We start from the raw sequence: 111,646 nt of genomic DNA, 5'->3' as shown, positions 1-111,646 counted from the left end.
CTCAACCAAGGAAAGCAAGATGAACATTCGTGTCACTGTCTGGAATGAAAACGTCCATGAGCAGGAGAACAGGATCGTCGCTTCCGTTTATCCCGATGGGATACATGGTGCGATTGCCGAGGGGCTGAATGCCGACCCTGCGATCCGGACCGCAACCGCCACGTTGCAAGAGCCTGAACATGGCTTGACCGAGGAAAAGCTGGCGCAGACCGATGTGCTGTTGTGGTGGGGTCATCGCGCGCATGGTGAGGTCGCTGACGAGGTGGTCGAACGGGTTTGCAACGCTGTCTGGTCCGGCATGGGGATGATATTCCTGCATTCAGCACATTTCTCCAAACCGTTCAAAAGGTTGATGGGCAGCCCGTGCAACCTGTCCTGGCGCGAGGCGGGCGAGCGTGAGCGCCTATGGGTTACCTCACGAAACCATCCGATCACCGCCGGATTGCCCAATCATTTCGAGTTGGAGCACGAGGAAATGTATGGCGAGCCCTTCGGTGTGCCTGAACCGTTGGAGACGGTGTTTCTCAGCTGGTTCTCGGGCGGCGAGGCGTTCCGCTCGGGATTGACTTACAAACGCGGTGCCGGAAATGTTTTCTATTTCCGTCCGGGTCACGAGACCTATCCGACCTATCATGACGCCAATATACAGCGTGTTCTGTTGAACGCGGTGAAATGGGCACATAACCCGGCGCCTCGCCTTGCAGATCCCAATGCCGCGCCGAATATTCCCGTGTCCAAGGCACTGGAACCCATCGAGGAACGCGGTTCCCGGCTGCATGACGATGGCGAGGACGGTTATCGTTGATCTTGCCGTTCGGATTGCTCTCGATGAGATGTTGACCCGGGTGGCAGAGCATTGCGAATTCAATCGGAACGAGACGGTCGATTTTATTGCCTTGCGGCTGAATGGCGCGACGGCAGCGATGATGGCTGTATGTGGTTTTCCGACCTTGCGAAGCTGCTGTGCGAATGCTTTCGAGGCCTCGGAAGTCGTCCCCTCCATCATTCGGGCGAAAACGCGCATCCGGCTCTTTTTTCGGCGAGTTGATGCCACTTCCAGAAATATCCTGATGCGGATTGTGCCATCCTGACTGCCTGCAGCACATGGCAAAGGCCGTCAACATGATGCTTGCCCGGTATGCGGGCCGTTTCATGCATTGCTATTGATTTGTTGTATACAACATATCGAATCAATGTTAATAATAGCGCGAATAATCGCGTATTTTAACGATGAATAATCCTGGCTGTGCACAGCATTAGATCATAGAAAGGGCCGTCGCACGATGTTCGCAAACCCCTTCAGCAGACCGGAACTGGACCAGCGCGTAGCAAGCTTCCGGCAACTTCTTGTCCGGAATGAACTTGATTGCGCCGTTCTTTCCGCCCCCGAGAATATCTTCTACCTGACCGGGCTGGATCACTGGGGCTATTTCGCGCCGCATTTCCTGATCGTGCCGGTCGAGGGCGAGATGGTGCTGGTGACCCGGGCGATGGAACGGGTCACCATCGAGACCTTCGTCCGCAATGCGCGGTTCTCGGGTCACGGGGACGAGGTCAGTCCAGCGGTGGCGCTGGTCGCCGAAATCCGCCAGCTTTCCGGGCGGGCCGGGATCGAGATGAACTCAACGGGTTTCTCCTATCCGACCGGCCGGGCGCTGGCCGAGGCCATTGCGCCACGCGAGATGGTCGACATCTCCGGCTGGCTCGACACATTGCGGCAGGTGAAATCCCCCGAAGAGCAGGCATTGATGCGCGCCGCCTCCCGGCTGTCCGATCAGGGCATGCAAGCGGCCATCGACGCGCTCGGCCGCGGCGGGGGTGAATCCGGGGTTGCGGCCGATGTCATGTCGGCGCTGACCCGCGATGGCGGCAACCCGCCCGGTTTCGGCCCTTTCATCCGCCCCGAACACCGCTTGGGGGAAGAACATACGACATGGGGCAATGGGCATTACCCCGATGGCGGCCGGGTCTTTGTCGAGCTGTCGGGCTGCGTTGCCCGCTATCACGCGCCGCAGGGCCGATTGATCCAGATGGGCCAGATTCGCGACGAGGATGCCCGCATGGCCGAGACCTGCCGGGCCGGGTTCGACGCCGTCTGCGGGGCGCTGAAACCGGGGGCGGTCGCGCGCGACATATATGCGCTCTGGCAAGGGCATCTCGACGAGATCGGCTGCGGGCACTACCGGCGGCATCATTGCGGTTACATGGTCGGCATCGGGTTCCCGCCCAGCTGGACGGGCGGAAACGGCGTCACCGGTCTGCGCCATGACAGCGGGATGGAGATCCGCGAGGGCATGGCTTTCCACATCCTGTCCTGGATGATGGGCACCGGTCGCGGCGATTTTTTCCTGTCGAATACGGTCCTGGTCGGCAAGGCGGGAGGGGAGGTCCTCAGCCAGACGACGAACGCGCCTATCGAAATCGAACGGGCAACGGCGCTGTCGGCCTGATCCATCGGCAGAAACACGGAGGAGGAGAAGGAAATGACGGATTTTTCGGGAGAGAGGGAGTCGGTGTCCCTCAATTACAGGATCACCATACCGTCGGTGGCGATCCTGGTCGCGCTGTGCATACCGCTGGTCATCTGGCAAGAGGAATCCACGGATGCGCTGAACGCGATCTTTGCAACCATCGTCAACAGTATCGGCAGTCTCTACATTGTGTATTCCATCCTGATGGTTGCAGCGAGCCTGTTCTTCATCTTGACCAGATACGGCAGCGTGGTGCTGGGGGATCCGGGGCAGAAGCCACGTTTCAGCTGGTTCGAATACCTGTCGATCATCATCGCCATGGGTATCGGCTCGACGATCATGCGCACCGGCACTGTCATGTGGGCGCCCATCGCCGCGGCGCCGCCCTTCGGACTGGAGCCGCAATCTCTGGCCGCCATGGCGACCGGTAACGGCTATGCGATGTATTTGTGGAGCTTCCAGACCTTTGCCATCTTCTCGGTCGGCGCGCCGGCCATCGGTTATCTGCTCTATGTCCGCAAGGTGCCGGTCCTGCGCATGTCCGAGGTCTATCGCCCGCTTCTCGGCGATCGTTTCACCGATGGCGCAGGCGGCATCGTAATCGATATCCTGTTCATGGTGGCGATCATTGCCGGTGCGGCAACCTTCCTTGGCCTCGGCACCCCCATCGTGACCGCCATCGTGTCGCATATCACCGGGTGGGAGGCGACATTTGGGCTGACCTTCGCGGTCACGCTGGTCTGGATCGCGCTTTTCACCGCATCGGTGCTGTTGGGGCTGGAAAAGGGCATCAAGAATCTCTCGACGCTGAACATGTATCTTGCGGCATTGCTGGGGATTTTCATCGTCGTTGCGGGGCCGACGGGTTTTATCCTGTCCTTCTTCTTCGATTCCCTGGCTTCGCTTTTCCGCGACATGCCCAGCTATGTCCTCAATATAGGTACATGGCCCGAGGAAGGCAGTGGCACTTACGACATCGCCCGCTACACGATCTTCTGGTGGGCCTATGGCGCGACATGGTCGCTCTTGCACAGCATCTTCGCGGCCAAGATATCCGAAGGTCGGACGATCCGCGAATTGCTGCTGGCCTATCTGCTGGCGCCGCTGGTCCTGGCATGGGTGGCGACGGGCATCCTTGGCGGGCTTGGCGCGGGGTTGCAGGATAACGGTTCGCTGGATGTGTTCACGATTGTTTCCGAAAGCGGGCAGATGGCAGCGATCGCCGAGATCATCGCCAACATACCCTTCGGGCTGATCGTCGCACTCGTCTTTACCATGCTGACGATGACCTTCTTTGCGACGACGCTGGATTCCACCACCTTCACCGTCTCGGCCTATACCGATGACAACGACATGCACAAATACGATCCGGCCGCGAAGATCCGGCTGTTCTGGTCGGTGGTCATCTCGGTCTTTGCGCTGGTGCTGATGAAGGTTGGCGGCCTCGTGCCGTTGGAGGTCACCTCCGGCCTGCTCGGATTACCAATCATCTTCGTCCAGCTTGGTTCGGTCTGGGCAGCCAAGAAGATGATCGACCAGGATCGCGCATGGGAAACCCATACGCGTAAAGCGGTCGCCCCCGGCTAGGGCGATTGTTCCCTCCCCGACTTGCCCCGCCTTCGGGCGGGGCGTTTTTCCTTTAGGGTTCATAGTTTCGATGACTGGATTCTCCGCTTTCAGAATTTTTGCCGAGGCGCTGCGCGGCAATCGCGGCTGGACCCCGCATTGGCGCAAGGCCGATCCGGCGGCGCATTACGATGTCGTCATCATCGGCGGTGGCGGCCACGGCTTGTCCACGGCATGGCACCTGGCCAGCCAAAATCGCGGGCTGCGGATCGCGGTACTGGAAAAGGGTCCGATCGGGCTGGGCAATACCGGGCGCAACACCACCGTCATCCGCGCCAATTACCTGCTGCCCTCGAACCAGCGCTTCTACGAATATTCGTTGCGCAAATGGGAAAGCTTCGAGCAGGATCTGAACTACAACGCCATGGTTTCGCAACGCGGCGTACTGAACCTGTGGCATAGCGACGGCCAGCGCGATGCCCATATCCGGCGCGGCAATACGATCCGCCTGTCGGGCGGGGATGCCGAGCTTCTGGATGCCGCGGCATTGAGGGACCGCTATAAGTTTCTCGATTTCGACAATGCCCGCTTCCCGATCAAGGGCGGGCTCTGGCATGGGCGCGGCGGCACCGTGCGCCATGACGCCGTGGTCTGGGCCTATGCCCGCGCGGCCTCGGAGCTTGGGGTCGATATCGTCGAGAATTGCGAGGTCACGGGGTTCGAGATCGAGGCAGGCCGCTGCCGCGCCGTGCAGACGACGCGGGGCCGGATCGCGGCGGACAAGACGGCGATCTGCGTCGCCGGATCGTCCGGCCGTCTCGCCGCCATGGCTGGGCTGCGCCTGCCTATCGAGAGCCATGTTCTGCAGGCCTTCGTCAGCGAGGGGCTGAAACCCTTCATCGACGACGTGATCGGCTTTGGGGCCGGGCATTTCTATATCAGCCAGTCGGACAAGGGCGGGCTGGTCTTTGGCGGCGATCTGGATGGCTATAATTCCTATGCGCAGCGCGGCAACCTGCCCATGGTCCGGCATGTCTGCGCGGGCGCGATGGCGCTGATGCCGGCCATCGGTCGGGCGCGGCTGCTGCGCTCATGGGGCGGGATCATGGACATGACCATGGACGGCTCTCCGATCATCGACCGGTTGCCGGTCGAGGGCATGTTTCTCAATGGCGGCTGGTGCTATGGCGGGTTCAAGTCGATCCCCGGCGCCGGGGATTGTTTTGCCCGGCTGATCGTCAGTGGCGAGCCCCGACCCGAGATCGCCGCCTTCCGGCTGGACCGCTTCCATCGCGGCCACTTGATCGACGAGGCCGGGGCGGGGCCCTGGCCGAACCTGCATTAGAGCCCGTGGTGATGACATGGAAATCGTGATGATCCGCGTCCCGCGATGGCCGGGGGCGCTGCCCCCGGACCCCCGGGATACTTGCATGAAGAAGAAAGGGCGCGTCATGCCCAAGCCTGAACCCGTCATCATCCGGGAGATTTGAAATGCGCATTCCCCATCCCGATCTCGGTCTGCGTGATATCGAGGAATTCACCTATCTGGGGGATGCCTGCCTGTGCGAGCGGCCACAGACCTCGGCGGATCACGGGAATTTCTGCGATTATCTCTATTTGCGCGACAACCCGGCGGGGGCGCATCGCGAGCTGTGGTTCCATGAATATGGCGATCAGTCATGGCTGATCGTCACCCGCGACACATGCACGCATGAGATCCTCGCGGTCGAATATGCGGATGCGCGACCAGCCGGGAGGAGGGCGTGATGAGCGCATATCGGCTTGGCGGCGAAACGGGCGATCTGTCCTTCAGCTTCGACGGGAGAATCCTGAAGGGGCGCAGGGGAGACACGCTGGCCTCGGCCCTGCTGGCCAATGGCCGGCTCCTGGTCGGTCGGTCCTTCAAGTATCACCGCCCGCGCGGCATCTTTACCGCGGGTGAAAGCGAACCGAACGCGCTGGTGACCATCGGCGAAGGGGAATTCCGGACGCCCAATACCAATGCCGCGACGCTGGAACTGCATGACGGCATGGTGACGGGTTCGCAGAACCGCTTGGGCTCGCTGCGCTTTGATCTGCTGGCGATCAACGACACCCTTTCGCCGCTGCTCGGGGCGGGGTTCTATTACAAGACCTTCATGTGGCCACGCGCCTTCTGGGAACGGGTCTATGAGCCGGTGATCCGGCGGGCGGCGGGGCTGGGTTCGCTGTCGGGCGCGGCGGACGGCCATCGTTACCGTACGGCCTGGCGCGATTGCGATCTGCTGGTGGTCGGCGCGGGCGAGGCCGGGGCGGCCGCTGCCCGGATCGCCGCCGAGGCTGGTCTGGAGGTCGTTATCGCCGAGCAGGACTTCACCCTCGGCCCGGCCGCCGCCGGGCTGGAGGCTCTACCGAATGTCACGATCATGCGGCGCACATGTGTTTTCGGCCATTATGACGGCCCGGTCTTCGCCGCCCGGACATGGGGAGATCCGGCCTCCGTTCCTGATCGCCATCGTGAAACGCTCTGGCATATCCATCCCCTTCACGCGATCCTGGCGACAGGCGCCTATGAGCAATCGCTGGTCTTTCCCGGCAATGACCGTCCGGGCATCATGCTGGCCAGCGCTGCCGAGCGCTACGCTCTGCGCCATGATGTCGCCATCGGCAGGCATGTTGCCGTCTTCACCAATAATGACAGCGGCTGGTCGGTCGCCCTGTCCCTTCAACAGCGCGGCGTCAACCTGGTCGCGGTCATCGATCCGAGGCAGAGCATCTCTCCGCCGGAGGCGTTGCGGGGCATTGCGCGGACCGGGCATTACGTTGCCGGAACCCGGGGGCGGCTTGGAATCTCGCAGATCACGCTTGGCGACGGGACCAGGCTGGATTGCGATGCGCTGGCCGTCTCGGGGGGATGGGTGCCGAATGCGCGGCTTGCCTCGCATCGTGGCGGACAGGACGACTATCTGGGCCTGGTCGGAGGGGCGGCGGGCATCCGGAACGGCAAGGCCGCGATCCCGCATGCCGAGCAGCTGGTCAGGTACATGGTGCTGAAGCAGCCTGGGATCCGGGCCGTGCATATCCCCGAATGCGGCATTGGACCGGGACCGCGCCATTTCCCCGGCAAGGGGCGCGCCTTCGTCGATCTACAGAACGATGTCACTGACAAGGACCTGACGCAAGCCAGGGTCGAGGGCTTCGACCATCCCGAACATCTGAAGCGCTACACCACCTTTGGCATGGCCCCCGACCAAGGCAAATCCGGGGGGCTGGGCGGCCTCGACGCGCTGATCGGGCGCGATGGTGACGCAGGACCTGCCAGCACCCGCAGCCGTCCCCCGGCTGTGCCGGTTCCCATCGGGCTTCTGGGCGGAACGCATCGCGGCATGGATTTCCGGCCCGTTCGCCGCATTCCCAGCCATGACGAGGCGGTACGGAGCGGGGCCTCGTTCGTCGAGAGCGGGCTATGGCTACGCCCCGAATGGTTTGCATTGCCGGGCGAGGCCGGATGGCGCGACAGTGTCGATCGCGAGGTGCTGATGGTCCGCAGGGCCGTGGGAATCTGCGATGTCAGCACGCTTGGCAAAATCGACATCCAGGGGCGGGATGCCCATGCGCTGATCGATTTCGTCTATGCCAACAAGTTCGGCAAGCTGGCCATTGGCAAGACCCGCTACGGGCTGATGCTGCGCGAGGACGGGATGGTCATGGATGACGGCACCTGCGCCCGGCTTGGGCCGACACATTTCCTAGTCACGACCACGACGGCCAATGCTGGGGCCGTCTATCGCCACCTGGAATTCTGCCATCAATGCCTGCATCCCGAATGGGATGTGGTACTGACCCCGGTCACCGATCAATGGGCGCAGTTCTCGGTCGCCGGACCGCAATCGCGTGAGGTCATTCGCCAGGTCGTCGAGCCGGGCTGTCAAATCGACAATGACGCCTTTCCCTTCATGGCCTGCGCCGGGCTGACCCTGCGGGACGGAACCGCGGCACGGCTGTTCCGCATCTCCTTCTCGGGCGAGTTGGCCTATGAGATCGCCGTGCCTGCCGGATACGGGTCGGCGCTGTGGAAGATCCTGCTGGAACAATGCGAAAAGCATGGCGGCGGTGCTTACGGAACCGAGGCGCTGGACGTGATGCGGATCGAGAAGGGGCATCCTTCGGGCGGCGAGCTGATCGGGCAGACATCGGCAGAGATGCTGGGGCTTGGCGGGATGCTGGCCCGCGACAAGGATTATATCGGCGCGTCTCTGGCCGGGAAAACCGCCGTGGACGGGCTGGATCACTGCCGCCTGACCGGGCTGGTCGCCGAGAATGCGGCACAACCCATTTCTGCCGGGGCGCATCTTTTTGCCGGAGATGCCGAGCCATTGGTGGAGAACGACCTTGGCTGGATTTCCTCGGCCGCCTATTCCCCGCATCTGCAGCGCCATATCGCCCTGGCTTTCGTCAGGGCTGAGACCGGTCAGCTTCCCGAACAGGTCCGCGCCGTCGATCACCTGCGTTCGGTCGACATGACCCTGCGCTGCGTTTCCCCGCATTTCATCGATCCCGAAGGCAGCCGATTGAGGACATGAGTACCCCATGAAACGACATCCCTCCCTCGTTACGATACCGGTCGAGCGGAACGGCATCCGGGTCTCGACCTTGCCCCATCGCGCCAAGCGACAATATCCTCTGTCGGGTGATCGCCTTGCGGCTGTGGCGCGCCACCTCGAGGCGCATGGGCTGAAATCCCTGCCCGAAATCGGCCGGATGCACGATGCGGAAGGCCTGATCCTGTTGCGCCCCGACCGGCACAGGCTGCTGGTCCTTGGGCCCGAGACCCATCCCTGTCTCGACGATCCGCCGGAATTCAATGGTGCTAAACCCGTGGATATCGGCGATTACTGGACAGAGATCGAAATCCATGGCGATGGGCTCACTGCCGCCCTGCGCCATGTTCTGCCACTGCCCCTGAAGGTGGGTGGAGTTTTGCGAACCGGGCTCGACGAGATACCGGTTATTGCCGCCCGCCCCTCCGACTCGGTGGCATGGCTGTTTGTGCCACGCTCATTCGCGCGCGCGGGCTTCGAGCATCTCGCCAACCATATGCCCGAGGAGGACATCGCATGACTTCGAAAACCGATCTTATCGATATGCTGGACGAGGACCTGATCGTCGAGCTGACATCAAGGCTGGTCGAAATCCCGTCCGAGAACCCGCCGGGGGACGAGGCCGCCTGTGCCCGTTTCATCCATGATACGCTGCGCGATTGGGGTGTAGAGGTCGAACTGGTCCACAAACCCTTTGCCGACCGGCCACAGGTCGTGGCCTGGCATCGAGGGCGCGGCAATGGCCCAGTGTTCATGTTGAACGGACATATGGACACCGTACCCGCCGATCCGGCACTGTGGCGGCATCCACCGCATGAGGCGGTGATCGAGGACGGGCGGCTTTACGGGTTGGGTAGTTGTGACATGAAGGGATCGCTGGCCAATGCGATGGCGATCCTGAAGGCGCTGAAAGACGCCGATATCGAGACGAGTGGCACGCTGATGACGCAATTCGTGATCGGCGAGGAAACCGATGAGCCCGGCACCAAAACACTGTTGCAGCTTGGCTATACCGGCGACCGTGCGATCGTCATGGAGCCCACCGACGGGCAGATCGGCCCAGGCACGCGGGGTGCCTGCTGGCACAGGGTGACGCTGACCGGCCCGGTCTGTCATTGTGGTCTGACCGATGCCGCCGCCCCCGACTTGATGCGGGTGCTGTGGCGTTTTGCCGGGAAGATTGAGGCCTATCACCAGCGCGTCTCGCAGCAGCGCCACCACCTGCTGGCCAGCCCCGGTTGCCGGATCACGCGAATGCGGGCGGGCGAGACGCATAACAGCACCGCCCGCAACGCCGAGATGATCATCGACCGGCGCATGTTGCCGCATGAAAGCGTGGACCAGGTGCGGCAGGACCTGCAGGAGATGCTGGACGGGCTCCTTGCGGATGAGCCGAGTATCGGTGCCGATATTGCCTTTGTCGATCTCAACGAGGCGACCGAGACGCCGCTGGACTCTTCCGTCGTGACCGGGCTGCAGCGCAATATCCGCGAGATCACCGGGCAGGAGGCTCGCATCTGGGGGCCGCCCTATGGCTGCGACATGCGGAATTTCGTCGCTGATGCCGGTATCCCGACCGTCAATTACGGCGCCGGGGATTTCCGCCGCTGTCACCAGCCGGATGAATTCGTGCCCGTCGCCGACCTGGTCCGGGTCGGCCGTGTCACCTTCGGAATGGTGTTGGACAATATCCTTTAGAATGCATCGGGATCAAATGGCGATGCCGGGGGGGTCACCCCCGTCGTCGGCTGTTCTCTCGAACGAGTGGCGCGCCCCGCCTTCAGCGATAACGGGCGGGATTCGAGGGATGGTGTGTTCAGATGCAGTCTCATCAGGTTCCTGTCGCAAGCCAACTTTCGAGCCGCTCAGTCACCGGGCCCATGAGCCTCGCGGTTGAGCGCCACGATACGTTGCCAGCTTTGCCGGATATGGGCGGCGCGCACCAGGCTGACGGAACGGATATCGCCATGTTCCAGTGCCCGCTGTACCTCGCTGATCTCCTGCCGGAACAGCTCCACCTCGCGAGCCAGCCCGATCTCGGGGATCGAGTGAATCCAGACACGGGCCGACTGGTTGTAAAGCGCTTCGGCGATATTGTTCATCACCTCGTTGCGGTTCAGCCGCAAAAGCGCCTGAAAGGCGTCGCGGTTCAGTCGCGCGAAGTCCCTTGTGCCGATGCAGGTGTTTTGCCGTTCGGTTATGGTCAGGATCCGGGCGATCTCGTCATGCACCTCGGCCCGTATCGCCGGGTCGACATCCTGCCCCATGAGAATCGCCAGTTCGGCCCGCAATTCATAGATCTGGCGCAGCGTGTCCAGATCGATCTCGGTGACGAATGTCCCGACGCTTTGGATCGACTGCACGAGTCCTTCGCTTTCCAGTCTTGCGATGACCCGCCGCATCGGCGTGCGCGAGACCTGGAACTCCTCGGCCAGATCATCTTCGCGCAGACGATGCCCGGGGGCGAAATCCAGCAGGCAGATACGCTCGCGCAGGGTTTCGTAGATGGTCTGAAACCTCGTATAGGCCTTTCCGGCACCAGTTCCGAAACCCGTCAATATGCCATGTCCTTCGCTGATCTCCGGCTGACAAGACAGGATGTCCGGGTATGAAGCTCACCGTTTCGATGATCCCCGGACAATCCGTGATCGCAAACATGGAACATGGCATGACGGGCGTCAAGCTTGGGCAGGGCCGGATGCGCGGGGCTTTTCGCGCGGGTGACGGAACCCCATTCCAATAGCGGCACTGCAAGCGGGTTTCGGCTTGACTGGCCGCCCGGTTGGCTCTCTTCGGGCCTGGCCAGAGGCACGCATTTCTGGTTGTCCGATTCTGAAGAAGGAAGCAGCCATGAAGCACTATGCCGGGTTGGACCTGTCCATGGAAACACTCAGGCCTGCATTGTCGATGAAAACGGTGAAAAGCGAGCTCCGGAGAAGGTCATTCTCCGAAGTTTTGGTGTGTTCGCTTCCATCAGGAAAAGGCCAACAGATCCATTTACCACGAAATTTTACTGTAGCGCCTTTCCCATCTGCATGACCTCGATTCCAACTGAGGTCGAACTAAAATGGCAAGACAGTTGTATCCGCCAAGCTGAAAAACATGTATGCAGGATGAGGGTAAAGCGAATTCGCTGCCCAATCTGCCAACATTCGAGCGTTTCGGTGAACGCGGATAATGTTTGGGGTACAACATACTTGATCGGCGGAAAATATTAGGCGATCATGCCGTTGATCGGTGAGTCATTTAAAGAATGTTGGGTAACGAGTAACCGGGAAGGGTCGAAAATGACCATATACAATATTCACGTAATTTACCTGGGAAATGTCGGTATCGAGGATTGGGACACGGATTCCTCTACGTCCCGCCCAAATCCCTTGGAGAATATCAATTCTTTTATCGGCTATGATTCCAGCGCGGAATTCGGCGACACCCTTTGGAAACAGGCCGAAACCGCGACGATCGATTCCAACATCGATGAAATTCGTGATCTTGTATATGAAGACAGTACTTATACGCCGGGCGGCCCCTATGCGAACAAGGATTGGGAGATTTCATATTTCGATGACAGTGCTACGATCACATGGTCCGGTGGCGAAGCTCAATATATTGATTCATTCGCGGCTATCGAACTAGCGGTCACATTCGCAGACGATCCCGAGAACCCCGTATCTGGAACGGCGCGTTTCTTGCAAACTCAGGCAGGCGATACATTCCTGCTATCATATGATCATAACAGTGAGGATATATTCGGATATGAATTCGATATCGCGTCGCGCCCGATAGCCAGCCTGGAAGTCGTGGATATAGGTTTCGAGACCATAGGAAATATTTACGGAACTGAGTACGATGACCAGCCCTTCGCGACCTGCTTCACCCGTGGAACGCTGATTTCCACCTGCGACAGTGAACACCCAATCGAAGCGCTTTCGATTGGCGATTTAGTGCATACCCGTGATAGTGGAATGCAACCGGTTCGCTGGATCGGTACCAGGCATTTCACAGAGGCCGATTTGGATGCCGCGCCGAATCTGCGTCCGATCCGGATAAAAAAGGAAAGTCTGGGGGGCGATACGCCATTTCGTGATCTCATCGTTTCTCCCCAGCATCGCGTCTTGGTTCGGAATAAAATAGCCATGCGCATGTTCGGCGAGCCAGAGGTTCTTATTGCGGCAAAGCATCTTACGGAAATCGACGGCATCGACGTGGCCGATGATTTGCAGGGCGTTGAATATTTTCACATATTATTCGACCGTCACCAGATCGTCCGATCGAACGGTGCTGAAACCGAATCCATGTATACGGGAAAAATGGCCCTGAAATCGATTCCCCGGGAACAGATCGAAGAGATCTTCGCGATTTTTCCCGAATTACGGCATATGAGCGAAGATGAGAGCACGGCTCCGGCACGGTTTCTGGTGCCCGGGCGCAAGGCGCGCAAACTCGCTATCCGCGCGCGAAAAAATTCTTGCGAACTTTACGACGGCGTCCTTCCTTCGGCGCCGTGAAGCCCAAGGACCCGAGGCGGAGAACACCGGCCTGATCATTCTTGGCGACGTCGGGTTGCGGACCCCCGCCTTTTCAGAGCTTTCCGGCAGCCACATATTTCAGGGCGCGGGCAACCTCGGAGGGGCTGCGCGCCACGGCATTTGCCGCCGCATCGATTTCCTTCAACGCATGATCATGTTCGGGAGGCTGCAACACGATCAGCGGCTTGCCGAGAGCCGACGCATAGCCAGCATCGAACGCCGCGTTCCACTGCTTGTATTTTTCGCCGAAACACACCACGATCACGTCGCTGCGCGCGATTGCGGTACGGGTTCGCACGGCATTCAGCGATGCGCCCTTGCGGTCGTGCCAGAACTTGCTGTCTTCGGCACCGAAAATATCGACTCCGCAATCATCCGAGGCGGCGTGGTCGGTTACGGGACTGTGCCATTCGATTGCCAGGCCTTCACAGGCCGCGATGATGTTTTCCCGCCAATCGGTGTGAATTTCGCCAGCCAGATATACAGTCAATTGCATCAGAACTATCCCCTGTCCTTGCCATTCGTGTCGAGAACCATGCGTGCTTCGCGCCGTTTGGCTATATCCTCCGGCTTCTTCGGCCATCTTACGAAATTTCGCAACCTATCGAGACATTCTTATCGACCGGAATGCCCAATCGGGCGCCAGAACGGAGAGATCGCCTGCGCGGGAGCGCTAGGATATGCTCAATGGCGTGGACGCCCTATACCGGTCACTTGCCGCGGAAGCATCGCCGCAAAGGAGGGTCTCCGAACCGGTTCTCTGATCGCGGTGATGTCAAGGGCATGGTTCTGTTGTCCGCCGGGGTCTTGGTTCTCTCCGAAGTCAGGCAGTGCCGCTTCATGATGGCGTCCGGGGCTGATCGTCTGGAATGTCATTCACGAGGTTGATGCGGTTGGCGTCACCTCGACCGCTTCACGCGAGATCGATCTGCCACCGTCCCGGAGGACGCCGAACCCGCCCTGTCCTCAGGCGGGTATTCTGTTTGTCAGGTTGCGGGCTCCCCTTTCCAGTTGAACTCGGTTCCATCACGCCAGATGGCATGGAGGATCACGGCGATCTTGCGTGCCGTTGCGACGGCGGCCTTCTTGAAGCCTTTGCGCGCGCTGAGCCGGATCGCCCAGGACTTGAGAGGTGAGAACCGTCTGACCTGTGTCATCAAGGACGCGGCAGCGGATACAAGCAGACGTCGCATCTCGGCATCTCCGCATTTGGAGATACGGCCTGATCTGTCGATCTCGCCCGATTGGTATCGTCGTGGCGTCAATCCCAGAAACGCGCCGACATCGCTCGATCGACGGAACCTGCTCGCATCGTCCAATGTCGCGATGAAGTTGAGCGCCACGAGGGGGCCGACGCCCGGCACTGTCATGAGGCGACGTGCCAACGTATTCTGCTTGGCAACATGCATCAGTTCATCGGCCAGGGCTTCCGCCGAGGCGCAAAGTGTCTTGTGGATGGGTATCATGGTCTGTGCCACAAGCCCCAGCATCGGATCGCAGGCTCCAGCCTCGGCAAGCTGGTCTCGGAATCCTTGGCGATGATGGGCACTGGGAACAGCTCCCATGCGGATGCCGAAGGTTTTGAGGACACCGCGGATATGGGCTTCGAGATCCTTGCGCATGCGGATCAGTCGTTCTCGCGCCCCCACCAGCGCCCGCACTCGGTCGGAGGCTTCGCTGCGAACATGGACTTTCGTGAACCAGCCGGTCCGAGACAGCTGCGCCAGACCCTCCGCGTCCGCCTTGTCCGACTTGTTGAGGCGCGCAGACAGAGCCTTGTGCGCCATGCGAGCGTCGATGCAGATGATCGGGACACCGCGCTTCTCAAGCTCACGCGTCAGCCAAGTGGCGAGTATCCCGCTTTCATGCACGACACGTTCCGCATCAGGAACTTCCCGGGAAAGATGGTCGGCGATGACATCCGGGTCCGTCGGCAGGGTCGCGCGTTTCACAACCGATCCCTGCGCATCCACAACGCAGACCGAGACCTCTTTCAACGAAACGTCGAGACCAACATAGTTGCTCATGGTCGTTCTCCTCACGGCTTTAATTGGTGAGGCTGATCCTATCAGACCTCGTTCGCCCGGGGAGAGCGACCGCCGCGATCACACCATGTCATTCGTCTAGGGCGCAGTATTCTGATTTGCTCGCATCACGGCGATACGGGACGAATTTGTCCTCTCTTTGCGGAACCGCACCTCATGTCAAACCATCCAGGATGACTGCTATCGATTGACGCGAGAGCTCTGCGATCGCGTTATCGGATTTAACCCGGTCAGCAAGCGTCCCGTCGATCAGCATCATCGAAAGGCCATGTACGAATGCCCAGCAAACCATGGCCCCATTCTCGACCTGCTCGGAGGAAACCGGTTCCGGCAACAATCGGTGGATGACCTTGCCAAGCGGCGCAAAGCTCCTGGATTTCGGTTCCGCGACGAGATTATCGTCGTGCCAGCCTTCACCGCCGATGCCGGCACCGAACATGAGGCGATAGAGCTTGGGGCGTTCGCAAGCAAAGCGAATATATTCGTATCCAAGCCGTTCAAGGGCGATCCGAGGATCGTCATTGGCTTGTGCGGCAGCAGCCTGACCTGCCGCGAGTTGCTCGAAGCCCTGCGCAGCAAGCGCCGCAAGCAATCCTTCGCGGTTTGAGAAATGGTTATAGGGCGCTGTCTGGGAAACACCGGCCAACCGCGCGACAGCGCGCAGGGACAGTTTTTCCGGGCCATCCCGCTCCAGTTGTTTTTCGGCGGCCAGCAGCAACGCCACCTTCAGATCGCCATGCTTTTCGCCGGGACGCCTCTTTGCTGTTGCCATGCGCGTTCCTCCGTTCTCGGTCAGCGGTTCCGGCCTTTTATATTGACAGCGAACATTAAGCGAGCGATAAAACATATGTTCACTGTCAATATAAGGGGTGTGGAATGACCGATACACGCAAACCCGTCAATCCGGGGCGGCGGGCCATGTTGGGGGCGGCTGGCGGCCTTGCGGTCGGTGCCGTGGCCGGTGTGGCCGTCGGTGCCGGATCACGCGCGCCTGCCCCGATCGCGCTGCAAGCGGATGATCGTTTCGCCGGAAAGGCCGTTCTTGTCACGGGCGGAACCTCGGGTATTGGCCGGGCCGCGGTCGAACTCTTTGCCGCTCAGGGCGCGACGGTCGCCTTCTGCGGAAGGCGGGCCGAGCTTGGCGCAGAGGTTCAGGAATCCATTACCTCTGCGGGCGGGCAGGCAAAATACATTCAGGCGGATGTGCGGCGCGAGGAGGACGTGGCCAGGTTTCTCGATCAGGCGCGTCAGGCATTGGGCGGGCTCGATATCGTCATCGCAAATGCCGGGATCACGATCCAGAAGCCGCTGCATGACTATGCGACCCCGGAATGGCAGGATGTGATCGACACCAACCTGCATGGCGGCTTTTTCACCTTGAAACATTCGATCCCGGTAATGCTGAACTCGGGCGGGGGCGTGATACTCGTCGTTGCTTCCTCGGCTGCCAATGTCGCCGGCCCGGCTCAAAGCGCCTATGTCGCGTCGAAAGCCGGACTCATTGGAATGGTTCATTCGGCCGCGCTGGACTATGCGGACAAGGGCATCCGGATAAACGCGATCAATCCGGGCACCACCGACACTGCCTTGGTGAGGCGCGTGGCTGGCATGGAGGATGTGCCGGATGCCGTTTGGCAGGTGGGCTCCTCTCGATGGGCGGAATCCAACGTACACGGAATGAAGCGCATGGCCCGCCCCGAAGAGATCGCGGCCTTTATCGTTGCAATGGCATCACCTGACCTGACATTCGCGACAGGTAGCGCCTTGAGCAGCGATGGAGGAATGGGGGTCGGATAAACCGGATCGTGCGCGACACGCGCAGCTAATTGGAGGACGGGATTAACCTGTGGCAAGGTGGCACAGATGGGTAGACGTCCAACCCAGTGGGCATGGAACGGTGCATTCCGTCTGCTCGCCACATATTCGGATACCACGGCGCGACTCCGCATTGCCGCCATGGGTGGGGCCGGCGAAGAAGCGGACCGGGATGATCATTCCGATGACACGCGCGAAGCTTGCTTTGAGCCATTCCCATCGCGCCCCGAGCCCGATGGAGCCGACAGATTGACCAATGTTGCCTCCGCCACGCCGTGACGGGCAGGTATGCGTTGAGATATGCCGGATCGGGCGTTTGCCCGTCCAGCGACTAACGCGGTCTCCTGTCATCCGAGAAGATCAGATATCGGCCGAGGTTTATGGTCGGCAGGTGCCTTTGGCAGGCATCACGGATAACATTCAGGTTTCAAAGGGAGTATCTTCCTTGTCGGTGAGCGCAGCGCCGTCCTGCTGCGGGATCAGAACCCCGACGGCCGGCTGATCCTCGTGATGGCTGGCCTGCGCCTTGCGATATTCGGCGGGTGTCACGCCGCGTTCGGCCTTGAGCATGCGGGCGAAATGCGGGGCGTCGCAGAAACCGCAGGCCAGGGCGATCTCGGTGATCGGGCTGTCGGAGTGGCGCAACCGCTGCAGCGCCCTCTCGATGCGCAAGTCCAAGTAGATCTTCAGCGGCGATTTCTTCAGATCCGCAAGGAAACGCCGTTCCAATGTGCGGCGGGCCACGCCCAGTTCTCGCGCCAGTTCCTGGATCGATTTCGGCATCTCGATATTCTGCTGCATCCGCAGCACGGCGCGTTTGACCAGTTCGTCATTCGCCTTGCGCTCCAGAAGCTGGCCGGGCTGGGCGCGTTCGCCGCTCAGCGCGTCCTCGATCATCATGATGTTGAGGCTCTTGATCGCGGCCGATTGTCCGATATGCCGTTGCACCAGGAATGCCGCCAGATGGGCGGCGCCATGTCCACCCGAACAGGTCAGCCGGTCACGGTCGACGACGAAAATCTGGTCCGAGACCGGCATCTCGCTATCGAACCGGTCGAGGAAATCCTGGTGGTGAAACCAGCTGACGCAGCATCGATATCCCTTCAGGAGCCCGGCGCGCTGAAGGATGAAGACCCCGGTGCAGAGGCCGACCACGGGTATGCCGCTTTCTGCGGCACCTCGGATGAAGCCCAGCATTTCATTGCTGAGCACCGAGCGGTCGCTGATCAGGCCGCCGACCACCACCAGGTAGTCGAAGGCACCGGCATGGCGCAGGCGTGTATCGGGCTGGACGCGCACCCCACAGCTTGAGCGGATCGCGTCCATGCTGTCCGACAGCACCGTCCAGTCGCACAGGATCGGTCGCGACTTGTCGGCCTCGTCCGCGGCCAGCCGTAGCACATCGACGAAATTCGCAAAGGCCGACAGGGTGAACTGGTCGGCCAGCAGGAACGCCACGCGCAGACGCTTGCGGGGAAGGGGGGCGGTAACGGTCATGGCGTGAACCTACAATTCAGTTGGCGCGATTATCCCTCCTTCATGCTTTGCAGATTCGTAGTTTGCGGTCCAGTCCTCCCTACAACCGGCGAGATGCATGATGACGCAATTTAACGCCTTCTCCCTTCTGAAGAACGCCCTGACGGGGCACAAGAGCTGGGACGAGCAATGGCCTGACAGCCAGCCAAAGGCAGAATATGACGTGGTGATCGTGGGCGCCGGCGGGCATGGGCTGGGGGCTGCCTATTACCTGGCGAAAGAGCACGGCATCACCAATGTCGCGGTGATCGACAAGGGCTGGCTGGGCGGTGGCAATACCGGGCGGAACACCACGATCATCCGCTCGAACTATCTTTATGACGAAAGCGCACGGCTGTTCGATCACGCGCTCGACCTATGGGACAATCTCAGCCAGGAATTGAACTACAACGTCATGTATTCCAAGCGCGGCGTGATGATGCTGGCGCATAATGTCCATGACGTGCAGTCCTTCCAACGCCACATCCATGCCAACCGGCTGAACGGAGTCGACAATCGCTGGCTGACTCCGGAAGAGGCCAAGGCCTTCTGCCCGCCGTTGAACATCTCGAAGGATGCCCGCTACCCGGTCATGGGTGCCGCCCTGCAGATGCGCGCGGGCACGGCAAGGCATGACGCGGTGGCATGGGGCTATGCGCGGGCGGCGGCTGCGCGCGGGGTGGATATCATCCAGAACTGCCCGGTCATCGCGATCCGCCGGGGCGCTGACGGGGCGGTCGAGGGCGTGGACACCGCGAAGGGGTTCATCCGGGCGAAAAAGGTCGCCGTCGCCGCCGCCGGTCATACCAGCGTGCTGATGGACAGTGCCGGTGTGCGGATGCCGCTGGAAAGCTATCCGCTGCAAGCGCTTGTCAGCGAGCCGGTGAAGCCGGTCTTTCCCTGCGTGGTGATGTCGAACACCGTCCATGCCTATATCAGCCAGTCCGACAAGGGCGAGCTGGTGATCGGCTCGGGCACCGATCAGTATACTAGCTATTCGCAGCGCGGTGGCCTGCCGCTGATCGAGCATACCGTGGCCGCGATCTGCGAGGTCTTCCCGATCTTCGCCCGGATGCGGATGTTGCGCAAATGGGGCGGGATCGTCGATGTGACGCCGGACCGTTCGGCGATCCTCGGCAAGACGCCGGTCAAGGGGCTTTATGTCAATTGCGGTTGGGGTACGGGCGGCTTCAAGGCCACGCCGGGGGCCGCGCATATGCTGGCCCATACCGTGGCGCGGGACGAGCCGCACCGGATCAATGCCCCCTTCACGCTTGAACGTTTCACCACCGGCCGGCTGATCGACGAGGCCGCCGCCGCCGCTGTCGCGCATTAACGGAGCATCCCATGCTGCTGATCCATTGCCCCTATTGCGAGGAAACCCTGCCCGAGGCCGAATTCGCCTATGCGGGAGAGGCGCATATCGACCGCCCCGCCGATCCGTCGGCGCTGTCGGACGAGGAGTGGCGCGACTACCTGTTCATCCGCACCAATGCGCGCGGGCCGCATTACGAACGCTGGCGGCACATCCATGGCTGCGCACGGTTCTTCAATGCGGTGCGCGACACGGTCAGCGACCGATTCCTGATGACCTACAAGGCGGGTGAGCCTCGCCCCGATCTGACCGCGAAGGAGGCCGCCGAATGAGCCGTTACCGTATCGCAGGACATGGCCGCGTCGATCATTCCGCGCAAGTCGAATTCACCTTTGATGGCCGCAGTTATACCGGGCTGCGTGGCGACACGGTTGCCTCGGCGCTCTTGGCCAATGGCGTCCACCTGATGGGCCGCTCGTTCAAGTATCATCGCCCGCGCGGTCCGGTCGCGGCGGGGTCCGAGGAACCCAATGCGCTGATCGGCACACGCCGGGATTCAGGTCGGTCCGAGCCCAATACCCGCGCCACCATGCAGGAGATTTGGCCGGGGCTGGAGGCCAACAGCCAGAACAAGTTCCCCAGCCTCAAATTCGACATCGGGGCGGTGAATGACCGCGCCTACATGCTGTTCTCGGCAGGCTTCTACTACAAGACCTTCATGTGGCCCCGCAGCTTCTGGGACAAGGTCTACGAACCATTCATCCGCAGCGCGGCAGGGCTGGGCGTCAGCCCGTCAGAGGCGGATCCCGACCGTTATGCCTCGCGCTACCTGCATTGCGACGTGCTGATCGTCGGTGCCGGTCCCGCCGGGCTGGCTGCCGCGCGGGCGGCTGCCGTGGACGGGCTGCGCGTGGTCGTGGTCGATGAGAATGCCGAGGCCGGCGGCGCGTTGCTCAGCGAACCGCAGGCCGAGATCGCGGGCAAGCCCGCATGGGACTGGCTGGCCGATGAGCTCGCCGCGCTACAGGCGCAGGGTGTGCGGATCATGACCCGGACCACAGCGATCGGCTATTACCATCAGAACATGATCGGCCTTTGCCAGAAGCTGACCGATCACCTGGACCATCTGCCCGAAGGCGCTCCGCGCGAACGGATGTGGCGTGTCCGCGCCCGTCAGGTGGTGCTGGCGCAAGGGGCGCTGGAAAAGCCGCTGGTCTTCGACGGCAATGACCGGCCGGGGGTGATGCTGGCCGGATCGGCGCAGACCTATCTGAACCGCTATGGCGTGCTTGTGGGCCGCAACCCGGTGGTGCTGACCAGCCATGACAGCGCCTGGTATGCTGCCTTCGATCTGCAGGATGCGGGCGCGCAAATCGGCGCCATCGTCGATACCCGAGCCACCCCGCGCGAGGACCTGTTGAACGAGGCCCGTGCCCGCGGCATCCGCGTGCTGTCTGGCCATACCGCCACGGCAAGCTCGGGGCGGCTGCGCGTCACTGCGCTCCGGGTGAGTCCGGTCCGGAACGGCAAGGTTGGCGCGGGGCAGAAACTGCCTTGCGACGCGGTCTTGATGTCGGGCGGCTGGACGCCTTCGCTGCATCTCTTCTCGCATACCAAGGGTAAGCTTGCCTGGGATGACGAGCGCACCACCTTCCTGCCTTCGGAAACGCCCGAGGATTGCGTCATCGCCGGTGCGGGACGCGGGCTGTGGGGGATCGGTGCCGCGCTGAAGGACGGCGCGGAAAAGGGGCGCGAGGTCGCTGCCTTGCTGGGCAGGACCGGGGGCGAGGTGGAACTCCGCGTCGAGCGGGACCGCATCGGTCAAGGTGTCAGCCACACGGAGCTGCCGAGCGATCGCAGTCCGGGCCGGGCCCGCGCTTTCGTCGATTACCAGAACGACGTGACTGCCAAGGACCTGCGGCTGGCGGTGCGCGAAGGCATGCGCTCGATCGAGCATGTCAAGCGTTACACCACCAACGGCATGGCGACCGACCAGGGCAAGATGTCCAATATCAATGGTCTGAACATCGCCTCGGACGCGCTTGGCAAGCGCCAGCCGGAGGTCGGGCTGACGACCTTCCGCCCACCCTATACACCGACCAGTTTCGGCGCCTTCGCGGGCTATCACAAGGGTGCCACCTTCGAACTGACCCGCAAGACGCCCATCGATTCCTGGGCAGAGGCCAGTGGTGCGGTGTTCGAGCCGGTTTCACTGTGGCGCCGCGCCTGGTACTTCCCGCAAGCGGGAGAGGATATACATCAAGCCGTCGCCCGCGAATGCCGTGCCACGCGCGCCTCGGTGGGGATTTTTGACGCCTCGACCCTCGGCAAGATCGAGGTCGCGGGGCCGGACGCGGTCGAGTTCATGAACCGCATGTATACCAACCCGTGGACGAAGCTCGCACCGGGACGCTGCCGCTATGGGCTGCTGCTGGGCGAGGACGGTTTCATCCGCGATGACGGGGTGATCGGGCGGTTGTCGGATGACCTGTTCCATGTCACCACCACCACAGGTGGCGCGGCGCGGGTGCTGAACATGATGGAGGACTATCTCCAGACCGAATGGCCCGATCTGGAGGTCTGGCTGACCTCGACCACCGAGCAATGGGCGACTGTCGCGCTGAACGGTCCCAACGCCCGCAAGCTGCTTGAGCCGCTGGTCGAGGGGCAGGACATGTCGGACGCCGCATTTCCGCATATGTCGGTGGCCGAATGCCGGGTGGCGGGACTTCCCGCGCGGCTGTTCCGGCTCAGCTTCACCGGTGAGCTGGGCTTCGAGATCAACGTCCCCGCGCGTCACGGCCTGAAGCTGTGGGAGGCGCTGATGGAGGCCGGTCGGGCCCATGATATCTGCCCCTACGGAACCGAAACCATGCATGTGCTGCGTGCCGAGAAGGGCTATATCATCGTCGGGCAGGACACCGACGGTACGGTGACGCCGAACGATGCCGGGCTCAACTGGGCGATTGGCAAGAAGAAGCCCGATTTTGTCGGCAAACGGTCCCTGTCGCGCCCCGATATCGTCGCGCCGAACCGCAAGCAACTGGTCGGGCTGTTGACCGAGGACGGCAGCCGGCTTGAGGAAGGCGCGCAGATCGTGCTGGATCCGGCCCAATCCCTGCCGATGAAGATGGTCGGCCACGTGACCTCGTCCTATGATTCCGTAGCTCTGGGCCACCCCATCGCCATGGCTTTGATCGAAGGTGGACATCAGCGGATGGGCGAGACGGTGCATATCCCGATGCCCGACGGCACCCGCCGGGCGCGGATCACTTCGACCCAGTTCTATGACCCCGAAGGCGAACGGCTGAAGGTGTAAGGAGGCACGCAGATGACCACTCAAAAGCATGATTTCAACGCCGCTTCGGTACAGATAGAGGAACTGGCCCTCGTTGCACGGTTTTCGCTGCGGATTCGGCCTGCCCGGCGGATGGTGCTGGCAGAGGCGCTTGGCGTCGATCTGCCCGTGAAGATCGGCGATCGGGCCCGGACCGGCACGCGAGAGGCGCTGTGCCTCGGCCCCGATGAATGGCTGATCGTGACTACGCCTGACGATGCCGGGGCGCTCACCGGGGCGGCGGCCACTGTCTACGACGATGCGCCGCACAGCCTTTGCGAGATCAGCGACCGCGAGATCACCCTGCATATCTCGGGGCCTCAGGTGCTGGACTTGCTGGCCACCGGCTGCCCGCGCGATGTCGAGGCGCTGGCCGAGGGCCGCGCCGTCCGCACCTTGTTCGACAGCGCCACTATCGTGCTGTGGCGCGACGGCCCGGCAGAGTTCCGCATGGATGTCTGGCGCAGTTTCCTGCCCCATGTCCTGACGCTGCTGGAACTGGCGCAGGAAGAGTTGAGCGCAGGATTGTGATGTTTTGTCCAGCATCGCTTGACGAAGGTCCAACCTTGCCGTCGATGCATGAGACCATCTTCAAGGCGTTGCTTTACGGTGAGGGATGCGGGCAAATCACCGCATCCACATTGTAGAAACGCAGGCAGATCCTGTTCGGCGTAACCCGCAAACTATCCGGATCGTCCCGCGACCGGATCGGTATTCGACTTGGCCGCCGCCTTTCAGAACAAGGCCTCGCGGGCATCGTACGGGGTTGCAATCTCTGGCCCCGGACCCTCGATGATCTGACGGGCCCGGGCCCGTTTTTCGGCATTCGAGCAGGCCAGACGGTCGGGCTCGTTTTCCAGCACATCCTTCAACTTTATCCGGACATGTCCGCCCGTCGCGGCGGCCATTGAACAGGCGATGATCGTCTTTTTGAGGAGGGAAAAGACCCATGATCTGCCGGTCAGCGCTGCGTGAAGCGTTGAAGAAAGTCTCGGCAAGTTCCTCAGTCTTAATAGATAATTTCTATCAATTAACGAAACATCGATATTGATTTCACATGGATGAGTCGCTTTTCTTGCATTATAGGCAAATTCGAAAGGCCAGCCATGCAAGTAAATGTGCCAGCGCCAACCGAAGAGGATATCCGCGCCATTGTTGCGCCGCTTGCCTCTCTGGAAGGGCCTCTTCTGCCGATGCTGCACGCGTTGCAGGACAGCTACGGACATGTGCCGCAGGTTGCCGTTCCGGTCCTGGCCGATGTGTTGAATCTCGGGCGTGCCGAGGTCCACGGTGTCATCAGTTTTTACCATGATTTCCGCGATGCACCTGCCGGCCGGCATGTGCTCAGGATCTGCCGGGCAGAGGCCTGCCAGTCCATGGGTTCCAATACGCTGGCGGAATCCACGTTGAGCAAACTGGGCATCGGCTGGCACGACACGACCCAAAACGGTGCCGTGACGATCGAGCCTGTCTATTGTCTCGGTCTTTGCGCATGCGCCCCGGCCGCAATGCTGGATGACCGGGTTGTCGGTCGCGTGGACGACGCCCGCATGGACAAGCTGCTGAGCGAGGCGGGCGCATGAAGATCTATGTTCCCATGGACAGCGCCGCCAAGGCGCTTGGTGCCGACGAGGTGGCCGATGCGATTGCAGCCGAGGCCAGGGCGCGCGGGATAGAGGCCTGGATCATCCGCAATGGCACGCGCGGGATGATCTGGCTTGAGCCGCTGGTCGAGATCGATCAGGGACAGGGCCGGATCGGCTATGGCCCGGTGACGCCCGAGGATGTGCCTGCTTTGCTGGACGGCAAGCTGGACAGTCTCGGCCCGGTCGAGGAAATTCCTTTCTTCGCCCGCCAGACCCGGCTGACCTTTGCCCGTTGCGGCGTGATCGACCCGCTGGATCTGGACGATTACCGGGCCCATGGCGGGTTGGCCGGTCTGCGCCGTGCCGCCGCAATGCCGCAACCGGATATCATCACGGAAGTCACCGAAAGCGGGTTGCGTGGCCGTGGCGGGGCAGGCTTTCCCACCGGTATCAAGTGGAAGACGGTGATGGAGGCCGATGCGCCCCAGAAATACATTGTCTGCAATGCCGATGAGGGCGACAGCGGCACATTCGCCGACCGGATGATCATGGAGGGCGATCCCTTTACCCTGATCGAGGGGATGGCGATTGCCGGTCTCGGGGTCGGTGCCACGAAGGGCTATGTCTACCTACGCTCGGAATATCCCGACGCGATCCGGGTCATGAACGAAGCCGTCAGGATTGCCCGGCAGAACGGTGTGCTGGGGCTGGATGTGCTGGGCTCGGGCAAGGCGTTCGACATGGAAATCCGCACAGGGGCCGGTGCCTATGTCTGCGGCGAGGAAACCTCGTTGCTCAACAGTCTCGAAGGCAAGCGCGGTGTGGTCCGAGCCAAGCCACCACTTCCCGCGCTGGAGGGGTTCCTCGGCAGGCCGACCGTGGTGAACAATGTCATCAGCCTCGCTACGGTGCCGGTGATCTTCGAGAAGGGCGCGCAGAATTATGCCGATCTCGGTATCGGTCGGTCGCGTGGGACCGTGACCCTGCAGATTGCCGGAAACGTTCGCTATGGCGGGCTGTTCGAAACCGCGTTCGGCGTGACCCTGGGCGAGATCGTCAACGAGATCGGCGGGGGCACCGCATCCGGTCGCCCGGTCAAGGCGGTGCAGGTGGGCGGGCCTCTGGGCGCTTACATGCCTGCCGACAAGTTCGACACGCCGACGGGTTACGAAGAATTCGACCAAAATGGCGGGCTGATCGGCCATGCCGGGCTGGTGGTGTTCGACGACAGCGCCGACATGCTGCGCCTGGCCCGTTTCGCGATGGAGTTCTGCGCCGTCGAAAGCTGCGGCAAATGCACGCCCTGCCGGATCGGTGCCGTACGCGGAGTCGAGACGCTTGATCGTATCGCCGAAGGCGACATGGCCGCGACGGAACTACTGACCGATCTTTGCGAGACCATGAAGGACGGCTCCCTCTGCGCGCTCGGGGGCTTTACGCCCCTGCCGGTGATGTCCGCACTGACCCATTTTCCCGACGATTTTGCCTGCCATAAGGAGGCCGCCGAATGAAGGATTTCATCATTCCCGCATTTCCGCCCGGTGACGACCGCGACATGGGCACCCCGGCCCGGACCGGCGCTCCGGTCTCGCTGACCGTCGATGGTTTCCCGATTACCGTTCCCGAGGGCACATCCGTGATGCGCGCCTGCGCCGAGGCAGGGATTCAGGTGCCCAAGCTTTGCGCCACCGACAGCGTCGAGGCTTTCGGCTCGTGCCGGCTTTGCGTCGTCGAGATCGAGGGGCGGCGCGGCACGCCCGCCTCCTGCACCACGCCGGTGGCCGAGGGTATGGTCGTGCATACCCAGAACGAGAAACTGCGCCGGATGCGCAAGGGCGTGATGGAACTGTATATCAGCGATCACCCGCTCGACTGTCTGACCTGCGCGGCCAATGGCGACTGCGAATTGCAAGACATGGCCGGGGCCGTGGGATTGCGCGATGTGCGCTACAAGGCGCCCGAGAATGGCGGGCTGGCCAATCACTTTGCACAGCGCGACGGGGCCGGGCCGAATGCCAGCTATATCCCCAAGGACGAGAGCAATCCCTATTTCACCTATGACCCCTCGAAATGTATCGTCTGTTCGCGCTGCGTGCGCGCCTGCGAAGAGGTGCAGGGCACTTTCGCACTGACCATCGAGGGGCGCGGCTTTGGCAGCCGGGTCAGCGCCGGGGCTGCGGGCGACGATTTCATGGCCTCGGATTGCGTCAGTTGCGGTGCCTGCGTCCAGGCCTGCCCGACCGCCACGCTGCAGGAGAAATCGGTGATCGAGCTGGGCACGCCCGAGCGCTCTGTCGTCACCACCTGCGCCTATTGCGGGGTAGGCTGCAATTTCAAGGCAGAGCTGAATGGCGACGAGCTGGTGCGCATGGTGCCCTATAAGCACGGCAAGGCGAACCGGGGCCATAGCTGCGTCAAGGGCCGCTTCGCCTATGGCTATGCCCATCACAAGGACCGCATCCTGAAACCGATGATCCGCGAGACCATCGAGGAACCGTGGCGCGAGGTCGATTGGGACGAGGCGCTGGCATTTGCCGCCGCGAAGATGCGCGGGCTGCAAGAGAAATACGGCCGCAAATCTGTCGGCGTGATCACCTCGAGCCGCTGCACCAACGAGGAAACATACCTGGTGCAGAAGCTGGCGCGCGCCGTGTTCATGAACAACAACACCGATACCTGCGCCCGTGTCTGCCATTCGCCAACCGGATACGGTTTGGGCAAGACCTATGGCACCTCTGCTGGCACGCAGGATTTTGACAGCGTGATGCAATCGGATGTGATCATGATCATCGGGGCGAACCCGACCGATGCGCATCCGGTCTTTGCCTCGCGGATGAAAAAGCGCGTGCGGCAGGGGGCGAAAGTGATCGTGGTGGACCCGCGCCGGATCGACATGGTGCGATCTACCCATATCGAGGCGAGCCATCACCTGCCGCTGCGTCCGGGCACCAATGTCGCGATTGTCACCGCCATGGCGCATGTGATCGTGACCGAGGGGCTGCATGACGAGGATTTCATCCGCGAGCGTTGCGATTGGGACGAGTTCCAGCATTATGCCGAATTTGTCAGCGACCCGCGCCACGCGCCGGAAGCGATCGAGATGCTGACCGGCGTTCCCGCCGCCGATCTGCGTGCGGCGGCGCGGCTTTACGCGACGGGAGGCAATGGTGCTATCTATTACGGCCTCGGTGTGACTGAACACAGTCAGGGCTCGACCACGGTCATGGGCATCGCCAACCTGGCCATGCTGACCGGCAATGTCGGGCGCGAAGGCGTGGGCGTGAACCCGCTGCGGGGCCAGAACAACGTGCAGGGCTCTTGCGACATGGGGTCTTTCCCGCATGAACTGCCGGGCTATCGCCATGTCAAGCTGCCCGATGTCCGCGAGATTTTCGAGCAGGCATGGGGCGTCGAGATCGATCCGGAGCCGGGTCTGCGCATTCCCAACATGCTGGATGCCGCCGTGGATGGAACGTTCAAGGGGCTTTATTGTCAGGGCGAGGATATCCTGCAATCCGATCCGGACACCCATCACGTCGCGGCGGGGCTGGCGGCGATGGAATGCGTGATCGTCCATGACCTGTTCCTGAACGAGACGGCCAATTACGCCCATGTCTTCCTGCCGGGCTCTACCTTCCTGGAAAAGGATGGCACCTTCACCAATGCAGAACGGCGCATCAATCCCGTCCGCAAGGTGATGGCACCGAAGAACGGCCACGAGGATTGGGAGGTGACGCAGATGTTGGCCAACGCGATGGGGGCGGGCTGGCACTATACCCACCCCAGCCAGATCATGGACGAGATCGCTGCGACCACGCCCAGCTTCGCCGGTGTCAGCTTCGAACTGCTCGAAGAAAAGGGCTCGGTTCAGTGGCCCTGCAACGAGGCGGCGCCCGAGGGCACGCCGATGATGCATGTCGATGGCTTCATGTCGGGCAAGGGGCATTTCATGGTGACAGAATATATCGTCACCGATGAACGCACCGGCCCGCGCTTTCCGCTGTTACTGACCACGGGTCGGATCCTGTCGCAATATAATGTCGGCGCGCAGACGAGGCGCACCGAAAATTCCGCCTGGCATTCCGAGGATATCCTGGAGATTCATCCACATGATGCCGAACAACGCGGCGTCAAGGAGGGCGATTGGGTGCGGCTGGCCTCGCGCGCGGGCGAGACGACATTGCGCGCGACACTGACAGAGCGGGTGGCGGCGGGCGTCGTCTATACCACCTTCCACCACCCCGAGACGCAAGCCAATGTGGTCACCACCGATTTCTCGGACTGGGCGACGAACTGTCCCGAATACAAGGTCACTGCCGTGCAGGTCAGCCCATCGAACGGGCCTTCGGAATGGCAGGAAAGCTATAACCGGCAGGCCGAACAGTCGCGCCGCATCCTGCCGGCGGCGGAGTGATGCGATGAAACGCGGGGAATCCTCCGGAACGGTGCCGGCGACTCATGTCCGGGCGGGCGGTCAAGTTACCGCCCGCCGGACCTTACCCGAGGAAACTCCGGTCGCGATGGTCTATGACGGCACCACCCATGCGGTGATGATGGCCTCTCCAGCCGATATCGAGGATTTCGCGATCGGTTTTTCGCTGACCGAAGGGATCGTGGCACATCCCGAGCAGATTGCCGCATGCGAGATTGTTGCCCATGCCAGAGGGATTGAGGCGCAGATGTGGTTGACCGGACCCCGAGCCGAAGCACTGAGCGCCCGTCGCCGGAGTTTGGCCGGTCCGGTCGGCTGCGGCCTTTGCGGGATCGACAGCCTGGAGCAGGCTATTCGTCCATTGCCGGTCCTGCATGGGCGGGGGCCAGCTCCGTCCATCGGGGAGGTTGCCTCTGCCACCGATCGGTTATGCGAATGGCAGCCCCTGCATGACCGCACCCACGGCGTTCATGCGGCTGGCTTCCTGATGCCGGATCGAGGCATGATCCTCGCCCGCGAGGATGTTGGTCGACACAACGCCCTGGACAAGCTTGTCGGAGCGATGGCGCGCCAGGGGTTGGACCCTGGGCAGGGCGCGTTCGTGCTGACCAGTCGCGTCTCGGTAGAAATGGTGCAGAAATGCGCCATGGCCGGTTGCGCAATCCTGATCGCCGTCTCGGCCCCCACGTTGCACGCCCTGCGCCTTGCCGAAGGGGCAGGGGTCACGGTCGCGGGCTTTGCTCGCGGCGGAGGATTCGATCTATTTTCCCATCCCGAACGATTGGAGGCCGAGTTTCGCCATGTCGCCTGAAAAACTGGTCATGATGACCAACCAGATCGCCCTGTTCTTCAGCACCCAGCCCGGAGATGCCGCAGACAAGATCGCCGATCACCTGAAGGATTTCTGGGGGCCCGAAATGCGCACCCAATTGCTGCAATATGTTGATGCGGGCGGTGAGGGGCTGAATCCTTTCGTCAAGGAAGCCGCGAAAAGACTGTGAAACCGATCCACGCTACAACAGGCCGCAACGTCTTGGCCGTGAACATGATAAAGGAGGATTTCGTCGAATGATACGCAAGCTCGTGCTGGGCCTGGTTGCCCTGATGATTGGAACGGCCGTGCAGGCCGACGATATGAAGATGGCGGTGACAACCTCGTTCCATAATTCAGGCCTGGCAGAGGTCCTGCTGCCTGAAATCCGGAAGGACCTTGATCTCGAGGTTCAACTGCTGGTGGTCGGCACCGGGCAGGCGATCAAGCTGGGCGAGGCCGGGGATGTCGATGCGGTCCTGGTGCATTCGCGCGCCGCCGAGGACAGGTTCGTCGAGGAGGGGTTCGGTATGCATCGGCGCGAGATCATGTATAACGATTTTGTCTTCATCGGTCCCGGCGATGACCCCGCTGGTATTGCCGACGATGAAAGCGCCATCGAAGCCTTGCAGGATATTGCGTCGGCCGAGGTGGATTTCGTCAGCCGCGGCGACGATAGCGGCACCCACAAGAAGGAGCTGAGCCTGTGGAAGGCTGCCGATCTTGATGCCGAAGGTTTTGGTGGCTGGTATAACGCCGTGGGCAGCGGCATGGGCGCTGCGCTGAACACGGCGGCGGGGATGAATGCCTATATCCTTTCGGACCGGGCAAGCTGGTTGAATTTCGGCAACAAGGCCGACCTGGAACTGCTCTATTCCGGTGACCCGGAATTGTTCAACCAATATGCCTATCTGCCGGTGAACCCCGAAAAGCACGATCACGTAAAGCATGATCTGGCGGTAAAGCTGGAAGATTGGCTGACCTCGGACAGGGCAAAGGAACTGATCGACGGCTACGAGATCGGCGGTGAGACGCTGTTTGTTTTCAACGCCGAGCCGGAGTGACCGCCGCCTGGTGAAAACCCTGGTCACAACAGGGCGTTTCCTGTCCTGATCGAACAGATCGTTGGCTGGATGATCGCGAGGCGGAGAGCGTGACGACAAGAATCACTGGCGTATGTTCTCTTTATGTTCTATTCTTGGCCTCATGTTGCCGCCTCGTAATCCAGATGAAACACTCAAGGCTCGCGGTGCCGAATCGCGGCCCGATGGCCGTTTCGAGCCATATCAGAGGATACGTGAATCCGATGGCTGGGATATTCCTGAAGACAGCCATCTTCTGAAGACCGAGGTGGTGACGGAAAAGCCGCGTTCGATCATCACGCGGAACAATTCCCCGGATATCGGTTTCGACCGTTCGATCAACCCGTATCGTGGCTGTGAACATGGTTGCATCTATTGCTATGCCCGGCCCAGCCATTCCTATCTGGGCCTGTCGCCGGGCCTGGATTTCGAGACGAAGATCACCGCCAAGCCGGAAGCCGCCCGTCTGCTGGAGCGAGAGATCGCACGCCCGTCCTATCGGGTGGCGCCGATCGCGTTGGGAACGAATACCGATCCGTATCAACCTGTTGAGGCAAAGCTGGCGATCATGCCGGGGATATTGCGGGTGCTGCGGGACTGGAACCATCCCCTGACGCTGGTGACCCGTGGTCGGACCGTGTTACGCGATCTCGATCTCTGGGCCGAGATGGCGGCGAAAGACCAAGCGGCGGTCGGGATCAGCGTGACGACGCTGGATGCCAAGCTGGCGCGATCGCTGGAGCCGCGAGCCCCCACGCCGCAGACACGGCTGCAGATGATCGGTGAGTTGTCGAAGGCCGGGGTGCCGGTCCGGGTCATGGTCGCGCCAGTGATTCCGGTGCTGACCGAGCCCGAGATCGAGGCGATCCTGACAGCCGCGCGCGAGGCGGGGGCCAGCACGGCCAGCATGATCCCGTTGCGCCTGCCGCATGAGGTCGCCCCGCTTTTCCGCGACTGGCTGGAGAGGAACCGGCCGGGCATGGCTGCGCATGTCATGAACCGGGTTCAGGCGATGCGCGGCGGGCGGGACAATGATCCACGCTTCGGGCATCGCTTCAGGGGTGCAGGGGCAGAGGCGGAACTGGCGAAACAGCGCTTTCGTCTGGCACGGAAAAGGCTGGGCTATCGGGAAGGCAGTCCGCCGCTCGATTGCAGCCGATTCGGTCCGCCGCCACGGGCAGGGGACCAGTTGAGCCTGTTCTGAGAGCGCAACAAAATGGGTGGAAACGCTGCTGGTCAGTCCACCCAGAACGGAATGCGCAGGCGGCAGAAATTTGACACAGCCATTCCGACCGACAGGGACCCGTCCCGCGGCCCCGAGCCGAATTGGGACACTCCCGCTCCTTCGGCCTTGCGTGCAGGATCGAGCGTGAAGACGATACCTCTTCCTGCCTCGCGCGGCTTGGGCGTGGCCCGCCAGATACGGGTCTTGCCCGGCTGTCCCAAGACCTGCCGGGCGAAATCGCCTGCGGCACACCAGTAATCGGTAGCGTCCCGCCGTACCTCATGGGCGACCGCGATCTCGGTCGGGCCGATTTGCGTTGCCGTCATACCATTGCGTGCCGTGAATGCATCGGCGGAGATCGGCAGAAAGAGCGGGATCAGGGCCCACAGCCGCATCGCAAAATCCCCCGTGAGTTCGGATCGTTTCCAGTGCTTCGCCTTGAGAGTGCCCCACAAGCGCTTCCGCGGCAATAACGAATGGCCGGAATGCGGCATTCGAATCTGCCGCGCATTCAACGATCGTGCAGTCCCTTGCCCTCCAGAATTCTCGGCGCGCATTTCTCGATCCTCGATATTCGGGTCGCGGCCTGTCTGGCCTGCGAGAAATGCAGCACATATCCCCTTTGCCGTCCTGGCGTCAGGGCTTCGAAAGCGGTCCTGAACTCGGCATCCTCGTCCAGCCTGTCGATCAGCTCTTCGGGAAGTTCGGGGGCGTCTTTCCTGAACTCCACCTTCAGACCGGCCTTCTCCACCTCGATGGCCTCGCCGATATATTCCTTCAGGATCGTCTGCAGCCCGGCGATATCGGCGATATTCGAGAATTCCACCTTGCGCATCGACTGCGAATTCTCGCCGGGCGCGATGAGGATGCCCTCCTGGTCCTTCAGCAGGACGCCCTTGAAAAACGCCAGCGCACAGCAATTCTTGAGGCGCCAGAGGGTAACGACATTGGCCTTGCCAAAGGTATAGCAGGGCGAGCGCCATTTGAATTCCTCCGTCAACGGGGTGTCGCGAAGGATCGCCCGCAGGGCTGCCAATTCTTCCTGCCATGGCTTCGGCTCGCTGAAATAGGCTTTTATCCGGGTATCAGATTCGCTCATGGCCACTCTCCCTGCTTGTCCGGTTCGATTGTTGTTTACCTTCGCCACTCTTTCCAAGGGATTGGCGCAGAGACTGATATGCGGGTTTTGCCAGAACAGCCAGCTGCGAGGCAAGGGCATGTCGCAGCGGATCGGAAATGTCATGATCCTGCTTTGTCATGCAAATATCCCGGAACTCGCCGACTGGACGCGCCCCTGTCCCAGGGACATGTCAGAGACTGGGCTGGCCCGGATCATCCTGAAACGCGATATTCTGGGTACCAGTTCACGCATTCGGGCTTTGCATTCCGCCGCGAGAGACCCTAAATGTGGCGCGCGGGCGTCGAGCCCCGCACAAGGGAGTTTGCAATGCTGAACAATATCGGCCTTCCCGGCCTTCTTCTGATCGCGGTCGTCGTGCTGGTTCTGTTCGGGCGCGGCAAGATCTCGTCCCTGATGGGCGAGGTCGGCAAGGGGATCACCGCCTTCAAACGCGGCGTGAAGGACGAAACCGAAGAGATCGAGCAAGCCGCTGACGACACGGAAAAGGACGCGCCCGGCGAAAAGGCGCGGGACGTGACGCCAGACAGCAACGGCCGTAGCTGATCGCGGAAGGGCACAGCCATGTTGGACATCGGCTGGAGCGAGCTTCTGCTGATCGGGGTGGTCGCGTTGATCGTGGTCGGCCCCAAGGATCTGCCGCATCTGTTCCATTCGCTAGGGCGGTTCACCGCCCGGGCGCGCGGCATGGCGCGCGAATTCACCTCGGCGATGGAGGATGCGGCGAAAAGCTCGGGCATCGATGAGGCGACGAATTCGATCAAGGATGTGAAGTCGCTGACCTCGAAGAAATCGCTCGGGTTGGACGCGCTGGACCGCGCCACCGAACGATTCGAGAAATGGGACCCGTCGCAGCCCGCGAAAACCGCTCGCCCCGATCCTGCCGCACCACAGCCTGCGGCAGAGGTCGATGCTCCGAAAGCTGAAATCCCGGCAGCGACGGTGCCTTCGGCGGATGAGACTCCCACCGATGAGGCAATCACCGGCAAGCGGCGCCTGCATGCGGTGCGCCGGTCGGATATGAAAGACGACTGAATTGGCCACGAACACTCAACCGGATGATGAGATAGAAGACAGCTCGGCTCCGCTGATCGAGCATCTGGCCGAGCTACGGACCCGTATCATCTGGTCGCTCTTGGCCTTCGTCGCGATGATGGTGCTGTGCTATACCGTCTGGCAGCCGATCTACAATTTCCTGACGCAACCGATCTGTGCGGCTTTGGATGCGCGCGGGCAGGACTGCCAGTTGCAGATCATCAAGCTGCAGGAAGGCTTCTTCACCGCTATCAATATCTCGTTCTTCGGCGGCTTCGCCCTGGCCTTCCCGATCATCGGCTACCAGATGTGGCGCTTCGTCGCGCCCGGACTCTACCGCAATGAGAAGGGCGCCTTCCTGCCATTCCTGATCGCCTCGCCGGTGATGTTCGCGATCGGTGCCTGCTTTGCCTATTACGTCATCCTGCCGATGGCCTATGACTTCTTCCTTGGCTTCCAGCAAGGCCCCGTCGTCGCCACCCCCGACGAGGTGACCGAGACACGCGATGTCGCGGGTATCTCCTTCCAGGGGTCGATGCAGGAATATCTCAACCTGACGATCAAGTTCCTGCTGGCCTTCGGGCTCAGCTTCCAGCTGCCGGTGCTGCTCACGCTGATGGGCAAGGCCGGGCTGGTCTCTGCCGAGGGGCTGGGCTCGGTCCGTAAATATGCGGTCGTCGCGATCCTGGGGCTGGCCGCCGTCGCCACCCCGCCCGATGTGATCTCGCAGGTGATCCTGTTCGTCGTGGTCTACGGGCTCTACGAGGTCTCGATCCAGCTTGTCCGCCGGATCGAGCGCAAGCGCGAGGCGGATCTGAAAGCGCAGGGGCTATGGGTCGAGGACGAGGAATGAAGGACATGACCGAGGCATCCGAGCCGCTGGAACGCATCGCCGCCGCGTTGGAGCGGCTGGCGCCGAAACCCCATCCCGAGCCGCGTTTCACCGAGGCCAGCGCCTATGTCTGGCATCCCGATCCCGACTGGCTTGAACCGGTCGAGACCGTCAACCGCGTCGATCTGGTGCAGTTGATCGGTATCGACCGGGCCAAGGACACGCTTCTGGCCAATACGCTGCAATTCGCTCGCGGTTACGGCGCGAACAACGCGCTTTTATGGGGCGCGCGCGGTATGGGAAAATCTTCGCTGGTCAAGGCCGTCCATGCCGAGGCGGTGGCGCAGGACCTGCCGCTCGTACTGGTCGAGATCGCGCGAGAGGATCTGGACTCTGTCGGGCGGTTGCTGGCCATCTTGGGACGCGCGCAGGACCGTCGCTTCCTGCTGTTCTCGGACGATCTGTCCTTCAGTCATGACGATACGCAATACAAGTCGCTCAAGGCGGTGTTGGATGGCGGGATCAGCGGACGGCCCTCCAACGTGATCCTCTATGCGACCTCGAATCGCCGCCACCTGATGCCGCGCGACATGATTGACAACGAAAGATCGAGCGCGATCCATCCGGGCGAGGCGGTCGAGGAAAAGGTCTCGCTGTCGGACCGTTTCGGGCTGTGGCTCGGCTTCCATCCCTGCAATCAGGACGAATACCTGGCCATGGTGCAGGGCTATTGCGACGCCTATGACCTCAAGATCGCCCCCGAGGAACTGCGCGCCGAGGCAGTGGAATGGCAGGCCACACGCGGCGGACGCTCTGGCCGGGTGGCGTGGCAATTCTTCACCGACCTGGCCGGGCGGCACGGTATCGCGGTCTAGCCCGTAATCCTGATTGTGCCCAGGGCTCCTTTCTTTTTCATGAAAATATCCTGGGGGAGGCACCCGGAACGGGTGACGGGGGCAAAGCCCCCATCGTCGTGCCAATCCGCTTGCGCAAACACTGCCTGCCGGGTTTCATGGCAGCTATGAGCCCACGCAGCGTCACCCATATCCTGACCGGCACCCGGATTCGCGAACGGCGCCTTGCCCTGTCGCGCCGACAGGCCGACATCGCGCGGGCGGCGGGGATATCGCCCGCCTATCTGAACCTGATCGAACATAATCGCCGGCCGGTGGGCGAAGACCTGGTGGCCCGCCTCGCCGAGGTTCTGGAGGTTGCGGCCGAGGAACTTGCCTCGGGTCGCGAAGAGGCACGGATGGCGGCCCTGCGGGAGGCGGCGGCGCGCGCGCCCTCGCGCGGGGAGCCTGCGGCGGAACTGGAACAGGTGCCCGAACTCCTTGCCCGTTTTCCCGGTTGGGCGGGCACGCTGATCGCCACCTCCCGCCGTGCCGACGCGCTGGAGCGGCAATTGGTGAACCTGTCGGACCGGATGACGCAGGATCCCTATCTGCTGACCACCCTGCACGAGGTGCTTTCGGCGGTGACCTCGCTGCGTTCGACCGCCTCGATCCTGGTCGAAGAGGGCGAATTGCCCGAGGAATGGCGGCACCGCTTCCACGCCAACCTGGCCGAGGACAGTCTGCGCCTGTCCACGACGGCGCAGGCGCTGGTCGCCTATCTCGACAGTTTCGAGACCGAGGAGGGCATCTTTACCCCGCAGGAAGAGGTCGAGGCATGGATGGCGGCGGGTACGCCCCAGATCGAGGAGGCCGCCGACCTGGCTTCCGATGCGGCCCGCGCGCTGGCCCGCGATCACCTGGTTCGGATGGAGACTGAGCGCGCCGCACTGCCGGATACGGCACTGGGCGAAGCCTCGGAAGAGGGCGATCCGCTGCGCATCGCGGCAAGGCTGCGGGCGCCGCTGGATCTCGTGATGCGGCGGCTGGCGGCGCTGCGTCCACCGGGCTTCGAGGATGCGGGACTGCTGGTCTGCGACGGGTCGGGTACGCTGACCTTGCGCCGTCCGGCTCCGGGCTTTCCGCTGTCGCATCCCGGTGATGCCTGTCCACTCTGGCCGCTTTACCGGGCATTGGCCACGCCGCAAACCGCGATCAGCGCACGGGTCCGGGTGCCCCAGGGGCGTGAATTCGAGACGATCAGCTATGCCACGCGAAGCCAGCCTGAGGGGATCGAGGGGCCGCTGCTGACACAGGCGCAAATGCTGATCCGGCCCGCCTCGGGTGCTCCGGCCTCCTCCGGCCCTGTCATCGAGATCGGCGCTTCCTGCCGGATTTGTCCGCGCCCGGATTGCCCGGCGCGGCGTGAGCCGTCGATTCTTTCTCCGCATCGGGTCGCCGGAGGGCTTTGACAGCGGGCCGGGTTGCTGCAAACTGGCAGGGCAGGCTGCGGGGGAGGCGGCACCTATCTGATGAAGCCGGATATCTTGATGATCGAGGACGAGCTCAACATCGCCGAAGCGGTGCGCTTCATCCTGACCCGCGAAGGCTGGCAGTTGGCGCTGCATCATGACGGGGAGGGCGGGATCGAGGCGATCCGCGATCTGCGGCCCCGCCTGCTGATCCTGGATCTGATGTTGCCCAATCGCTCGGGGGGCGAGATCCTCTCGGAACTGCGTGCGGATCGCGATGCCGCCCTGGCCGCGACCCCGGTGCTGATGCTGACCGCGCGGGGACAGACCGGAGAGGCGATGGCGCAGGCCGATGCGGTGATGGCCAAGCCCTTCGCCAATGACGAATTGCGCGCGCAGGTCAGGCGGATGCTGGGATGAGCGGTCACCATTCACCACAATGGCACGGGCATGGCGCGCGACCTCTGCGTGCCCTCGACTGTTTCGAGACCGCGCACCCCTTCTTCTTTGTCAAAATACCTATCGGGGGCTGCCATCGGGGCGCGCGCCCGGCCGCCGCGCGCCGCACCCGGTCCGGGTCTCCATCCGTAACCACCGGCCCCGAAGGACAAGGGTTCGCGCATGCCTGACCGGCCATTATTCCTGGAGCGCGCCTCTTTCCGCCGCCGCCGTTTGGGCGATGCGGCGCGGGTGCTGCCGGTCCTGGCGGCGCTGGCGATGATGCTGCCGGTCTGGTGGTTGCCGGGCGCTTTCAGCTTCGGGACCGGGGCGATTGCGCTGTTCGGGTTCTGGGCGGCGCTGATCCTTGCGGTGCGGGTCCTGCATCGCGCCCTGATCCGCGCCGAAGCCGCCACGATGCGTGCGGCTGACGATAGTCCCGGCGACAAAGATTGGAACGATCCCGATGCCCTTTGAGACGCTGGTCGCGGGATGCCTTGCCTATGTCGTCCTGATGTTCGGCGTGGCCTTCGCCGCTGACCGGGCGGCGCAGCGCGGCCATGTGCGGTGGCTGGATCATCCGGCGGTCTACACGCTGTCGCTATCGGTCTATTGCTCGGCCTGGACCTTTTACGGAGCGGTTGGCTATGCCAGCCGCTCGGGTCTGGAATTTGCCACCATCTATATTGGCCCGACCATTGTCTTTACCGGCGCGTGGTGGGGGTTGCGCAGGCTGGTGCGGGTGGCGCGGATGCATCATGTCACCTCGGTCGCCGACCTGATCTCGGCCCGTTTCGGCAAGTCGAACCCGCTGGCGGCGATGATTACCCTGATCGCCGTCATCGCCGCCACGCCCTATATCGCACTGCAACTACAATCGGTCAGCCTGTCCTTCGAGGTTTTCGCGACTCAATCCCCGAACGGCCCGGAAATCGGAGGCGGGACGGCCCTGTGGGTGGCAGCCGGGCTGGCGCTGTTCTCGATCCTGTTCGGCACTCGCAACCTCGCGGCGGATGAGCGTCACCACGGGGTTGTCACCGCCATCGCGCTCGAGGCGGTGGTCAAGCTGGCGGCGTTCCTTGCGCTTGGCATCTTCGTGGTCTGGGGGCTGGCCGAGGGCCCCGCCGATATCGTCGCCCGGATCTCTGCCGCAGCCGAGGACCCCACACGGAAGGAGTGGTTGCTGCGACCGGACCGCTGGACCACCTTGACCATCGTTTCAGCCGCCGCGGTGCTGACCCTGCCGCGGATGTTCCAGGTCATGGTCGTGGAGGCCGCCGACGAAGAGCGCCTGCATGTCGCGGGCTGGGCCTTTCCGGCCTATCTTTTCGCCATGTCGCTTTTCGTGTTGCCCATCGCGGTGATGGGGGCCGAGATGCTGCCCGCCGATGCCAATCCCGATCTCTACATGCTGACCCTGCCTCAGGCTTCCGGGCAGAACCTGCTGGCATTGCTGGTCTTTCTTGGCGGCTTTTCGGCGGCGACCTCGATGGTCGTGGTCAGCGCCATCGCGCTGGCGACGATGATCTCGAACCATTGGCTGACGCCGCTTTGGCTGCTTTTGCGCCGCCGCCCGGCAGGCGACGATCCCGAGGATCTGCGCGGTTTCGTCCTGAACGCAAGGCGCCTGGCCATCCTGGCGGTGGTGGGGGCGGGTTGGGTCTATCACCAGGCGTCGGGTGGCACGAGCGCGCTGGCGGCGATGGGGCTGGTCGCCTTTACCGGCATGGCGCAGGTGCTTCCCGCGATGCTGGGCGGGTTGCTGTGGCGCGGGGCCAACCGGATCGGCGCCTATGCGGGGGTCGGAACGGGGTTCGCGCTGTGGTTGGCGATGATCTTCCTACCCTCGGTCGGAATCGGGACTGCGCCGGTGCCGGCCGAGGGCGTTGATGCGCTGTCTTTCGCGATCTTCCTGTCGCTGTCGCTGAACACATTGGCCTTCATCGCCGTCTCGATCTTCGGCTTTCCCGATCCGGTTGAGCGCCTTCAGGGGCTTTCCTTCGTCAGCACCGTCCAGCCGATCCGCCATTCGCGCATGGCACGCGCCGAAGACCGGGCCGAGCCGCTTCTGGCCATGGCCCGGCGTGTCTGGGGCGCGGATGCGGCGCTGCATTATTTCCAGGCGCAGGCGGCGGCGCAGGGCAAATCCGGATTCCTGCCCGACCTGACGCCGGGTTTCCTGACCGGGCTCGAACGGCGGCTGGCGGGGTCGATCGGGGCGGCTACGGCCCATGCGATGATCGACCGGGTGGCCGGGGGGATGGCGCTGACCGTCTCTGACCTGATGGAGGTCGCAGACGAGGCCCAACGCGCCAAGGAAGAGGCGCAACGGTTGGAGAATGCCACGAACGAATTGGAGCGCACCGCTCGGCAGCTGCGTGAAGCGAATGACAAGCTGACCGCGCTATCGGTACAGAAGGACGCATTCCTGGGGCAGATCAGCCACGAGCTGCGCACCCCGATGACCTCGGTCCGGGCGTTCTCCGAGATCCTCAAGGCCCCCGACCTGTCCGATGAAGAACGCAGCCGTTTCGCCGGGATCATCCATGACGAGGCGGGGCGGCTGACCCGGCTTCTGGACGATCTGCTGGACTTGTCGGTGCTGGAAAGCGGGAACGCACAGCTGACAATCTCTGCGGCCAATCTGCACGACCTGATCGACCGGGCACTGTCGGCGGCTTCGGCGACCCGGCCCGAGCGGGCCTTTACCATAGACCGCAATCTTCCGTCCGAGCATCTGGGGATCATCACCGATCCCGACCGGTTGCTGCAGGTGCTGATCAACGTGATCGGCAATGCCCGCAAATATTGCGATGCCGAGCGCCCGGTGTTGACGATTCGCGTGTTGCGTCGCGAAGGGAACGGTCCGCAGATCGATATCGGCGATAACGGGACCGGGATCGACACCGCCCGCCAATCGCTGATCTTCGAGAAATTCTCGCGGCTCAATGAACCTGCGCGGGCAGGCGGGGCGGGGCTGGGCCTGGCGATCTGCCGCGAGATCATGGCGGTCCTGGGGGGCGAGATCAGCTATCTTCCGGGGCAGGGCGGGGCAGCTTTCCGGATCACCCTGCCGCCCAGGCCACCCGCGATTTCCGGAACAGGGACGGTGTAATCATTTCTCAACCCTTCTTCGTCAATCCTCCCCCGCGAGGGACGTGATTCGACATGGCGAAAAAGGGGCAAGGCGGCGTTATGGACGGGCAGGAAGGCGAAACCGGCCAGGGAGTTCTGCAGCGGTTGCTGCGGGCCCGGAACCGCAGCAAGACAGAGCTGGGGCGCGCACCGCTACTGCCCGTGCTGCCGCGCTCGACGCCTGCACAGGCCGCCGGTACCGCCATCGGGCGTATCGCCGAGACGCTTTATCAATTGCCGCTGAAGACGGATTCCGTCGCGCTGGACGGCGCGTCGCTGGCCGAACTGCCGGAATTGCTGCCCGAGGGCGCATTGCTGATCGTTCTGCAGGGCGCGGGAGAGGAGATGGGTGTCATGGCGCTGTGCCGTGACACGGTCATGGCGCTGATCGAGATCCAGACCCTGTCTCGCGTGACAGCTCGACCGGTTCCGCCACGCAAGCTGACGCGGGCGGATGCATTGATGTGTGCGGAATTTGCCAATGCCCTGATAGCGGAGCTGGGGCGGGAATTGGCCCCTCTCGATGGTTTTAATGGAATCGGCGATTTCCGCTATGCAACCCATCTGGAAGAGCCTCGTCCATTGGCGTTGATCCTCGAGGACCGGCCATTTCGAAGCCTGTCTTTCCGGTTCGAGTTGGGGGATGAGCCTGCCAGGAAAGCGAGTATCTTCCTCGCCTTGCCTAACCTGTCCGCGTCGGACGGAAAACTTTGCCCGCCCAAGATGGCTGACCTGCCGGTCCCGGTTGCGCAGGATATGATGCCCATGGAAATGGTATCGGTTGCGTCTGGAGAAGCGGGTTCGAAGACGCTTGCCATGGCGATGCAGGAGGTGCCGGTCGATGTCGTCGGAGTGCTGTGTCGCCGCCGGATCACGCTGCGGGAATTGCGGGCGCTGAAACAGGGGCAGGTGCTGAGCCTGCCGCGCGTGAGCCTGTCCGACGCAACGCTGGAACTCGCGGGAGGGCAGGTGCTTGCCCGTGGCAAGCTGGGCGAGGCCGAGGGGTGTCACGCACTGCGTCTGCATGATCCGGACGTGCCGGTAGCGGGTGACACCGGCAATCTCCAGCAAATGCCGATGACGGGTGTGCATGAGGATGGGATGCCCCTTGCGGATTTGATCGATGCCGCGTTACCGGTCGATCTGACAGCCCCGGACGAGTTCCTTCAAGGCGGCGGTGAAGCGGTTCCAGAGGCCGATCCCGGCGCAGATAACGTTCAGACTGTGACTTCTGGTGCCGCATAACCCATGAATTGCGCCCAACTTGGCGCTTTTCCCTTGAAATCATCGCGCTATGGACGCATCTAACGTTGGTCCCGAATCCTGCGGGGCGACCAATACGGAGTGACCATGGCCAAGGAAGAAATGCTCGAATTCCCCGGCGTCGTGAAGGAACTCCTGCCCAATGCGACGTTCAGGGTCGAGCTTGAAAACGGCCATGAAATCATCGCGCATATGGCAGGAAAGATGCGGAAGAACCGCATCCGCGTTCTCGCCGGGGACAAAGTGCAGGTCGAGATGAATACCTATGACCTGACCAAGGGGCGGATCAATTACCGCTTCAAGTAAGACCGGCGCGCGTGATGGCGCCGGTTCATCTGTCGTGATCAGACCTCACCCTCCCCGACTGATCCTTGGATCGGCCAGTCCGCGGAGGTTGGAACTGCTTGCGCAGATCGGGTTGCACCCCGATGAGGTGCGGCCCGCCGATATTGATGAAACCCCAGCCCGGAACGAATCGCCCCGCGACTATGTCGGGCGGATGGCACGACAAAAGGCCGAGGCTCTGCCCCTGGCCGATGACGAGGCCGCGCTGACCGCCGATACCACGGTTTCGGTGGGGCGGCGCATTCTGGGCAAGCCAGTGGATCGGGACGAGGCGGCGGAGTTCATGCGCCTGATGTCGGGGCGCCGGCATCGTGTGCTGACCGCCGTCGCGTTGCGCCATGCCGGCCGCACGCGGTTGCGTCAGGTCGAGACATTGGTGCGGATGCGGCCAATCGATGCTGCCGCACTGGAACGCTATCTCGATTTCGACGATTGGCAGGGCAAGGCCGGGGCCTATGCGATTCAGGGCGCTGCTGCCGAATTCATTCCCTGGATACAGGGCTCATTCTCGGCCGTCGTCGGCCTGCCTCTCTCCGAGACGGCGGCGATGCTGGCGGCCATTGGCATTCACGGAGGCAGACCATGAAAGGGCGGCAAGTCGTTCTGGGGCAGTTTCACGGCAACGAGGCCGCCGCGCTGATGCAGGACGGGCAGTTGATCGACCTGATCCTCGATCCCGGTTCGCAGACGGCCCTGATCCCCGGCGCGATCTGCCGGGGCGTGACCGAGCGGCTGATGAAGGGGCAGGGCGGTGTTTTCGTGCGCCTGCCGGATGGTCAGCGCGGCTACTTGCGGGAACGCTCGGGGGTGAGCGAGGGGCAGCCGATCCTGGTGCAGGTGAGTGGTGTTGCCGAAGAGGGCAAGGCGATCCCGTTATCGGGACGGCTCTTGTTCCGTGGCCGCTACGGGCTGGTCACTCCGGCGGCGCCGGGCATCAATGTCTCACGCCGTATCCGCGACAGTGAAACCCGGGAGGCGCTGGTGGAATTGGCGCAGGCACAGCTGGGTGAACGCAGCCACGGCTTGATCCTGCGCAGCGCCGCGGCCGATGCCGATCACGAGGATATCGCCGAAGAATTGGGCCCGCTGATCGATCTTGCCGACCGGATCACCGCCGAAACTGCGGGCGGGCCGGAATTGCTGCTCGATGCGGCGACCCCGTGGGAACTGGCCTGGACCGAATGGGCCGAGCCCGAACCCGACGCGGTAGAGGAAGGCGAGGACAGTTTCGACCGCTGCGGTGTCAGCGATGCGATAGATGCGCTGCTGAGCGCCGAGATTGTCCTGCCGATGGGCGCCCATGCCTGGATCGAGCCGACCCGCGCACTGATCGCGGTGGATGTGAATACCGGCCGCGATACCTCGCCTGCGGCCTCGCTCAAGGCCAATATCGCGCTGGCCCGCGACTTGCCGCGGCAATTGCGGCTTCGGGGGCTTGGTGGCCAGGTTGCGGTGGATTTCGCGCCCATTCCCAAGCGGGACCGGGCGGTGCTGGATCAGGTGCTGGGGGCAGCCTTCAAGGGGGATGGTGCTGAAACGACCCTGATCGGCTGGACCAAGATGGGGCTTTATGAGATCAGCCGCAAACGTGACCGGGTTGCCCTGACCCGGCTGACCGGAGGACATTGATGGCCTGCCCGATCTGCAACAAGCCGAGCACGCCGAAATATCGCCCGTTCTGTTCCAAACGCTGCGCGGATGTCGACCTGGCGCATTGGCTGCGCGGTGATTATACCATTCCCGGCGAGGTTCTGGACGAGGTTCCGTCCAAGGATGAGGAAAAGCGATGAAATTTTCGCCAAGGGGTCTGGACAGTTCCCCCTGCCATCCGTAAACACCGCTGCACGCCAGCCGTCGAAAACGACGCGCAGGGGCCCGGATAGCTCAGTTGGTAGAGCAGCGGATTGAAAATCCGCGTGTCGGTGGTTCGAATCCGCCTCCGGGCACCATTTTTTATTTTAAAAACAATATGATATAATCTGACGAGGCCTCTTGTAACAGTCCTGAAGCTTGCCGGGGTTTCATATGGGTTTCAATCTGAGCTCGAATGTGGTGTTTGCCGTGTTGTCCAAGTTCCGGTGTGCGGCAATTATCTGAACGGCAATGCAGTGAGTTAATTCGGCGATTCGTCACTGGTGCAGAACCGGATTGGCGATCATATAGCATTGAACAATGAATGGGTGGAATCCGGTCATTCGAGGCAGGTGCGAAGCATGACATATGCAACGCAAGTAGCGGACACCTTAAAGACCGTATGGAGTATCATATGCTTCGCGCTTCTTGGCAGTATGGACCATGGGAGGCAGTTCGGGCGGGCTGTTCAACCACCCTATACTCAAGCTGGCAAGTCAAAGCAGTCAACTTGCCGTCCAGCGTGAATGGAACTAGGCTGTCAACTATAACAACAACCTTCTTCTACTCACTCGGTGCCGAATGGATGCGACAAAAATATCTGCGGAGTTAAAACAGCAACGAAGAACGGTTGCGTTTGACACCTATGACATCACTGCAAAGCAACTTCTGGATATGGTTGCCGAGGGCCAAATAAGGGTCGCTCCAGACTATCAGCGGCGTTTTGTCTGGAAAGCTGACAGAGAATCTGCACTGATCGAATCAGTATTTTTAGGAATTCCTGTTCCGAGTCTATTTATGGCGACCAACGATGATTCTGTCCGTCGTCAGAACATTATGCGCAGATGGTTGCGTAAATTAGCGGAGTATAGGCCTCGTCATTGGGTTAATGTTACGCGGCGAGCTTGCGGTGTTGCAAGCGCCGGTGTTGGATGGTCTTTCGCTTGATCCTTTCGCGTTGTTTGATGATGGTGTCGGCCTTGTCAAAGTAGGCGTCGGCGGGTGTTACGTTGTTCAGGCTCTCATGGTATCGCCGGTGATTGTAGTGTTCGACGAAGGCCTCGATTTGGGCTTCGAGATCGCCCGGCAGGAAGTAGTTTTCCAGCAAGATGCGATTTTTGAGTGTCTGGTGCCAGCGCTCGATCTTGCCTTGGGTCTGGGGATGCAATGGAGCGCCACGCACATGGCTCATGCCTTGCGCCTCGATCCATTCAGCCAGTTCGCCGGCGATATAGCTCGGACCATTATCGCTGAGTAGCCGAGGCTTGTGGCGCACATGGGCCTGATCACAGCCTGAAGCACAGAGCGCCAGTTCCAGCGTATCGGTCACATCCTCGGCACGCATGGTGGTGCAGAGTTTCCAGGCGATGATGTAGCGCGAGTAATCGTCGAGCACGGTCGACAGATACACCCAGCCCCAACCGATGATCTTGAAATAGGTGAAATCGGTTTGCCACATCTCGTTGGGGCGGCTGGTCTTGCGTTTGAACTCATCAGCCGCCTTGATCACCACGAAGGCTGGGCTGGTGATGAGGTCATGTGCCTTGAGCAGGCGATAGACCGTGGCTTCCGATACAAAGTAGCGCTTTTCGTCGGTGAACCGCACTGCCAACTCTCGGGGGGACAGCTCGGACTGCTCCAGCGCCATCTCGATGATCTGGTCATGGATCGCAGTGGGGATTCGGTTCCAGACCCGGCCTGGCGCGGATGGACGGTCCTCCAGCGCTTCAGGGCCGCCTGCCAGATATAGATCATACCAGCGGTAAAAGGTTCGGCGTGCGATGCCCAACTGCTCCAGCGTGCGCTTTGTCGGCAGGTGGGATTGCTCGACGATCCGGATAATCTCGAGCTTCTCAGCTGCGGGATACCTCATTCGTCGACCTCCCCATCCGCGATCATGCTTTTTTTAAGCAGCCGGTTTTCCAGCGTCAGATCGGCGACGCATTCCTTCAGGTCATGTGCCTCACGGCGCAAGCCCTTCACCTCGTCGGTGGTTGCTGCCCGGACCGTGTCACCAGCCAGCCGACGCTTGCCGTTCGGCGTGGCCTCGAACCGGTGGCGGCTCACGCCTCACTCCATGAACTCCTTGGACCATGTGTAATACAGGCTTTGGGCGATCCCTTCGCGGCGGCATAGCTCCGCAATGCTGTCATCGCCACGTAAGCCTTCCAGCACGATCCGGATCTTGTCCTCCGCCGAGAAGTGGCGCCGCGTCTTGCGGCGGATATCTTTCACCACCTGTTCGGCGGGGGCTTTGGAGGGTGATTTCGATTTTGAGGATTTGGGTCTCATCTGCGTTCCTTCGTCACTCCGACGAGACCCAAATCCTCCTTAAATCACAACCTCAAATCTGTGCCATGGGTGCTGACGGCCAACAGACGTTATCTATATTGGGTTGACCGATGGGCGCGGAGGATTGAGGAAACGGCTACGTACTTTCAACCGGGCTGCGCGCGACGGGATCAGCACGCACGCTGGCGGTCGAACTTATCATCGGACTTTTGGTCCCGATGTTTCCGACTTATCCGTTCGTGTTCACCCGGTGACGGATTTCGAGTACGAGCGGCGATTGGTGAAGGCGTGGGTAGCCTATGTAGAGCGCAGGCTGATCTGGGAGCACATCGAGCGTGTCGGGGCCTTGCCGGTTTGCAACTCGATGTAGGTGCTCTGGGACCTCCAAAAGATTGGTCTTGTAACCCGAATGAAACCCGAAACATGCGGCCTGCGAAACGCCAAGATATAAGGTCATGGCGCGGAATCCGAAAATTGGGGCGCTCTTTCATGCGCAGACTAACAAATAATCCGCGTATCGCTCTTACATCAGAATGCCAGAGTGCCAGTTTGCCATCGCTTGGGGACTGGCCACCTCAGCGACCATTCGCGTGATGGGGGCTGCCTGACGATGCTAGTTGCCACGACTTGTTTCGTGAAAATTCCGCCGCACAGGCGGGTGACTGCGTCCCCGGCATATCCCTTTGAGAAAGTCGAATTGAGGTCTCAGCGGCTGTTGGCCGTCAGCACCCATGGCACAGATTTGAGGTTGTGATTTAAGGAGGATTTGGGTCTCGTCGGAGTGACGAAGGAACGCAGATGAGACCCAAATCCTCAAAATCGAAATCACCCTCCAAAGCCCCCGCCGAACAGGTGGTGAAAGATATCCGCCGCAAGACGCGGCGCCACTTCTCGGCGGAGGACAAGATCCGGATCGTGCTGGAAGGCTTACGTGGCGATGACAGCATTGCGGAGCTATGCCGCCGCGAAGGGATCGCCCAAAGCCTGTATTACACATGGTCCAAGGAGTTCATGGAGTGAGGCGTGAGCCGCCACCGGTTCGAGGCCACGCCGAACGGCAAGCGTCGGCTGGCTGGTGACACGGTCCGGGCAGCAACCACCGACGAGGTGAAGGGCTTGCGCCGTGAGGCACATGACCTGAAGGAATGCGTCGCCGATCTGACGCTGGAAAACCGGCTGCTTAAAAAAAGCATGATCGCGGATGGGGAGGTCGACGAATGAGGTATCCCGCAGCTGAGAAGCTCGAGATTATCCGGATCGTCGAGCAATCCCACCTGCCGACAAAGCGCACGCTGGAGCAGTTGGGCATCGCACGCCGAACCTTTTACCGCTGGTATGATCTATATCTGGCAGGCGGCCCTGAAGCGCTGGAGGACCGTCCATCCGCGCCAGGCCGGGTCTGGAACCGAATCCCCACTGCGATCCATGACCAGATCATCGAGATGGCGCTGGAGCAGTCCGAGCTGTCCCCCCGAGAGTTGGCAGTGCGGTTCACCGACGAAAAGCGCTACTTTGTATCGGAAGCCACGGTCTATCGCCTGCTCAAGGCACATGACCTCATCACCAGCCCAGCCTTCGTGGTGATCAAGGCGGCTGATGAGTTCAAACGCAAGACCAGCCGCCCCAACGAGATGTGGCAAACCGATTTCACCTATTTCAAGATCATCGGTTGGGGCTGGGTGTATCTGTCGACCGTGCTCGACGATTACTCGCGCTACATCATCGCCTGGAAACTCTGCACCACCATGCGTGCCGAGGATGTGACCGATACGCTGGAACTGGCGCTCTGTGCTTCAGGCTGTGATCAGGCCCATGTGCGCCACAAGCCTCGGCTACTCAGCGATAATGGTCCGAGCTATATCGCCGGCGAACTGGCTGAATGGATCGAGGCGCAAGGCATGAGCCATGTGCGTGGCGCTCCATTGCATCCCCAGACCCAAGGCAAGATCGAGCGCTGGCACCAGACACTCAAAAATCGCATCTTGCTGGAAAACTACTTCCTGCCGGGCGATCTCGAAGCCCAAATCGAGGCCTTCGTCGAACACTACAATCACCGGCGATACCATGAGAGCCTGAACAACGTAACACCCGCCGACGCCTACTTTGACAAGGCCGACACCATCATCAAACAACGCGAAAGGATCAAGCGAAAGACCATCCAACACCGGCGCTTGCAACACCGCAAGCTCGCCGCGTAACATTAACCCAATGACGAGGCCTATACTCCGCTAATTTACGCAACCATCTGCGCATAATGTTCTGACGACGGACAAAAATTCGATTGTGTCCGCATGAGTTATCGCATTTGAATGACTTGGCATCCGGCGAGCAACTGTCCGCTAAATCTCTGTTAATCCCCGACGAAAACAGTTGATGATCCTGCATCGGCCGCGCCACCACAGGAGATGGAATCTCCGACCCGACCAGCAGGCTTACCGTTGATGAAGACCGAGCCGGACCCACCCGCGAGTTCGCGCGGATGCGAGGGGGCAGGGCATGACGGGCAGCCATGAGGCGCATAAGCATCGCCTTGCCGCACGGCAGGAACGCCATCGATATTCACATCGGGAGAGGCCTCGGTGCTGGGGGTTGGTGGAAAGTGGCAATCGTGGCCGGAGCCGATATCGCCTAGGCGGGTGGAAGGGGGCATGGCTATTTTGACCGCTGTTCAGCTTCGGGTTGCATGAGACCGATTTTGGGGTGAGATAAAAATTTCAGAAAAGCATCTGGTAGACTGTTCAGTTGCTCCAAAGAGCAATCCATTTTGATGCTACCTGGACGCGCAGCTATAGACACACATAATTGAATATAATTAATGTGTTCATCCGTGAGAGCGGACGACAATCTTCTCTCCGAAAGTAAAAATTTTGGATTATTCAACCGTGCTGCAATCAGAAATACCGGGTCCGGTGATAAAGAAGTACAGGCTTTTTCCCATCCATACCAAATTTTCTGCTCAGTTGCCTCCGAGCACCAGGATAGAAACGACGCTCCAATCTGGGTCCATCCGGACGCTTCGCACAATCTTCCCCACGATTCAGCAGGTACGGATTGTAATTCACGCATTAGTGTAGTTTCTGCCTCACTAAGCATCTTATTGATAGATTCTTTGCGGCGCTCGTTAGAATTCATCGTGAAACGTACCGCTATACTGGCATTGGCGTGAACAATTCGCCACAAATCCGGCAGACTTTTCCCGCTTTCGGACAAAACAGCACCTTTTAATGCAGGTGTGTTTGTGTAAGCGTCAGCATCATCCGATCTTCGATTTTTGTCGTTTTGAGTCATGGCAGCATTCTCATGGGATTGAAGCCAGTCTCCGAAAGCGAACACCCAATCGGTGGTAGCGCCGCTAAATACGGATGGAGATTCAAGATTTCTCTATATGGTTGATCATAACTCGGAGACTGACCTTCAATCTGGCAACGCAAATTCGCCGCTGCCCCAAGCTCCAGATAGAGGTTGCGTGGAGTTTCTACGCTCCACACTCCCGCTGAAATGCCAATACCAGCTCCTACGAGGCCATCTCCAGTGTTCGCGATTTGAGATGGTCCAAATATTTTATCTCCGATCAACCCTTCATATCCTTCTATGAAATAGATTGAAGCAGCGCCGGACATCTCTATCTCTGCTCCAGCAATAGCGCCTGGCATGCCTGCCAAGTCATCAAAAGAAAAGGGGATGTCTGCACGAATAAGCTGGGGAATGGATTGTCCCATGCGTTCATATAATTCTATGCCGCTACCTGTCTGGTTCTGCTCTACCTCCATTCTGGTGGCGTCAGTAACCTTTTTTGCATTTCCAACCTGTTCGCTGAATTTCTCAATAGTCAGTGCATCTCTAGCAGTTCCTCCAACCGCCTTGAATATCTTTCCAATTGGCAGGCTCAAAGAAAGGCCGCAGCTATAAATATTCGCAATGCCAATTGCCAGGCTATCCAAGCCAAGAAATATAAAACTGTGATATCCACAAGCTAAGGAGAGGCTGCCGTCATAAGAAACCAACCACCGAAGTGATTTTGTATTGGAGCGTCCAACCCAGGCTTCCGGATTCATGGGGTTGTTTCCGTAAGGAAAGCTGTTTTCCGACATTATTTTTCTCGTTCTACTTCTAGTAGACAGTAATTATTTTCGCGAAATTTGATCGCAACATAGGGGCAGTCATTCCAATGTTCCGTTAGGCATTCTTGTTCAGGCGTGGCTATTTCTTCAAGGCTGCATTTTTCATTTTTACATATGTTTGTGTATATTTTTCCAGTTGGAAAGTGGCCGACCGTAACTGCTGTCTTATTTCGCGGCAGTTTCAAGCTTTCAAATGAGTTAATCAACGTAAGCTGTTGCTCTCGATCGCCAGATGACGGCTGCTTGGAGATTGTCATCTCTCCTGCCTCTAGCATTATGTCGGTATATTTAGAGTATTCTGTTTGAGAACAGGAAATATGGCCTTGCGTTGATACAAGCACATCACCTTGACTTCCTATCCATAAGCGCACACCAGCGTAAGCCGATAAGGCCAATAAAACAAGAAGGGCATACGTTGCAATTTTTTTCATGACTACGCTTCAAAGATTAGTTCAGGTTTATTTTTGAGGCCTTCGCTGAAATTTCGTTGCCGCCAAGTATTTCTATTCCATTTGAGAAATCCAGATAGAGAGTGTCTCCACTCAATCTTATAAAGCCGTCTGAGGTCATTCGGAGTTCGGTTTTTCCGACACGTGCCTGAAATTCTCCATTGGAAGTAAACGCCATGACGTCACCAGAATCAATCGACACATGGGAGCCTGAAACTATTTGATAAGAATGCCCTGCTTGCTCCGTAATAGTGCTTCCAACATTGACAGTTTTTGTGACTCCGATAAATTGTGATTTTACACCAGCGGTTGCCTCATTGATAGCTTGGTCTGCGACGAGAGAGTAGACTCCTCGCCCTAGCTGCTTAACCCCTGGTATAGGCAACTTCGCGGCAATATCGGATATCCCTTCCACAAACTTACGATAAGCGTCATTCAGAGTGCGGCCGATTCCACTTGGTCCGACATGTAAATAAACATTGCCGTGCACAGTTTCATCGTGGTTCCCATCTACTTCAATCACCTTGTGATTACCTACCGACTGTACCCAGTTATTATCAATTCGCTCGGTGTGATTGTTGTTTGTTTTTTCGTTTCTATCCTTTTGGGCGTGAACGAAGATTTCTTCTTTGTCTTTTTCATCCTCGAAACGCAGTTCATTAAACCCGTCACCTTGATGTGTATCCGTCCTGAAGGTCGAGCGCGTCTTATGTCGCGGCAACTCGTACGGCACTTTGTTCTTGCCGTTATAGACACAGCCCGTCACCAATGGCTTGTCCGGATCACCTTCGAGGAATTCGACCACCACCTCCATGCCGATCCGTGGGATTACCATCCCGCCCCAGCCGTTGCCTGACCAGTTCTGACTGACCCGGCAGCGCATCGAGTAGGCGTTCTTCAGATCCCAATGGAACTGCACGAGGATGCGGCCATATTCGTCGCAATCGATCTCGCTTTCGCCCACGACCATCGCGGTCTGCGGGCCATGGATGCGCGTCTGCGGCGTACGCTTTGGCGGCACCATCGGCGCCGTGTCAGGCATGAGCGTATATGCGCCGGAGTAACTGTAGCCGTCGCTTTCCTGCCCGCCCGAACCATAGGCCTCGCTGACGAAACTGTGGGTCGCCGAGAGGCAAAGATAAGTCTCGCCATGACCGGGCACCTTGTCGCCACCCAGCTTGACGCGTAGCCCCGCCGACAGGCTCACGCAATCGCCCACGGCCCGGTTTCGGTGATCGGCGCCGCGTTCCTGTTGCGTACGCATACGCGCGACATCCTTGCCAAGGCGTTCACTGGAGGTGTCTTCTCCGGCCTGAACTTCGCTGGCGCGCAGGAAATCGCCGGGATAATCGAAGGCTTCGATCCGGCCTTCCGGATAGATGGCATCGCCAGTGCGGGCCGCCTCCATCGACATGTCCGGATGCTTGAAATTGTAATCGGTCAGCTTGATCGCGCCGGTGGTGATGTTCCGTTCGGGCGACCATTCCCAGAAATGCTCCTGATCGTAATTGTGATGACGATCGGCGGGCTTGAAGGGGCGCTCTCCAATGAGTGGATGGTTCAGCTCGTCATCGGTCAGCACCATGCTGTGACTGCCCATCGCATGCCGGAAATGGAAGCTGATCCCGTGCCGCTCGAGCTGGCGACGGATGAAATCGAGATCGCTCTCCCCGTACTGCACGACATATTCATGCTTCGGATATTCATTGGCGAGCTTGATCTCCAGGGCCGGATCACCGAGATGGCCGTAATCCGCAAGCACTTCCCGGACAATCTGGTCCACTGACTTGTCGTGGAAAATCCTCTGGTTGCGCCGCTTTCCGGCCAGCCAGAACCAGGGGCGCAATGTGAGACTGTAGCGATGCCCGTTCTCTCCCGCACCGTTCCAGCGCGCCTGCGTCACGATCCCGTCGAAGGGCCGCATCTCGTCATGCGCCTCGATCTCGACGGTTGCATGGGTGCCCAACAGCTTGTCGAAATCCAGATCGTCACGCGTGGCGAGCGCATCGACCCGGAACTCGAAAAGATCGTTCAGATATTCCGTGCCCTCGAAACGCAGAAGGACCAATATATCCTTGCCTAACGCGGTGGTGAGACGGCCCAAGCGCTCGGCCTGCTTGAATGGGGCATTCATGAATTAAGCTCCCGGTAATCAACTCGCGACAAATATGAAGCATAGAATGGAATCGAATTGCCGCGAAGTCCACCATTCCGCGTTTGCCGCTCATCGCATGTGGAACGGTGGTCGTCCGTGATCGAGTTGTGGAGGCTCGTACATGGCGTCCGCAGGTCATGTCACCATGTGCCGAAGCTGTCATGGCCGTTCATTGCTCGGTAGGTTGCTAGTAGCAACGGCTACTACGACAACATGGGGAGTTTTCTGCATGTGCACTTGACCATCCCTTGACATCCTTTGATAACAATGTGGCGCAATGGATGCATAATTCGTAATTTTTGTACTCTGTGGTGTACCGTAGCCGAGCGCTCGTGAATAAGGGATCGCGCGAATGCCGTCCTTAATGGAAGAAAGCAGAGAAGAGTGAGGGCCGTATGGCGTATAGAATATTAATACTTGGAGCTTCCTATGGTTCGCTATTGGGTACAAAACTGGCGATAGCGGGCCATGAGGTAGATCTGGTATGCCGCTCGGCCACAGCGAATCTCATCAACGAGAATGGCACGGAAGTTCGAATCCAGCTACGAGGTGAAGACGCACATCGTGCGATCCGGTCGGTGGATTTGCCCGGCCGAGTCGGTGCTGTCACGCCGGATCAGGTCACGCCGACAGAATATGACATGATCGCACTGGCTATGCAGGAGCCGCAATATGGGGCTCCCGGAGTGAGGCCGCTAATGACCGATATCGCACGTTCTGGACGTCCGTGCCTATCGATCATGAACATGCCGCCCTTGCCGTTCCTTCGTCGGATCAAGGGGATCGACCATGCGATGCTGGAGGAAGCCTATTCCGCACCGCGGGTTTGGGATGGCTTTGAACCGGGACTTATGAGTCTTTGTAGCCCCGATCCGCAGGCCTTCCGGCCGCCCGATGAGGGGGCCAACATATTGCATGTCGGCCTGCCAACGAATTTCAAGGCGGCTGCTTTCGCGGATGACGCCCATAACCGGATGTTGCGCCAGATGGAGGACGACATTGCCGGAGTAACGCTCGACGGCAAGGACGTGCCGGTGAAGCTGAGGGTCTTCGATTCGCTCTTCGTGCCGCTGGCGAAATGGTCGATGCTGCTGACAGGCAACTATCGTTGCATCACGCCCGGTGACGCGCGGGCCATCCGTGAAGCCGTGCATGCGGATGCCGAGAAATCGCGGGCCATCTATGGCCATGTTGATGCTGTCGCACGCAAACTGGGAGCCGATTCCGCGGATCAGGTGCCATTCGATAAATATGCGAAGGCAGCGGAAGGGCTGCTGAAACCTTCTTCGGCGGCGCGTGCCGTTTACGAGGGGGCGACGGAAATCGAACGGGTCGACAAGATCGTGCAGAAGCTGGGTGAGGCCGTGGATATGCCCTCCGCAGATATCGACGAAATCGTCTCCGTGGTTGATGCGAAGCTTGCGCAGAACGTCAAGAAATCCGCCTAAAGCGGTTCCAGTTCCCGTTGAATCGTTTGGGGGGTCCACAAGGTTTGATTTCTGATTCATCCTTTGCTGGACGGCAGTTTATTGGCCAAGCAGATGCTTATTTTCCGCCCTTTGCGGAAGCGGTCGCAACGTGCTTTAAAATGGCCTTGCGAATGAGTTCTGCGAGCGTTCCGAGCGATCACGACCAGTCATGTCACCATGCGCCGAAGCTGCTACGGCTGTCCAATTCGCGACACCTTGCCAGTAGCAGCTCTGGCCATCTGGCATTCTGGCCTCTTGATGGCAACGGGTTTCATGCGGGTTTCAGGCGCGGTCAATAGGATGGAATGGCTTGGGCCGATCTGAGGGCATAATGAAACCCCAAGACGTAGCCAATGCAGCGCATTTCGGATGATTTGCGTTTCCCTGCAATGGCTTGGTAAGATCGGATGGACGATTGAAAATCCGCGTGTCGGTGGTTCGAATCCGCCTCCGGGCACCATTTAACAGCCATCTTGCTGGCTTTTCATTTCCTTGCCTTTCAGTTTCTCGACACGTTTCGCAACATTCTCGTTCTAGTCCTGTTTTGTTCCCCGGCGATCCTGCGCCTCTTTCGCGCGTAACCGCTGACGGCTTGGTTCCGCATGTTTCGCGATCATGATGCTTGTCTTGTGGCCGGTGATTAAGGCAATCATTTCATCACGATATTCAGGCGCCGCTGGTTCGATCGTCACGGCATGCATGCCATGGATATCGTAATCCAGTGCGCGGATGCGTTCCCTAATTTCCCTCACCTTCTTTGCCGCGTAGAAATCCTTCATCCTTGTGCCTCGGGTATGGTGCCGATAGCGTGATGAGGAGAGGAGACAAGGAGGATGAACGCAATCAGTTCGGTGCCCCGCATTCGGGCCATATGGCGGCTGCCAATCTGGCCCGCGTGACAAAATATCCTGCGGATACTGATGCAAATACCTGACACTTCAATGCTTTCGCAGTGTTCGAGTATTGTCGAGGGGCCCGATAGCTATCTGAAGAACACAAACATTTATCTAGAAAGAGGGGAAATATAATGTCGGACAGTGATACCCCGCCGCGGCAACCCGGTTTGTTGCTTGCGCTGACGCCTGTGGTCCTGACGCTCATGTTGCTCGGGCTGCAGCTTTTCTATTTTGGCGATTTCACACCGCATATTCCATTGGCAATCGGCCTCGCGATCACCGGAGCCATCGGGATTTACCTTGGCCATCACTGGCCGGGGCTGGAGCGCGGCGTATTTCATGTAATCAATGTCTCGCTGCCATCGGTCTCGGTATTGATCGTGGTTGGCATGATTATCGGCGTCTGGATCGCGAGTGGAACAGTGCCATCGCTGATCTATTACGGCCTGACGATCCTGTCTCCCAAGATTTTCCTGGCCGCGGCCATGATCATGTGCGCGGTCGTGTCGGTTTCGCTCGGAACCTCCTGGGGCACGGTCGGCACAGTCGGTCTTGCATTGATGGGGATCGGTGCGGGCTTCGATGTTCCTGCTTATTGGACAGCGGGCGCCGTGGTTTCGGGGGCGTTCTTCGGTGACAAGATTTCACCGCTCTCGGACACCACCAACCTTGCACCGGCGGTGACTGCACAGAATGTGTTCGATCACATTCGCAACATGATGCCCACGACGGTTCCGGCAATGCTCATTGCACTGGCAATCTATATTTGGGCGGGTTTCAGTGTCGTTGACGGCAGCAGCACCTCCTTTGAGCGCATCGAGGCGATCACCTCGGCTCTCGAAACCAATTTCATGATCTCGCCCTTGCTGCTGATCCCCGCGTTGCTGGTGATCGTTCTGGCGGTGATGAAGAAGCCACCAATCCCGACGCTGTTCTTCGGTGTCATCGTGGGTGGCCTGACCGCTGTATTGGCTCAGGGAGCGACCCTGCACGAGGTATTCCAGTACTCGAACAGCGGTTATTCCATCGACACCGGCGTCAGCGAGGTCGACAGCCTGCTCAATCGCGGTGGCATCCAGTCGATGATGTGGACGATCTCGCTGATCCTGATTGCGCTTGGGTTCGGCGGTGCGCTTGAGCGGACCGGATGTTTGCAGGCCATCATCAGTGCGATCATCGCCAAGGTTCATAGTTTTGCCGGGATACAAACGGCGGCAACGGGCACTTCGTTTGCAACCAACCTGGTGGCTGGTGATCCGTATCTGTCCATCGCGCTGCCGGGCCGCATGTATGCGCCCGTCTATCGGGGTATGGGTAAATCGACGCTCAACCTGAGCCGTTCGATAGAAGAAGGTGGAACATTGATGTCCCCGATGATCCCGTGGAATGCGGGCGGTGCCTTCGTCATCAGTGCGTTGGGGTTGGGTGTCGCACAGGGAGACCTTCAGAACCTGCTCTATATTCCGTTGTCCTTCGCGTGCTGGATGTCTCCCTTGATCGGTATCCTATACGCTTGGACTGGCTGGTTTCAGCTTCCGGCAAGCGACGTGGAGCGCGCCGATTGGATCGAGAATGATCGTTCGATCACGGATATGAGCGATTTCGGTTACGAGCACCCTACTGGCGAAAGTTCTTCCGCCGCAGCAAACCCGGCGCAATAACCGGCAGACGCAAACCTTGCCCGACCCATGCCCCCGCGCAGTGAAAAAAACATCACTGCGCGGAGCTGGCCAGGGAGTTCAATCTGACCATGGTTGACGCTGCGTAAGGATGCCGGTTTTGTCAACGCTGAGCGGCATCACAAACTCGTGGATCAGTTTTCTGAGAAGGAACTATAGCGCTTCGACCGGTTGAAGAAGGAAGCACAGAAAGGCACCGGCATGTCCGCGCAAAATGTTGCGGCGGCTATTCTATTCTGGCCCGCGGCGGTCGGCAATTACATGAATGGTCAGGACGCGCTCAAAGCTGCTCATGCGCGCGAGGCGGTGCTGGCCAAGCTGGCCGCTCAGAAAGGGTGCCGCTTCGTTTCGGGGTGATCGTCGGTCGCCCATTTCCGGCAAGGATAAGGGGTGCGCCACAAGTCGTAGCGCACCCTCAACGAAATCAGAGCCGTCAGGGCCGCGCCTTATTCCGCCTCATCCGCGGGTTTTGCGTTGAGCTGGCCATATTTCTCGGCGCCGATCGTGCCGTAAAGCTCGATCTGGGTCTCGAGGAAGTCGATATGGCCTTCCTCGTCGGAAATCAGGTCCTCGAAGAGCTGCTTGCTGACGTAATCTCCAACCTTCTCGCAATGATCGCGTGCCTCGATATAGAGCGTGCGCGCGTCATGTTCGCCAGCTATATCCGATTCAAGTGTTTCCTTGAGATTCTGGCCGATCCGCAGCGGGTCGAGCTTTTGCAGATTCGGGTGTCCTTCGAGAAAGATGATTCGCTGGATCAGCCGGTCGGCATGATGCATCTCCTCGATCGATTCAGCGCGCGACTTGTTCGCGATCCGCCCGTAGCCCCAGTCTTCTTGCAGGCGATAATGCAGCCAGTACTGGCTGACCGCCGTCAATTCAGACCGCAGTGCGGCGTTGAGATATTCTATGACCTTTGCGTCGCCCTTCATTTGGGGAGCCCTCCATGCTGCCTGTTTTTGCCCGCAAAATCGGCGGGGCTACACCCAGACTATCGCAGTGACGCATGGTGTCCAGAAACAGCGGCATGCAACTGCCACAATCTGCACGTTTCCCAAGGGCGTGATAGACCTTGCCCGGTGTGATGATCGTCTGCGGATCGGCTGCACGCATCCAGTCGATGGCGGCGCGGATGTCGTGATCCGAGATTTGCGTGCAGTGGCAGACAATCATGGGCAAGCTCCTGTAGCGAAACTCCTACCAAAATTGTCGGTCATGTAAAGGCCGAGTTTTTCACTTTGTCTTTATGGCGGTGAAATCTCTTGCAATTTGATATACAGTCAACTTGACCGGGGGTGCTGACCGGCGCAAAAGCGCTTCATGAAGCTCTCCGATTTCGATTTCGACCTGCCCGAGGAACTTATCGCAACACGCCCCGCGCGGCCGCGCAGTTCCGCACGCCTGCTTTTGGCCGAAGCAGATGGGATCGCGGACCGGCATGTCCATGATCTGCCGCAGATTCTGCGCCCCGGCGACCTTCTGGTGCTGAATGACACAAAGGTCATCCCGGCGCGCCTGACCGGAACCCGCACAAGGCAGACGGGGCAGGGCGATGCGGTGGCAAAGATCGAGGTGACGCTTCTGGAACCCGCCGCGGACGGCTGGCAGGCGCTGGCCAAGCCGCTGCGCAAGCTGCGCGAGGGCGAGGTGATCCGTTTTGGCGAAGCCCTGTCCGCCGAGATCGTCGAGATCGCGGATGGCGGGTTGCGCCTGCGCTTCGATGCCGAGGGTGATGCCTTCGATGCGGCACTGACGGAGGTCGGGGCGATGCCATTGCCGCCCTATATCGCCTCGCTGCGCCCGCCCGACGAACAGGACCGTCAGGACTATCAGACTGTCTGGGCCCATCGTCAGGGCGCCGTCGCCGCGCCGACGGCCAGCCTGCATTTCGATGCCCCCCTGCTGGAGGCGCTGGAGGCACGCGGGATCGAATTCGTCCATGTCACCCTGCATGTCGGCGCGGGCACATTCCTGCCGGTCAAGGTCGAGGACGTGGCCACCCACAAGATGCATGCCGAATGGGGCGAGGTGAGCGAGGCTGCCGCGGCCAGCATCAACGCCGCGAAAAAGCAGGGACGCCGGGTCATTCCGGTCGGCACGACCGCGCTGCGGCTGATCGAATCGGCGGCGACGGAAGAGGGGCGAGTTCGACCCTTTGCCGCCACGACCGAGATCTTCATCTATCCCGGTTATCACTTCAGGGTGAGCGATGGGCTGATGACCAATTTCCACCTGCCGAAATCGACCCTGCTCATGCTGGTCTCGGCGCTTATGGGAATGGATAAAATTCAACGTATTTATTCCCATGCCGTCACCCGGGAATATCGATTCTTCAGTTATGGAGATGCGTCACTTCTGTTACCCTGAAGTTGAATCCGTGCTGGAATGCGCCCCTGTTCGCGATTAGGGCAGGACGCTTGATTCTTCCGGCACAAGACAACGAGGGACGGGTTTCGATATGAGTTCGGTAATGCGCAGCACATGGCCGTTGTTGCTTGGGGTCCTGTTGCTGATGGTCGGCAACGGGATGCACGGCACCTTGCTGGGTATCCGTGGCGGAATCGAGAATATCGCGACCTTCCAGATGTCGGTGGTCATGGCCGGATATTACGGCGGCTTCCTGCTTGGCAGTCTGACGGTGCCCGGAATCATCCAGAATGTCGGCCATGTCCGTGTCTTCGCGGCGCTTGGTTCGATGATATCGGCGGTGCTGGTGCTGTTTGCCATCGGGCCGAACTGGATTTCCTGGACGATCCTGCGCTTCCTGATCGGCTTCTGCTTCTGCGGCGTCTATGTGACGGCGGAAAGCTGGCTGAACGAGGCGTCGACCAATGAAAACCGCGGCAAGACGCTGGCGGCCTATATGGTCGTGCAGCTTCTGGGGATCGTCTCGGCGCAGGCCTTGCTGAATGTGGGCGATCCGGCGGGCTTCCTGCTTTTCGCCATCCCCTCGGTCCTGGTCTCTCTCGCCTTCACGCCGATCCTTCTCTCAGCACGTCCCGCCCCGTCATTCGAAACGATCAAGCGAATGTCTTTCCGAGAGCTTTACCTAGCTTCTCCATTGGGCTGCGTGGGTGTCTTCCTGATGGGCGGCGTGTTTGCCGCTCTGTCAGGGATGTCCTCGGTCTGGGGGGCCGAGATCGGGCTGTCGGTTGCCCAGATTTCCTTCTTCGTGGCGGCGATCTATACAGGGGGACTGGTGCTGCAATACCCGCTCGGTTGGGTTTCGGATCGCTTCGACCGACGCAAGCTGGTCTTGTTGCTGGCCGCGATCGGGGCGTTGACGACATTGTTCGTGGTGGTGGCCCAGCCCGGCACATTCGGGCTGGCGCTTGCAGGGGCCGTGCTGGGCGGCGTGGCGCATCCGATCCATGCGATGCTACTGGCCTATACGAATGATTACCTCGATCAGTCGGACATGGCCTCGGCCTCGGCCGGGCTGCTGTTCATCTATGGTGTCGGCTCGCTTGGTGGCCCGCTCATTACCGGTTGGCTGATGGGGGTGGTCGGCCCGGACGGGTATTGGATCTACATGGGGGCATTGCTGGTATTGGTGACGGTTTACGCCGGTTGGCGGATGACACGCCGCCCCGCATTGTCTACTGACGAGCAGGGCAGCTATGCCGCTATCGGCACCAATGTCACGGCGCTGGCGCTCGAAGCTGCCTTCGACGAAGCGCAATCCGACACCCCTGCCTCCGAGGACGAGGACGCGGAGGCGGCTGAACACGCCGAAGAAGGGAAGCCACCCTCGACAGGTTGACCGGGGTCTGCCTGCCCGATGCTTGCTGCCCTCCGGATAATGGTTTAACGCTGAACTATCTTCAGCAATCGGGGGACCGGATGGCTCAGAATTTCGATATGGTAGTGGTCGGCGCAGGACCGGGCGGTTATGTGGCTGCGATCCGGGGGGCGCAGCTTGGCCTGAAGGTGGCCTGTATCGAGCGCGAGCATCTGGGCGGTATCTGTCTCAACTGGGGCTGCATTCCCACCAAGGCGCTGTTGCGCAGCGCTGAGGTATTTCATCTGATGGAGCGGGCCAAGGATTTCGGCCTCTCCGCTGACAAGATCGGCTTCGACCTGGACAAGGTCGTGGACCGGTCCCGCGGCGTGGCCAAGCAATTATCGGGCGGCATCGGCCATCTGTTCAAGAAGAACAAGGTCTCTGTCATCATGGGCGAGGCCAAGCTGACAGGTAAGGGCAAGCTGAGCGTCAAGACCGACAAGGGCACCGAAGAGATCACCGCGAAATCCATCGTGCTGGCCACCGGCGCGCGGGCGCGGGAATTGCCTGGACTGGAGCCGGATGGCAAGCTGGTCTGGAACTACAAGCACGCGTTGAAACCGCCGCATATGCCGAAGAAGCTGCTGGTGATCGGCTCGGGGGCGATCGGTATTGAATTCGCCAGCTTTTTCAACACGCTCGGCGCCGATACTACCGTGGTCGAAGTGATGGACCGTGTATTGCCCGTCGAGGATGCCGAGATCAGCGCCTTTGCCAGGAAGCAATTCGTCAAGCAGGGCATGAAGATCATGGAGAAGGCGACGGTCAAGAAACTGGACCGCGCCGGAGCCAAGGTGACCGCTCATGTCGAGACCGGCGGCAAGACCGAGAAGATGGAATTCGACACGGTGATCTCGGCCGTCGGCATCGTTGGCAATGTCGAGGGCCTGGGGCTGGAAGAGATGGGAATCAAGCTCGACCGCAGCCATGTCGTAACCGATGAATATTGCCGCACCGGTATTGACGGGATTTATGCCATCGGCGACCTCGCCGGTGCGCCTTGGCTGGCGCACAAGGCCAGCCATGAGGGCGTGATGGTGGCCGAATTGATCGCGGGCCAGCATCCGCATCCGGTCAAACCGAACTCGATCGCGGGCTGTACCTATTGCCAGCCGCAGGTCGCCAGCGTCGGCTATACCGAGGCGCAGGCCAAGGAGAAGGGCTACGAGATCAAGGTGGGGCGTTTCCCCTTTATCGGCAATGGCAAGGCGATTGCCCTTGGCGAGACCGAGGGGATGGTCAAGACCGTGTTCGACGCCAAGACCGGAGAATTGCTGGGCGCGCATATGGTCGGAGCCGAGGTGACCGAACTGATTCAGGGCTATGTCGTGGGCCGCACTCTGGAAACGACGGAAGCCGAACTGATGGAAACGGTCTTCCCGCATCCGACCTTGTCCGAGATGATGCATGAAGCGGTGCTGGACGCCTATGGCCGGGCCATCCATTTCTGATTTTGTTTCGCGCGACGGAACTTTATTGGGGGGGCCTTGTGCCCCCCATCGTCGTTTTCACGACGATTCCCCCTGCAGGATATTGATCTGAAGAAGAAGCTGCGATGCGCGAGCTAGGCTGGCTTGGCCTTTGCGGGTGGAGCAAGAAGAAAGGCCGGGCGAATGAATGCCCGGCCTTTGTCGATTTCGTCGGGTGGGTTGCGATTAATCGCGGTTGCCCAGGAACGAGAGCAGGAACATGAACAGGTTCAGGAAGTCCAAGTATAGCTGCAGGGCCCCCATGATCGCGGTCTTGCCCAGGAATTCGCTGTCCGACCCGGCCAGCTGCAGATAGGTGTTCTTAATCTTCTGCGTATCGTAGGCGGTCAGGCCGGCGAAGATCAGCACGCCAAGGAGCGAGATCGCGAATTGCAGACCGCTGGACTGCAGGAAGATGTTCACGATCGAGGCGACGATCAGGCCGATCACGCCCATGATCAGGAAGCTGCCCCAGCCTGAGATATCCTTCTTCGTGGTATAGCCCCAGAGGGACAGGCCGGCGAATGCGATGGCCGTCACGAGGAATGTCTGCACGATCGAGAAGGCCGTGTAGACGAGGAAGATCGAGCTGATCGACAGCCCGATCAAGGCGGCGAAGCCGTAAAAGACCATGGTTGCCGCCTGAACCGACAGGCGGTTGAGCGCAGCGCCGAAGCCGAAGACGACCAGCAGCGGGGCGAACATGATCACCCATTTCAGTGGCGAGGCGTAGATCGCCGTGCCGAGGCCGGTCAATTGACCGCTGGCATCGACGGCGAGCGTGCTGATGCCCCAGGCGAAGACGGCGGTCACAAGCATTCCGACCGACATCAGCCCATATACGCGGTTCATATAGGCCCGCAGCCCTTCATCGATCACCGCCGAGCGGGTGCCGACGCCCTGCGCGGTACGGTAAGAGTTGTATTCTGCCATCAATGTCTCCCCTGTAGGAATGGCGTTGCTGTCATGGGCATTATATTGGCGAGATGTGACCGTGATTCAACTACTGTAACCATTCAAATGTGCAGGATCATAAGGAAATGAGGATCTTTCCGACCGCTCGGCGGCTGCGAAGCATTTCATAGCCCTCGACAAGACGCGACAGGGGCAGGGGTTTACTCGCTACCGGGTTGAGCTTGCCAGTGTCGAACAGGTGGAACAGTTCCGACAGGCTGTTGCGTAGGGCGGATGGCTCCAAGCTATTGTAACCACCCCAGTAAAACCCGTGAATGGCGATATTCTTGACCAATGCGTGGTTGAGCGGCAGTTTGGGTGTGTTGCCGCCCGCAAAACCGATGACCAGAAAGCGCCCACCCCGGCGCAATGCGCCGAAAGCAGCCTCGCCTGGCGTGTCTCCTACTGGATCGTAAACCACATCCACCCCGCCAAGATCACGCAATGTTGCTTTGAGATCTGCGCTGTCGGCACTGTCGATCACCTTTTCGGCACCGGCATCCTGTATTGTCTGCAGCTTTTCGGCGCCACGGGCGATTCCGATCACCCGGGCACCCAGGGCGCGACCGATCTCGACCGCAGTCAAACCGACACCGCCCGCCGCGCCAAGAACGGCAAGGGTCTCTCCGGGCTTCAGGGCCGCCCGCAAAGTGAGTGCCAGGTGACTGCTGCCATAAGCGATCTGGAATCCCGCCGCCTGCTCGAAGCTCATCCGGTCGGGAATCTTCAGACAGGCACTCTGTGGCACGGCGATCACCTGCGCCATTGTGCCGGGATGGCAGACGGCAACCCGGTCTCCAGGGGCGAATCCGCTACCGGCTGGAGCCTCCAGCACCTCGCCCGCACCTTCGAGGCCGGGCGTGAATGGAGGCTCTTCCCGTTCCTGATACTCACCCTTTGCCTTCAGCAGATCGGCGAAGTTCAGTGCCGCGCAGCGCATACGCAGCAACAGGTCATCCCCGGAACGTCGGGGAGCGGGTGATTCGAGCACAATGGGCTCTTCACCGAATGCGTTCACATTTGCGAGCCTTATTCTGTTCGACATTGAGCTTTCATGTGAAAGGTGAAATGATATCACCGGTTTGTAACAGTTTCTTCAGTTTTCACCACCCTTTGAACTTTGTCTGTATTTTTATTTTAGGTTTGGTATGTTAGCGGAGTTATCATCCGCTGATTGCGGAGTGGAGATTGGTTCAATTTATAATTGCGTAACGAGGTTTGGTATGAAGCACAGTGTGGACGTACATGTCGGGAAGCGGATTCGTCATCGTCGTTGGATGATCGGCGTGACGCAGCAGCAACTTGCCGATAAAGTCGGGATCAAGTTTCAGCAGATCCAGAAATACGAAACAGGCATGAACCGGGTTTCGGCATCCCGCCTGTGGGATATTGCCCACGCACTTGATGTGCCAGTGAATTTCTTTTTCGAAGGCCTGCATGAACTGGCCATGGGAGAGGTCGAGGGGGATATCCTCGCCGACAAGGAGGCGCTGCAACTCGTGCGGGCATATTATGCCATTCCCGAAACGCAACGCCGCCAAATCTTTGAACTCGCGCGTGTATTGTCGAATGTCGCCTGACAATTGACGCCGCTGCGCAGCCCGGTGGGTTGCGCGCGGCGATGGGGGCTGGAAGCTTGCGGCTGTCGGCGCTAGACCTGCCCTTGGCGGACAGGGTGGGCAGCCATGCAAGACGCGCAGGATATCATCGACACGGCACATGAGATGGCGGATGCAGCCCGGCAGGCGATCCTGCCGCTGTTTCGCAGTGCTTCGCTCGCGACCGACAACAAACGGCCCGCGGATTTCGATCCGGTGACCGAGGCCGACCGCGCCGCCGAAAAGGCGATGCGGGAGGTCTTGGCGCGCCGCCGACCGAAGGATGCGATTTTCGGCGAGGAATTTGGACATCGAGAGGGCAGCAGCGAACTGACCTGGATTCTCGACCCCATCGACGGCACTCGTGCCTTTATTTGCGGTGCGCCAAGCTGGGGCGTATTGATTGGGCTAAGTGACGGGCAGGGGATACGCTACGGTCTGATCGACCAGCCCTATATCGGCGAACGTTTCGAAGGCGGGCTTGGCCTCTCCCGGCTGACCGGCCCGGACGGTCAAAGGCCATTGGCGGTGCGGAACGGTGTCACGCTGGATCAGGCGACATTGATGACGACCTTTCCCGAACTCGGCACCGAGGCCGAGGCCGAGGCTTTCCGGCGCGTGGCAGCCAAGGTCCGGCTGACCCGCTATGGGCTGGATTGCTATGCCTATGCCTTGCTGGCCCTTGGGCAGATCGATCTGGTGATAGAGGCCGGGTTGCAGTCCTATGACATTGCCGGACCGCTGGCGGTGATAGAAGCGGCCGGGGGTATCGTGACGAATTGGCAGGGCGGCTCCGCGGCGCAGGGAGGGCAGGTTGTCGCTGCGGCGACGGAACTTCTTCACCAGCAGGCGCTTGAATTGTTGAACGCGTGAGCGGCGCGCTCTATCCAGCCAAAATTAACCAGTATCACAGGACAGGAGAACCCGGATGAATCACGACGAGCGCCCCGACGCCGAGGATCAGGTTGCCGAGACGCCGTCGGATCGCGAGGAGGATGAATTCCTGCCGCGGCGTGAATGGTTGGAGCAGATAGACGCGGCGATCGAGGCCGGAGAGGCCGCCAGGCTCAACGAACTGCTTGAGCCGATGCACGCCGCCGATATCGCCGATATCATCGAGCAATTGGACACCTCGGGACGGCGCGCCTTTCTGACTCTCTATTCCGGTGAGATTGACGGCGAGATCCTGTCCGAGATCGATGAATCGATCCGCGAAGAAGTGCTCGAACAACTTCCGCCAGACGTGCTGGCAGAGGCCGTGCGCGAGATGGACAGCGACGATGTCGTTGACCTGGTCGAAGATCTGGATGAACCCGAGCGCGCTGACATCCTCGCCGTTCTGGATGATTCCGACCGTGCCGCAGTACAGCAATCGCTGACCTATCCAGAATATTCCGCAGGTCGCCTGATGCAGTCCGAGGTGGTGACCGCGCCCGGGCATTGGACCGTGGGCGAGGCTATCGACTTCCTGCGGGCCGAGGAATGGTTGCCGGAACAGTTCTATCACATCATCCTGGTCGACCCGCGCCGGCATCCTATCGGCTATGTTCAGCTTGGGCGGATGCTGGCGTCGCGGCGTGATACCCCCATCAGCGATCTGTCAGAGGACAGTTTCCGGACGATCAGCGCCTATGCGGACGAGGGCGATGTCGCCTATGCCTTCAACCAGTATCACCTGATTTCCGCACCGGTCGTGGACAAGGATGACCGGCTGGTGGGCGTGATCACCATCGACGACGCCATGTCGGTCCTGGACGAGGAACATGAAGAGGACATCCTGCGTCTTGCAGGTGTCGGCGAGGACTCCGCGATTACCGACAGCGTGATCGAAACGCTGCGCCAACGCCTGCCATGGCTGATGGTGAACCTGGTGACCGCGATTGCCGCCTCCTTGGTGATTGCCGTCTTCGAGGCGACGATCCAGCAGATCGTGGCGCTGGCGGTGCTCATGCCGATCGTTGCCTCGATGGGGGGCAATGCCGGGACGCAGACCCTGACCGTTGCGGTTCGGGCGCTGGCGACAAAGAGCCTGACCGGCGGCAATGTCTGGCGTGTAGTCCGGCGCGAGGCGGCGGTGGGATTGTTGAACGGATTGGCCTTTGCCGCTGTCATGGGCGTGGTTGCCTGGTTCTGGTTCGACGGCATGTCCCTTGCCGCCGTGATCGGTATCGCGATGATCATCAACCTGGGCATTGCCGCGCTTGCCGGGATCCTGATCCCGCTGACATTGGAAAAACTGGGGGCCGATCCGGCACTGGCGTCGGGCACCTTCGTGACCACGGTGACCGATGTCGTCGGGTTCTTCGCCTTTCTCGGCCTCGCCTCGGCGGTGTTGCTATGAGCGCCGCAGAGAAATCCGCATTGCGGCGACAGGCACTGGCCGCCCGCCAGCAGCACGGAGGCGATCAGGCCGGGATCACCCGTCACTTGAGCGCCGCGCTTGCACCGCATGCCGGGAAGACCCTCTCGGGCTATTGGCCAATGCGAGGGGAAGCCGATCCCATTCCCGCGATGCGGGCGCATCGTGGCCCGCTTTGCCTGCCGGTCGTGACCGGCAAGGCCGTACCCCTGGTCTTTCGAGGCTGGGACGGTGGTCCTCTGGAGCCGGGGCCATTCGGCACCTCGCACCCCCCCGAATCGTCACCGGTGCGGCGCCCCCATATATTGATCGTGCCCCTGGCGGCATTCGACCGGGCGGGGAATCGTATCGGCTATGGCGGGGGATATTATGATCGAACGCTGGAATTGCTGCGATCGGAGGGGCCCGTAATCGCGATTGGGCTGGCCTTCGCGAGCCAGGAACTGCCCTCGATACCAGCAGAAACTTTCGACCAGCCTCTGGATTTGATGGTGACTTGCCGTGAAATCATCCAGCCGAAACCTGCCACGACAGGTTAACCGGATATTGTGACTTCTTTGCATCAGCTGTGTGCAAGCTGGGGATGGTCCGTGGATAACCCTGTGGAAGAAGGGTGAACTTCCGGATCTATCCATTTGAAGGTTTTCGTGAAAACCGCAATCGCCAAGTAGGTTGGCACGATGCGTATGGCGGATTGTGCGCGAATCCCGGCAAGGCGGGATCCGGCCGATGTCAACGCCATTCTGTTCAAACATTGTCAAAAAAAGAAGTTGAAAGGATGACAATAACGCGTCACTTTGTGTGATGTGGCTATGGCGGCACAAGATGTGGTGGGGAAACCTGTGGACAGCATCGCGGCCTGGCTCGGGATTTGGTTCACCTCGATATGGCGGCGATCACTTCGCCGGACCCGGTTGCACGGCCGGGTGGCGGTATCTCCATGCCTGTCGGGAAGGGGCGCAGTTCCGGACGAGGGACAGTAACAAGGCACCAGAGGGGCAGGACATGAAGATCGAAAGGCGCTTTACCACCGAGAAGAGTGGCGCATATGGCGAAATCGAATTCACCACGACAGTCAGCGAAATTCGCAATCCGGATGGCCAGATCGTCTTCCGCAATGACAGCGTCGAGATCCCGAAAGGCTGGAGCCAGGTCGCCAGCGACGTGATCGCCCAGAAATATTTCCGCAAGGCCGGCGTTCCGGCGGTATTGAAGCGGGTGAAGGAAAAGGGTGTGCCCGAATTCCTGTGGCGCAGCGTGGCCGACAAAAAGGCGCTGGAAAGCCTGCCCGAGGAAGCGCGTTATACCGGCGAAACCAGCGCTCGGCAGGTTTTTGACCGGTTGGCCGGGGCCTGGGCCTATTGGGGCTGGAAGGGCGGCTATTTCACCAGCGAGGCAGATGCCCGCGCCTATTACGACGAGATGCGCCACATGCTGGCCCGGCAAATGGCCGCGCCGAATTCCCCGCAATGGTTCAATACCGGGCTGCACTGGGCCTATGGCATCGATGGGCCATCGCAGGGGCATTTCTATGTCGATTACAAGACCGGCAAGCTGGTCAAGTCCGACAGCGCCTATGAGCATCCGCAGCCGCATGCCTGCTTTATCCAATCCGTCGCCGATGACCTGGTGAATGAGGGCGGCATCATGGATCTGTGGGTGCGCGAGGCGCGGCTGTTCAAATACGGCTCGGGCACCGGCACCAATTTCAGCTCGCTGCGCGGCGAGGGAGAGAACCTCTCGGGCGGCGGCAAATCCAGCGGGCTGATGGGTTTCCTTAAGATCGGCGACCGCGCGGCGGGCGCGATCAAGTCGGGCGGCACCACGCGCCGCGCCGCCAAGATGGTGATCTGCGACATGGATCACCCCGATATCGAGCAGTTCATCAACTGGAAGGTGATCGAGGAACAGAAGGTCGCCAGCCTCGTCGCCGGCTCCAAGGCGCATGAGGCGAAGCTGAACGAGATCTTCGCCGCCATAGGCGAATGGGACGGCAGCATCGAGGACGCGACCGACCCGGCGAAGAACGACGCGCTGAAATCCGCGATCCGCGGCGCCAAGAAGGCGATGATCCCGGAAACCTATATCAACCGCGTGCTGCAATATGCGCGGCAGGGCTTCGACAGCATCGAATTCCCGACCTATGACACCGATTGGGATTCCGAGGCCTATGTCAGCGTCTCGGGCCAGAACTCGAACAACTCGGTGCGGGTGACGGATGCCTTCCTGCAGGCGGTGCGCGACGATGCCCCGTGGGAATTGCTGCGCCGCACCGACGGCAAGACTGCCAAGACCGTCTCGGCCCGCGAACTCTGGGACCAGGTCGGCCATGCCGCATGGGCCTGCGCCGATCCGGGTATCCAGTTCCATGACACGGTGAACTCCTGGCATACCTGTCCGGCAGATGGCCCGATCCGGGGCAGCAATCCCTGCAGCGAATACATGTTCCTCGACGATACCGCCTGCAACCTGGCGTCGATGAACCTGCTGAAATTCTACAATGATGGCCGTTTCGACGCCGAGGCCTATGTTCATGCAACGCGCCTGTGGACCGTAACGCTGGAGATCAGCGTGCTGATGGCGCAGTTCCCCTCGAAGGAAATCGCGCAGCGGTCCTATGATTACCGAACGCTCGGGCTTGGCTATGCCAATATCGGTGGCCTGCTGATGAATATGGGCTTTGGTTATGACAGTGACGAGGGCCGGGCGCTTTGTGGTGCGCTGACCGCGATCATGACCGGTGTGGGCTATGCGACCTCGGCCGAGATGGCGTCTGAACTGGGGGCGTTCCCAAGCTACGAGCGCAATGCCGAGCATATGCTGCGGGTGATCCGCAATCACCGCGCGGCAGCCTTTGGCACCGACGCCTATCAGGGTGTCAACGTCAAGCCGGTTGCGCTCGACGCCGACAACTGCCCCGATCAGCGGCTGGTTTCGGTTGCTCGCGACGCATGGGACGAGGCGCTGACCCTGGGCGAGCAACATGGTTTCCGCAATGCGCAGGCCACGGTGATTGCGCCGACCGGCACGATCGGGCTGGTCATGGATTGCGACACGACCGGGATCGAACCCGACTTCGCCTTGGTCAAGTTCAAGAAACTGGCCGGAGGCGGCTATTTCAAGATCATCAACCAATCGGTTCCGGCGGCGCTCGAGATGTTGGGTTATCCTTCTTCGCAGATCGAGGAGATCATCGCCTATGCGGTCGGTCATGGCTCGCTTGGCAACTGCCCCGGCATCAACCACACTGCGCTGACCGGCCATGGTTTCGGCCCGCGTGAGATCGAGAAGATCGAGGCCGCGCTGGCCACGGCATTCGATATCCGCTTTGTTTTCAACCAGTGGACATTGGGCGAGGAATTCTGCAAATCCACGCTTGGCATTCCGGCGGAAAAGCTGAACGATCCGACCTTCGACCTGCTGCGCCATCTGGGCTTTACCCGCGCTCAGGTCGAGGCCGCCAATGACCATGTCTGCGGCACCATGACGCTGGAAGGTGCGCCGTTCCTGAAGGACGAGCACCTGTCGGTCTTCGATTGCGCCAATGCCTGCGGCAAGAAGGGCAAGCGTTACCTTTCGGTCGATAGCCACATCTACATGATGGCGGCGGCACAGAGCTTCATCTCGGGTGCGATCAGCAAGACGATCAACATGCCCAACACCGCCACGATTGCCGATGCGCTGGCCGCCTATGAGTTGTCATGGTCGCTCGGCATCAAGGCCAATGCGCTTTATCGCGACGGCTCGAAACTGTCGCAGCCGCTGGCGTCGGCGCTGGTCGAAGATGATGAGGAGGCCGAAGAGGTGCTGGCCAATGGCAGTGCGCAGGAAAAGGCCGCGGTCATCGCCGAGAAAATCGTCGAGAAGATCATCGTCAAGGAAACCGTTCGCAGCCATCGTGAAAAACTGCCGCAGCGCCGCAAGGGCTATACGCAGAAGGCCATCGTCGGTGGGCACAAGGTCTATCTGCGTACAGGCGAGTATGACGATGGCGCCCTGGGTGAAATCTTCATCGACATGCACAAGGAAGGCGCGGGTTTCCGGGCGATGATGAACAATTTCGCCATCGCGGTTTCGGTGGGCCTGCAATATGGCGTGCCGCTGGAGGAATTCGTGGACGCATTCACCTTCACCCGCTTCGAACCGGCGGGCATGGTGCAGGGCAATGACAGCATCAAGAACGCGACTTCGATCCTCGATTACGTGTTCCGGGAACTGGCGGTCTCTTATCTCGACCGCACGGATCTGGCGCATGTGAAACCCGAAGGCGCGAGCTTTGACGATCTCGGCGGAGGCGAGGGCGAGGGCAAGGCCAATGTCGCCCCTGTCAGCGACGAGAGCGAGCTGAAATCGCTGACCATGCTCAAGCAGATCAGCAGCGCGGGTTACCTGCGCAAGCGCTTGCCGCAAGAGCTGATGGTTCTGCAGGGCGGGGTTTCGACGCAGGCGGTTGCCAGTGGCATCGCAGAGGCCGCGACCAGCTATCAGGCGGCTCCGGCTGCCGTCGCGACGACAGTGCCCGATGCTCGGACCAAGGCCCGGATGCAGGGATACGAGGGCGATCCCTGCGGGGAATGCGGCAATTACACGCTGGTGCGCAACGGTACCTGCATGAAGTGCAATACCTGCGGAGGCACCAGCGGGTGTAGTTGATGAAAGGACGGGGCCGGGTGACCGGCCCCTTTCGTTAAGTCAGGCGAAGGTGCGGGTTCCACGGTTGCCCGCGCGCCTATCGAAGCAGCCAGCCGCCCGGCAAGAGGCGCAGCCTGACAGCAGCCCCCGTTCCGCTGAAATGCGGTGCGGGGGTATTTCATTGCAATAGGCGACGACGGAAGCGGGTGGGTTTTGTCCTTGCGGCGTTGCGCGCTTCATCGCCCGCGTGTATCAGGTCGGGAACGAGGATTTGCTTGAAGGATACGCGCATGCGCAGGGTTGTTGTCACCGGTCTGGGGATGGTCACGCCGCTCGCTTCCGGCGTCGAGGCGACGTGGGAACGACTGTTGGCCGGCAAATCGGGGGCGGGGCCAATCACGCGCTTCGATCCCAAGGATGTCGTGACGCAATATGCCTGCGAGATACCGTTCGGCGATGGCAGCGACGGAACTTTCAATCCCGATGACTGGATGGCGCCCAAGGACCGCCGCAAGGTCGATGATTTCATTCTTTACGGCATGGCCGCTGCCGAGCAGGCGGTGAAGGATGCCGGATGGGAGCCCGAGGAAGAAGAGGAAAGACTGCGCACCGGCGTGATGATCGGTTCGGGGATCGGCGGGTTGACCTCGATCGCCGAGACGGCGGTGCTGATCAAGGAGCGCGGGCCGAAGCGGGTCTCGCCCTTCTTCATCCCCGGCGCGCTGATCAACCTGATCTCGGGGCAGGTTTCGATCCGTTACGGCTTCAAGGGGCCGAACCATGCTGTCGTGACCGCCTGCTCGACCGGGGCGCATGCGATCGGCGACGCCTCGCGGCTGATCATGCTGGGCGATGCAGATGTGATGGTGGCCGGCGGGGCCGAGGCGCCGATCAGTGAGATCGGGATTGCCGGGTTCAACGCTTGCAAGGCGCTGTCCACCAAGCGGGCCGGTGATCCGCAGGCGGCCAGCCGCCCCTATGACGAGGATCGTGACGGTTTCGTCATGGGCGAGGGCGCGGGTGTTGTCGTGCTGGAGGAATATGAACATGCCAAGGCGCGCGGCGCGACGATCTATGCAGAGGTGATCGGCTACGGATTGTCGGGCGACGCCTATCACATCACTGCGCCCGCCGAGGATGGCGATGGCGGTTACCGGGCGATGCAGAACGCGCTGCGCTCTGCCGGGATCGGGCCGGACAGGATCGATTACATCAATGCGCATGGCACCTCGACCATGGCCGACACGATCGAACTGGGCGCGGTCGAGCGGCTGATGGGCGAAAGCGCGAAAGACGCCGTGATGTCCTCGACCAAGTCGAGCATCGGGCATCTGCTGGGCGCGGCGGGCGCGGTCGAGGCGATCTTCTGCGTGCTGGCGATCCGCGACCAGATCTGCCCGCCGACGATCAACCTGGACAACCCTGCCGTTCAGCCGAAACTGGATCTTGCCGCCAATGCTGCCGTTCGCCGCAACGTGAACGTGGCGCTGTCGAATTCCTTCGGGTTTGGCGGTACCAATGCCAGTCTCGTGCTTGGAAAGGTTGATGGATGATCTGGCGCAATATCGCCTCGAATTTCTTCACGCTGCTGGTCGTGTTGCTGATCGCCGCTGCCGGGGCGGTGGCATGGGCCAAGCAGCAATTTACCGGGCAGGGGCCCAGTGAAATCGCGCAATGCGTCGAGATCGCTCCGGGCGCCAGCCTGAACGCGGTCAGCAAGCAGCTGGCCGAACAGGGGGCGATATCCAACGCTTATATCTTTCGCGCCGGTGCCGATTACATGGACGAGGCGCGCAATCTGCGTTTCGGAAGCTACCTGATGCCGCCCCATGCCAGCATGGAGGATATCATCGGGACGATTACCACGGGTGGCCCCTCGACCTGCGGAACCGAGGTGATCCTGCGCATCGGCGTGCGGGAAAACACCATGCTTCTGCGTGACATCAACCCCGAGACCGGCGCCTATGAAGAGCGCGCGCGTTACAATCCTGCGGTCGAGGACGCGCCCGAGGCGATTGCTTCGGCCGAAGAACAGGAAGACGCCCGGCTGCGCCTGACCATGGCCGAGGGGGTGACGAGCTGGCAGGTTGTCGAGGGGCTGAAAGCCGCCGGTTTCCTGACCGGCGAGATTGACGAACTGCCCGAGGAGGGCAGCCTTGCCCCGGATACCTACGAGGTCGATAAAGGCCAGGATCGCAACTCGATCCTGACCCGGATGGCCGAACGGCAGGCTGCGATCCTGGCCGAGGAATGGGAGGCGCGACCTTTCGGACTGCCCTACGAGACCCCGCAGGAGGCGCTGATCATGGCCTCTATCGTCGAGAAGGAGACAGGTGTTCCCGACGAGCGGCCGCAGGTGGCCAGCGTCTTCGTCAACCGGCTGGAGCAGGGCATGCGGCTGGAGACCGACCCGACGGTGATCTATGGCATCACCGATGGGCAGGGGGTGCTGGATCGCGGGTTGCGCCGGTCCGAGCTGAACGAGACCACGCCTTACAATACCTATCGCATCGACGGACTGCCGCCGACGCCGATCGCCAATCCGGGCCGCGCCGCGATCAGGGCGACGCTGAATCCGGCGGAGACCGATTACCTGTTCTTCGTGGCCGATGGCTCGGGCGGGCATGCATTCGCGCAGACGCTGGACGAGCATAACGCCAATGTCGCCCGCTGGCGCGAGATCGAGCGGCAAAGGGGCGAGGCTGCGGATACGCCGGTTCAGGGCGGGGGATGAAGCCGGCCCGAAACCCGCCATGCGGCTGATCCATATTTGACAAAGCCCGCCTCTCGCAGCAGGCTGAAATTCGAGGGGCGGGCTTTGTCATGGCGTCTGTCGCGCCGGGCCTTGGCCCCGCAGGGAGAAGCATAATGAAACTGTCCGACATGTTTTCCAGCCTTGCCGAGAATGCCCGCAGCTTCGAAGAGCGCGTCAGCGAATGGCAGGAGCAGATGAACGCCCAAGGTGACGACATGATGGCCAGCGCCCGCAAGTGGCAGGAAGCCACGATGCAGCGCCAAGAAGAGTTGAACAAGCAGATGCAGGGCTATTTCGACGAGGCGGGCGAGAATGTCCGCACTCAGTGGGAAACTATGCAGAGCGCTTGGGAAGAGCAGTTCCAGACGATGCAGAAAAAGGGCGAAGAGATGCGGGCTTCGGCCATGAAGAGCGGCAATTTCGCCGATTGGGCAGAGGCCTATGCCGCGCAGATGGTGACCTTCGCACAGAAGATGCAGGACGAGGCCGCCAATGCCATCGCTGCCGCGACCGAGGCGCGGGGCAAGTCGGACGGCAAGAAGAAGGGGTGATTGCCGCTCCCGTAGCGATTGCGTCAAGGCGTTGCAAATTCATGGCTTTCGCCTTGGCGTTTCTGCGGAAGGGGCGGTGAATGGCGCAAATCGGCTAATGTCTTGGCTTCCCGGTTGACGCTCGATAGATTTGCGTGCCGCTTCTGCATGAAAAGGCATTTCCAATCCCCTGCGCTCGGTCTAGCGTGCCGCTCATGTTCGGTATCGAGACTTGGCAATTCTGGGGGGCAATGGCGATCACGGCCTTTGCGGGCTTTGTGAAAGGCGCGGTCGGATTCGCCATGCCGATGATCATGCTCTCGGCCTTCGGTTCGATCCTGCCCGCCACGACGGCGCTGGCGGCACTGATCCTGCCCACGCTGCTGACCAATATTCAGCAGGCATTCCGGCAGGGGCCGCAAGAGGCTTGGGGTTCGATCTGGCGCTTCCGGCTGCATATCTCGATGGTGGTGATCTTCATCTGCGTGTCGGCGGGTTTCGCAAAGGCGCTTCCGCAGCCGGTGATGTATATCCTGCTGGGGGCGCCGATCGTCGGTTTCGCCCTGTGGCAGTTGGCGGGACGGTCATTGGTCCTGCCCTTGCATCACCGCCGCCGGGCCGAGGCCGTCACCGGAATCGTCGGCGGGCTTTATGGCGGCATCTCGGGAATCTGGGGACCGCCACTGATCGTCTACCTGTTATCCGTCGGCGTTGAAAAGCGCGAGCAGGTGCGGGTGCAGGGTGTGGTGTTCCTGCTGGGGGCGGTCGTGCTGACGGCGGCGCATCTGACCTCGGGGATACTGAATGCGCAGACCCTGCCGCTGTCGCTGGTCTTATGCGTTCCGGCTTTCGCGGGGATGATGGCCGGCTTTGCCTTGCAGGACCGGCTCGATGTGGTGCAGTTTCGGCGCTGGACATTGGTGCTTCTGGTGCTGACCGGGCTCAACCTTGTCCGCCGTGCATTCGAATTCTGGATCTGAACACATGACTGACGCTGCCGACCTGACCGCCCGCCTGATACGCTGCCCTTCCGTGACACCCGAGGAGGGCGGGGCGCTGGTGCTGCTTGGCAACATGCTGGCTGCGGCGGGGTTCGTGATCCACCGGGTGGACCGGAACGGCACGCCGAACCTGTTCGCGCGATGGGGCGCGAAGGGTGCGAAGAGCTTCGGTTTCAACGGTCATACCGACGTGGTGCCGCCCGGTGACACGGGATCATGGACGCATCCGCCTTTCAGCGGGCATGTCGAGGACGGGATCATCTGGGGTCGGGGTGCCACCGACATGAAGTCGGGCGTCGCGGCATTCACCGCCGCCGCCATCGATTTCGTCACCCGGACCCCGCCCGATGGTGCCGTGATCCTGACCGTCACCGGCGACGAGGAGGGAGCGTCGAAGGACGGCACCCGCGCGATACTCGACTGGATGGCCGAGAATGGCGAGCGCATGGATGCCTGCGTCGTCGGTGAGCCCAGCAATCCGAACGAAATGGGCGAGATGATGAAGATCGGGCGCCGCGGTTCGGTCACCTTCCGGATCAAAGCCAAAGGCGTGCAGGGCCATGCCGCCTATCCGCATCGCGCCAACAACCCGCTGCACGCCTTGACCCGCTATCTGGACGGGCTGATATCCGAACCACTGGACCAGGGAACCGATCATTTCGACCCCACCGGCCTGCAGATCACCAGCATCGATTGCGGCAACCCCGCCTCGAATGTCATTCCCGAGGCGGCGGTGGCGGTGGTCAATATCCGGTTCAACGATCTGCATACGGGCGAATCTTTGACCCGCGACCTGACCGCTCGGGCCGAGTCGGTCAGCGGGGAAACCGGCGTCGAACTGACGGTCGAGGCGGATATATCGGGCGAGGCTTTCCTGACCGAGCCCGGCCCCTTCGTCGATCTTGTCCGAGCCGTTGTGACCGAGGAATGTGGACGGCAGCCCGAATTGTCGACCTCTGGCGGGACGTCGGACGCGCGCTTCGTCAAGGATCACTGTCCGGTGGTCGAATTCGGCTTGGTCGGCCAATTCATGCATCAGGTCGATGAGCGCGTGCCCGCGGATCAGGTGCGGCAGCTTCAGGGCATTTACCAGCGCATCCTGGAAAGGTATTTCGCATGAGGATCGAAGAGACGGACGATATCGATGCTTGCCGCGCATTGCGCCACGCCGTGTTCATCGAGGAGCAGGGCATTGCCGAGGCCGATGAATGGGACGATCTGGACGGGCAGGCGATCCATCTTCTGGCATGGGAAGAGGGCGAGCCGGTCGGGACGGCCCGCATCCTGCAATCCGGGACGACGGGCAAGATCGGGCGGGTCTGCGTATTGGCCAAGGCACGTGGAACCGGTCTTGGCACCAAGCTGATCCGGGCGGCGGTGGATGTTCTGCGGGCACGTCCCGGCGTGACCCATGCCAAGCTTGGTGCGCAGGTGCATGCCATCGGATTCTACGAGAAGCTGGGCTTCAAGGTGGCGGGCGAGGTCTACGATGACGCGGGCATCCCTCACCGCGACATGATACGCGAATTGTAAATCCTGTCGCCTCTCCTTTCTCTCCCTGTTAGGCTCGTTCCATGACCCAGATTCCCAGCAAACAACAGATCATGGATTGGGTCGCCGAGCATCCCGACGCCAATTCCAAACGTGACATCGCCAAGGCTTTCGGCATCAAGGGCGCGGATCGGATCGAGCTGAAGCGGCTGCTGAAGGAACTCGAGGCCGAGGGTCAGCTTGAACGCCGCCGTCGCCATTATCTCGACCCCGAGAAACTGCCCCCCGTGACGGTGCTGGAACTGCTGGCCCCGGACGGCTCTGGCGATCTTTTCGCCCGCCCGCTGGAATGGCGTGGTGAAGGGCCGATGCCGCGTATCCTGTTCACCCCGCGCGAAGCCGATCCGGCATTGGGGCAAGGTGAACGCTTCCTCTCGCGGCTGGTCGAGGTGCATGGCGAGGATTACCAATACGAGGCGCGTTTCATGCGCCGCATCGCTGCCGCGCCCAATCGGATCGTGGGCGTGTTCCGCAAGGAGACCGAGGGCGGGCGTATCGTGCCCATCGACAAGGGGCAGGACCGTGAATGGCGGGTCCGACCGGATGCCACGCTCGGGGCGCAGTCGGGGGAATTGGTGCAAGCCGAACAGGCCGGGCCGAAAGGTCGCCTTGGTTTGCCATTGGCCCGGATCGTGGACCGGTTGGGCGATCCTTCAGCCCCTCGCTCGGTCAGCCTGATCGCCATTCATCAGCACGGAATCCCCGACGAGTTCCCCGACAAGGTCATCGCCGAGGCCGAGGCGCAAAAGCCCGCGACCATGAAGGGCCGCGACGATCTGCGCGACCTGCCCTTGGTCACCATCGACCCGGCGGATGCGCGGGATCACGACGACGCTGTCGCGGGTTCCGTCGAGGAAGACGGCGGCGCCACCATCTGGGTCGCGATCGCCGATGTGGCGCATTACGTCCGTTCCGGTTCGGCGCTGGACCGTGAAGCTTGGAACCGTGGCAACTCGACCTATTTTCCCGACCGCGTGGTGCCGATGCTGCCCGAGGCGCTCTCGGCGGATCTCTGTTCGCTGCATGAGGGCGAGGATCGCCCGGTGATCGCGGTGCGCATGCGGCTGGACGCGCAGGGCAACAAGGTCAGCCACACATTCCATCGCGGCATGATGAACAGCCGGGCCAGCCTGTCATACGGGCAGGCGCAGTCGGCAGCCGACGGCAAGCCCGACGAACAGACTGAAGCCTTGCTGGACTCGGTGATCAAGCCGCTCTGGCATGCTTACGGCTTACTGAAATCGGCGCGTGAGCGGCGTCAGCCGCTGGATCTGGACCTGCCGGAACGCCGGATCGAGCTGACCGAGGATGGCCGCGTCAAAGCGGTGAATTTCCGCGAACGCCTGGACGCGCATCGGCTGATCGAGGAATTCATGGTGCTGGCCAATGTCGCCGCCGCCGAGGAATTGTCCCGCCGTCAGCGCCCGCTCTTGTTCCGGGTGCACGAGGAACCCTCGCTGGACAAGATCGACGCACTGCGCGAGGTGGCGCAAGCATCGGGGTTCACGCTGGCCAAGGGGCAGGTCTTGCAGACCAGCCATCTGAACCGGCTACTGGCCCAATCCGAGGGCACCGATTTCGACGAGCTGATCAATATCACCACGCTACGCTCGATGACGCAGGCTTACTATCATCCCGAGAATTTCGGCCATTTCGGCTTGGCGTTGAAGAACTATGCGCATTTCACCTCGCCCATCCGCCGCTATTCCGATCTCGTCGTGCATAGGGCACTGATTACCGGGCATGGCTGGGGCAAGGACGGATTATCCGACGGCGATATCGAGCGCCTCTCTGAAACCGCCACCCATATCAGCGAGACCGAGCGCCGCTCGATGACGGCCGAGCGCGATACAACCGACCGCTATCTTGCCGCTTATCTGGCCGACCGGGTCGGCACGGAAATGACCGGACGCATCAGCGGTATCCAGCGTTTCGGGGCCTTCATCAAGCTGGATGAGACGGGGGCCGATGGCTTGCTGCCGATCCGCGATATCGGGCAGGAATATTTCCACTTCGACCCCGACGCGCAGAAGCTGATCGGCGCCGATACGGAGATCGAGGTCGGCATCGGGCAACGTGTCACGGTACGTCTTGCCGAAGCGGTGCCCGTCACCGGGGGGCTTACACTGGAACTGCTTGAACTCGAAGGCGAGGCACTGCCGAGCGCTCCGGGCAAAGGCAAGCGCAGCCGTAGCCCGCGCCGGGTCTCGACGAAATCCAGATTGGCAGAGATCAAGCGCGCCAAGAAACGCCGCCGCAAGAAATAAGGCGCTTCAGGACGAGGCTTGATACACCGGCGATTTGCTCGCGTTTTCCGAATGGCCGCAGCTACAAGTTCAGATAGTGCTCGGGCATGAAAGGTATATCGGTATCGCCGGGCTTGATCCCCGCCGCCGTCAGCATCGCGTGGATCTGGCCGCGATGATGGGTCTGATGATTGAATATCTGCAGCACGAGCATTTTCTTTGGCTTGGTGATATCGCGCCCGATCGCGCCTGAAAACCAGGTCAGATCGCCTTCGAACCATTCCGGCGAGGTCTCATGCGCCCATTGCAGGAGGCGTTCGTCCATCCTCTGCCGTTCCTTTCGAAAATCGTCCCAGTCATCGGCCAAGGTGGTCGAATCAGGAATGCCGCCGGAGGGGGGCGTCGTTCCGGCGAATCTGCTCAACCAGGCCATGTCGGCCCACAGGATGTGCGAGAATGTCTTTTGGATCGATCCAAAGAAGGCTCCGCGATCCCTAGCGCGTTCCTCGGCTGAAATACTGTCCGTGGCGGCCAGCAGGTTCTCGTTTTGCCAGAGATTGTACCTGGCCATGGCCAATGCATATTGTTGATTTGGCATCTTGTTACCCCTGATCGGATCTATGATCCCGATCAGATAGCAGAGAGAAAGCAAGAGCAACCCGGGGCAGTACCGCTTATCCGTCGCCGGCTCTCGCCGAACCCAGGCCAAGCCCGGCGCGCATCACCATCCGGCGGATCGGGCCGATGCCATAAAAGCCGCCAAGCGCGGCAGCGCGCAGGTCGCGCAGCGGGCGCATCTTGGCCTGACTGGCGCGGTTCAGTGCGTCGATGCCCAGCAATCGGGCATAGGCATCCGGGCGGCGGCTTTGGTTATAGCGATCGAGGCTCGCCGGATTGCCGGGATCGTTGCGGGACAGGTCGATCAGCGTGGTCAGATCGGCAAGGCTCATGTTCAGGCCTTGTGCGCCGATGGGGGGGACGACATGGGCGGCCTCGGCGATCAGCGCGGTGCGGGGACCGCTGAAGCGGTCGGCGATCTGGCTGATGATCGGCCATTCTGTCAGCGCGGTGGCCTGGCTCAGGCGGCCTAGAACACCGGCCGAACGCGCGTTCAGCTCTTCCGCGAAATCTTTGCGGGGCAGGGCGCGCAGCCGGGCGATTTCACGGCCGTTTTCCATCCACACGACAGCCGAGGATGGCAGCCCGTCGCGATCGGGCAGGGGAACCAGCGTGAAGGGCCCGCCCGAGCGGTGGATCTCTGTCGAGACATTTTCATGCGGGTGCTCATGGGTGACGGCGAAGGCCAGCGCCTTCTGGCCATAGCGGAATGTCCGCACCCCGATGCCCAATGCCTGCCGGGTGGGCGAGTTGCGCCCGTCGGCGGCGATGACCAGTTTCGCACGCAGGTGGCGGCCATCTGACAGTGTGACCATGGCGCCCTCGTCGCGGGGGACAAGATCGGCGGTGCCGATGCCGGGCAGGAAGTGGACGGTTTGCAGTTGCTCCAACCGGGCCGATATCTCGCGCCGCAAGAGCCAATTGGGAAGGTTCCAGCCAAAGGGCGCATCACCGATCTCGGCGGCATCGAAATCGCGGGTCAGGCGCGCCTCGGGCCGTGCGCCGCCCGCATCGACGATGCGCATGATCTGCAAGGGCGTTGCAAAGGGCGCGAGACGGTCCCACAGCCCGATGCGCTCCAGCAGATCGACCGATGGGGCGAGAAAGGCGGTGCTGCGCAAATCGGCGCCGCGGGCGGCTTCCTCGGTCACCGGGGGGGTGGGATCGACGCAAAGGGTCGAGAAACCCTCGGCCCCGAACCCGGCCGCCGCGATCAGCCCGGCAATCCCGCCGCCCGAGACCAGAATGTCGATATCTTCGATCTTGCTGCTCATCTGCACTCTGCCAAAGGGATTTATGCCGGAACGATCTTCCGCAGGAACGCGGTCAGATCGGGGGTCTGATGCTGGACATGATCACCAATCCCGCCCGGCCCCGCAAGTGCGTTCGGGCCATCGCGTCCCTGTCCGACCAGTACGGTGCGCATTCCCAATGAATGTGGGACAATGAGGTTGCGGGGATCGTCCTCGAAAAATGCGGCTCGGCTTGGATCGATTCCCGCCTGCCGCATCACGGATGCATAGGCCTCCTGCTCCGGCTTGGGAATGAAATCCGACTCTTCTACACCGTAAATCGCTTCGAACCCGTCCAGTCCCAAAGCCGCTAGCACCTTGCCCGCATAGGTCGAATCGCCATTCGTATGAACCAGCTTGCGCCCCGGAAGCGCAGAGATCGCCCTGGCCAGATCCGGCGCTGGCGGCAGCACCGAAAAGTCGATGTCATGCACCTCGTTCAGATAGGCAACCGGATCGACATCATGTTCGGCCATCAACCCGGCCAGCGTGGTTCCGTAAGCGGCCCAGTAATCGCGCCGCATCCGATTGGCCTGTTCCGCAGTGACCGAGTATTCGCGCATGACGAAAGCAACCATGCGCCGCTCGATCTGCGCGAACAGATTCACCTCGGGCGGATAAAGCGTGTTGTCCAGATCGAAGATCCAGATATCGGTGTCCTTGAAATCCATACTTGTCGCATATCCCGGCGACTGCGCGCTTGCAATTGCCGCGCGCCCGGCCAATCGTGTCGGTCATGAGAGATGATGCATATTCCCTGATCCTCGCCGCGATCGAATCCGGCACCTATCGCCCCGGCGACCGGCTGGTCGAATCCGAGCTGGCCGAGCGTTTCGGCGTGTCGCGAACGCCGGTGCGCGAAGCCCTGCAGCGGCTCGAGACACAACAGATGCTGGTGCGTGACGGACGTAGCCTGATCGTCGCTTCGCTCGATCACAATCAACTGGCCGAACTTTACGTCGTGCGGGCCGAACTGGAAGCACTGGCGGCGCGGCTGGCCGCCCGTCACGCCACACCAGAAGAGGTGCGGGTGCTGGCGCAGATGGTAGCCGAGGACCAGAAGGCGGTGGGCGATCCCGAGGCATTGGCACGGGCGAACAAGCGTTTTCATCGGCAGATCCATCTGGCCTCGCATAACCGCTACCTTGTGCAGCAGCTTGATCTTGTGCATCGCAGCATGGCGCTGATGGCCCAGACCTCGCTGGCGGCCGAAGGGCGCAGCGAGACGGCGCTGGCCGAGCATATGCGGATCGTCGATGCGATCGCGGCAGGCGATGGCGATGCGGCGGATCAGGCGTTGCGCCAGCATATCTCGATGGCCTGGGAAACGCGGCTGAAGCTCGAAGCGCAGGCAGATCATGGCTGAGCATGCGCCGGGCCTGTCACAGGGGCCGGGACGGCTGATCGAAACAAAGGCCGATCTGGCCGAAGGTGCGGCCTATCTGACCCGGATCTGCCCGGTCTGGGCGCGGGTGCTGCCGGAACTGGGTCCATTGCCCTTGCGACGCCGTCCTGATGGGTTCGAAGCGATAGCGAGTGCCATCGTGTCGCAACAGATCTCTATTGCCGCGGCGGGTTCGATTTGGGATCGGATGGTGGCGGCGGACCTTACCACTCCCGGCGGGATCGTGGAGGCAAGCGACGAGGAAATGCGCGCTGTAGGGCTATCGCGCCCCAAGATTCGCTACCTGCGCGGGATTGCCGAAGCGGAGCTGGACTGGCCCGGCCTGCGCGACATGCCCGATGACGAGGCGATTGCCGCGCTGGTCGCGTTGCCGGGGATCGGTCTCTGGACTGCCGAGATTTACCTGAAATTCGCATTGGGACGGGCGGATGTTCTGGCGGCGGGCGATCTGGCGCTGCAAGAGGCAGCGCGGATGCTTTACGGGTTGGAGGAACGCCCTGGCCCGGCCGCGCTGCGGGAAATGGCCGAGCCGTGGCGTCCCTGGCGTTCGGTTGCAGCGCGGGGACTGTGGGCCTATTACCGGCAGTTCAAGGGACGTGAAGGGATCAGGTGAGCATGGAATTGAAATCCGCCCGAAAGGGACCCGAGAATGCCGATGCGGTTGTCGTGTTTCTGCATGGCTATGGCGCGGATGGCGCCGATCTGCTGGGGCTGGCCGATCCCCTTGCGCCACATTTGCCTGGCACGGCATTCTACGCCCCCGACGCACCCGAGCGTAGCGTCAACAATCCGATGGGTTACCAGTGGTTTCCGATCCCGTGGCTGGACGGCTCGACCGAAGAGCAGGCCAAGGAGGCGATGGCACGCTCGATCGATGCGCTGAACGCCTATCTGGACAAGGTGCTGGCCGATGAGGGGCTGACCTCTGACCGGATGGTATTAGTCGGTTTTTCACAGGGTACGATGATGGCGCTGCATGTCCTGCCGCGTCGCGAGCGTGAAGTGGCAGGGATCGTCGGTTTCTCGGGACGGCTTTTGCTGCCCGAACGGCTGGAGGCCGAGACGAAGGTGAAGCCGCCGGTGCTGCTGATTCATGGTGATGCCGATCCCATGGTTCCCTTCGAGGATATGAAACTGGCCGGCGAGGCGCTGGAAGGCGCTGGCTTCACCGTCTATGGCCATGTGATGGAGGGCACCGGCCATGGTATCGCGCCCGACGGGTTGTCGGTAGCCTTGGGTTTCCTGAAGGATCGCTTGGGCAAGTAGGCGGGCAGCCGAAGGTATTTCCATCAAGGAGAAGTACTCATCTCCAGAGCGCCGGATCGGCCAGTTCTATGGAGTTTCCGGCCGGATCGCGGAAATAGATCGAGCGGGCGCCGCTCGGCCAATGAAAATCCGCTTCGATTTCGACATCCTGCGAGATCAGATAGTTGCGCCAGTCATCAAGCCGGTCTTGCGCTACGGCGAGGCAGAAATGCCCAGGGCCGTGCGCGCCGTGGGGCGGCACTGGAAGCTTCGCGTCGGGCGCAGGTGGTTTTTCGGTGGCTTCTGCACGAAAGATCAGCAATACCTGCGGGTGCGGTGCATCGGTTATGCGGAAAAAGACATGGCGTCCGGGAACGGCCGCGATTTGTTCGAACCCCATGACATCCGCCCAGAAGCTGGTCATGCTGTCCAGATCCTCTGCGTAAAGGGCGCTTTCCAATGTGCCGAGAACCGGCGGGGCTGATATCTTCATGACCGCCAGACTGCCATCTGGGAGGGACGCGGGCAAGTTGTCATGGGCTTGTCATTCTGACACGCTATTTGATCCATGCATCGGATACATCCGGGGGCTTGTCAGAATCTGGCCACGATATATAGTCGGCTTATGGAGTGATGGGCGCCTCGGTCAGGTCGAGACGGGGCAGGCAGGAACGCAGAATGCTGGATAAATCTCATCAGACGGAGTTTCGAACCCAGTTCGTGCGGGAACCGGGCAATCTGCGCCATCATCCGGCGCTCGTGCTGAACGCGGATTACCGGCCTCTCAGCTATTACCCGCTTTCGCTCTGGCCCTGGCAAGAGGCGATCAAGGCGGTGTTCCTCGATCGGGTCAGCATCATTGCCGAATATGACGAGGTCGTACGAAGTCAGCGACAGGCCTTCCGGATACCCTCCGTCGTTGTCCTGAAAGATTATGTGAAACCTCAGAAGCGCGTGGCATTCACGCGCTTCAATCTTTTTCTGAGGGATGAATTCTGCTGCCAGTATTGCGGAGCGAAGGGTGAACTGACCTTCGATCATGTCGTGCCGCGATCACGCGGCGGGATTACCAGTTGGGAAAATGTCGTTGCAGCCTGCTCGCCCTGCAATCTACGCAAGGCCAATCGCAGCCTGCGCCATTGCGGCATGAGCCTGCGCCGCAGGCCGCGTCAGCCTTCCCCCGAGGAAATGCATGCCATCGGCCGCCGATTCCCGCCCAACCATCTGCATGAGAGTTGGATGGATTTCCTCTATTGGGATGCCGAATTGGAAAGCTGAGTCAGCCGGATCAACGGTCGTGATCGTGCCAGTTCCGCGTTGAAAAATGAAGCAGGGCGGCCCCCGTCAAGGCCACCAGAAGCAGGGTGATCAGCGGTACGCCTGCGGCAAGGCTGGCCCAAAGGGTAATGGCGGCTGCAAGGATCACCGCAACGATCAACAGCAAAAAATGCGGTAAGGGCATGTGGCTTCTTCTCCTTGCCCTCAATATGGGGCCTGCGGCGGCGGATGAAAAGGATTCGTCACCGGGCACGAGCCAATTTGTTGGCATGGGCCTCGCGCCAGCGGAAGTTTTCCGATGGAGGAACAAGGCATTGTCGGGCTGTTTCTGGACGTCGCCTGAATGATTATCGTTTTTTTCATCCATGTCATGTTTGTTGTTTTGAATGATGAGATAAACCGCCATATCTAGTGGTTATGATTTACGTGTCCGAGAATATTGCGATTGAAGAGTGGGAGTTGTCCGAGCATTTTACACGGGCTCAGGGACCGGGTGGTCAGAACGTGAACAAGGTCGAAACCGCAGTGGAGCTGCGATTCGAGGCGGCGCGTTCGCCCAATCTGCCGGATCAGGTTAAGCGGCGGCTGCAACGCCTTGCGGGGCGGCGCTGGACTTCGGACGGCGCGGTGGTGATCCTCTCGCAGGAAACCCGCAGCCAGTCCCGTAACCGCGAGATCGCCCGTGATCGGTTGGCCGATCTGATCCGGCGGGCGCTGACGGCGCCCAAGCGGCGGATTGCGACCCGCCCCACGCTCGCCAGCAAGAGGCGGCGCTTGAAGGCCAAGACGACGCGTGGGCAGGTCAAGGCACTGCGTGGCCGGGTGGAGTCCGACGAATGAACATGTTGCGCAGATCGATCCGTATGCTTTTGGGGAAACGTCCCTTGTCCTTGCAGGTGGGCGCGCTGTGCATTGATCCCGAGACGGGCCGGGTGCTGCTGGTCACCAGCCGGGGGACCGGGCGGTGGGTCATTCCCAAGGGCTGGCCGATGGAGGGGCACAGCCTGCCCGGTGCCGCCGCTCGCGAGGCATGGGAAGAGGCCGGGGTGGAAGGCCGGGTCACCCATGAAGAGATCGGCCGCTATAGCTATGACAAGGAACAGGATAGCGGCTTTGCGGTGCCTATCGAAGTCGCGGTCTTTCCTCTGCATGTCGAGAAATGCAAAAAAAGCTTTCCTGAAGCCGCGGAACGTGAGCGTCGCTGGTTCACTCCTGAAGAGGCGGAGCCTATGGTTGCCGAACCCGGTTTGAAAAAGATTTTGCAGGGCCTGTCCCGGATGCGGGGCTAGGGCACGGGCACCGGAGGAGGGGCATCGATATGAGGCTTGGCAAGCGCGGCTTTCATATCCTCGACAAGGATCTGGGTCGGATTACCCATGTCGAGACGGCGCAGGTCCATGCGTTTCGGCCAGTGCTGCGCTTGGGGCTTGCGATCTTGCTATGCGTTGCGGTGCTGATCCTGTCGATGGGGGTGATGGGGCACGATCCGGGCTTCGTCGGCATGGGAGCGGGGTTGATTGTCGCCTGCTGGCTGGGTCTTGCGATCGGATCGAACGACGTGGCGAACTCGTTGGGGCCGGCCGTGGGCGCGGGGGCCATCGGTCTGCTGCCGGGGCTTGTGCTTGTGGCACTGGCCGAGATCGCCGGGGCCAGCCTGGCCGGTGGAGCCGTCACCCACCGTTTGGCAGGCGGTATTTTCGAGGCCGGGTTTCTTGCATCGGCGGAGCAGGAGCAGATGCTGATGCTGGCAGCCCTCATCGGTGCTGCCAGTTGGATCACGCTTGCAAGCGGGGCCGGACTGCCTGTCAGTACCTCGCATTCCATTGTCGGGGCCATTGCGGGGGCCAGTATGGCGGCGCTTGGATTTGCGTCGGTGCATTGGAATACCTTGCTCTCCATCGCTTCGGCCTGGATCATCTCGCCCCTGATGGCCGGGGCTCTGGCTGCCGCGATTCTTGCCTTTGTCACGATCTATGTGCGCGAAGCTTCCGATCGCGCGACGGCTGCACAGCGCTGGCTTCCCGTGTTGATCGGAGCGATGGCGGGACTGTTCCTGGCTTATCTGGCATTGTTGATCACCCGCCGCTTGGGTGTCTGGCCGTTGCCGCTTGTTCTGGCCGCATTGCTGGTCGCCTTGCCGGCGGGTTGGACGATGCGATTGCGTCTCAGGGCCGAATTTTCCGGGGATCAGGAAAAGCCGCGCATGAAGCATCTGTTCCGCCCACCCTTGTTGGCGGCGGTGGTTATCATGGCTTTCGCGCATGGTGCCAATGATGTTGGCAATGTTGCCGGTCCCTTGTCGGTGATCCTTCCGATGGGAGGCGCGGGCGATAGCTTGCAGGTCCCACTATTGGTGCTGTTGATGGCGGGGCTGGCGATCGCCCTGGGTACGCTTCTATTCGGGCGGCGATTGGTCGCCATGGTCGGGACCGGCATCACGAGGCTGAACCCGGTCCGCGCTTTCTGCGTCTCGCTGGCGACGGCGGCAACCGTGTTGGTCGCGTCCGGCGCGGGACTGCCCGTATCGACAACCCATGTCGCTGTGGGGGGGATCTTCGGAGTGGGGTTCGTGCGCGAATGGCTTGACCGGCGCCGCAACCGCAACCGCGAGGCATTGCCCGCCGAGGAAACCCGCCGTCGCCTGCTTATACGCCGCAGCCATGTCGCCACGATCACCGCGGCCTGGATCGTGACGGTGCCTATGACGGCGTTTCTGGGGGCGGTAAGCTACCTGTTGATCAGGCTGGCGACCGGGATGTGAGAGCTCAGACGATAACCTTCTCGGCGACCTGATCCCCCAAATCGAACACGCGCTTGTAGCGCTCGACCTCACCCGCCGGGCCCATTGCCTTGGCCGGGTTGTCGGACAGCTTGACGGTCGATTGTCCATTCGCGGCAACCGCCTTGCAGACCAGGCTGAACGGGGCCAGTCCATCACCCGGAACCAACCCGCGAAAATCATTGGTCAAGAGGGTGCCCCAACCGAAGCTGACCTTGACCCTGCCATGGAATTGCTTGTGCAATTCAATGATCTTGGCAACGTCCAGCCCGTCCGAGAAGATCACCAGCTTCTTGCGGGGGTCTTCGCCCCGTTCCTGCCACCAGCGGATCGCGGCCTCGGCCCCTGTTGCCGGGTCCCCGCTGTCGATGCGAATCCCTGTCCAGCCCGCCAGCCAGTCCGGCGCGTGTTTCAGAAAGCCCGCGCTGCCATAGGTGTCGGGCAGGATGATGCGCAGATTGCCGTCATGTTCCTCGTGCCAATCGGCCAGCACGTCGTAGGGCGCCCGGCGCAAGGTATCGTCATCCTTCGCCAACGCGGCATAAACCATCGGCAATTCATGCGCATTGGTGCCAATGGCCTCGATGTCGCGATGCATGGCGATCCGGCAATTCGACGTGCCGGTAAAACGATTGCCCAACCCCTCGATCATCGCCTGCACGCACCAGTCCTGCCACAGGAAACTGTGCCGCCGGCGCGTACCGAAATCGGCGATCAGCAAATCGGGCAGCTCTCGCAGCGCTTCGATCTTTTCCCATACGCGAGTCATGGCGCGTGCATAGAGGACCTGAAGCTCGAATCGACCAAAATCCTTCAGCGCGGCACGCGAACGCAGTTCCATCAGGATGGCCAATGCCGGGATTTCCCACAACATCACCTCTGGCCAGCTTCCCTCGAAGGTCAGTTCGTATTGCCCGTCGCGTTTCTCGAGCTGATAGGGAGGCAGTTGCAGCCCTTCCAAAAAACTCATGAAATCGGGCCGGAACATCTGGCGCTTGCCGTAGAAGGTATTACCGCGCAGCCATGTGCTTTCGCCCCGCGTCAGTGACAGCCCCCGCACGTGGTCAAGTTGTTCGCGCAACTCGCCTTCGTCGATGATCTCGGCCAGGCGAATGGATTTGCTGCGATTGATCAGGCTGAAGGTGACATTCGTGTCAGGGCGGTTGCGAAACACCGACTGGCACATCAGCAGCTTGTAGAAATCATTATCGATCAGCGATCGCACGATCGGGTCGATTTTCCATTTGTGATTATAGACGCGCGTGGCGATATCGACCATGACCGGGCTCCTGAACAACGATCCTCTTGGTGCCTGTTGGCGGCGGGTCATGCAAGAGCATGAGCCGGGTTGTTAACGCAATGAGACCCCCGCGCCGCGCATGTCGGCCCGAGCCTTCTCGAGGCTGCCATCCAGGTCGATGGCGCGGGTGGCCTCTTCGATGACGGTCACGGCAAAGCCCAGCTTCGCGGCATCGATGGCGCTCCAGGCGACGCAGAAATCATGGGCGAGGCCGACAAGGCTCAGATCGGTCAAGGCGCGCTCGCGCAGATATCCTGCCAGACCGGTCGGTGTCTCGTGATCATTCTCGAAGAATGCAGAATAGCTGTCGATCCGTGGCCGGAAACCCTTGCGTATCACCAGGTCGGCCCGGTCGAGCTCCAAGCCGGAATGAAACGCCGCCCCCTCGCTGCCGATGACGCAATGGCGCGGCCACAGGGCCTGCGGGCCATATGGCATTTCGATCAGGCTGAACGGCTCGGCGCCCGGATGGCTTTCGGCAAAGCTGGTGTGATCCGCGGGGTGCCAGTCCTGGGTCAGCACGACCGCGTCGAATTCGTCCATCAGCGCGTTGATCGGTGCGACGATCTGGTCGCCCTCTGCCACGGCCAGCGCGCCGCCAGGGCAGAAATCGTTCTGCATGTCGATGACGATCAGGGCCCTGGGCATTGTCACCTCCTTTTGCCTCAACCTATGGGTAGAAAGCGCTAACAGTCGCGTCAATGCCTTACAGGACGCCCGTGCCCCCTTGCCTTGCCGGGTTAAGCTGGCTTATGCCCCGCCCATGTTGATCGTTGCCGCCCTTTATCACTTTACCAGGTTCACGAATCCCGCCGTCTTGCATGGGCCCCTGCTAGCGGTGTGCGAGGCGAGTGGTATTCGCGGAACGCTGCTGCTGGCGCGCGAGGGGATCAATGGCACCATCGCGGGCAGTCGGACGGGCATCGATGCGGTGTTGGCCCATATAAGGTCGCTGCCCGGTTGTGCAGGGCTTGAATGGAAAGAGAGCCCCGCCGAAACCATGCCTTTCGGCCGCATGAAGGTGCGTCTCAAGCAAGAGATCGTGACAATGGGGCAGCCCGATGTCGATCCGGTGGCTGCGGTCGGGCATTATGTCGATCCGGCGGATTGGAATGCGCTGATCGCCGCGCCGGATGTCGCGGTGATCGACACCCGGAACGACTATGAAACCGAGATCGGCACATTCGAGGGCGCGGTCGATCCGGGCACGAAATCCTTCCGCGAGTTTCCCGAATGGTGGCAACAGAATGCGCATCGCTTCCACAACAAGCGCATCGCCATGTTCTGCACCGGTGGAATCCGCTGTGAGAAATCGACGAACTACCTGTTATCGCAGGGAGTGACAGAGGTTTTTCACCTCAAGGGCGGTATCCTTAAATATCTCGAAGAGATGCCGGAGGAGGAGAGTCTCTGGCGAGGAGAATGCTTTGTCTTCGATCAACGCGTCAGTCTGACCCACGGGCTTGGACAGGGGCGGCACCTCCTCTGTCACGCCTGCCGTCGCCCCTTGGCGCCCGAGGATCGTGCTCGCCCCGAGTTCGAAGAGGGGGTGAGCTGCCATCGCTGTCTGCAGGAATATGACGATTCGGATCGCGCCCGTTTTCGCGAACGTCAACGCCAGTTCGATCTTGCAGAGAAGCGTGCGATGCAAAACCCGGATTAAGCCGTAGCACTGTGGGTGGAAATTGTCATTCGGCGGATGGCAATGCAACTGCCATCATGCCGTCAATAATTTCGGATCAGGCCGACCAGCCGCCCCTGCACCTTCACTGCATGTTCAGGCAGAACACGTGTTTCATAGGCAGAGTTGGCAGCTTCCAGCGCGATCATCTTGCCCTTGCGGCGAAAGCGTTTCAGCGTCGCCTCGGTTCCTTCGATCAATGCCACGACAATCTCGCCATTCTCGGCTTTGTCCTGCTGGCGGATGATCACGACATCGCCATCATGAATCCCGGCATCGATCATCGAATCGCCTCTCACCTCCAGTGCATAGTGATCATCGTTCCCTGTCAGCATGCTGCCGGGAACCGAGACGTGATGCGCGACCTCCGAGATCGCCTCGATCGGAACACCGGCCGCGATCCGACCCATCAGAGGCAGGTCGATCGCCCCGCTATCCATGAGAGGCATCGCGCCGCGCGGCTGTTTTGGACGTGGATTGCTGATGACCGTGGGAGAAAAGCCAGTGGCGGGCTTGGCGGAACCGGCATCCTGCTTCGACAAGGTGTCGGGCAAGCGGACAATCTCGAGCGCACGGGCCCGATGCGGAAGGCGACGGATGAAACCGCGTTCTTCCAACGCTGTCACGAGCCGGTGAATCCCGGATTTGGAACGCAGATCCAGCGCATCCTTCATTTCGTCGAAAGAGGGCGGAACCCCGTCCCGCGTCATCCTTTGACTAATGAATTCCAGCAGTTGTATCTGCTTTTTCGTCAGCATCTGCCCGTCCTCATGTAGCAGGGTGTTCTGCTAATGTTCTAGCCCATGAATCGAATCACGTCAATCTACATACGCATTTGAACGGGGTTTCGGTTAAGTGTCAGTGAAACAGGGGAAGGTAATCCATGATCTCGCCTTCCTGTCTTGCGGGATCGTGCGGTGGACGGATCAGCAATGCATCCGCCTGTGACAATACCGACAGGAGAGACGAATCCTGATTGTCGAACGGGGCGATGAGAGGCAGCTCTTCACCATCTTTCAGTTTGGCCCGCATATAGTGCTGGCGGCCGCCTTCCGGAGGCAGGGCGGCGGATAGCCTTGCACGAAAACGACGGGTCTCATCGGGCAATCCCTGCATCGCGCGGATCAGTGGTTGCATGAAGACTGTCGCGCAAACGATTGCAGACACTGGATTTCCGGGAAGCCCCAGCATTGCGTTTTGACCGATCCGTCCGGCCATCAGCGGTTTGCCCGGACGCATGGCGATCTTGTAGAACGCCCGCTCCATTCCCAAGGATTCAGCCACTTTCCCGACCAGATCGTGATCGCCCACCGAGGCGCCGCCGATGGTGACCAGCAGCTCCGAATCCTGGGCGCGGGCAAAGCTGTCGCGCAGGCTGTCTTCGCTGTCACGTGCGATCGGTAGAATTTCCGACTCGGCGCCTGCAGCACGGGCGATCGCGGCGACGGCAAGGTCGTTGGAACTGATGATCTGGCCCTCGGACGGGGTTTCACCGGGCCGCACCAATTCATCCCCACCCGCCAGAACGGCGACTTTCGGACGTTTCGCCACCGTCACCCGCGGCAGGTTCATCGCCGCGAGCAGGGCGATATCCGCAGCAGACAGAAGCCTACCGGGCTCGATCCTGTCGCCTTCGCTGAAATCACATCCCCGACCGCGGATATATGTGTCACGTGAAGAGGCAGTAATAGTCAGCCAATCGCCATCGCGCTGCGTATTCTCCTGCATCTCGACCCGGTCATAGCCGGATGGAACGGCGCCGCCGGTAAATATCCGGATCGCGGTGCCGGGCTCGGCCGTGCCCGTCCAGGGATGGCCTGCCGCCGATTCCCCGATCACCCGCAGGCGTTGCCCAAGATCGGCATGACGCAACGCATATCCATCCATCGCCGCCGAGTCGAAAGGCGGCTGCGTCATGCGCGAGATCGCCGGTTCCAGCAATACCCGCCCGGCAGCCTGATCCAGCGAAAGCGTCTCAGGACTTGCAGCACCGGCCAGCGACAGGACCTTGGTCAAAGCCTCTTCGACTGAAATCATCGGTTCGCCTCGTAATCTCCTGACTTGCCGCCACTTTTTCGCATCAGGCGAATGCCCTCGATACGCATCCCCTTTTCGGCAGCCTTGAGCATGTCATAGATGGTCAGGCAGGCGGTCGAGACCGCAGTCAGCGCCTCCATCTCGACGCCGGTTCGACCGGCCGTGCGCACCGTCGCGGTGACGCGAATGCCGGGAAGATCGGGATCGGGGTGCAGATCCAGCGTGACTTTCGAGATCGGCAGTGGGTGACAAAGCGGGATCAGATCAGAGGTGCGCTTGGCCCCCATGATCCCCGCCAGCCGCGCGACTCCCATGACGTCGCCCTTCTTCGCCCCGCCCTCGGCGAGCGAGAGGGTTTCGGGCAGCATGATCACGCAACCCTCGGCCACCGCCTCGCGCGCGGTCTCCGCCTTTTCCGAAACATCGACCATATGTGCCTGGCCGGATTTGTCGAAATGCGTCAGGCTCATGCCGCGGGCTCCAGGATGGCACGGGTGGCGGCGGCGACGTCGGGCTGCCGCATCAGGCTTTCGCCAATCAAAAAGCGGCGCGCGCCGATCTGCATCATCTCGGCCAGGTCGGCGGGGGTGAAAAGGCCGCTTTCGCAGACGATATCGCGGTCTTGCGGAATGCGTGGCGCAAGTTGGCGCGTGACATCAAGAGTGACATCGAAGGTCTTGAGATTGCGATTATTTATGCCGATCAACGGTGATTTCAGCCGCAAGGCGCGGTCGAGTTCTTCGGCATCATGCACCTCGATCAGCGCATCCATCCCCCAATCCATCGCAGCGTCCTCGAGTTCAGCCGCCAAAACGTCATCCACCGAGGCCATGATGATGAGGATGCAATCGGCGCCCCATGCCCGCGCCTCGGCGACCTGATAGGGATCGTGAAGGAAGTCCTTGCGCAGCGCGGGCAGGCTGCAGGCATCGCGTGCGGCGCTCAGGAAATCGGGCGCGCCCTGAAAGCTGGGTGCATCGGTCAGCACAGACAGGCAGGCGGCGCCCCCCGCTTCATAGGCGCGGGCCAGCGAGGGTGGATCGAAATCGGCTCGGATAAGACCCTTGGAAGGGCTGGCCTTCTTGATCTCTGCGATCAGCGCGGGGCCGGTTGCCACCTTCTCGGTAAGGGCGCGGGCAAAGCCGCGCACGGGCGTGGCCGCGCGGGCGGCTGCCTCGATATCGGCCAGTGGACGCGCAGCCTTGGCGGCGGCGATCTCGTCCAGCTTGTAGGCCTTGATCTTGTCCAGAATATCCATGCTGCGGTTCTAACGCTGCGCGTTCGGCGAGGGAAGGGGCAACACCTGTGCATGTGCATTTTGGCTGGACCGGCGGGCATTGCTTGTGCGATGCCTGCGCCCGATCCAATGCCGACCGGAGTTCAGGGAAAGCCCGATATGGAAACAGTCAAGCCAGCGACAGCCCCGGTTCTGCTTGAGAATGTGGGCTACCGGATCGGCGGTATCGCTGTGTTGTCCGGGATCTCGTTGCGCTCCGACGCGATGCGGATCGGTGTGATCGGGCGAAACGGATCGGGGAAGAGCACGCTTGCGCGGCTGATCGCCGGGCTGCTGGAGCCGGAACCGGGGCGGATCCGGATCGAGGAGGTCGATGTCTTCAAGGACCGCCGCGCTGCCATCCGCACCGTGGGAATCCTGTTCCAGAACCCGGAACATCAGATCATCTTTCCCACCGTGGTGGAAGAAATCGGCTTCGGTCTGCGCCAGCTTGGCCAGAGCAAGCAAGATGCCGAGGCCGGAGCGTTGGCCATGCTGGCAGAGTTCGGCAAGGCCCATTGGAAGGACGCGCCGATTCACGCGCTGTCGCAGGGGCAGAAGCATCTCGTCTGCATGATGTCGGTGTTGGCGATGCGCCCCCGGCTTCTGGTGCTGGACGAGCCCTTCGCGGGGCTGGATATCCCGACGCGGATGCAGCTGACGCGGCAGTTGAACGCAAGCGGGACGCGGCTGCTGCATATCTCGCATGACACGCGCGACCTGGAAGGTTACGATCAGGTCTATTGGCTCGACGAAGGAAAAATCCGTGCGAGCGGCCCGCCCGCGCAGCTTCTGCGCGATTTTACCAACGAGATGACCCGTATCGGGGGTGGCGATGATCTCTCTCACCTCGCCAGTTAGAACATGGGCGCATGGCTGGCCTGCCGGGGTCAAGCTGATGGGGTTGTGCCTGACCACGATGCTGCTCTTCGTGATCGACGGCATGGCAGTCCAGGTTGTAGCGCTTCTGGCGGTTCTGCTGCTCTATTGCCTGCCGGGGCGGGCGTTCCTGCGCAGCGGGCTAACGCATCTGCGGGTTCTGGTCCCCTTTATCGTCATCGTGCTGATCTGGCATTTCGTCACGGATGATCTCACCCTTGGGGTCAAGACGATCCTGCGGATGATCACCGCCGTTGCGCTGGCGAATCTTGTCACCATGACCACGACATTGACCGAATTGATGGATGTGGTGCACCGTCTGATGGCGCCGCTGCGCAGGCTCGGGATATCGACCGCGCCGCTGGAGATCGCGATGCCGCTTCTAATCCGCTTTGCGCCGGTGCTGATAGAGCGGGCGCAGTTGATGTTTCAATCATGGCGGGCACGCTCGGTCCGCCGCCAGAACTGGCGGATCGTGCTGCCGATGATGCTCTTGGCGCTTGACGACGCGGATCGTGTCGGTGAAGCCCTGAAGGCACGCGGCGGAGCCCTGCCCAACAAGGAGAGATGAGATGGAAAAAGACCTTGCCCGTATCGCCCTGTTCGCGGCGCTGATCGCGATCCTGGGACTGATCCCCAAGATCGCGCTTGCCTCCGGTGTGCCGATCACCGCCCAAAGTCTTGGCGTGATGCTGGCAGGCGCGGTTCTTGGCGCAAGACGGGGTGGCCTGGCGGTCCTGCTGTTCGTCTTCGCCGTCGCGCTTGGATTGCCGCTTCTCGCCGGAGGACGTGGCGGGCTTGGCGTCTTCGCGTCGCCGACGGTCGGCTTCGTCATCGGCTTCCCGGTCGCCGCTTTCGTGACCGGCCTGGTGGTCGAGCGTCTGCGCATGGTTCCACCCGCGATCAGCGCGGGTCTCGGGGCCTTCATCGGCGGAATCGTCGTGATGTATGCCTTTGGCACCGTCGGTATGGCCATCGTGCTCGAGAAAAGCCTGGTCGAGGCGGCGCTGCTGAACACGGCCTATATTCCCGGGGACCTGCTCAAGGCTGGATTGACCGGCATGCTGGTTGCAGCCGTCGCAAAACTGCGCCCCGAGATGCTGTCATGGTACCGCCCCTCCGGGCAGCGTATCTGAGCGCCGGGCATCAGGGCGGATGATGGAAGAATTGGCGCTGGATATGCGGGATCGCTGGTTCATGCGATCTGCCGACAGCGCCATTCTCTCTTGCGGTGCCCAAGGGCAGAACCGCCCTGCCATCGCAGCATTGCTCGATTGTATCGAGCGGCACTTGCCCATCCATGCCCGGCAGGGTGAAGGGACCGCCATCTCGGCCGTGGATTCACCGGTGAATGCAGGGCGTCCGCTTCTGTATTGTCAAAGCTCGGGCAGCACCGATCTGGCCAAGACCATCCGGCGCAGCCACGCCTCGTGGATCGCGAGTTTCGAGGTCAATCGCGGGCGCTACACCCTAGGGAAGCACGACCGTTACGCGGTGTTGGGCAGCCTTGGCCATTCCCTGTCGCTCTATGCCGTGACCGAGGCTTTGCATCTGGGCGCGGACATCCTCGCCTTGGGTGGTGACAGCCCGCGTGCGCAGGTCGTCGTGCTGCGCGAGGCGAGGGCAAGCGTGCTCTATTCGACACCGTCGCAGCTAAGATTGTTGCAGCGTGTCGATGCGGGTGCGTTGCCTGATATCCGCTTGGTATTCTGCGGAGGAGGTGCGCTTGGTACGGATGAGCGTGCCGATCTGGCAGAGCTTTTCCCGAATGCCGAGCTTTTCGAGTTCTACGGGGCGTCCGAGACCAGCTTCATCACGATCAGCACTGCCGATACTCCACCGGGATCGGTTGGCCGCGCCTATCCCGGGGTGACGCTGAAGCTTCGGCCGGTCGCTGGCGAAGATGCCGAGATCTGGGTCAGCAGCCCCTATCTGTTCGACGGCTATGATGGGGGCAGGGCCGGTGATACCCGATGGGATGGCGATTTCCTGACCGTGGGCGAGATCGGCCGGATGGACCGGCAGGGCAACCTGTTCCTGCGCGGGCGCAGATCGCGCATGGTGACGGTGGCCGATGTGAATGTGTTTCTCGAAGATGTCGAGCAGGTGATGCTGGACGAGTCCGCAGGCCGTGCCTGTGCCGCCGTGGCCGTCCCGGATGCCTTGCGGGGAAATGCGGTGATCGGATTTGCCGAGGGCGCGGCTGACGAAGCGCTGGCCGAACGCATCAAGGCCCGCTGCCGCGCCGCCCTTGGCTCGCACGCGGTGCCTCGCCGGATCGGCTTTCTCGACCCCATGCCGATGCTGCCTTCGGGCAAGCCCGATCTCGTGGCGCTACAACGCCTCGCCGGAGGGGGCTGATGCGCCGCTCCTGTATCGTGGCGGCAAGGCGCAGCGCAGTCGTCCCAAGGGGCGGCGCGTTCCGGGCGCTGGAATTGCAGGATCTCGCCACACCGGTCATCCACGCGGCCCTCGCGGATGCCGGGATCGCCGCAGCGGAGGTGGGCGAACTGATCCTTGGCAATGCGCTCGGTGCCGGGGGAAACCCCGCGCGGGTGGTGGCCCTGGCCAGCGATTTGCCCGAGCGTGTGGCGGGGCTCACGATTGATCGGCAATGCTGCGGTGGGCTGGATGCGATCCTGTTGGGCGATGCGATGATCCGCGCGGGGCTACATGACGTGGTCATCGCGGGCGGGGTGGAGAGCTATTCCCGCCGTCCCTTGCGGCTGCGCAGCTTCGCGGATGGGCGCGAGCCGCAGCCCTATGACCAGCCGCCCTTTACCCCATGGCCCGAGCGCGATCCGGAGATGTCCACCGCCGCCGGAGCATTGGCGGAGAAGCTTGGAATATCGCGCGAGGCGCAGGAGGATTGGGCCGTGCAGAGCCACGCCAGGGCGCTTGCCGCCATGGCCGCTATGCAGGCCACCGAAATCGCCCCCGTCGCGGGCGTTTTTACCGACAGCTTCGCCCGTAGGCTGACGCCGCAAACTTGCGCCCGCGCCAGGCCTCTTGCCGGAACCGTCACGACGGCCACAACGGCAGTTGCCGCCGATGGCGCCGCGGTCTGCATTCTCGTCTCGGACAGGTTGGTCGAACGGACGGCGCGGAGCGGTCCCGAGATCGTCGCGGGCACAACAATCGGTGGTGATCCCGAATTGCCGGGTCTCGCCCCCATCGCCGCCATTCGCTCGGTGCTGACGGACGCAGGTCTCGCCCCTTCCGATATCGGCATTGCCGAGATCATGGAGGCATTCGCGGCACAGGCCATCGCCTGCCAGCAGGGGGCGGGCCTCGACCCCGATATCGTCAATCCCGGTGGAGGGGCGCTCGCCCGTGGCCATCCAATCGGGGCAAGCGGAGCGATCAACGCGGTGCGGCTGGTTCACGAGATTCAGCCGGGGCAATACGGTCTGGCCGCCATCGCCGCCGCCGGAGGATTAGGCACGGCTCTCTTGCTCAGGAACTGATGTCGAAGCCGTGGAAGCGGGTGAAAACCGGCAGATCGTCCCGCTCGGTCCGAACCCGGTTCACCGGTGCGTCCTTGTCCGCCACGCCAAGCGCGATCCCGCAGACAACCATCTCGCCCTCGGGCAACTCAAGATGGCGATGTACCACCGGCCCGTATTGGGCGAGCGCCCCGATTCCACTGGTCGCATAGCCCTGATCCTCAGCGGCCAGCAGCAGGGCCATCAGCGACATGCCCAGATCCATGAAGCAACCCTTGCCCATGGCCCGGTCGATGGTGACGACGATCCCGACCGGTGCGCCGAAGAACTCGTAATTGCGTTCGAACTGATGCCGGCGCGCCTCGATATCCCGTCGTTCGATCCCGAGCGCCGCATACAGGGCGTAACCCGCCGCGACCTGCCTTGACTTGAGTTCCTTGGGCATCGGTTCGGGGAAATAGGAATATTCCCGGCTCTGCGGCTCTCCCGCCGCGATGGCCGATTTCAACGACTGAACCAGCCCGTCCAGCGCGGCTCCGGTCAGAACATGAAATCGCCCCGGTTGCAGGTTCGCGCCGCTCGGTGCGGTCCGTGCAAGCCGCAGGATTTTTTCAATCTTCGCGCGCTCAACCGGCTCCCCCGTAAAGGATCGGATCGAGCGCCGCCGCGCCAGAAGCTTCTCGAACTCACTCTGCATGCCGTTCAGACACTCCTTGCTCAAAGCCGACTTCTTCTTCAGGAAAATATCCCCGCCGGAGGCAAGTAGGGCCGGGCGATCCGCCCGGCCCGTTTTCATTGCGAGGCGTTACGCCAGCGCCTTGTCCAGATATTCGTCGACCTTTTCCAGGAAGCCCATGGTGGTCAGCCATTTCTGATCCGGGCCGACCAGCAGGGCGAGGTCCTTGGTCATGAAACCGTCCTCGACCGCCTGAACCGTCACCTTCTCCAGCGTTTCGGCGAATGTAGCGAGCTTTGCGTTGCCGTCCAGTTTCGCGCGGTGCTTCAGGCCGCCTGTCCAGGCAAAGATCGAGGCGATGGAGTTGGTCGAGGTCGCGTTACCCTTCTGATGCTCGCGGTAATGGCGGGTCACGGTGCCATGCGCGGCCTCGGATTCGACGATCTTCCCGTCCGGGGTCATCAGCACCGAGGTCATCAACCCAAGCGAGCCAAAGCCCTGCGCGACGGTATCCGACTGCACATCGCCATCGTAGTTCTTGCAGGCCCAGACATAACCGCCCGACCATTTCAGCGCCGAAGCGACCATGTCGTCGATCAGCCGGTGCTCGTAATGGATGCCCTTCTTCTTGAACTCGGCTTCGAATTCCTGCTCGTAGACCTCCTGGAACAGATCCTTGAAACGGCCGTCATAGGCCTTGAGGATGGTGTTCTTGGTGGACAGGTAAACCGGCAGACCACGGTTCAGACCGTAATTCAGCGATGCGCGGGCGAAATCCCGGATCGATTCATCGAGGTTGTACATCGCCATGGTGACACCGGAGCCCGGAGCCTGGAAAACCTCCTTCTCGATGGTCTCGCCATCATCGCCGACGAACTTGATCGACAGCTTGCCCTTGCCGGGGAACTTGAAATCGGTGGCGCGGTACTGGTCGCCGAAAGCGTGACGGCCGACGATGATCGGTTGGGTCCAGCCCGGAACCAGGCGCGGCACGTTCTTGCAGATGATCGGCTCGCGGAAGATCACACCGCCCAGGATGTTGCGGATCGTGCCATTGGGCGAGCGCCACATCTTCTTGAGGCCGAATTCCTCGACCCGTGCCTCGTCGGGGGTGATGGTGGCGCATTTCACGCCTGCGCCATACTGCTTGATTGCCTCTGCCGCATCCACGGTGATCTGGTCGTCGGTGCGGTCGCGCTCTTCGATACCGAGGTCGTAATATTTCAGGTCGATATCCAGATAGGGCAGGATCAGCTTTTGCTTGATGAAGTCCCAGATGATCCGGGTCATCTCGTCGCCGTCGAGCTCGACGACGGGGTTTTCTACCTTGATCTTCGACATGGGTGTTCCCTTCGGCTATAGGATTCGCTGACGGCGTCATAGCGGATTACAATCGGGAAGGAAAGCGTTGTATGCTATTGCATACCGTTGTGCCTTGACCAGCCGTTGCCTCCAACCCGAAGCGAGGCGCCAAACCCCGCCGGCCGAACTGCCGGGATGTCAGTCCAGACGCGCCTCATAGACAAAAATACGGCTTTCATCGTCCTCGGGCATGAACCAGGCGCGCAGCCCTCCTTCGACAGGGGCCATCCAGACGGGATTATGCGTCATAACCAACCCGTCCTCTGTCCAGAGCGGAACAGGTGCCTGATGAATGGGCCGGTTGCCTTTCAGATCGATCAGTTCCGCCCCGCCTAGTGCGAATTCGGTGTCATTGACGCCGTATTTGGCGATCCCGGTGCACAACGCCTGTCCCGGCGCGGCAAGCTGGCAATCCTGGTAATCGACATAATGGCTGGGGTTCGGCACCATCAGCTCATCACGCGGAATATCGGCATTGGTGACCGTGCCTGCCTCGTCCAGCGTGAAGCCGTAGAATCGGCGCGATCCCCAGCTTACGGCATGCAGCGTATCGCTGGCCGGGTCGCGGAGAATACCGCCGATATGGTCGGGATAGCGAAAGACCTCTTCTGCCTCCATGGTCTCGGGATCGACGCGATAGACGATACTGGCCGAGTTCGGGCGGTATTCGGCGACCGGCACCCACAGATTCTCGCCATCGAAATCTATGCCGCCCGGATGATAGATATCGCCATCGGCGAGCGTGATGCTGTCGACCAGATTGCCTTCCATGTCCATCTTGAACAGATGTCCCACGCCTTCCCCTGCGCTGCGGTCCATTCCGTCGCGCGGGGCGTCGTAATTCTCGGTCGGGGTGACGATCTCGACCGAGGAGACGAAGATATGATCTCCGATGATCGCCATTCCCTGCGGGTGGTGGGTGGAGAACTGGACGGGAACGGTCTCGACCGCTTGCCATTCGGTGCCGCGCGTCAGGGATTTGACCCGGTCGCCCAACTCGTCGGCATGGACGGAAAATGGGGTGCAAAGCGTGATTGCGATGGCGATATGGCGCATGTCGATCCTCCGAAGCTGTTCGCTGCTGGATAGGCGGATCGTGACAAGGAAATATGACAATTGCCAGCACGGTGACGGGTTTTGTCACGCACTCACGCCACGAAGTGATGGCGCAGTTCCTGCCAGAGCCAATTCCAGATCTTTGGCGCGCCCCGTTCGATCCATGGCCCCACCCGCGCCTCGATATCGCCGAGAGAGACGTCGTATTCGACCCATCCCGCGCCGCCGGAGCGCAGGTTCTGGATGGCTGGCTGGCACCGGTCCAGAGCCTTGGCAAAGATGGCGTCAGGTGTTTCCACCGCTTCGAATTCCTGCCAGAGCGACAGGAATTCCGTGGCTTGCGATTTGGGCAAAAGGCCGAATATCCGTTCCGCCGCCGCGGTTTCGGCGGCCTGCACAGCCGCTGAATGATGCGCCTGCCCACCGGCCGAATGCAGCGGCACATCGCCGGTATCGATCTCGACCAGGTCATGCAGCAACAGCATTCGGATGACGCGCCCGGTATCGACCCCGGCCTCGGCATATCCACCCAGGACCAGCGCGTAGAGTGCCAGATGCCAACTATGCTCGCCGCTATTCTCATGGCGCGAGGCGTCGATCAGCGTATTGGCGCGATAAACCGATTTCAGCCGGTCGGCTTCGGCCAGGAAACGCATGCGTGCGGTCAGGTCGCCGCCGGGCAGGGCTTGCCCGTCCAGCAGGGCATCCGCGGCCTCCATCGCCTCGGGCCATTCGCCGCGCAGGCGTGAGGCGCGCCCCCCGGACATGTTGTCCCGCACGATGGCCACGTGATCGGCCAGCGGCTTGTCGGCCATCAGCACCTGGAACAAGGGTTGGCTGTGATCCATCCGCTTGGCCATCCGGGCGTCCGGCGTCTCTGCCGCCTCGAATTCCCGCCACAATGCGTGCAATGTGTCGCCATCCGGGGCAAGGCCGAACAGGCGCGTGGCGGCCCGCTCTTCGGCCTCCGCGATGGCAGAGGCGTCATGGGACAGGTGGATCGGATGATCGCCGGTGTCGATCTCGACCAGGTCATGCAGCAGGATCATGGCGATGGCGCGATCCGATGCGCCAAAGACCATCGCGTAAAGGGCGACATGCCAGCTGTGCTCGGCGCTGTTTTCCGGGCGGGAAAGATCCATCAACACATTCGCCCGCTCGACCGATTTCAGCCGGTCGGCCTCGCAGAGGAAGGTGAAGTGGCGGGGGAGATTACCATTCATGGATGCTGCTCTCCCCCAATTGCCTGGCCGGGCAGGTTGCCTGTCTGTCAGCGCGTCGACTCGGTCAGTCGACGCCGCACATAGCCCTGCACGGTCTCGATCATCGGCTTCATATGCGCCTCGTCGTCGCGGAAGAAGTGATCGGCGCCCTCGATTTCCTCGTGGGTAATGGTGATGCCCTTCTGCTCGCGCAGCTTGCCGACCAGGGAATGGGTGTCCTTGGGCGGCGCCACGCGGTCGGCGGTGCCGTTGATGATCAGCCCGGAATTGGGGCAGGGGGCGAGGAAGCTGAAATCATACATGTTCGCGGGTGGCGCCACGCTGATGAAGCCGGTGATCTCGGGGCGCCGCATCAGCAGTTGCATCCCGATCCAGGCACCAAAGCTGAAACCCGCGACCCAGCAATGCTTGGAATTCGGGTTCATCGCCTGCAGGTAATCCAGCGCCGAGGCCGCATCCGACAGCTCGCCCACACCCTGGTCGAACTCGCCCTGCGAGCGGCCCACACCGCGGAAATTGAACCGCATCACGGTAAAGCCCATGCTGTGGAAGGCGTAGTGCAGGTTATAGACCACCCGGTTGTTCATCGTGCCGCCATATTGCGGATGCGGATGCAGGATGATGGCAATGGGGGCGTCAGGTATACCGGGCTGGGGATGGTAGCGGCCTTCGAGGCGGCCTTCGGGGCCCGGAAAAATCAACTCTGGCATCGTCTTCCTTCAGCGGCTTGGAGGTTTCTTGACGCATTCGCGCGGGGCTTCTAGACGGAGTATCTGGGAAGCCTGCGCAGCGCGCGCAAGAAACGGGCCTCCGGGGCATAACGCAGTGGTGCGGGGGCCGTCAATCTGTGGCGGGATTGCCGCAGGGGAGGAACAAAGACATGAAACTGTCAACCAAGGGGCGCTACGCCATCATCGCGCTGGTCGATCTGGCGATCGCGCGCGGTGACGAACTCACCTCGCTGGCCGAGATCTCGAAGCGCCAGGATATCTCGTTGCCCTATCTCGAACAGCTTTTCGTCCGCCTGCGCCGCGCCGAGCTGGTGACATCGGTCCGTGGCCCCGGCGGTGGCTATCGCCTCGCCCGTGCGCCCGAAACGATCCGCGTCGCCGAAATTCTCGAAGCCGTGGACGAAACGGTCAGTGCGATGCATGTGGGGGCAGGGGCGTCGGGCGGCGTGTCGGGCTCACGCGCGCAGACGCTGTCGAACCGGCTGTGGGAAAGCCTGTCGGCGCATGTCTACGTGTTCCTGCACAACCACTCGCTGGCAGATGTGGCCAAGAACCAGCTCTTGCCATGTCCGGCACTGCCACAACTGCTGAACGTGGTGGATGAATAGAGGCACCATGCCGGGTTGTTTTGAGTAAACCGGAACTTTGTATTTTTCATGAAAATATTTCGGGGCCGCTGCTAGGCGCGCCGCCGGTTCGAGAGACCTGCCGGTAACGGGGCTGGCCCACAGCGTCGCGGGCTGTTGGTCCATCCCGCCTGCCGTCTGTTCTCAGGCGATCAATGCCAGTGCCATGCCGCCAAGTGCGCCTGCGATCACCACCTGCCAAGCGGGCCTGCGCCACAATGCCAGCATCAGGAACAGCGCCACGGCCAGCGCCAGGTCGGCGTCGTCGCGAATCCCGCCGGTAAAGACCGGATCATAAAGGGCATGTCCCAGGATGCCGACGACCGCCGCGTTGGCTCCGGCCATCGCATGCCGTGCCAAAGGCAGCTTGGACAGCGCGGCCCAGAAGGGCATGGCGCCGGCCATCAGCAGGAATCCCGGCAGGAAGATCGCGACCAGCCCAACCAGGGCCCCGGGAATTCCGGCCGCCACCTGCCCAAGCCAGCCCGCGAATGTAAAGATCGGCCCCGGCATGGCCTGCGCCGCTCCGTATCCGGCGAGGAAGCTGCTTTCCGGAACCATTCCGCCGGTGCCGCTTTGCAGGAGCGGCAGGACCACATGCCCGCCGCCGAAGACCAGCGCACCGGCGCGGTAGAAGACATCCGCGATCTGCGCCAGCGCTCCGCTGCCCGCGATCAACGGCAAGCCGATCAGCAACAGCGCGAAGACCATGAGGCATGCCGCCCCCCTTCGCCTGGAAAGGGCGCGCAGGGGCGGGGTGGCGAGCTCGCTGGATGGCGGCGCGACGCGCAGCGCAAGGCCCAGGCCCGTGCCAAGCAGGATCGCGGCGATCTGCGCCAGTGAACCCGCCGGTGTCAGGGCGATCAGCGCCAGCGCCGCCAGCGCAATCCCCGCGCGGGGGCCTTCGGGCGCAAGGTTTCGGGCCATTCCCAGCACTGCATGGGCGACCACCGCGACGGCGGTGATCTTGAGGCCCGCGATCAGGCCTCCGGCCAGGCCCGTCTGCGGCGGTGCCGCTCCGACCAGCGCCGCCAGCAGGATCATCGCGATCGCCGAGGGCAGGGTGAAGGCAAGCACCGCGGTCATCGCCCCGGCAAAGCCGCCCCGCTGCCATCCCAGGGCAAAGGCGGTCTGGGACGAAGCCGGGCCGGGCAGGAACTGGCTGAGCGCGAGGATCTCGGCATAGGCATCGTCGCTGATCCAGCGGCGGCGCTGGATCAGTTCGGCCCGGTAATAACCCAGATGCGCGATGGGGCCGCCAAAGCTGGTCAGGCCGAGCCGCAGGAAGGCAGAGGCGATTTCGGGCAGGGGGGAGCGGGGCGTTTCCGTCATTTCTGTGTCCCTAGTGCCCGGCTGTGACAGGATCACGAAATCCGGGATGTTCCGTTCGCGTTTTTCAGGCAGGATGTCTGAAAAGGAGCCGCCATGAAACCCGAATGTCCAGATCACCCCGCCCCGGACGATGCTGCGCGGCGCCGTGCCGTCGCCCCGGTCATCTGCTATCCGGTCGATGCCCTGCCGCGTCCCGACATTGCCGCCTACCGCGCAGTCCGCGAGGGCTGGACCCCTGTCGCGCAGGTGACGGTCCCGCCGCGCGAGGCGCGTTGCTTCGAGGTTCCGGCGGGACATTTCTTTCGTATCACCAGCGTGGAGGGGCCGCAGGTCGGCGACCTGAACCTGTGGTCCGCCGACCTCTCCGAGCGTTTCTATTCCGGCAAGAGCCGGGCGCTGCACGGCACGCATCTTGGCACGGGCGATCGGCTGTGGTCGTCCTTTCCGACACTGAGGCCGTTGGCCACGATCACCGAGGATACGCTGGACTGGTACGGCTTCGACGAATATGGCGGAGGAGTCCATGACGTGATCGGCACGCGCTGCGATCCCTATACGCATAACCTTCTGTCCGATGGCGGGCAGTATCACCATTGCTGCCATTCGAACCTGACCCGCGCGCTGGCCGAACATCGCGGCATGCCGCTGGCCGAGGCAGAGGCTCATGTACATGACGTGCTCAATGTCTTCATGTGCACCGGCTTTACCCGCGACACCGGGCAGTATTTCATGAAGGCGAGTCCCGTGCGCCCCGGCGATTATCTGGAATTCTTCGCCGAGATCGACCTTCTGGGCGCGCTCTCGGCCTGTCCCGGCGGGGATTGCGGCAGCGCGCATTCCTCGGACGAGGCGGCCTGTCATCCGCTTCTGGTCGAACTGTTCCGGCCCGCGAATCCGCCTGCGGGTTGGGCACCGCCCACGCTAAACGGTTATGATCGGACCCATGGGACGGGGAAGGCGTAACCCTCTGTTCGGCCTCTCCGCGCGTATCGCATAATAGAGAGTGGCGCGGAGTGGCGTTTCGCGCTATGCTGCCCCCAGATCCGGATAAACCGGACATGGTAGAGGCAGTGACGGCAGTATTCCCATGACCGAGATGGTCTTTGGCACAGCCCCTTCGCGGGCAGGTGATCCGATTCTTCCCAGATGGTGGCGCACCATCGACAAGTGGTCCCTGGCCTGTGTGCTGGGGCTTTTCGCGATGGGGTTGCTTCTTGGGCTGGCGGCCTCGGTTCCGCTGGCCGAAAAGAACAATCTGCCGCGGTTCTATTACGTCGAAAGACAGGCCGCGTTCGGCGGGCTGGCATTGATCGTGATGCTGGTCTTCTCGATGATGTCGCCCCGGCAGGTGCGGCGATTGGGCGTGCTGGGCTTTATCGGCGCTTTCCTGCTGATCCTCGCATTGCCGGTGATCGGGACCGATCACGGCAAGGGCGCGGTCCGCTGGCTCAGCATCGCGGGGATGTCGCTGCAACCCTCGGAGTTCCTGAAACCCGGCTTCGTGGCGCTTTGCGCATGGTTCATGGCAGCCAGCCAGGAAGTCGGCGGCCCTCCGGGCAAGCTCTATTCCTTCGTGGCCGCTTGCGTCATCGTGCTTCTTCTGGCCCTGCAGCCCGACTTCGGCCAGGCGTCGCTGGTGCTGTTCGCGTGGCTGGTGATGTATTTCGTTGCCGGAGCGCCGATGCTGTTCTTGGTGGGCGTGGCGGGGCTGGCCGGTATCGGCGGCTTTTTCGCCTATGGCTCCTCTGAACATTTCGCCCGCCGCATCAACGGTTTCCTGTCGCCAGAGGTCGATCCGCGTACTCAGATAGGCTATGCGACCAATGCCATCCAGGAAGGCGGCTTTTTCGGGGTCGGTGTGGGCGAGGGCAGCGTGAAATGGTCGCTGCCGGATGCGCATACCGATTTCATCATCGCCGTGGCGGCCGAGGAATACGGGTTGATCATGGTCCTGGCTATCATCGCGCTCTACTGCACCATCGTCTTGCGTTCGCTGCTGCGCCTGTTGAAGGAACGCGACCCATTTGCCCGGATCGCGGGCGCCGGTCTGGCCTGTTCCTTCGGTGTGCAGGCATTGATCAACATGGGCGTCGCGGTGCGGTTGTTGCCTGCCAAGGGGATGACACTGCCATTCGTGAGTTACGGCGGCTCTTCGGTCATCGCCTCGGCGGTCGCGATGGGGGCTCTGCTTGCGCTGACCCGCACCCGCCCGCAAGGCGAGATGTCCGAGATCCTGCGGCGGGGGCACTGATGCCGGCTCCTTTGGCCCTGATCGCTGCCGGTGGAACCGGTGGCCACATGTTTCCCGCGCAGGCTCTGGCCGAATTGCTGCTGGCCGAGGGCTGGCGCGTCAGGCTGTCCACGGATGAACGTGGCGCGCGCTATGCGGGGGGCTTCCCCGAGGCGGTCGAACGCTCGGTGGTGCAATCGGCGACAACGGCCCGGGGCGGCATCGTCGGCAAGCTGACCGCGCCGTTCAAGATCGCGTCCGGGGTGTTGGCCGCGCGCAAGGGATTTCGCCGCGACCGTCCCGCCGTGGTGATCGGTTTCGGTGGCTATCCGACCATCCCGGCGCTGGCGGCGGCGGTCAGCATGGGGCTGCCGAGGATGATCCATGAACAAAATGGCGTGATGGGGCGGGTGAACCGGCTCTTTGCGCGGCGGGTCAACCGCATCGCCTGCGGGATATGGCCGACCGAATTGCCTGCAGGTGTCGAAGGGATCCATACCGGCAACCCGGTTCGCGCCTCGGTGCTGGATCGCGCCGGGGCCGCCTATGCAATCCCGGCGGAGGGGGATTTGCATCTTCTGGTGATCGGCGGCTCTCAGGGGGCGCGGGTCCTGTCGGATATCGTGCCCGAGGCCATCGCCGCGCTTCCCGAAGAGCTGCGTGCACGGCTGCATGTCAGCCATCAGGCCCGTGCCGAGGATGGGGACAGGGTGGTCGAGGCCTACCGCGACGCGAGCGTTCGGGCCGAAGTGCAGCCCTTCTTCGCCGATGTTCCTGAGCGGCTGGCGAGGGCGCAACTGGTCATCAGCCGTTCGGGCGCCTCTTCCATTGCCGATATCACGGCGATCGGACGGCCCGCGATCCTGATCCCGCTGGCGAGTGCGACCGGCGATCACCAGACCGCCAATGCGCGCGCCCTGTCCGAGGCCGGGGCGGCGCTCATCCTGCCGGAATCGCAGCTTGACGCCAAGCAATTGACGCGCGACATCGGCGCGATCCTGGGCGACCCCGCGCGGGCGCAGGCGATGGCCGCCGCTGCGCGGCAGCTTGGCCGTCCCGATGCGGCGCAGCGTCTTTATGATATAGTGACGGAGATAGCAGCATGAACGCCGCGACCAAATTGCCATTCGATCTCGGCCCGATCCATTTTGTCGGTATCGGCGGCATCGGTATGTCCGGCATCGCCGAAGTGCTTCTGACACTTGGATATTCCGTGCAGGGCAGCGACCTGAAACGCTCCAAGATCACCGACCGGCTGGAAGGGCTGGGCGCGAAGATCTTCGAGGGGCAGGAAGCCGGGAATATCGGCGAGGCAGGGGTGGTCGTCATTTCGACCGCGATCAAGAAGGGTAACCCCGAGCTGGAAGAGGCCCGACGCCGCGGCCTTCCCGTCGTGCGCCGCGCCGAGATGCTGGCCGAGCTGATGCGGATGAAGTCGAATATCGCCGTCGCCGGCACCCATGGCAAGACGACCACCACCACCATGGTCGCCACGCTGCTGGATGCGGGCGGGCTCGATCCGACCGTGATCAATGGCGGGGTGATCCACGCCTATGGTTCGAACGCGCGGGCCGGAGAGGGCGAATGGATGGTGGTCGAGGCCGACGAAAGCGATGGCAGCTTCAACCGCCTGCCCGCCGATATCGCCATCGTTACCAATATAGATCCCGAACATATGGAGCATTGGGGCAGTTTCGACGCGCTGCGCCAGGGCTTTTACGATTTCACTTCGGGGATTCCCTTCTATGGGCTGGCGGTCTGCTGCACGGATCATCCAGAGGTTCAGGCGCTGGTCGGCCGTCTGACGGATCGCCGGGTGATGACATTCGGCTTCAACGCGCAGGCTGATGTGCGGGCGGTGAACCTGCATTACGACAAGGGCATCGCGCAATTCGACATTGCCTTGCAGGGCGAGCGTGACGAATCCGGCGACGAAGGTGACATGATCGAAGGCTGTACCCTGCCGATGCCGGGCGATCACAATGTCTCGAACTGCCTCGCTGCTGTAGCAGTCGCCCGCCATCTGGGCATGAAGAAATCCGAGATCCGCGATGCGCTTGCGAATTTTGCAGGTGTCGGACGGCGCTTTACCCGTGTGGGAGAGGTGGACGGCGTCACCATCATCGATGATTACGGTCATCACCCGGTCGAGATCGCCGCAGTGCTGAAAGCAGCAAGGCAGGCCAGCAGCGGCCGGGTTATCGCCGTGCATCAGCCGCATCGCTATTCCCGTTTATCGAGCCTTTTCGATGATTTCTGCACCTGTTTCAACGAGGCCGATGTCGTTGCCATCGCCGAGGTCTATGCTGCGGGCGAAGACCCGATCCCCGGTGCGGGCCGGGACGATCTGGTCGCCGGGCTGATTGCGCATGGCCATCGGCACGCACGCGCGATCCTGAACGAGGAGGACCTGACACGGCTTGTGCGTGAGCAGGCCCGCCCCGGCGATATGGTCGTCTGCCTTGGGGCCGGGACGATCTCTGGCTGGGCAAATGCGCTTCCGGACCGGTTGCGGGACGAGGCCGCATGAACGAGCCGCATGTCATCTCTGGCGTGATGGCGTTGTCTTGGATGGTGCTGGCG

Annotated in this window: 108 protein-coding genes, 1 tRNA gene and 2 pseudogenes (1 of these 111 cut by a window edge); 75 read left to right on the top strand and 36 right to left on the bottom strand. The window is 61.4% G+C overall.

Features of this window, described 5'->3' with window-relative positions; all coding sequences use genetic code 11:
• Nucleotides 1–19 precede the first annotated feature (19 nt).
• From JHX88_RS14505 to JHX88_RS14470, 8 genes are all read left to right on the top strand, one after another.
• A complete protein-coding gene (locus JHX88_RS14505) occupies nt 20–805 on the top strand; it encodes a ThuA domain-containing protein (protein WP_076526344.1) in 786 nt (261 codons plus the stop codon).
• Nucleotides 806–1,283: 478 nt separating this feature from the next.
• Nucleotides 1,284–2,450, top strand: coding sequence for a M24 family metallopeptidase (locus JHX88_RS14500; protein ID WP_076526341.1), 1,167 nt, complete (start codon nt 1,284–1,286; stop codon nt 2,448–2,450).
• Nucleotides 2,451–2,483: 33 nt separating this feature from the next.
• Nucleotides 2,484–4,058 carry a BCCT family transporter gene (locus tag JHX88_RS14495; RefSeq protein ID WP_076526340.1) on the top strand — a complete coding sequence of 525 codons (1,575 nt, stop codon included), beginning with the start codon at nt 2,484–2,486 and terminating at the stop codon, nt 4,056–4,058.
• Between the two features lie 70 nt (nt 4,059–4,128).
• The gene (locus JHX88_RS14490; RefSeq protein ID WP_076526338.1) at nt 4,129–5,382 is read left to right on the top strand and encodes a sarcosine oxidase subunit beta family protein; all 1,254 of its coding nucleotides are present in this window, start codon (nt 4,129–4,131) and stop codon (nt 5,380–5,382) included.
• A gap of 146 nt (nt 5,383–5,528) precedes the next feature.
• Nucleotides 5,529–5,804, top strand: a complete 276-nt coding sequence (locus JHX88_RS14485) for a sarcosine oxidase subunit delta (protein WP_076526336.1) — start codon at nt 5,529–5,531, stop codon at nt 5,802–5,804.
• A complete protein-coding gene (locus tag JHX88_RS14480; RefSeq protein WP_076526334.1) occupies nt 5,804–8,599 on the top strand; it encodes a 2Fe-2S iron-sulfur cluster-binding protein in 2,796 nt (931 codons plus the stop codon). The genes JHX88_RS14485 and JHX88_RS14480 overlap by 1 nt, the downstream gene beginning before the upstream one ends.
• Before the next feature lie 7 nt (nt 8,600–8,606).
• Nucleotides 8,607–9,137 (top strand): hypothetical protein, encoded by a 531-nt coding sequence (locus tag JHX88_RS14475; RefSeq protein ID WP_076526333.1) that lies wholly within the window; start codon nt 8,607–8,609, stop codon nt 9,135–9,137.
• On the top strand, nt 9,134–10,315 hold the full coding sequence (locus JHX88_RS14470) for a M20 family metallopeptidase (RefSeq protein WP_076526331.1): 1,182 nt from the start codon (nt 9,134–9,136) through the stop codon (nt 10,313–10,315). Before JHX88_RS14475 ends, JHX88_RS14470 begins: the two co-directional genes overlap by 4 nt.
• Before the next feature lie 167 nt (nt 10,316–10,482).
• On the opposite strand, the gene JHX88_RS14465 is transcribed toward JHX88_RS14470, so the two are convergent.
• Nucleotides 10,483–11,175: a GntR family transcriptional regulator gene (locus JHX88_RS14465; protein WP_076526330.1), complete on the bottom strand. Its 693-nt coding sequence runs from the start codon at nt 11,173–11,175 to the stop codon at nt 10,483–10,485.
• A gap of 50 nt (nt 11,176–11,225) precedes the next feature.
• Here JHX88_RS14465 and JHX88_RS14460 point away from each other — a divergent pair, with 50 nt between their 5' ends.
• Both JHX88_RS14460 and JHX88_RS14455 read left to right on the top strand, forming a co-directional pair.
• Nucleotides 11,226–11,360: a hypothetical protein gene (locus tag JHX88_RS14460; protein ID WP_272848040.1), complete on the top strand. Its 135-nt coding sequence runs from the start codon at nt 11,226–11,228 to the stop codon at nt 11,358–11,360.
• Nucleotides 11,361–11,904: 544 nt separating this feature from the next.
• Nucleotides 11,905–13,125 (top strand): Hint domain-containing protein, encoded by a 1,221-nt coding sequence (locus tag JHX88_RS14455; protein ID WP_084203153.1) that lies wholly within the window; start codon nt 11,905–11,907, stop codon nt 13,123–13,125.
• A 73-nt stretch (nt 13,126–13,198) separates the two neighbouring features.
• On the opposite strand, the gene JHX88_RS14450 is transcribed toward JHX88_RS14455, so the two are convergent.
• The 3 genes from JHX88_RS14450 to JHX88_RS14440 all read right to left on the bottom strand — a co-directional run bounded on the left by JHX88_RS14450 (nt 13,199) and on the right by JHX88_RS14440 (nt 15,963).
• The gene (locus JHX88_RS14450) at nt 13,199–13,642 is read right to left on the bottom strand and encodes a YtoQ family protein (RefSeq protein ID WP_076526328.1); all 444 of its coding nucleotides are present in this window, start codon (nt 13,640–13,642) and stop codon (nt 13,199–13,201) included.
• Nucleotides 13,643–14,132: 490 nt separating this feature from the next.
• Entirely contained in the window at nt 14,133–15,173 is a 1,041-nt protein-coding gene (locus JHX88_RS14445; RefSeq protein ID WP_146364680.1) for an IS110 family RNA-guided transposase, read from the bottom strand.
• Nucleotides 15,174–15,345: 172 nt separating this feature from the next.
• The gene (locus JHX88_RS14440) at nt 15,346–15,963 is read right to left on the bottom strand and encodes a TetR/AcrR family transcriptional regulator (protein ID WP_076528869.1); all 618 of its coding nucleotides are present in this window, start codon (nt 15,961–15,963) and stop codon (nt 15,346–15,348) included.
• A gap of 104 nt (nt 15,964–16,067) precedes the next feature.
• Here JHX88_RS14440 and JHX88_RS14435 point away from each other — a divergent pair, with 104 nt between their 5' ends.
• The gene (locus tag JHX88_RS14435) at nt 16,068–16,988 is read left to right on the top strand and encodes an SDR family NAD(P)-dependent oxidoreductase (protein WP_076528872.1); all 921 of its coding nucleotides are present in this window, start codon (nt 16,068–16,070) and stop codon (nt 16,986–16,988) included.
• 438 nt (nt 16,989–17,426) lie between these two features.
• On the opposite strand, the gene JHX88_RS14430 is transcribed toward JHX88_RS14435, so the two are convergent.
• Nucleotides 17,427–18,503, bottom strand: coding sequence for a GlxA family transcriptional regulator (locus JHX88_RS14430; RefSeq protein ID WP_076528874.1), 1,077 nt, complete (start codon nt 18,501–18,503; stop codon nt 17,427–17,429).
• A gap of 100 nt (nt 18,504–18,603) precedes the next feature.
• Between JHX88_RS14430 and JHX88_RS14425 the strand changes: the two genes are divergently transcribed.
• The 4 genes from JHX88_RS14425 to JHX88_RS14410 are packed head-to-tail and all read left to right on the top strand — an operon-like array spanning nt 18,604 to nt 23,704.
• The gene (locus tag JHX88_RS14425; RefSeq protein ID WP_076528876.1) at nt 18,604–19,857 is read left to right on the top strand and encodes a sarcosine oxidase subunit beta family protein; all 1,254 of its coding nucleotides are present in this window, start codon (nt 18,604–18,606) and stop codon (nt 19,855–19,857) included.
• An 11-nt stretch (nt 19,858–19,868) separates the two neighbouring features.
• Nucleotides 19,869–20,168 carry a sarcosine oxidase subunit delta gene (locus tag JHX88_RS14420; RefSeq protein ID WP_076528878.1) on the top strand — a complete coding sequence of 100 codons (300 nt, stop codon included), beginning with the start codon at nt 19,869–19,871 and terminating at the stop codon, nt 20,166–20,168.
• On the top strand, nt 20,165–23,155 hold the full coding sequence (locus tag JHX88_RS14415) for a sarcosine oxidase subunit alpha (RefSeq protein ID WP_076528880.1): 2,991 nt from the start codon (nt 20,165–20,167) through the stop codon (nt 23,153–23,155). Before JHX88_RS14420 ends, JHX88_RS14415 begins: the two co-directional genes overlap by 4 nt.
• Nucleotides 23,156–23,167: 12 nt before the next feature.
• On the top strand, nt 23,168–23,704 hold the full coding sequence (locus JHX88_RS14410) for a sarcosine oxidase subunit gamma (RefSeq protein WP_076528881.1): 537 nt from the start codon (nt 23,168–23,170) through the stop codon (nt 23,702–23,704).
• A gap of 203 nt (nt 23,705–23,907) precedes the next feature.
• Here JHX88_RS14410 and JHX88_RS14405 read toward each other — a convergent pair whose 3' ends face one another.
• On the bottom strand, nt 23,908–24,285 hold the full coding sequence (locus tag JHX88_RS14405) for a 3-keto-5-aminohexanoate cleavage protein (protein WP_272848039.1): 378 nt from the start codon (nt 24,283–24,285) through the stop codon (nt 23,908–23,910).
• Here JHX88_RS14405 and JHX88_RS14400 point away from each other — a divergent pair.
• The 7 genes from JHX88_RS14400 (at nt 24,280) to JHX88_RS14370 (ending at nt 32,288) form a co-directional block, all read left to right on the top strand.
• Nucleotides 24,280–24,756 (top strand): formate dehydrogenase subunit gamma, encoded by a 477-nt coding sequence (locus JHX88_RS14400; RefSeq protein WP_076528885.1) that lies wholly within the window; start codon nt 24,280–24,282, stop codon nt 24,754–24,756. The genes JHX88_RS14405 and JHX88_RS14400 overlap by 6 nt on opposite strands.
• The gene (locus tag JHX88_RS14395) at nt 24,753–26,270 is read left to right on the top strand and encodes a formate dehydrogenase beta subunit (protein ID WP_076528887.1); all 1,518 of its coding nucleotides are present in this window, start codon (nt 24,753–24,755) and stop codon (nt 26,268–26,270) included. Before JHX88_RS14400 ends, JHX88_RS14395 begins: the two co-directional genes overlap by 4 nt.
• Complete coding sequence (fdhF, locus tag JHX88_RS14390) at nt 26,267–29,173, top strand: formate dehydrogenase subunit alpha (protein WP_076528889.1); 2,907 nt, start codon at nt 26,267–26,269, stop codon at nt 29,171–29,173. The genes JHX88_RS14395 and fdhF overlap by 4 nt, the downstream gene beginning before the upstream one ends.
• A 4-nt stretch (nt 29,174–29,177) precedes the next feature.
• Complete coding sequence (fdhD, locus tag JHX88_RS14385; protein ID WP_076528891.1) at nt 29,178–30,002, top strand: formate dehydrogenase accessory sulfurtransferase FdhD; 825 nt, start codon at nt 29,178–29,180, stop codon at nt 30,000–30,002.
• Complete coding sequence (locus JHX88_RS14380; RefSeq protein WP_076528892.1) at nt 29,992–30,192, top strand: formate dehydrogenase subunit delta; 201 nt, start codon at nt 29,992–29,994, stop codon at nt 30,190–30,192. The genes fdhD and JHX88_RS14380 overlap by 11 nt, the downstream gene beginning before the upstream one ends.
• 67 nt (nt 30,193–30,259) lie before the next feature.
• Nucleotides 30,260–31,066, top strand: a complete 807-nt coding sequence (locus tag JHX88_RS14375; RefSeq protein ID WP_084203335.1) for an ABC transporter substrate-binding protein — start codon at nt 30,260–30,262, stop codon at nt 31,064–31,066.
• Nucleotides 31,067–31,178: 112 nt separating this feature from the next.
• Nucleotides 31,179–32,288, top strand: coding sequence for a PA0069 family radical SAM protein (locus JHX88_RS14370; RefSeq protein WP_272848038.1), 1,110 nt, complete (start codon nt 31,179–31,181; stop codon nt 32,286–32,288).
• A gap of 32 nt (nt 32,289–32,320) precedes the next feature.
• On the opposite strand, the gene JHX88_RS14365 is transcribed toward JHX88_RS14370, so the two are convergent.
• Together JHX88_RS14365 and JHX88_RS14360 are read right to left on the bottom strand one after the other, a co-directional pair.
• Nucleotides 32,321–32,704 carry a hypothetical protein gene (locus JHX88_RS14365; protein WP_076528894.1) on the bottom strand — a complete coding sequence of 128 codons (384 nt, stop codon included), beginning with the start codon at nt 32,702–32,704 and terminating at the stop codon, nt 32,321–32,323.
• A gap of 116 nt (nt 32,705–32,820) precedes the next feature.
• On the bottom strand, nt 32,821–33,408 hold the full coding sequence (locus JHX88_RS14360; RefSeq protein WP_076528896.1) for a YdeI/OmpD-associated family protein: 588 nt from the start codon (nt 33,406–33,408) through the stop codon (nt 32,821–32,823).
• Between the two features lie 348 nt (nt 33,409–33,756).
• Between JHX88_RS14360 and tatA the strand changes: the two genes are divergently transcribed.
• The 15 genes from tatA to JHX88_RS22345 all read left to right on the top strand — a co-directional run bounded on the left by tatA (nt 33,757) and on the right by JHX88_RS22345 (nt 45,599).
• A complete protein-coding gene (gene tatA / locus JHX88_RS14355) occupies nt 33,757–33,993 on the top strand; it encodes a twin-arginine translocase TatA/TatE family subunit (protein WP_076528897.1) in 237 nt (78 codons plus the stop codon).
• Between the two features lie 18 nt (nt 33,994–34,011).
• Nucleotides 34,012–34,482, top strand: a complete 471-nt coding sequence (gene tatB / locus JHX88_RS14350; RefSeq protein WP_076528899.1) for a Sec-independent protein translocase protein TatB — start codon at nt 34,012–34,014, stop codon at nt 34,480–34,482.
• Between the two features lies 1 nt (nt 34,483).
• Nucleotides 34,484–35,335: a twin-arginine translocase subunit TatC gene (tatC, locus tag JHX88_RS14345; RefSeq protein ID WP_076528900.1), complete on the top strand. Its 852-nt coding sequence runs from the start codon at nt 34,484–34,486 to the stop codon at nt 35,333–35,335.
• Complete coding sequence (locus tag JHX88_RS14340; protein WP_419182343.1) at nt 35,332–36,189, top strand: ATP-binding protein; 858 nt, start codon at nt 35,332–35,334, stop codon at nt 36,187–36,189. Before tatC ends, JHX88_RS14340 begins: the two co-directional genes overlap by 4 nt.
• Nucleotides 36,190–36,326: 137 nt before the next feature.
• Entirely contained in the window at nt 36,327–37,619 is a 1,293-nt protein-coding gene (locus tag JHX88_RS14335) for a helix-turn-helix transcriptional regulator (RefSeq protein ID WP_084203336.1), read from the top strand.
• A 60-nt stretch (nt 37,620–37,679) separates the two neighbouring features.
• Complete coding sequence (locus tag JHX88_RS14330; protein WP_076528903.1) at nt 37,680–38,039, top strand: response regulator transcription factor; 360 nt, start codon at nt 37,680–37,682, stop codon at nt 38,037–38,039.
• 201 nt (nt 38,040–38,240) lie between these two features.
• Nucleotides 38,241–38,534 carry a hypothetical protein gene (locus JHX88_RS14325; RefSeq protein WP_076528905.1) on the top strand — a complete coding sequence of 98 codons (294 nt, stop codon included), beginning with the start codon at nt 38,241–38,243 and terminating at the stop codon, nt 38,532–38,534.
• Nucleotides 38,524–41,172: an ATP-binding protein gene (locus JHX88_RS14320; protein WP_076528907.1), complete on the top strand. Its 2,649-nt coding sequence runs from the start codon at nt 38,524–38,526 to the stop codon at nt 41,170–41,172. Before JHX88_RS14325 ends, JHX88_RS14320 begins: the two co-directional genes overlap by 11 nt.
• A 53-nt stretch (nt 41,173–41,225) precedes the next feature.
• On the top strand, nt 41,226–42,437 hold the full coding sequence (locus JHX88_RS14315; protein ID WP_084203337.1) for a FliM/FliN family flagellar motor C-terminal domain-containing protein: 1,212 nt from the start codon (nt 41,226–41,228) through the stop codon (nt 42,435–42,437).
• 105 nt (nt 42,438–42,542) lie between these two features.
• Complete coding sequence (gene infA / locus JHX88_RS14310) at nt 42,543–42,761, top strand: translation initiation factor IF-1 (protein WP_010397442.1); 219 nt, start codon at nt 42,543–42,545, stop codon at nt 42,759–42,761.
• A 34-nt stretch (nt 42,762–42,795) separates the two neighbouring features.
• Nucleotides 42,796–43,386: a Maf family protein gene (locus JHX88_RS14305; protein WP_084203338.1), complete on the top strand. Its 591-nt coding sequence runs from the start codon at nt 42,796–42,798 to the stop codon at nt 43,384–43,386.
• Nucleotides 43,383–44,429: a ribonuclease E/G gene (locus JHX88_RS14300; RefSeq protein ID WP_076528911.1), complete on the top strand. Its 1,047-nt coding sequence runs from the start codon at nt 43,383–43,385 to the stop codon at nt 44,427–44,429. The genes JHX88_RS14305 and JHX88_RS14300 overlap by 4 nt, the downstream gene beginning before the upstream one ends.
• A complete protein-coding gene (locus JHX88_RS14295; protein ID WP_076528914.1) occupies nt 44,429–44,590 on the top strand; it encodes a DNA gyrase inhibitor YacG in 162 nt (53 codons plus the stop codon). The genes JHX88_RS14300 and JHX88_RS14295 overlap by 1 nt, the downstream gene beginning before the upstream one ends.
• 83 nt (nt 44,591–44,673) lie before the next feature.
• Nucleotides 44,674–44,749, top strand: a tRNA-Phe gene (locus JHX88_RS14290).
• Between the two features lie 484 nt (nt 44,750–45,233).
• The gene (locus tag JHX88_RS22345; protein WP_419182342.1) at nt 45,234–45,599 is read left to right on the top strand and encodes a DUF262 domain-containing protein; all 366 of its coding nucleotides are present in this window, start codon (nt 45,234–45,236) and stop codon (nt 45,597–45,599) included.
• Here the strand turns inward: JHX88_RS22345 and JHX88_RS14285 are convergent.
• Nucleotides 45,544–46,943: pseudogene (locus JHX88_RS14285) on the bottom strand (IS3 family transposase). The gene JHX88_RS22345 and the pseudogene JHX88_RS14285 overlap by 56 nt on opposite strands.
• A gap of 798 nt (nt 46,944–47,741) precedes the next feature.
• Here JHX88_RS14285 and JHX88_RS14280 point away from each other — a divergent pair.
• A pseudogene (locus JHX88_RS14280) lies at nt 47,742–49,141 on the top strand (IS3 family transposase).
• 152 nt (nt 49,142–49,293) lie between these two features.
• On the opposite strand, the gene JHX88_RS14275 reads toward JHX88_RS14280, so the two are convergent.
• The 5 genes from JHX88_RS14275 to JHX88_RS14255 are packed head-to-tail and all read right to left on the bottom strand — an operon-like array spanning nt 49,294 to nt 53,647.
• The gene (locus JHX88_RS14275) at nt 49,294–49,593 is read right to left on the bottom strand and encodes a PAAR domain-containing protein (RefSeq protein ID WP_076523726.1); all 300 of its coding nucleotides are present in this window, start codon (nt 49,591–49,593) and stop codon (nt 49,294–49,296) included.
• A gap of 2 nt (nt 49,594–49,595) precedes the next feature.
• Nucleotides 49,596–50,231, bottom strand: a complete 636-nt coding sequence (locus tag JHX88_RS14270; RefSeq protein WP_141225758.1) for a hypothetical protein — start codon at nt 50,229–50,231, stop codon at nt 49,596–49,598.
• Nucleotides 50,228–51,034, bottom strand: a complete 807-nt coding sequence (locus tag JHX88_RS14265; protein ID WP_141225757.1) for a hypothetical protein — start codon at nt 51,032–51,034, stop codon at nt 50,228–50,230. The genes JHX88_RS14270 and JHX88_RS14265 overlap by 4 nt, the downstream gene beginning before the upstream one ends.
• Nucleotides 51,034–51,495: a hypothetical protein gene (locus JHX88_RS14260; protein ID WP_141225756.1), complete on the bottom strand. Its 462-nt coding sequence runs from the start codon at nt 51,493–51,495 to the stop codon at nt 51,034–51,036. The genes JHX88_RS14265 and JHX88_RS14260 overlap by 1 nt, the downstream gene beginning before the upstream one ends.
• Before the next feature lie 16 nt (nt 51,496–51,511).
• The gene (locus JHX88_RS14255; RefSeq protein WP_076523722.1) at nt 51,512–53,647 is read right to left on the bottom strand and encodes a type VI secretion system Vgr family protein; all 2,136 of its coding nucleotides are present in this window, start codon (nt 53,645–53,647) and stop codon (nt 51,512–51,514) included.
• 719 nt (nt 53,648–54,366) lie between these two features.
• On the opposite strand from JHX88_RS14255, the gene JHX88_RS14250 reads away from it, so the two are divergent.
• A complete protein-coding gene (locus tag JHX88_RS14250; protein ID WP_272848037.1) occupies nt 54,367–55,116 on the top strand; it encodes a hypothetical protein in 750 nt (249 codons plus the stop codon).
• Between the two features lie 554 nt (nt 55,117–55,670).
• On the opposite strand, the gene JHX88_RS14245 is transcribed toward JHX88_RS14250, so the two are convergent.
• Nucleotides 55,671–55,916 (bottom strand): hypothetical protein, encoded by a 246-nt coding sequence (locus tag JHX88_RS14245; protein WP_076523718.1) that lies wholly within the window; start codon nt 55,914–55,916, stop codon nt 55,671–55,673.
• A gap of 248 nt (nt 55,917–56,164) precedes the next feature.
• Between JHX88_RS14245 and nhaC the strand changes: the two genes are divergently transcribed.
• A complete protein-coding gene (nhaC, locus tag JHX88_RS14240; protein ID WP_076523716.1) occupies nt 56,165–57,694 on the top strand; it encodes a Na+/H+ antiporter NhaC in 1,530 nt (509 codons plus the stop codon).
• Between the two features lie 219 nt (nt 57,695–57,913).
• Nucleotides 57,914–58,069 carry a hypothetical protein gene (locus tag JHX88_RS14235; protein WP_176011399.1) on the top strand — a complete coding sequence of 52 codons (156 nt, stop codon included), beginning with the start codon at nt 57,914–57,916 and terminating at the stop codon, nt 58,067–58,069.
• An 89-nt stretch (nt 58,070–58,158) separates the two neighbouring features.
• On the opposite strand, the gene bfr is transcribed toward JHX88_RS14235, so the two are convergent.
• Both bfr and JHX88_RS14225 read right to left on the bottom strand, forming a co-directional pair.
• Nucleotides 58,159–58,644, bottom strand: coding sequence for a bacterioferritin (gene bfr / locus JHX88_RS14230; RefSeq protein WP_076523712.1), 486 nt, complete (start codon nt 58,642–58,644; stop codon nt 58,159–58,161).
• Nucleotides 58,592–58,885 carry a (2Fe-2S)-binding protein gene (locus JHX88_RS14225; RefSeq protein WP_076523710.1) on the bottom strand — a complete coding sequence of 98 codons (294 nt, stop codon included), beginning with the start codon at nt 58,883–58,885 and terminating at the stop codon, nt 58,592–58,594. The genes bfr and JHX88_RS14225 overlap by 53 nt, the downstream gene beginning before the upstream one ends.
• A gap of 147 nt (nt 58,886–59,032) precedes the next feature.
• On the opposite strand from JHX88_RS14225, the gene queA reads away from it, so the two are divergent.
• The 3 genes from queA to lpdA all read left to right on the top strand — a co-directional run bounded on the left by queA (nt 59,033) and on the right by lpdA (nt 62,947).
• Nucleotides 59,033–60,079: a tRNA preQ1(34) S-adenosylmethionine ribosyltransferase-isomerase QueA gene (gene queA / locus JHX88_RS14220; protein WP_076523708.1), complete on the top strand. Its 1,047-nt coding sequence runs from the start codon at nt 59,033–59,035 to the stop codon at nt 60,077–60,079.
• 91 nt (nt 60,080–60,170) lie between these two features.
• Complete coding sequence (locus JHX88_RS14215; RefSeq protein WP_076523706.1) at nt 60,171–61,475, top strand: MFS transporter; 1,305 nt, start codon at nt 60,171–60,173, stop codon at nt 61,473–61,475.
• 80 nt (nt 61,476–61,555) lie between these two features.
• Complete coding sequence (gene lpdA, locus JHX88_RS14210; RefSeq protein ID WP_076523704.1) at nt 61,556–62,947, top strand: dihydrolipoyl dehydrogenase; 1,392 nt, start codon at nt 61,556–61,558, stop codon at nt 62,945–62,947.
• 204 nt (nt 62,948–63,151) lie between these two features.
• Here the strand turns inward: lpdA and JHX88_RS14205 are convergent, their stop codons facing one another.
• Nucleotides 63,152–63,898, bottom strand: coding sequence for a Bax inhibitor-1/YccA family protein (locus tag JHX88_RS14205; RefSeq protein ID WP_076523701.1), 747 nt, complete (start codon nt 63,896–63,898; stop codon nt 63,152–63,154).
• A 97-nt stretch (nt 63,899–63,995) separates the two neighbouring features.
• Entirely contained in the window at nt 63,996–64,910 is a 915-nt protein-coding gene (locus tag JHX88_RS14200) for an NADPH:quinone oxidoreductase family protein (RefSeq protein ID WP_272848036.1), read from the bottom strand.
• Nucleotides 64,911–65,142: 232 nt separating this feature from the next.
• Between JHX88_RS14200 and JHX88_RS14195 the strand changes: the two genes are divergently transcribed.
• From JHX88_RS14195 to rnr, 12 genes are all read left to right on the top strand, one after another.
• Nucleotides 65,143–65,499: a helix-turn-helix domain-containing protein gene (locus JHX88_RS14195; RefSeq protein WP_076523696.1), complete on the top strand. Its 357-nt coding sequence runs from the start codon at nt 65,143–65,145 to the stop codon at nt 65,497–65,499.
• A 105-nt stretch (nt 65,500–65,604) separates the two neighbouring features.
• Nucleotides 65,605–66,390, top strand: coding sequence for a histidinol-phosphatase (hisN, locus tag JHX88_RS14190; RefSeq protein WP_076523693.1), 786 nt, complete (start codon nt 65,605–65,607; stop codon nt 66,388–66,390).
• Nucleotides 66,391–66,445: 55 nt separating this feature from the next.
• Nucleotides 66,446–67,858 carry a magnesium transporter gene (mgtE, locus tag JHX88_RS14185; protein WP_076523691.1) on the top strand — a complete coding sequence of 471 codons (1,413 nt, stop codon included), beginning with the start codon at nt 66,446–66,448 and terminating at the stop codon, nt 67,856–67,858.
• Entirely contained in the window at nt 67,855–68,415 is a 561-nt protein-coding gene (locus JHX88_RS14180) for a 5-formyltetrahydrofolate cyclo-ligase (RefSeq protein ID WP_076523688.1), read from the top strand. Before mgtE ends, JHX88_RS14180 begins: the two co-directional genes overlap by 4 nt.
• Nucleotides 68,416–68,881: 466 nt before the next feature.
• Nucleotides 68,882–72,529 (top strand): vitamin B12-dependent ribonucleotide reductase, encoded by a 3,648-nt coding sequence (locus JHX88_RS14175; protein WP_076523685.1) that lies wholly within the window; start codon nt 68,882–68,884, stop codon nt 72,527–72,529.
• 269 nt (nt 72,530–72,798) lie between these two features.
• Complete coding sequence (gene fabF / locus JHX88_RS14170; RefSeq protein WP_076523683.1) at nt 72,799–74,061, top strand: beta-ketoacyl-ACP synthase II; 1,263 nt, start codon at nt 72,799–72,801, stop codon at nt 74,059–74,061.
• Nucleotides 74,061–75,242 (top strand): endolytic transglycosylase MltG, encoded by a 1,182-nt coding sequence (gene mltG, locus JHX88_RS14165; RefSeq protein ID WP_176011402.1) that lies wholly within the window; start codon nt 74,061–74,063, stop codon nt 75,240–75,242. The genes fabF and mltG overlap by 1 nt, the downstream gene beginning before the upstream one ends.
• A 134-nt stretch (nt 75,243–75,376) precedes the next feature.
• Nucleotides 75,377–75,814, top strand: coding sequence for a hypothetical protein (locus JHX88_RS14160; RefSeq protein ID WP_076523679.1), 438 nt, complete (start codon nt 75,377–75,379; stop codon nt 75,812–75,814).
• Between the two features lie 194 nt (nt 75,815–76,008).
• Nucleotides 76,009–76,773 carry a sulfite exporter TauE/SafE family protein gene (locus tag JHX88_RS14155; RefSeq protein ID WP_076523840.1) on the top strand — a complete coding sequence of 255 codons (765 nt, stop codon included), beginning with the start codon at nt 76,009–76,011 and terminating at the stop codon, nt 76,771–76,773.
• A gap of 4 nt (nt 76,774–76,777) precedes the next feature.
• Nucleotides 76,778–77,914 (top strand): succinyl-diaminopimelate desuccinylase, encoded by a 1,137-nt coding sequence (gene dapE / locus JHX88_RS14150; RefSeq protein WP_076523676.1) that lies wholly within the window; start codon nt 76,778–76,780, stop codon nt 77,912–77,914.
• Nucleotides 77,911–78,327 (top strand): GNAT family N-acetyltransferase, encoded by a 417-nt coding sequence (locus JHX88_RS14145; RefSeq protein WP_076523674.1) that lies wholly within the window; start codon nt 77,911–77,913, stop codon nt 78,325–78,327. Before dapE ends, JHX88_RS14145 begins: the two co-directional genes overlap by 4 nt.
• A 41-nt stretch (nt 78,328–78,368) precedes the next feature.
• Nucleotides 78,369–80,612 (top strand): ribonuclease R, encoded by a 2,244-nt coding sequence (rnr, locus tag JHX88_RS14140; RefSeq protein ID WP_076523672.1) that lies wholly within the window; start codon nt 78,369–78,371, stop codon nt 80,610–80,612.
• A 61-nt stretch (nt 80,613–80,673) separates the two neighbouring features.
• Here the strand turns inward: rnr and JHX88_RS14135 are convergent, their stop codons facing one another.
• The 3 genes from JHX88_RS14135 to JHX88_RS14125 form a co-directional block, all read right to left on the bottom strand.
• Entirely contained in the window at nt 80,674–81,189 is a 516-nt protein-coding gene (locus tag JHX88_RS14135; RefSeq protein ID WP_076523838.1) for a DinB family protein, read from the bottom strand.
• Between the two features lie 76 nt (nt 81,190–81,265).
• Nucleotides 81,266–82,483 (bottom strand): UbiH/UbiF family hydroxylase, encoded by a 1,218-nt coding sequence (locus JHX88_RS14130; protein ID WP_076523669.1) that lies wholly within the window; start codon nt 82,481–82,483, stop codon nt 81,266–81,268.
• Nucleotides 82,484–82,503: 20 nt separating this feature from the next.
• Nucleotides 82,504–83,172, bottom strand: coding sequence for a pyrimidine 5'-nucleotidase (locus JHX88_RS14125; protein ID WP_076523666.1), 669 nt, complete (start codon nt 83,170–83,172; stop codon nt 82,504–82,506).
• A gap of 65 nt (nt 83,173–83,237) precedes the next feature.
• Between JHX88_RS14125 and JHX88_RS14120 the strand changes: the two genes are divergently transcribed.
• The 3 genes from JHX88_RS14120 to JHX88_RS14110 are packed head-to-tail and all read left to right on the top strand — an operon-like array spanning nt 83,238 to nt 85,172.
• Nucleotides 83,238–83,867, top strand: a complete 630-nt coding sequence (locus tag JHX88_RS14120; RefSeq protein WP_076523837.1) for a GntR family transcriptional regulator — start codon at nt 83,238–83,240, stop codon at nt 83,865–83,867.
• Nucleotides 83,860–84,519: a DNA-3-methyladenine glycosylase family protein gene (locus tag JHX88_RS14115; protein ID WP_076523664.1), complete on the top strand. Its 660-nt coding sequence runs from the start codon at nt 83,860–83,862 to the stop codon at nt 84,517–84,519. Before JHX88_RS14120 ends, JHX88_RS14115 begins: the two co-directional genes overlap by 8 nt.
• A gap of 2 nt (nt 84,520–84,521) precedes the next feature.
• The gene (locus tag JHX88_RS14110) at nt 84,522–85,172 is read left to right on the top strand and encodes an alpha/beta hydrolase (protein ID WP_419182341.1); all 651 of its coding nucleotides are present in this window, start codon (nt 84,522–84,524) and stop codon (nt 85,170–85,172) included.
• A 37-nt stretch (nt 85,173–85,209) separates the two neighbouring features.
• Here the strand turns inward: JHX88_RS14110 and JHX88_RS14105 are convergent, their stop codons facing one another.
• On the bottom strand, nt 85,210–85,638 hold the full coding sequence (locus JHX88_RS14105; protein WP_076523835.1) for a VOC family protein: 429 nt from the start codon (nt 85,636–85,638) through the stop codon (nt 85,210–85,212).
• A gap of 191 nt (nt 85,639–85,829) precedes the next feature.
• On the opposite strand from JHX88_RS14105, the gene JHX88_RS14100 reads away from it, so the two are divergent.
• Nucleotides 85,830–86,429 carry an HNH endonuclease gene (locus JHX88_RS14100; protein ID WP_076523660.1) on the top strand — a complete coding sequence of 200 codons (600 nt, stop codon included), beginning with the start codon at nt 85,830–85,832 and terminating at the stop codon, nt 86,427–86,429.
• A 10-nt stretch (nt 86,430–86,439) separates the two neighbouring features.
• On the opposite strand, the gene JHX88_RS14095 is transcribed toward JHX88_RS14100, so the two are convergent.
• Nucleotides 86,440–86,835 carry a hypothetical protein gene (locus tag JHX88_RS14095; RefSeq protein WP_141225755.1) on the bottom strand — a complete coding sequence of 132 codons (396 nt, stop codon included), beginning with the start codon at nt 86,833–86,835 and terminating at the stop codon, nt 86,440–86,442.
• Nucleotides 86,836–86,846: 11 nt separating this feature from the next.
• On the opposite strand from JHX88_RS14095, the gene arfB reads away from it, so the two are divergent.
• Genes arfB through JHX88_RS14080 form a run of 3 tightly spaced genes read left to right on the top strand, consistent with a single transcriptional unit; the run spans nt 86,847 to nt 89,190 of the window.
• Nucleotides 86,847–87,269 carry an alternative ribosome rescue aminoacyl-tRNA hydrolase ArfB gene (gene arfB / locus JHX88_RS14090; protein WP_076523658.1) on the top strand — a complete coding sequence of 141 codons (423 nt, stop codon included), beginning with the start codon at nt 86,847–86,849 and terminating at the stop codon, nt 87,267–87,269.
• On the top strand, nt 87,266–87,718 hold the full coding sequence (locus JHX88_RS14085; RefSeq protein ID WP_076523655.1) for an NUDIX hydrolase: 453 nt from the start codon (nt 87,266–87,268) through the stop codon (nt 87,716–87,718). The genes arfB and JHX88_RS14085 overlap by 4 nt, the downstream gene beginning before the upstream one ends.
• Nucleotides 87,719–87,747: 29 nt before the next feature.
• Nucleotides 87,748–89,190, top strand: coding sequence for an inorganic phosphate transporter (locus tag JHX88_RS14080; RefSeq protein ID WP_076523652.1), 1,443 nt, complete (start codon nt 87,748–87,750; stop codon nt 89,188–89,190).
• A 4-nt stretch (nt 89,191–89,194) separates the two neighbouring features.
• Here JHX88_RS14080 and pncB read toward each other — a convergent pair whose 3' ends face one another.
• Entirely contained in the window at nt 89,195–90,487 is a 1,293-nt protein-coding gene (gene pncB, locus JHX88_RS14075; RefSeq protein ID WP_076523649.1) for a nicotinate phosphoribosyltransferase, read from the bottom strand.
• Nucleotides 90,488–90,559: 72 nt separating this feature from the next.
• A complete protein-coding gene (gene pncA, locus JHX88_RS14070; protein WP_076523647.1) occupies nt 90,560–91,156 on the bottom strand; it encodes a bifunctional nicotinamidase/pyrazinamidase in 597 nt (198 codons plus the stop codon).
• A 115-nt stretch (nt 91,157–91,271) separates the two neighbouring features.
• Between pncA and trhO the strand changes: the two genes are divergently transcribed.
• On the top strand, nt 91,272–92,171 hold the full coding sequence (gene trhO, locus JHX88_RS14065; RefSeq protein ID WP_076523833.1) for an oxygen-dependent tRNA uridine(34) hydroxylase TrhO: 900 nt from the start codon (nt 91,272–91,274) through the stop codon (nt 92,169–92,171).
• Nucleotides 92,172–92,233: 62 nt separating this feature from the next.
• Here trhO and lexA read toward each other — a convergent pair whose 3' ends face one another.
• From lexA to trpC, 4 genes are all read right to left on the bottom strand, one after another.
• Entirely contained in the window at nt 92,234–92,947 is a 714-nt protein-coding gene (lexA, locus tag JHX88_RS14060; protein WP_076523645.1) for a transcriptional repressor LexA, read from the bottom strand.
• 100 nt (nt 92,948–93,047) lie between these two features.
• A complete protein-coding gene (locus JHX88_RS14055) occupies nt 93,048–94,226 on the bottom strand; it encodes a molybdopterin molybdotransferase MoeA (protein ID WP_076523643.1) in 1,179 nt (392 codons plus the stop codon).
• A complete protein-coding gene (gene moaC / locus JHX88_RS14050; protein WP_076523640.1) occupies nt 94,223–94,696 on the bottom strand; it encodes a cyclic pyranopterin monophosphate synthase MoaC in 474 nt (157 codons plus the stop codon). The genes JHX88_RS14055 and moaC overlap by 4 nt, the downstream gene beginning before the upstream one ends.
• Entirely contained in the window at nt 94,693–95,484 is a 792-nt protein-coding gene (gene trpC, locus JHX88_RS14045) for an indole-3-glycerol phosphate synthase TrpC (protein WP_076523638.1), read from the bottom strand. The genes moaC and trpC overlap by 4 nt, the downstream gene beginning before the upstream one ends.
• 138 nt (nt 95,485–95,622) lie before the next feature.
• On the opposite strand from trpC, the gene JHX88_RS14040 reads away from it, so the two are divergent.
• The 5 genes from JHX88_RS14040 to JHX88_RS14020 are packed head-to-tail and all read left to right on the top strand — an operon-like array spanning nt 95,623 to nt 99,848.
• A complete protein-coding gene (locus JHX88_RS14040) occupies nt 95,623–96,363 on the top strand; it encodes an energy-coupling factor ABC transporter ATP-binding protein (RefSeq protein ID WP_084202865.1) in 741 nt (246 codons plus the stop codon).
• The gene (locus JHX88_RS14035; protein WP_076523636.1) at nt 96,338–96,952 is read left to right on the top strand and encodes a CbiQ family ECF transporter T component; all 615 of its coding nucleotides are present in this window, start codon (nt 96,338–96,340) and stop codon (nt 96,950–96,952) included. The genes JHX88_RS14040 and JHX88_RS14035 overlap by 26 nt, the downstream gene beginning before the upstream one ends.
• Before the next feature lies 1 nt (nt 96,953).
• Nucleotides 96,954–97,517: a biotin transporter BioY gene (locus tag JHX88_RS14030; RefSeq protein ID WP_076523634.1), complete on the top strand. Its 564-nt coding sequence runs from the start codon at nt 96,954–96,956 to the stop codon at nt 97,515–97,517.
• Nucleotides 97,518–97,536: 19 nt separating this feature from the next.
• On the top strand, nt 97,537–98,742 hold the full coding sequence (locus JHX88_RS14025) for an AMP-binding protein (RefSeq protein WP_272848035.1): 1,206 nt from the start codon (nt 97,537–97,539) through the stop codon (nt 98,740–98,742).
• A complete protein-coding gene (locus tag JHX88_RS14020; RefSeq protein ID WP_076523632.1) occupies nt 98,742–99,848 on the top strand; it encodes a thiolase family protein in 1,107 nt (368 codons plus the stop codon). The genes JHX88_RS14025 and JHX88_RS14020 overlap by 1 nt, the downstream gene beginning before the upstream one ends.
• On the opposite strand, the gene JHX88_RS14015 is transcribed toward JHX88_RS14020, so the two are convergent.
• From JHX88_RS14015 to JHX88_RS13995, 5 genes are all read right to left on the bottom strand, one after another.
• Nucleotides 99,838–100,524 (bottom strand): nitroreductase, encoded by a 687-nt coding sequence (locus tag JHX88_RS14015; RefSeq protein ID WP_076523827.1) that lies wholly within the window; start codon nt 100,522–100,524, stop codon nt 99,838–99,840. The genes JHX88_RS14020 and JHX88_RS14015 overlap by 11 nt on opposite strands.
• A 108-nt stretch (nt 100,525–100,632) precedes the next feature.
• Nucleotides 100,633–101,844, bottom strand: coding sequence for an NADP-dependent isocitrate dehydrogenase (locus tag JHX88_RS14010; RefSeq protein WP_076523630.1), 1,212 nt, complete (start codon nt 101,842–101,844; stop codon nt 100,633–100,635).
• Between the two features lie 159 nt (nt 101,845–102,003).
• Nucleotides 102,004–102,921 carry a DUF6454 family protein gene (locus tag JHX88_RS14005; RefSeq protein WP_076523627.1) on the bottom strand — a complete coding sequence of 306 codons (918 nt, stop codon included), beginning with the start codon at nt 102,919–102,921 and terminating at the stop codon, nt 102,004–102,006.
• 92 nt (nt 102,922–103,013) lie between these two features.
• Nucleotides 103,014–104,144, bottom strand: coding sequence for an HD domain-containing protein (locus tag JHX88_RS14000; protein WP_076523624.1), 1,131 nt, complete (start codon nt 104,142–104,144; stop codon nt 103,014–103,016).
• 47 nt (nt 104,145–104,191) lie between these two features.
• Nucleotides 104,192–104,854 (bottom strand): alpha/beta hydrolase, encoded by a 663-nt coding sequence (locus tag JHX88_RS13995; protein WP_076523622.1) that lies wholly within the window; start codon nt 104,852–104,854, stop codon nt 104,192–104,194.
• A 170-nt stretch (nt 104,855–105,024) separates the two neighbouring features.
• On the opposite strand from JHX88_RS13995, the gene iscR reads away from it, so the two are divergent.
• Nucleotides 105,025–105,483, top strand: a complete 459-nt coding sequence (gene iscR / locus JHX88_RS13990) for a Fe-S cluster assembly transcriptional regulator IscR (protein WP_076523620.1) — start codon at nt 105,025–105,027, stop codon at nt 105,481–105,483.
• 162 nt (nt 105,484–105,645) lie between these two features.
• On the opposite strand, the gene chrA is transcribed toward iscR, so the two are convergent.
• Nucleotides 105,646–106,833: a chromate efflux transporter gene (gene chrA, locus JHX88_RS13985; RefSeq protein WP_076523618.1), complete on the bottom strand. Its 1,188-nt coding sequence runs from the start codon at nt 106,831–106,833 to the stop codon at nt 105,646–105,648.
• 93 nt (nt 106,834–106,926) lie between these two features.
• On the opposite strand from chrA, the gene JHX88_RS13980 reads away from it, so the two are divergent.
• The 5 genes from JHX88_RS13980 to JHX88_RS13960 form a co-directional block, all read left to right on the top strand.
• Complete coding sequence (locus JHX88_RS13980; RefSeq protein ID WP_076523616.1) at nt 106,927–107,796, top strand: urea carboxylase-associated family protein; 870 nt, start codon at nt 106,927–106,929, stop codon at nt 107,794–107,796.
• 124 nt (nt 107,797–107,920) lie between these two features.
• Nucleotides 107,921–109,084, top strand: a complete 1,164-nt coding sequence (gene ftsW, locus JHX88_RS13975) for a putative lipid II flippase FtsW (protein WP_076523614.1) — start codon at nt 107,921–107,923, stop codon at nt 109,082–109,084.
• Entirely contained in the window at nt 109,084–110,169 is a 1,086-nt protein-coding gene (gene murG, locus JHX88_RS13970) for an undecaprenyldiphospho-muramoylpentapeptide beta-N-acetylglucosaminyltransferase (RefSeq protein ID WP_076523611.1), read from the top strand. The genes ftsW and murG overlap by 1 nt, the downstream gene beginning before the upstream one ends.
• Nucleotides 110,166–111,593, top strand: a complete 1,428-nt coding sequence (murC, locus tag JHX88_RS13965; RefSeq protein WP_076523608.1) for a UDP-N-acetylmuramate--L-alanine ligase — start codon at nt 110,166–110,168, stop codon at nt 111,591–111,593. Before murG ends, murC begins: the two co-directional genes overlap by 4 nt.
• A protein-coding gene (locus JHX88_RS13960) for a DUF2484 family protein (protein ID WP_076523606.1) crosses the window boundary here: on the top strand, nt 111,590–111,646 show its start. The gene runs 231 nt beyond the window's last position; the window shows 57 of its 288 coding nt (coding positions 1–57); its start codon is at nt 111,590–111,592; its stop codon lies beyond the right edge, outside the window. Before murC ends, JHX88_RS13960 begins: the two co-directional genes overlap by 4 nt.

This window comes from Paracoccus saliphilus (assembly GCF_028553805.1).
GTDB classification, from domain to species: Bacteria; Pseudomonadota; Alphaproteobacteria; order Rhodobacterales; family Rhodobacteraceae; genus Paracoccus; species Paracoccus saliphilus.
The sequence above is the reverse complement of the archived record's forward strand: the minus strand, read 5'-3'. Positions and strand labels throughout refer to the sequence as shown.

What these genes read in the sequence shown, in the direction of transcription:
- JHX88_RS14155 (WP_076523840.1), top strand. Translation starts at nt 76,009, where the DNA reads ATGTTCGGTATCGAGACTTGGCAATTCTGGGGGGCAATGGCGATCACG.
- JHX88_RS14255 (WP_076523722.1), bottom strand. Translation starts at nt 53,647, where the DNA reads ATGAATGCCCCATTCAAGCAGGCCGAGCGCTTGGGCCGTCTCACCACC.
- JHX88_RS14135 (WP_076523838.1), bottom strand. Translation starts at nt 81,189, where the DNA reads ATGCCAAATCAACAATATGCATTGGCCATGGCCAGGTACAATCTCTGG.
- iscR (WP_076523620.1), top strand. Translation starts at nt 105,025, where the DNA reads ATGAAACTGTCAACCAAGGGGCGCTACGCCATCATCGCGCTGGTCGAT.
- JHX88_RS14275 (WP_076523726.1), bottom strand. Translation starts at nt 49,593, where the DNA reads ATGCCCCCTTCCACCCGCCTAGGCGATATCGGCTCCGGCCACGATTGC.
- JHX88_RS14005 (WP_076523627.1), bottom strand. Translation starts at nt 102,921, where the DNA reads ATGCGCCATATCGCCATCGCAATCACGCTTTGCACCCCATTTTCCGTC.
- JHX88_RS14100 (WP_076523660.1), top strand. Translation starts at nt 85,830, where the DNA reads ATGCTGGATAAATCTCATCAGACGGAGTTTCGAACCCAGTTCGTGCGG.
- pncA (WP_076523647.1), bottom strand. Translation starts at nt 91,156, where the DNA reads ATGCCCAGGGCCCTGATCGTCATCGACATGCAGAACGATTTCTGCCCT.
- JHX88_RS14470 (WP_076526331.1), top strand. Translation starts at nt 9,134, where the DNA reads ATGACTTCGAAAACCGATCTTATCGATATGCTGGACGAGGACCTGATC.
- ftsW (WP_076523614.1), top strand. Translation starts at nt 107,921, where the DNA reads ATGACCGAGATGGTCTTTGGCACAGCCCCTTCGCGGGCAGGTGATCCG.
- JHX88_RS14425 (WP_076528876.1), top strand. Translation starts at nt 18,604, where the DNA reads ATGACGCAATTTAACGCCTTCTCCCTTCTGAAGAACGCCCTGACGGGG.
- JHX88_RS13980 (WP_076523616.1), top strand. Translation starts at nt 106,927, where the DNA reads ATGAAACCCGAATGTCCAGATCACCCCGCCCCGGACGATGCTGCGCGG.
- JHX88_RS14225 (WP_076523710.1), bottom strand. Translation starts at nt 58,885, where the DNA reads ATGATTGTCTGCCACTGCACGCAAATCTCGGATCACGACATCCGCGCC.
- JHX88_RS14180 (WP_076523688.1), top strand. Translation starts at nt 67,855, where the DNA reads ATGAGCGCCGCAGAGAAATCCGCATTGCGGCGACAGGCACTGGCCGCC.
- JHX88_RS14265 (WP_141225757.1), bottom strand. Translation starts at nt 51,034, where the DNA reads ATGTCGGAAAACAGCTTTCCTTACGGAAACAACCCCATGAATCCGGAA.
- JHX88_RS13995 (WP_076523622.1), bottom strand. Translation starts at nt 104,854, where the DNA reads ATGCCAGAGTTGATTTTTCCGGGCCCCGAAGGCCGCCTCGAAGGCCGC.
- JHX88_RS14480 (WP_076526334.1), top strand. Translation starts at nt 5,804, where the DNA reads ATGAGCGCATATCGGCTTGGCGGCGAAACGGGCGATCTGTCCTTCAGC.
- dapE (WP_076523676.1), top strand. Translation starts at nt 76,778, where the DNA reads ATGACTGACGCTGCCGACCTGACCGCCCGCCTGATACGCTGCCCTTCC.
- JHX88_RS14340 (WP_419182343.1), top strand. Translation starts at nt 35,332, where the DNA reads ATGAAGGACATGACCGAGGCATCCGAGCCGCTGGAACGCATCGCCGCC.
- JHX88_RS14195 (WP_076523696.1), top strand. Translation starts at nt 65,143, where the DNA reads ATGAAGCACAGTGTGGACGTACATGTCGGGAAGCGGATTCGTCATCGT.
- JHX88_RS14375 (WP_084203335.1), top strand. Translation starts at nt 30,260, where the DNA reads ATGATACGCAAGCTCGTGCTGGGCCTGGTTGCCCTGATGATTGGAACG.
- murC (WP_076523608.1), top strand. Translation starts at nt 110,166, where the DNA reads ATGAACGCCGCGACCAAATTGCCATTCGATCTCGGCCCGATCCATTTT.
- JHX88_RS14430 (WP_076528874.1), bottom strand. Translation starts at nt 18,503, where the DNA reads ATGACCGTTACCGCCCCCCTTCCCCGCAAGCGTCTGCGCGTGGCGTTC.
- pncB (WP_076523649.1), bottom strand. Translation starts at nt 90,487, where the DNA reads ATGGTCGATATCGCCACGCGCGTCTATAATCACAAATGGAAAATCGAC.
- JHX88_RS14130 (WP_076523669.1), bottom strand. Translation starts at nt 82,483, where the DNA reads ATGAGCAGCAAGATCGAAGATATCGACATTCTGGTCTCGGGCGGCGGG.
- JHX88_RS14120 (WP_076523837.1), top strand. Translation starts at nt 83,238, where the DNA reads ATGAGAGATGATGCATATTCCCTGATCCTCGCCGCGATCGAATCCGGC.
- fdhF (WP_076528889.1), top strand. Translation starts at nt 26,267, where the DNA reads ATGAAGGATTTCATCATTCCCGCATTTCCGCCCGGTGACGACCGCGAC.
- JHX88_RS14370 (WP_272848038.1), top strand. Translation starts at nt 31,179, where the DNA reads ATGTTCTCTTTATGTTCTATTCTTGGCCTCATGTTGCCGCCTCGTAAT.
- JHX88_RS14440 (WP_076528869.1), bottom strand. Translation starts at nt 15,963, where the DNA reads ATGGCAACAGCAAAGAGGCGTCCCGGCGAAAAGCATGGCGATCTGAAG.
- JHX88_RS14320 (WP_076528907.1), top strand. Translation starts at nt 38,524, where the DNA reads ATGCCCTTTGAGACGCTGGTCGCGGGATGCCTTGCCTATGTCGTCCTG.
- JHX88_RS14215 (WP_076523706.1), top strand. Translation starts at nt 60,171, where the DNA reads ATGAGTTCGGTAATGCGCAGCACATGGCCGTTGTTGCTTGGGGTCCTG.
- JHX88_RS14410 (WP_076528881.1), top strand. Translation starts at nt 23,168, where the DNA reads ATGACCACTCAAAAGCATGATTTCAACGCCGCTTCGGTACAGATAGAG.
- nhaC (WP_076523716.1), top strand. Translation starts at nt 56,165, where the DNA reads ATGTCGGACAGTGATACCCCGCCGCGGCAACCCGGTTTGTTGCTTGCG.
- JHX88_RS14010 (WP_076523630.1), bottom strand. Translation starts at nt 101,844, where the DNA reads ATGTCGAAGATCAAGGTAGAAAACCCCGTCGTCGAGCTCGACGGCGAC.
- rnr (WP_076523672.1), top strand. Translation starts at nt 78,369, where the DNA reads ATGACCCAGATTCCCAGCAAACAACAGATCATGGATTGGGTCGCCGAG.
- JHX88_RS14360 (WP_076528896.1), bottom strand. Translation starts at nt 33,408, where the DNA reads ATGAGCGAATCTGATACCCGGATAAAAGCCTATTTCAGCGAGCCGAAG.
- JHX88_RS14145 (WP_076523674.1), top strand. Translation starts at nt 77,911, where the DNA reads ATGAGGATCGAAGAGACGGACGATATCGATGCTTGCCGCGCATTGCGC.
- lexA (WP_076523645.1), bottom strand. Translation starts at nt 92,947, where the DNA reads ATGCTGACGAAAAAGCAGATACAACTGCTGGAATTCATTAGTCAAAGG.
- mgtE (WP_076523691.1), top strand. Translation starts at nt 66,446, where the DNA reads ATGAATCACGACGAGCGCCCCGACGCCGAGGATCAGGTTGCCGAGACG.
- JHX88_RS14115 (WP_076523664.1), top strand. Translation starts at nt 83,860, where the DNA reads ATGGCTGAGCATGCGCCGGGCCTGTCACAGGGGCCGGGACGGCTGATC.
- JHX88_RS14445 (WP_146364680.1), bottom strand. Translation starts at nt 15,173, where the DNA reads ATGAGCAACTATGTTGGTCTCGACGTTTCGTTGAAAGAGGTCTCGGTC.
- JHX88_RS14270 (WP_141225758.1), bottom strand. Translation starts at nt 50,231, where the DNA reads ATGACTCAAAACGACAAAAATCGAAGATCGGATGATGCTGACGCTTAC.
- fabF (WP_076523683.1), top strand. Translation starts at nt 72,799, where the DNA reads ATGCGCAGGGTTGTTGTCACCGGTCTGGGGATGGTCACGCCGCTCGCT.
- JHX88_RS14245 (WP_076523718.1), bottom strand. Translation starts at nt 55,916, where the DNA reads ATGAAGGATTTCTACGCGGCAAAGAAGGTGAGGGAAATTAGGGAACGC.
- JHX88_RS14175 (WP_076523685.1), top strand. Translation starts at nt 68,882, where the DNA reads ATGAAGATCGAAAGGCGCTTTACCACCGAGAAGAGTGGCGCATATGGC.
- infA (WP_010397442.1), top strand. Translation starts at nt 42,543, where the DNA reads ATGGCCAAGGAAGAAATGCTCGAATTCCCCGGCGTCGTGAAGGAACTC.
- JHX88_RS14415 (WP_076528880.1), top strand. Translation starts at nt 20,165, where the DNA reads ATGAGCCGTTACCGTATCGCAGGACATGGCCGCGTCGATCATTCCGCG.
- JHX88_RS14260 (WP_141225756.1), bottom strand. Translation starts at nt 51,495, where the DNA reads ATGAAAAAAATTGCAACGTATGCCCTTCTTGTTTTATTGGCCTTATCG.
- trpC (WP_076523638.1), bottom strand. Translation starts at nt 95,484, where the DNA reads ATGGATATTCTGGACAAGATCAAGGCCTACAAGCTGGACGAGATCGCC.
- JHX88_RS14055 (WP_076523643.1), bottom strand. Translation starts at nt 94,226, where the DNA reads ATGATTTCAGTCGAAGAGGCTTTGACCAAGGTCCTGTCGCTGGCCGGT.
- JHX88_RS14460 (WP_272848040.1), top strand. Translation starts at nt 11,226, where the DNA reads ATGAAGCTCACCGTTTCGATGATCCCCGGACAATCCGTGATCGCAAAC.
- JHX88_RS14235 (WP_176011399.1), top strand. Translation starts at nt 57,914, where the DNA reads ATGTCCGCGCAAAATGTTGCGGCGGCTATTCTATTCTGGCCCGCGGCG.
- JHX88_RS14040 (WP_084202865.1), top strand. Translation starts at nt 95,623, where the DNA reads ATGGAAACAGTCAAGCCAGCGACAGCCCCGGTTCTGCTTGAGAATGTG.
- tatB (WP_076528899.1), top strand. Translation starts at nt 34,012, where the DNA reads ATGTTGGACATCGGCTGGAGCGAGCTTCTGCTGATCGGGGTGGTCGCG.
- JHX88_RS14125 (WP_076523666.1), bottom strand. Translation starts at nt 83,172, where the DNA reads ATGGATTTCAAGGACACCGATATCTGGATCTTCGATCTGGACAACACG.
- JHX88_RS14505 (WP_076526344.1), top strand. Translation starts at nt 20, where the DNA reads ATGAACATTCGTGTCACTGTCTGGAATGAAAACGTCCATGAGCAGGAG.
- JHX88_RS14380 (WP_076528892.1), top strand. Translation starts at nt 29,992, where the DNA reads ATGTCGCCTGAAAAACTGGTCATGATGACCAACCAGATCGCCCTGTTC.
- trhO (WP_076523833.1), top strand. Translation starts at nt 91,272, where the DNA reads ATGTTGATCGTTGCCGCCCTTTATCACTTTACCAGGTTCACGAATCCC.
- JHX88_RS14025 (WP_272848035.1), top strand. Translation starts at nt 97,537, where the DNA reads ATGATGGAAGAATTGGCGCTGGATATGCGGGATCGCTGGTTCATGCGA.
- JHX88_RS14330 (WP_076528903.1), top strand. Translation starts at nt 37,680, where the DNA reads ATGAAGCCGGATATCTTGATGATCGAGGACGAGCTCAACATCGCCGAA.
- JHX88_RS14295 (WP_076528914.1), top strand. Translation starts at nt 44,429, where the DNA reads ATGGCCTGCCCGATCTGCAACAAGCCGAGCACGCCGAAATATCGCCCG.
- JHX88_RS14030 (WP_076523634.1), top strand. Translation starts at nt 96,954, where the DNA reads ATGGAAAAAGACCTTGCCCGTATCGCCCTGTTCGCGGCGCTGATCGCG.
- JHX88_RS14495 (WP_076526340.1), top strand. Translation starts at nt 2,484, where the DNA reads ATGACGGATTTTTCGGGAGAGAGGGAGTCGGTGTCCCTCAATTACAGG.
- lpdA (WP_076523704.1), top strand. Translation starts at nt 61,556, where the DNA reads ATGGCTCAGAATTTCGATATGGTAGTGGTCGGCGCAGGACCGGGCGGT.
- bfr (WP_076523712.1), bottom strand. Translation starts at nt 58,644, where the DNA reads ATGAAGGGCGACGCAAAGGTCATAGAATATCTCAACGCCGCACTGCGG.
- JHX88_RS14475 (WP_076526333.1), top strand. Translation starts at nt 8,607, where the DNA reads ATGAAACGACATCCCTCCCTCGTTACGATACCGGTCGAGCGGAACGGC.
- JHX88_RS14500 (WP_076526341.1), top strand. Translation starts at nt 1,284, where the DNA reads ATGTTCGCAAACCCCTTCAGCAGACCGGAACTGGACCAGCGCGTAGCA.
- JHX88_RS14490 (WP_076526338.1), top strand. Translation starts at nt 4,129, where the DNA reads ATGACTGGATTCTCCGCTTTCAGAATTTTTGCCGAGGCGCTGCGCGGC.
- chrA (WP_076523618.1), bottom strand. Translation starts at nt 106,833, where the DNA reads ATGACGGAAACGCCCCGCTCCCCCCTGCCCGAAATCGCCTCTGCCTTC.
- JHX88_RS14035 (WP_076523636.1), top strand. Translation starts at nt 96,338, where the DNA reads ATGATCTCTCTCACCTCGCCAGTTAGAACATGGGCGCATGGCTGGCCT.
- JHX88_RS14300 (WP_076528911.1), top strand. Translation starts at nt 43,383, where the DNA reads ATGAAAGGGCGGCAAGTCGTTCTGGGGCAGTTTCACGGCAACGAGGCC.
- JHX88_RS14110 (WP_419182341.1), top strand. Translation starts at nt 84,522, where the DNA reads ATGGAATTGAAATCCGCCCGAAAGGGACCCGAGAATGCCGATGCGGTT.
- JHX88_RS14435 (WP_076528872.1), top strand. Translation starts at nt 16,068, where the DNA reads ATGACCGATACACGCAAACCCGTCAATCCGGGGCGGCGGGCCATGTTG.
- JHX88_RS14020 (WP_076523632.1), top strand. Translation starts at nt 98,742, where the DNA reads ATGCGCCGCTCCTGTATCGTGGCGGCAAGGCGCAGCGCAGTCGTCCCA.
- murG (WP_076523611.1), top strand. Translation starts at nt 109,084, where the DNA reads ATGCCGGCTCCTTTGGCCCTGATCGCTGCCGGTGGAACCGGTGGCCAC.
- queA (WP_076523708.1), top strand. Translation starts at nt 59,033, where the DNA reads ATGAAGCTCTCCGATTTCGATTTCGACCTGCCCGAGGAACTTATCGCA.
- JHX88_RS14450 (WP_076526328.1), bottom strand. Translation starts at nt 13,642, where the DNA reads ATGCAATTGACTGTATATCTGGCTGGCGAAATTCACACCGATTGGCGG.
- JHX88_RS14485 (WP_076526336.1), top strand. Translation starts at nt 5,529, where the DNA reads ATGCGCATTCCCCATCCCGATCTCGGTCTGCGTGATATCGAGGAATTC.
- moaC (WP_076523640.1), bottom strand. Translation starts at nt 94,696, where the DNA reads ATGAGCCTGACGCATTTCGACAAATCCGGCCAGGCACATATGGTCGAT.
- JHX88_RS14095 (WP_141225755.1), bottom strand. Translation starts at nt 86,835, where the DNA reads ATGGCGGTTTATCTCATCATTCAAAACAACAAACATGACATGGATGAA.
- JHX88_RS14420 (WP_076528878.1), top strand. Translation starts at nt 19,869, where the DNA reads ATGCTGCTGATCCATTGCCCCTATTGCGAGGAAACCCTGCCCGAGGCC.
- JHX88_RS14015 (WP_076523827.1), bottom strand. Translation starts at nt 100,524, where the DNA reads ATGCAGAGTGAGTTCGAGAAGCTTCTGGCGCGGCGGCGCTCGATCCGA.
- JHX88_RS14325 (WP_076528905.1), top strand. Translation starts at nt 38,241, where the DNA reads ATGCCTGACCGGCCATTATTCCTGGAGCGCGCCTCTTTCCGCCGCCGC.
- JHX88_RS14365 (WP_076528894.1), bottom strand. Translation starts at nt 32,704, where the DNA reads ATGCGGCTGTGGGCCCTGATCCCGCTCTTTCTGCCGATCTCCGCCGAT.
- hisN (WP_076523693.1), top strand. Translation starts at nt 65,605, where the DNA reads ATGCAAGACGCGCAGGATATCATCGACACGGCACATGAGATGGCGGAT.
- JHX88_RS14400 (WP_076528885.1), top strand. Translation starts at nt 24,280, where the DNA reads ATGCAAGTAAATGTGCCAGCGCCAACCGAAGAGGATATCCGCGCCATT.
- JHX88_RS14000 (WP_076523624.1), bottom strand. Translation starts at nt 104,144, where the DNA reads ATGAATGGTAATCTCCCCCGCCACTTCACCTTCCTCTGCGAGGCCGAC.
- JHX88_RS14335 (WP_084203336.1), top strand. Translation starts at nt 36,327, where the DNA reads ATGGCAGCTATGAGCCCACGCAGCGTCACCCATATCCTGACCGGCACC.
- JHX88_RS14205 (WP_076523701.1), bottom strand. Translation starts at nt 63,898, where the DNA reads ATGGCAGAATACAACTCTTACCGTACCGCGCAGGGCGTCGGCACCCGC.
- JHX88_RS14080 (WP_076523652.1), top strand. Translation starts at nt 87,748, where the DNA reads ATGAGGCTTGGCAAGCGCGGCTTTCATATCCTCGACAAGGATCTGGGT.
- JHX88_RS22345 (WP_419182342.1), top strand. Translation starts at nt 45,234, where the DNA reads ATGGATGCGACAAAAATATCTGCGGAGTTAAAACAGCAACGAAGAACG.
- JHX88_RS14160 (WP_076523679.1), top strand. Translation starts at nt 75,377, where the DNA reads ATGAAACTGTCCGACATGTTTTCCAGCCTTGCCGAGAATGCCCGCAGC.
- tatA (WP_076528897.1), top strand. Translation starts at nt 33,757, where the DNA reads ATGCTGAACAATATCGGCCTTCCCGGCCTTCTTCTGATCGCGGTCGTC.
- fdhD (WP_076528891.1), top strand. Translation starts at nt 29,178, where the DNA reads ATGAAACGCGGGGAATCCTCCGGAACGGTGCCGGCGACTCATGTCCGG.
- JHX88_RS14455 (WP_084203153.1), top strand. Translation starts at nt 11,905, where the DNA reads ATGACCATATACAATATTCACGTAATTTACCTGGGAAATGTCGGTATC.
- JHX88_RS14085 (WP_076523655.1), top strand. Translation starts at nt 87,266, where the DNA reads ATGAACATGTTGCGCAGATCGATCCGTATGCTTTTGGGGAAACGTCCC.
- JHX88_RS14395 (WP_076528887.1), top strand. Translation starts at nt 24,753, where the DNA reads ATGAAGATCTATGTTCCCATGGACAGCGCCGCCAAGGCGCTTGGTGCC.
- JHX88_RS14315 (WP_084203337.1), top strand. Translation starts at nt 41,226, where the DNA reads ATGGCGAAAAAGGGGCAAGGCGGCGTTATGGACGGGCAGGAAGGCGAA.
- JHX88_RS14250 (WP_272848037.1), top strand. Translation starts at nt 54,367, where the DNA reads ATGACCGATATCGCACGTTCTGGACGTCCGTGCCTATCGATCATGAAC.
- arfB (WP_076523658.1), top strand. Translation starts at nt 86,847, where the DNA reads ATGATTTACGTGTCCGAGAATATTGCGATTGAAGAGTGGGAGTTGTCC.